This window comes from Arthrobacter sp. 754, from assembly GCF_040548695.1.
GTDB lineage: Bacteria > Actinomycetota > Actinomycetes > Actinomycetales > Micrococcaceae > Arthrobacter.
This window is the reverse complement of record NZ_JBEPSC010000002.1, coordinates 457,748-573,090: the sequence shown is the minus strand read 5'-3', so window position 1 is coordinate 573,090 and position 115,343 is coordinate 457,748. Positions and strand designations below refer to the sequence as shown.

At 65.3% G+C, this 115,343-nt stretch carries 103 protein-coding genes, 1 tRNA gene, 1 pseudogene and 1 riboswitch (2 of these 106 running past the window's edge); of the genes and pseudogenes, 48 read left to right on the top strand and 57 right to left on the bottom strand.

Going from position 1 to position 115,343, the window contains the following annotated elements; all coding sequences use genetic code 11:
* A protein-coding gene (locus tag ABIA70_RS08120; protein WP_354147076.1) for a transglutaminase TgpA family protein crosses the window boundary here: on the top strand, positions 1–737 show its 3' end. Its footprint begins 1,777 nt before the window's first position; the window shows 737 of its 2,514 coding nt (coding positions 1,778–2,514); its start codon lies off the left edge, out of view; it ends in the stop codon at positions 735–737.
* 83 nt (positions 738–820) lie between these two features.
* Here ABIA70_RS08120 and ABIA70_RS08115 read toward each other — a convergent pair whose 3' ends face one another.
* Complete coding sequence (locus ABIA70_RS08115) at positions 821–2,320, bottom strand: NAD-dependent succinate-semialdehyde dehydrogenase (protein WP_354147075.1); 1,500 nt, start codon at positions 2,318–2,320, stop codon at positions 821–823.
* Between the two features lie 252 nt (positions 2,321–2,572).
* Complete coding sequence (rsmI, locus tag ABIA70_RS08110) at positions 2,573–3,499, bottom strand: 16S rRNA (cytidine(1402)-2'-O)-methyltransferase (RefSeq protein ID WP_502917184.1); 927 nt, start codon at positions 3,497–3,499, stop codon at positions 2,573–2,575.
* Positions 3,500–3,545: 46 nt separating this feature from the next.
* On the opposite strand from rsmI, the gene ABIA70_RS08105 reads away from it, so the two are divergent.
* Positions 3,546–5,276 (top strand): dolichyl-phosphate-mannose--protein mannosyltransferase, encoded by a 1,731-nt coding sequence (locus ABIA70_RS08105; protein ID WP_354147074.1) that lies wholly within the window; start codon positions 3,546–3,548, stop codon positions 5,274–5,276.
* Between the two features lie 95 nt (positions 5,277–5,371).
* Positions 5,372–7,201: an AMP-dependent synthetase/ligase gene (locus ABIA70_RS08100; RefSeq protein ID WP_354147073.1), complete on the top strand. Its 1,830-nt coding sequence runs from the start codon at positions 5,372–5,374 to the stop codon at positions 7,199–7,201.
* A 7-nt stretch (positions 7,202–7,208) separates the two neighbouring features.
* On the opposite strand, the gene ABIA70_RS08095 is transcribed toward ABIA70_RS08100, so the two are convergent.
* Together ABIA70_RS08095 and ABIA70_RS08090 are read right to left on the bottom strand one after the other, a co-directional pair.
* Positions 7,209–8,624 carry a TIGR01906 family membrane protein gene (locus ABIA70_RS08095; protein WP_354147072.1) on the bottom strand — a complete coding sequence of 472 codons (1,416 nt, stop codon included), beginning with the start codon at positions 8,622–8,624 and terminating at the stop codon, positions 7,209–7,211.
* A gap of 123 nt (positions 8,625–8,747) precedes the next feature.
* Entirely contained in the window at positions 8,748–9,740 is a 993-nt protein-coding gene (locus tag ABIA70_RS08090) for a stage II sporulation protein M (RefSeq protein WP_354147071.1), read from the bottom strand.
* Positions 9,741–9,846: 106 nt separating this feature from the next.
* Here ABIA70_RS08090 and ABIA70_RS08085 point away from each other — a divergent pair, with 106 nt between their 5' ends.
* Entirely contained in the window at positions 9,847–10,647 is an 801-nt protein-coding gene (locus ABIA70_RS08085) for an RDD family protein (protein WP_354147070.1), read from the top strand.
* A 75-nt stretch (positions 10,648–10,722) separates the two neighbouring features.
* Here ABIA70_RS08085 and ABIA70_RS08080 read toward each other — a convergent pair whose 3' ends face one another.
* From ABIA70_RS08080 to ABIA70_RS08065, 4 genes are all read right to left on the bottom strand, one after another.
* On the bottom strand, positions 10,723–11,961 hold the full coding sequence (locus ABIA70_RS08080) for a L,D-transpeptidase (RefSeq protein ID WP_354147069.1): 1,239 nt from the start codon (positions 11,959–11,961) through the stop codon (positions 10,723–10,725).
* A gap of 63 nt (positions 11,962–12,024) precedes the next feature.
* Positions 12,025–13,512 (bottom strand): adenosylhomocysteinase, encoded by a 1,488-nt coding sequence (gene ahcY, locus ABIA70_RS08075; protein WP_354147068.1) that lies wholly within the window; start codon positions 13,510–13,512, stop codon positions 12,025–12,027.
* A gap of 98 nt (positions 13,513–13,610) precedes the next feature.
* Complete coding sequence (locus tag ABIA70_RS08070) at positions 13,611–13,847, bottom strand: Trm112 family protein (RefSeq protein WP_354147067.1); 237 nt, start codon at positions 13,845–13,847, stop codon at positions 13,611–13,613.
* Between the two features lie 80 nt (positions 13,848–13,927).
* Positions 13,928–14,317, bottom strand: a complete 390-nt coding sequence (locus ABIA70_RS08065; RefSeq protein WP_354147066.1) for a DUF3499 domain-containing protein — start codon at positions 14,315–14,317, stop codon at positions 13,928–13,930.
* Positions 14,318–14,435: 118 nt separating this feature from the next.
* Between ABIA70_RS08065 and ABIA70_RS08060 the strand changes: the two genes are divergently transcribed.
* On the top strand, positions 14,436–14,951 hold the full coding sequence (locus ABIA70_RS08060; protein WP_354147065.1) for a metallopeptidase family protein: 516 nt from the start codon (positions 14,436–14,438) through the stop codon (positions 14,949–14,951).
* 38 nt (positions 14,952–14,989) lie between these two features.
* Here ABIA70_RS08060 and ABIA70_RS08055 read toward each other — a convergent pair whose 3' ends face one another.
* From ABIA70_RS08055 to ABIA70_RS08045, 3 genes are read right to left on the bottom strand one after another with little or no spacing between them, the layout of a single operon-like run.
* Positions 14,990–16,651, bottom strand: a complete 1,662-nt coding sequence (locus ABIA70_RS08055; RefSeq protein ID WP_354147064.1) for a DUF5719 family protein — start codon at positions 16,649–16,651, stop codon at positions 14,990–14,992.
* Entirely contained in the window at positions 16,644–19,976 is a 3,333-nt protein-coding gene (locus ABIA70_RS08050) for a glycosyltransferase family 2 protein (RefSeq protein WP_502917190.1), read from the bottom strand. Before ABIA70_RS08050 ends, ABIA70_RS08055 begins: the two co-directional genes overlap by 8 nt.
* Positions 19,977–20,005: 29 nt before the next feature.
* The gene (locus ABIA70_RS08045; protein WP_354147062.1) at positions 20,006–20,545 is read right to left on the bottom strand and encodes a WhiB family transcriptional regulator; all 540 of its coding nucleotides are present in this window, start codon (positions 20,543–20,545) and stop codon (positions 20,006–20,008) included.
* 411 nt (positions 20,546–20,956) lie between these two features.
* On the opposite strand from ABIA70_RS08045, the gene ABIA70_RS08040 reads away from it, so the two are divergent.
* Positions 20,957–21,655, top strand: coding sequence for a TIGR03089 family protein (locus tag ABIA70_RS08040; RefSeq protein ID WP_354147061.1), 699 nt, complete (start codon positions 20,957–20,959; stop codon positions 21,653–21,655).
* A gap of 58 nt (positions 21,656–21,713) precedes the next feature.
* On the opposite strand, the gene ABIA70_RS08035 is transcribed toward ABIA70_RS08040, so the two are convergent.
* Positions 21,714–22,289 carry a GtrA family protein gene (locus ABIA70_RS08035; RefSeq protein ID WP_354147060.1) on the bottom strand — a complete coding sequence of 192 codons (576 nt, stop codon included), beginning with the start codon at positions 22,287–22,289 and terminating at the stop codon, positions 21,714–21,716.
* Positions 22,290–22,461: 172 nt separating this feature from the next.
* Here ABIA70_RS08035 and ABIA70_RS08030 point away from each other — a divergent pair, with 172 nt between their 5' ends.
* The 5 genes from ABIA70_RS08030 (at position 22,462) to ABIA70_RS08010 (ending at position 28,238) form a co-directional block, all read left to right on the top strand.
* Positions 22,462–23,658: a 5-(carboxyamino)imidazole ribonucleotide synthase gene (locus tag ABIA70_RS08030; RefSeq protein WP_354147059.1), complete on the top strand. Its 1,197-nt coding sequence runs from the start codon at positions 22,462–22,464 to the stop codon at positions 23,656–23,658.
* On the top strand, positions 23,655–24,242 hold the full coding sequence (purE, locus tag ABIA70_RS08025; protein ID WP_354147058.1) for a 5-(carboxyamino)imidazole ribonucleotide mutase: 588 nt from the start codon (positions 23,655–23,657) through the stop codon (positions 24,240–24,242). The genes ABIA70_RS08030 and purE overlap by 4 nt, the downstream gene beginning before the upstream one ends.
* Positions 24,243–24,254: 12 nt before the next feature.
* Complete coding sequence (locus ABIA70_RS08020) at positions 24,255–25,937, top strand: LCP family protein (protein ID WP_354147057.1); 1,683 nt, start codon at positions 24,255–24,257, stop codon at positions 25,935–25,937.
* A gap of 75 nt (positions 25,938–26,012) precedes the next feature.
* The gene (manA, locus tag ABIA70_RS08015) at positions 26,013–27,263 is read left to right on the top strand and encodes a mannose-6-phosphate isomerase, class I (RefSeq protein WP_354147056.1); all 1,251 of its coding nucleotides are present in this window, start codon (positions 26,013–26,015) and stop codon (positions 27,261–27,263) included.
* Between the two features lie 3 nt (positions 27,264–27,266).
* Positions 27,267–28,238: a lipid II:glycine glycyltransferase FemX gene (locus tag ABIA70_RS08010; RefSeq protein ID WP_354147055.1), complete on the top strand. Its 972-nt coding sequence runs from the start codon at positions 27,267–27,269 to the stop codon at positions 28,236–28,238.
* An 84-nt stretch (positions 28,239–28,322) separates the two neighbouring features.
* On the opposite strand, the gene glpX is transcribed toward ABIA70_RS08010, so the two are convergent.
* Positions 28,323–29,345 (bottom strand): class II fructose-bisphosphatase, encoded by a 1,023-nt coding sequence (gene glpX, locus ABIA70_RS08005; protein ID WP_181365305.1) that lies wholly within the window; start codon positions 29,343–29,345, stop codon positions 28,323–28,325.
* A gap of 220 nt (positions 29,346–29,565) precedes the next feature.
* On the opposite strand from glpX, the gene ABIA70_RS08000 reads away from it, so the two are divergent.
* The 5 genes from ABIA70_RS08000 (at position 29,566) to ABIA70_RS07980 (ending at position 34,936) form a co-directional block, all read left to right on the top strand.
* Positions 29,566–30,246 (top strand): DUF4245 domain-containing protein, encoded by a 681-nt coding sequence (locus ABIA70_RS08000; RefSeq protein WP_354147054.1) that lies wholly within the window; start codon positions 29,566–29,568, stop codon positions 30,244–30,246.
* Between the two features lie 9 nt (positions 30,247–30,255).
* Positions 30,256–30,870, top strand: a complete 615-nt coding sequence (locus tag ABIA70_RS07995) for a carbonic anhydrase (protein ID WP_354147053.1) — start codon at positions 30,256–30,258, stop codon at positions 30,868–30,870.
* A 76-nt stretch (positions 30,871–30,946) separates the two neighbouring features.
* Positions 30,947–32,368, top strand: a complete 1,422-nt coding sequence (locus ABIA70_RS07990; RefSeq protein ID WP_354147052.1) for a class II fumarate hydratase — start codon at positions 30,947–30,949, stop codon at positions 32,366–32,368.
* Between the two features lie 169 nt (positions 32,369–32,537).
* Positions 32,538–33,203 (top strand): TetR/AcrR family transcriptional regulator, encoded by a 666-nt coding sequence (locus tag ABIA70_RS07985; RefSeq protein ID WP_354147051.1) that lies wholly within the window; start codon positions 32,538–32,540, stop codon positions 33,201–33,203.
* A complete protein-coding gene (locus ABIA70_RS07980) occupies positions 33,200–34,936 on the top strand; it encodes an MDR family MFS transporter (protein ID WP_354147050.1) in 1,737 nt (578 codons plus the stop codon). Before ABIA70_RS07985 ends, ABIA70_RS07980 begins: the two co-directional genes overlap by 4 nt.
* A 245-nt stretch (positions 34,937–35,181) precedes the next feature.
* Here ABIA70_RS07980 and ABIA70_RS07975 read toward each other — a convergent pair whose 3' ends face one another.
* Both ABIA70_RS07975 and ABIA70_RS07970 read right to left on the bottom strand, forming a co-directional pair.
* Positions 35,182–36,723, bottom strand: coding sequence for an HNH endonuclease signature motif containing protein (locus ABIA70_RS07975; RefSeq protein WP_354147049.1), 1,542 nt, complete (start codon positions 36,721–36,723; stop codon positions 35,182–35,184).
* Between the two features lie 212 nt (positions 36,724–36,935).
* The gene (locus ABIA70_RS07970; RefSeq protein WP_354147048.1) at positions 36,936–37,490 is read right to left on the bottom strand and encodes a prepilin peptidase; all 555 of its coding nucleotides are present in this window, start codon (positions 37,488–37,490) and stop codon (positions 36,936–36,938) included.
* A 60-nt stretch (positions 37,491–37,550) separates the two neighbouring features.
* On the opposite strand from ABIA70_RS07970, the gene ABIA70_RS07965 reads away from it, so the two are divergent.
* The gene (locus ABIA70_RS07965; RefSeq protein WP_354147047.1) at positions 37,551–38,345 is read left to right on the top strand and encodes a hypothetical protein; all 795 of its coding nucleotides are present in this window, start codon (positions 37,551–37,553) and stop codon (positions 38,343–38,345) included.
* Between the two features lie 48 nt (positions 38,346–38,393).
* Positions 38,394–39,041 carry a GNAT family N-acetyltransferase gene (locus ABIA70_RS07960; protein ID WP_354147046.1) on the top strand — a complete coding sequence of 216 codons (648 nt, stop codon included), beginning with the start codon at positions 38,394–38,396 and terminating at the stop codon, positions 39,039–39,041.
* A 172-nt stretch (positions 39,042–39,213) separates the two neighbouring features.
* Here ABIA70_RS07960 and phoH2 read toward each other — a convergent pair whose 3' ends face one another.
* On the bottom strand, positions 39,214–40,641 hold the full coding sequence (phoH2, locus tag ABIA70_RS07955) for an RNA 5'-3' helicase PhoH2 (RefSeq protein ID WP_354147045.1): 1,428 nt from the start codon (positions 40,639–40,641) through the stop codon (positions 39,214–39,216).
* Between the two features lie 307 nt (positions 40,642–40,948).
* Positions 40,949–41,710: an isoprenyl transferase gene (locus ABIA70_RS07950; protein ID WP_354147340.1), complete on the bottom strand. Its 762-nt coding sequence runs from the start codon at positions 41,708–41,710 to the stop codon at positions 40,949–40,951.
* 236 nt (positions 41,711–41,946) lie between these two features.
* On the opposite strand from ABIA70_RS07950, the gene trhA reads away from it, so the two are divergent.
* Positions 41,947–42,588: a PAQR family membrane homeostasis protein TrhA gene (gene trhA, locus ABIA70_RS07945; RefSeq protein ID WP_354147339.1), complete on the top strand. Its 642-nt coding sequence runs from the start codon at positions 41,947–41,949 to the stop codon at positions 42,586–42,588.
* Here trhA and ABIA70_RS07940 read toward each other — a convergent pair.
* The 3 genes and pseudogenes from ABIA70_RS07940 to mca all read right to left on the bottom strand — a co-directional run bounded on the left by ABIA70_RS07940 (position 42,581) and on the right by mca (position 46,422).
* Positions 42,581–44,971, bottom strand: a complete 2,391-nt coding sequence (locus ABIA70_RS07940; RefSeq protein ID WP_354147044.1) for a thioredoxin domain-containing protein — start codon at positions 44,969–44,971, stop codon at positions 42,581–42,583. The two genes, trhA and ABIA70_RS07940, sit on opposite strands and share 8 nt — an antisense overlap.
* Before the next feature lie 115 nt (positions 44,972–45,086).
* A pseudogene (locus tag ABIA70_RS07935) lies at positions 45,087–45,389 on the bottom strand (hypothetical protein); the annotation flags it as partial.
* A gap of 127 nt (positions 45,390–45,516) precedes the next feature.
* Entirely contained in the window at positions 45,517–46,422 is a 906-nt protein-coding gene (gene mca / locus ABIA70_RS07930) for a mycothiol conjugate amidase Mca (RefSeq protein ID WP_354147043.1), read from the bottom strand.
* Positions 46,423–46,584: 162 nt separating this feature from the next.
* Here mca and ABIA70_RS07925 point away from each other — a divergent pair, with 162 nt between their 5' ends.
* Complete coding sequence (locus ABIA70_RS07925) at positions 46,585–47,043, top strand: DUF4307 domain-containing protein (protein ID WP_354147042.1); 459 nt, start codon at positions 46,585–46,587, stop codon at positions 47,041–47,043.
* A gap of 155 nt (positions 47,044–47,198) precedes the next feature.
* Entirely contained in the window at positions 47,199–47,693 is a 495-nt protein-coding gene (gene greA / locus ABIA70_RS07920; RefSeq protein WP_108599142.1) for a transcription elongation factor GreA, read from the top strand.
* Between the two features lie 30 nt (positions 47,694–47,723).
* On the opposite strand, the gene ABIA70_RS07915 is transcribed toward greA, so the two are convergent.
* The 4 genes from ABIA70_RS07915 to ABIA70_RS07900 are packed head-to-tail and all read right to left on the bottom strand — an operon-like array spanning position 47,724 to position 51,932.
* Entirely contained in the window at positions 47,724–48,341 is a 618-nt protein-coding gene (locus ABIA70_RS07915; protein ID WP_354147041.1) for a rhomboid family intramembrane serine protease, read from the bottom strand.
* 8 nt (positions 48,342–48,349) lie between these two features.
* Complete coding sequence (ilvA, locus tag ABIA70_RS07910) at positions 48,350–49,588, bottom strand: threonine ammonia-lyase (RefSeq protein WP_354147040.1); 1,239 nt, start codon at positions 49,586–49,588, stop codon at positions 48,350–48,352.
* A gap of 3 nt (positions 49,589–49,591) precedes the next feature.
* Positions 49,592–50,929, bottom strand: a complete 1,338-nt coding sequence (locus ABIA70_RS07905; protein WP_354147039.1) for an AI-2E family transporter — start codon at positions 50,927–50,929, stop codon at positions 49,592–49,594.
* A gap of 46 nt (positions 50,930–50,975) precedes the next feature.
* Positions 50,976–51,932, bottom strand: coding sequence for an aldose 1-epimerase family protein (locus ABIA70_RS07900; RefSeq protein WP_354147038.1), 957 nt, complete (start codon positions 51,930–51,932; stop codon positions 50,976–50,978).
* 138 nt (positions 51,933–52,070) lie between these two features.
* Between ABIA70_RS07900 and ABIA70_RS07895 the strand changes: the two genes are divergently transcribed.
* From ABIA70_RS07895 to galK, 3 genes are read left to right on the top strand one after another with little or no spacing between them, the layout of a single operon-like run.
* Complete coding sequence (locus ABIA70_RS07895) at positions 52,071–52,892, top strand: DeoR/GlpR family DNA-binding transcription regulator (RefSeq protein WP_354147037.1); 822 nt, start codon at positions 52,071–52,073, stop codon at positions 52,890–52,892.
* Positions 52,889–54,076, top strand: a complete 1,188-nt coding sequence (gene galT / locus ABIA70_RS07890; protein WP_354147036.1) for a galactose-1-phosphate uridylyltransferase — start codon at positions 52,889–52,891, stop codon at positions 54,074–54,076. The genes ABIA70_RS07895 and galT overlap by 4 nt, the downstream gene beginning before the upstream one ends.
* Complete coding sequence (gene galK, locus ABIA70_RS07885) at positions 54,073–55,293, top strand: galactokinase (protein WP_354147035.1); 1,221 nt, start codon at positions 54,073–54,075, stop codon at positions 55,291–55,293. Before galT ends, galK begins: the two co-directional genes overlap by 4 nt.
* 105 nt (positions 55,294–55,398) lie before the next feature.
* Here the strand turns inward: galK and ABIA70_RS07880 are convergent, their stop codons facing one another.
* On the bottom strand, positions 55,399–56,340 hold the full coding sequence (locus tag ABIA70_RS07880; RefSeq protein ID WP_354147034.1) for a Bax inhibitor-1/YccA family protein: 942 nt from the start codon (positions 56,338–56,340) through the stop codon (positions 55,399–55,401).
* Positions 56,341–56,758: 418 nt separating this feature from the next.
* Between ABIA70_RS07880 and ABIA70_RS07875 the strand changes: the two genes are divergently transcribed.
* The 4 genes from ABIA70_RS07875 to ABIA70_RS07860 are packed head-to-tail and all read left to right on the top strand — an operon-like array spanning position 56,759 to position 60,872.
* Entirely contained in the window at positions 56,759–58,099 is a 1,341-nt protein-coding gene (locus tag ABIA70_RS07875) for a branched-chain amino acid ABC transporter permease (protein ID WP_354147033.1), read from the top strand.
* Positions 58,100–58,108: 9 nt separating this feature from the next.
* Complete coding sequence (locus ABIA70_RS07870; protein ID WP_354147032.1) at positions 58,109–59,077, top strand: branched-chain amino acid ABC transporter permease; 969 nt, start codon at positions 58,109–58,111, stop codon at positions 59,075–59,077.
* Positions 59,074–60,105, top strand: a complete 1,032-nt coding sequence (locus ABIA70_RS07865) for an ABC transporter ATP-binding protein (protein WP_354147031.1) — start codon at positions 59,074–59,076, stop codon at positions 60,103–60,105. The genes ABIA70_RS07870 and ABIA70_RS07865 overlap by 4 nt, the downstream gene beginning before the upstream one ends.
* On the top strand, positions 60,102–60,872 hold the full coding sequence (locus tag ABIA70_RS07860) for an ABC transporter ATP-binding protein (protein WP_354147030.1): 771 nt from the start codon (positions 60,102–60,104) through the stop codon (positions 60,870–60,872). The genes ABIA70_RS07865 and ABIA70_RS07860 overlap by 4 nt, the downstream gene beginning before the upstream one ends.
* Before the next feature lie 200 nt (positions 60,873–61,072).
* Here the strand turns inward: ABIA70_RS07860 and ABIA70_RS07855 are convergent, their stop codons facing one another.
* The 24 genes from ABIA70_RS07855 to ABIA70_RS07740 form a co-directional block, all read right to left on the bottom strand.
* Positions 61,073–62,425 (bottom strand): ABC transporter substrate-binding protein, encoded by a 1,353-nt coding sequence (locus ABIA70_RS07855; protein ID WP_354147029.1) that lies wholly within the window; start codon positions 62,423–62,425, stop codon positions 61,073–61,075.
* Positions 62,426–62,644: 219 nt separating this feature from the next.
* Positions 62,645–62,718 (bottom strand) — tRNA-Leu (locus ABIA70_RS07850).
* Between the two features lie 20 nt (positions 62,719–62,738).
* Entirely contained in the window at positions 62,739–63,683 is a 945-nt protein-coding gene (locus ABIA70_RS07845; protein ID WP_354147028.1) for an N-acetyltransferase, read from the bottom strand.
* A gap of 81 nt (positions 63,684–63,764) precedes the next feature.
* Positions 63,765–65,261, bottom strand: coding sequence for an NAD(P)/FAD-dependent oxidoreductase (locus tag ABIA70_RS07840; RefSeq protein WP_354147027.1), 1,497 nt, complete (start codon positions 65,259–65,261; stop codon positions 63,765–63,767).
* Positions 65,262–65,300: 39 nt separating this feature from the next.
* The gene (locus ABIA70_RS07835; RefSeq protein WP_354147026.1) at positions 65,301–66,674 is read right to left on the bottom strand and encodes a S8 family serine peptidase; all 1,374 of its coding nucleotides are present in this window, start codon (positions 66,672–66,674) and stop codon (positions 65,301–65,303) included.
* Positions 66,675–66,710: 36 nt separating this feature from the next.
* Positions 66,711–67,658: a Ppx/GppA phosphatase family protein gene (locus ABIA70_RS07830; protein ID WP_354147025.1), complete on the bottom strand. Its 948-nt coding sequence runs from the start codon at positions 67,656–67,658 to the stop codon at positions 66,711–66,713.
* Complete coding sequence (locus ABIA70_RS07825) at positions 67,655–68,326, bottom strand: DUF501 domain-containing protein (protein ID WP_354147024.1); 672 nt, start codon at positions 68,324–68,326, stop codon at positions 67,655–67,657. The genes ABIA70_RS07830 and ABIA70_RS07825 overlap by 4 nt, the downstream gene beginning before the upstream one ends.
* A 27-nt stretch (positions 68,327–68,353) precedes the next feature.
* Positions 68,354–68,998 carry an FtsB family cell division protein gene (locus ABIA70_RS07820; RefSeq protein WP_354147023.1) on the bottom strand — a complete coding sequence of 215 codons (645 nt, stop codon included), beginning with the start codon at positions 68,996–68,998 and terminating at the stop codon, positions 68,354–68,356.
* Positions 68,999–69,182: 184 nt separating this feature from the next.
* Positions 69,183–70,463 carry a phosphopyruvate hydratase gene (gene eno, locus ABIA70_RS07815; RefSeq protein ID WP_354147022.1) on the bottom strand — a complete coding sequence of 427 codons (1,281 nt, stop codon included), beginning with the start codon at positions 70,461–70,463 and terminating at the stop codon, positions 69,183–69,185.
* Positions 70,464–70,599: 136 nt separating this feature from the next.
* The gene (locus ABIA70_RS07810; RefSeq protein WP_354147338.1) at positions 70,600–71,226 is read right to left on the bottom strand and encodes a MazG nucleotide pyrophosphohydrolase domain-containing protein; all 627 of its coding nucleotides are present in this window, start codon (positions 71,224–71,226) and stop codon (positions 70,600–70,602) included.
* A 61-nt stretch (positions 71,227–71,287) separates the two neighbouring features.
* Entirely contained in the window at positions 71,288–72,442 is a 1,155-nt protein-coding gene (locus ABIA70_RS07805; protein ID WP_354147021.1) for an adenosine deaminase, read from the bottom strand.
* 27 nt (positions 72,443–72,469) lie between these two features.
* Positions 72,470–73,204, bottom strand: coding sequence for a DedA family protein (locus ABIA70_RS07800; protein ID WP_354147020.1), 735 nt, complete (start codon positions 73,202–73,204; stop codon positions 72,470–72,472).
* Between the two features lie 103 nt (positions 73,205–73,307).
* The gene (locus ABIA70_RS07795) at positions 73,308–73,937 is read right to left on the bottom strand and encodes a DedA family protein (RefSeq protein WP_354147019.1); all 630 of its coding nucleotides are present in this window, start codon (positions 73,935–73,937) and stop codon (positions 73,308–73,310) included.
* A 4-nt stretch (positions 73,938–73,941) separates the two neighbouring features.
* Positions 73,942–75,252 (bottom strand): thymidine phosphorylase, encoded by a 1,311-nt coding sequence (locus ABIA70_RS07790; protein ID WP_354147337.1) that lies wholly within the window; start codon positions 75,250–75,252, stop codon positions 73,942–73,944.
* Positions 75,252–75,656, bottom strand: coding sequence for a cytidine deaminase (locus ABIA70_RS07785; RefSeq protein WP_354147336.1), 405 nt, complete (start codon positions 75,654–75,656; stop codon positions 75,252–75,254). Before ABIA70_RS07785 ends, ABIA70_RS07790 begins: the two co-directional genes overlap by 1 nt.
* Before the next feature lie 20 nt (positions 75,657–75,676).
* Positions 75,677–76,996: an ABC transporter permease gene (locus ABIA70_RS07780; RefSeq protein ID WP_354147018.1), complete on the bottom strand. Its 1,320-nt coding sequence runs from the start codon at positions 76,994–76,996 to the stop codon at positions 75,677–75,679.
* Positions 76,993–78,363: an ABC transporter permease gene (locus ABIA70_RS07775; RefSeq protein ID WP_354147017.1), complete on the bottom strand. Its 1,371-nt coding sequence runs from the start codon at positions 78,361–78,363 to the stop codon at positions 76,993–76,995. The genes ABIA70_RS07780 and ABIA70_RS07775 overlap by 4 nt, the downstream gene beginning before the upstream one ends.
* Positions 78,356–79,945 carry an ABC transporter ATP-binding protein gene (locus ABIA70_RS07770; protein WP_354147016.1) on the bottom strand — a complete coding sequence of 530 codons (1,590 nt, stop codon included), beginning with the start codon at positions 79,943–79,945 and terminating at the stop codon, positions 78,356–78,358. Before ABIA70_RS07770 ends, ABIA70_RS07775 begins: the two co-directional genes overlap by 8 nt.
* A 176-nt stretch (positions 79,946–80,121) precedes the next feature.
* On the bottom strand, positions 80,122–81,231 hold the full coding sequence (locus tag ABIA70_RS07765; RefSeq protein WP_502917183.1) for a BMP family lipoprotein: 1,110 nt from the start codon (positions 81,229–81,231) through the stop codon (positions 80,122–80,124).
* Positions 81,232–81,464: 233 nt separating this feature from the next.
* Positions 81,465–82,490 carry an NADP-dependent oxidoreductase gene (locus tag ABIA70_RS07760; protein WP_354147015.1) on the bottom strand — a complete coding sequence of 342 codons (1,026 nt, stop codon included), beginning with the start codon at positions 82,488–82,490 and terminating at the stop codon, positions 81,465–81,467.
* Positions 82,487–82,918 (bottom strand): organic hydroperoxide resistance protein, encoded by a 432-nt coding sequence (locus ABIA70_RS07755; protein ID WP_354147014.1) that lies wholly within the window; start codon positions 82,916–82,918, stop codon positions 82,487–82,489. Before ABIA70_RS07755 ends, ABIA70_RS07760 begins: the two co-directional genes overlap by 4 nt.
* Before the next feature lie 46 nt (positions 82,919–82,964).
* On the bottom strand, positions 82,965–83,399 hold the full coding sequence (locus tag ABIA70_RS07750; protein ID WP_354147013.1) for a MarR family winged helix-turn-helix transcriptional regulator: 435 nt from the start codon (positions 83,397–83,399) through the stop codon (positions 82,965–82,967).
* 80 nt (positions 83,400–83,479) lie between these two features.
* Positions 83,480–84,694, bottom strand: a complete 1,215-nt coding sequence (locus ABIA70_RS07745; protein ID WP_354147012.1) for an amidohydrolase — start codon at positions 84,692–84,694, stop codon at positions 83,480–83,482.
* Between the two features lie 100 nt (positions 84,695–84,794).
* Positions 84,795–85,928 (bottom strand): mannose-1-phosphate guanylyltransferase, encoded by a 1,134-nt coding sequence (locus ABIA70_RS07740; protein WP_354147011.1) that lies wholly within the window; start codon positions 85,926–85,928, stop codon positions 84,795–84,797.
* A gap of 254 nt (positions 85,929–86,182) precedes the next feature.
* Between ABIA70_RS07740 and sdhC the strand changes: the two genes are divergently transcribed.
* The 5 genes from sdhC to ABIA70_RS07715 all read left to right on the top strand — a co-directional run bounded on the left by sdhC (position 86,183) and on the right by ABIA70_RS07715 (position 90,608).
* A complete protein-coding gene (gene sdhC, locus ABIA70_RS07735; RefSeq protein WP_264356502.1) occupies positions 86,183–86,563 on the top strand; it encodes a succinate dehydrogenase, cytochrome b556 subunit in 381 nt (126 codons plus the stop codon).
* Between the two features lie 3 nt (positions 86,564–86,566).
* Positions 86,567–87,043: a succinate dehydrogenase hydrophobic membrane anchor subunit gene (locus tag ABIA70_RS07730; RefSeq protein ID WP_354147010.1), complete on the top strand. Its 477-nt coding sequence runs from the start codon at positions 86,567–86,569 to the stop codon at positions 87,041–87,043.
* Between the two features lie 105 nt (positions 87,044–87,148).
* Positions 87,149–88,951 carry a succinate dehydrogenase flavoprotein subunit gene (gene sdhA / locus ABIA70_RS07725; protein WP_354147009.1) on the top strand — a complete coding sequence of 601 codons (1,803 nt, stop codon included), beginning with the start codon at positions 87,149–87,151 and terminating at the stop codon, positions 88,949–88,951.
* Position 88,952: 1 nt separating this feature from the next.
* A complete protein-coding gene (locus tag ABIA70_RS07720) occupies positions 88,953–89,735 on the top strand; it encodes a succinate dehydrogenase iron-sulfur subunit (protein ID WP_354147008.1) in 783 nt (260 codons plus the stop codon).
* Between the two features lie 102 nt (positions 89,736–89,837).
* Positions 89,838–90,608: an alpha/beta hydrolase family protein gene (locus ABIA70_RS07715; RefSeq protein WP_354147007.1), complete on the top strand. Its 771-nt coding sequence runs from the start codon at positions 89,838–89,840 to the stop codon at positions 90,606–90,608.
* On the opposite strand, the gene ABIA70_RS07710 is transcribed toward ABIA70_RS07715, so the two are convergent.
* The 5 genes from ABIA70_RS07710 to ABIA70_RS07690 are packed head-to-tail and all read right to left on the bottom strand — an operon-like array spanning position 90,565 to position 94,787.
* On the bottom strand, positions 90,565–91,659 hold the full coding sequence (locus ABIA70_RS07710) for a YihY/virulence factor BrkB family protein (protein WP_354147006.1): 1,095 nt from the start codon (positions 91,657–91,659) through the stop codon (positions 90,565–90,567). The genes ABIA70_RS07715 and ABIA70_RS07710 overlap by 44 nt on opposite strands.
* 55 nt (positions 91,660–91,714) lie before the next feature.
* Positions 91,715–92,314: a 2'-5' RNA ligase family protein gene (locus tag ABIA70_RS07705; RefSeq protein WP_354147005.1), complete on the bottom strand. Its 600-nt coding sequence runs from the start codon at positions 92,312–92,314 to the stop codon at positions 91,715–91,717.
* Between the two features lie 4 nt (positions 92,315–92,318).
* Positions 92,319–93,359, bottom strand: coding sequence for a tryptophan--tRNA ligase (gene trpS / locus ABIA70_RS07700; RefSeq protein ID WP_354147004.1), 1,041 nt, complete (start codon positions 93,357–93,359; stop codon positions 92,319–92,321).
* Between the two features lie 20 nt (positions 93,360–93,379).
* Complete coding sequence (locus ABIA70_RS07695; RefSeq protein WP_354147003.1) at positions 93,380–94,213, bottom strand: exodeoxyribonuclease III; 834 nt, start codon at positions 94,211–94,213, stop codon at positions 93,380–93,382.
* Between the two features lie 10 nt (positions 94,214–94,223).
* On the bottom strand, positions 94,224–94,787 hold the full coding sequence (locus ABIA70_RS07690; RefSeq protein WP_354147002.1) for a hypothetical protein: 564 nt from the start codon (positions 94,785–94,787) through the stop codon (positions 94,224–94,226).
* A gap of 148 nt (positions 94,788–94,935) precedes the next feature.
* Here ABIA70_RS07690 and ABIA70_RS07685 point away from each other — a divergent pair, with 148 nt between their 5' ends.
* Positions 94,936–95,376, top strand: a complete 441-nt coding sequence (locus ABIA70_RS07685) for a CHRD domain-containing protein (RefSeq protein WP_354147001.1) — start codon at positions 94,936–94,938, stop codon at positions 95,374–95,376.
* 88 nt (positions 95,377–95,464) lie between these two features.
* Here ABIA70_RS07685 and ABIA70_RS07680 read toward each other — a convergent pair whose 3' ends face one another.
* Together ABIA70_RS07680 and glyA are read right to left on the bottom strand one after the other, a co-directional pair.
* Positions 95,465–96,376 (bottom strand): bifunctional methylenetetrahydrofolate dehydrogenase/methenyltetrahydrofolate cyclohydrolase, encoded by a 912-nt coding sequence (locus tag ABIA70_RS07680; protein ID WP_354147000.1) that lies wholly within the window; start codon positions 96,374–96,376, stop codon positions 95,465–95,467.
* 8 nt (positions 96,377–96,384) lie between these two features.
* Positions 96,385–97,683: a serine hydroxymethyltransferase gene (gene glyA / locus ABIA70_RS07675; protein ID WP_354146999.1), complete on the bottom strand. Its 1,299-nt coding sequence runs from the start codon at positions 97,681–97,683 to the stop codon at positions 96,385–96,387.
* A 145-nt stretch (positions 97,684–97,828) separates the two neighbouring features.
* Positions 97,829–97,914, bottom strand: a riboswitch (ZMP/ZTP riboswitch).
* Positions 97,915–97,957: 43 nt separating this feature from the next.
* Here glyA and purU point away from each other — a divergent pair.
* The 14 genes from purU (at position 97,958) to ABIA70_RS07605 (ending at position 113,820) form a co-directional block, all read left to right on the top strand.
* Positions 97,958–98,818, top strand: a complete 861-nt coding sequence (purU, locus tag ABIA70_RS07670; protein WP_354146998.1) for a formyltetrahydrofolate deformylase — start codon at positions 97,958–97,960, stop codon at positions 98,816–98,818.
* Between the two features lie 33 nt (positions 98,819–98,851).
* The gene (locus tag ABIA70_RS07665) at positions 98,852–99,568 is read left to right on the top strand and encodes a class I SAM-dependent methyltransferase (RefSeq protein ID WP_354146997.1); all 717 of its coding nucleotides are present in this window, start codon (positions 98,852–98,854) and stop codon (positions 99,566–99,568) included.
* Positions 99,569–99,577: 9 nt separating this feature from the next.
* Positions 99,578–100,096, top strand: a complete 519-nt coding sequence (locus tag ABIA70_RS07660; RefSeq protein WP_354146996.1) for a gamma carbonic anhydrase family protein — start codon at positions 99,578–99,580, stop codon at positions 100,094–100,096.
* A 93-nt stretch (positions 100,097–100,189) separates the two neighbouring features.
* Positions 100,190–101,380 (top strand): ROK family transcriptional regulator, encoded by a 1,191-nt coding sequence (locus tag ABIA70_RS07655; RefSeq protein ID WP_354146995.1) that lies wholly within the window; start codon positions 100,190–100,192, stop codon positions 101,378–101,380.
* A 132-nt stretch (positions 101,381–101,512) separates the two neighbouring features.
* Positions 101,513–103,072 carry a multiple monosaccharide ABC transporter ATP-binding protein gene (gene mmsA, locus ABIA70_RS07650; protein ID WP_354146994.1) on the top strand — a complete coding sequence of 520 codons (1,560 nt, stop codon included), beginning with the start codon at positions 101,513–101,515 and terminating at the stop codon, positions 103,070–103,072.
* A 46-nt stretch (positions 103,073–103,118) separates the two neighbouring features.
* Positions 103,119–104,399 (top strand): multiple monosaccharide ABC transporter permease, encoded by a 1,281-nt coding sequence (gene mmsB / locus ABIA70_RS07645; protein ID WP_354146993.1) that lies wholly within the window; start codon positions 103,119–103,121, stop codon positions 104,397–104,399.
* Between the two features lie 49 nt (positions 104,400–104,448).
* Positions 104,449–105,546, top strand: a complete 1,098-nt coding sequence (locus tag ABIA70_RS07640) for a substrate-binding domain-containing protein (RefSeq protein WP_354146992.1) — start codon at positions 104,449–104,451, stop codon at positions 105,544–105,546.
* 252 nt (positions 105,547–105,798) lie between these two features.
* Positions 105,799–107,247: an ABC transporter permease gene (locus ABIA70_RS07635; protein WP_354146991.1), complete on the top strand. Its 1,449-nt coding sequence runs from the start codon at positions 105,799–105,801 to the stop codon at positions 107,245–107,247.
* Positions 107,248–107,249: 2 nt separating this feature from the next.
* Positions 107,250–107,939: an ABC transporter ATP-binding protein gene (locus ABIA70_RS07630; protein WP_354146990.1), complete on the top strand. Its 690-nt coding sequence runs from the start codon at positions 107,250–107,252 to the stop codon at positions 107,937–107,939.
* Positions 107,940–107,972: 33 nt separating this feature from the next.
* Complete coding sequence (locus tag ABIA70_RS07625; protein ID WP_354146989.1) at positions 107,973–109,043, top strand: Gfo/Idh/MocA family protein; 1,071 nt, start codon at positions 107,973–107,975, stop codon at positions 109,041–109,043.
* Between the two features lie 194 nt (positions 109,044–109,237).
* Positions 109,238–110,173 carry a hypothetical protein gene (locus ABIA70_RS07620; RefSeq protein WP_354146988.1) on the top strand — a complete coding sequence of 312 codons (936 nt, stop codon included), beginning with the start codon at positions 109,238–109,240 and terminating at the stop codon, positions 110,171–110,173.
* A gap of 87 nt (positions 110,174–110,260) precedes the next feature.
* Positions 110,261–111,778: a hypothetical protein gene (locus tag ABIA70_RS07615; protein ID WP_354146987.1), complete on the top strand. Its 1,518-nt coding sequence runs from the start codon at positions 110,261–110,263 to the stop codon at positions 111,776–111,778.
* A 294-nt stretch (positions 111,779–112,072) separates the two neighbouring features.
* Positions 112,073–113,305 (top strand): serine/threonine-protein kinase, encoded by a 1,233-nt coding sequence (locus ABIA70_RS07610; RefSeq protein ID WP_354146986.1) that lies wholly within the window; start codon positions 112,073–112,075, stop codon positions 113,303–113,305.
* Positions 113,302–113,820, top strand: a complete 519-nt coding sequence (locus tag ABIA70_RS07605; protein ID WP_354146985.1) for a hypothetical protein — start codon at positions 113,302–113,304, stop codon at positions 113,818–113,820. The genes ABIA70_RS07610 and ABIA70_RS07605 overlap by 4 nt, the downstream gene beginning before the upstream one ends.
* Positions 113,821–113,950: 130 nt before the next feature.
* Here the strand turns inward: ABIA70_RS07605 and ABIA70_RS07600 are convergent, their stop codons facing one another.
* Positions 113,951–115,343, bottom strand: partial view of a catalase gene (locus ABIA70_RS07600; protein ID WP_354146984.1) — the 3' portion only. It continues 821 nt past the right edge of the window; 1,393 of the gene's 2,214 nt are visible here — the last part of the coding sequence; the start codon falls outside the window, past its right edge; it ends in the stop codon at positions 113,951–113,953.

Below are 115,343 nucleotides of genomic sequence, written 5' to 3'. Positions count from 1 at the left end.
GCTCCCCTAACCTCATTGAAAACAACGAGGATCTTCTTCGGGATGCAACGGCTGCTCCGGCCGTACCCACGCCGACGACCGCCCCACTCCCCGGCGCCGGCGGCGGTGCGGAGGACCTCGGACAGCGGATCCTGCCGTGGCTGTTGACGGCGGCGGGCGGCCTCGGACTGGTCCTGCTTCTGGCATCGCCGCGGCTGATCCGGCTGGGGCGGCGCGCCCGCCGGCTGCGGAACCAGGAGCAGTCCCCAAAGGATGCTGTTGCGCTGGCCTGGGCCGAGCTCCGCGATCTCGGAACCGATTACGGGCTGCCACCGGGGCCCAGTGAGACGCCGCGGACCTATTCCGCCCGGCTCCGCGGTTCGGCCCTGCTCGGTGAGGCGGGCGGCCTGGACGAGGCCGCACACCAGGCAGTCCTTTCCCTGACAGCCGACTTCGAACGCCGGCACTACGGGCGGCCGGTGCAGGACACTGCCGGCCCCGGGGCACCTGCGACGGCCGCCTCGCGCATCGCCGCACTCCACCAGTCGCTGCGGGACAACGCCTCCTTGCCGCGGCGGCTCAGGGCCGACTGGCTCCCGGCTTCCGTGCTGGGAAGGTTAGGCCGGCTGCTGGCCTCGCCGTTCAAGGCGATCGGCAGGCTGACCCTCCGGGCGGCAAAACCCGCCGCGCGCTCGTGGGCAAGGGCGCGCGACGGCCTGTTCCGGACCCGGGGCAGCCAATCCCCCGGCAGCCAATAAGGAACGGGGTCAGCGGGCGCGCTTCAGCCGGCCTGCTCTAGCCTGCGTGCTTCGGCCGGCCTGCTTGCTTCAACCGGCCTGCTTCAGCCTGCGTAGGGGTCTGCGATGCCGATGTACTGGGTGTAGAGGTATTCCTCGATGCCTTCGGTGCCGCCTTCGCGCCCCAGGCCTGACTGCTTTACGCCGCCGAAGGGTGCGGCCGCGTTGGAGATGACACCGGCGTTCAGGCCAAGCATTCCCGTTTCGAGCCGTTCGCCCATCCGGATGCCGCGGTTCAGGTCCTTGGTGAAGACGTAGGCCACCAGCCCATACTCGGTGTTGTTGGCCAGACGGACGGCTTCGGCCTCGGTGCCGAAGGTGATGATCGGGGCCACCGGACCGAAGATTTCCTCGGACAGGATCCGGGTTCCCTCGGTGACGCCGGTGAGGATGGTGGGCTGGTAGAAGTAACCCGGCCCTGCTGCCGGGGCGCCGCCCAGGACCGCCCTGGCACCTGAGGCCACGGCGTTGGAGACCAGTTCATGGACCTTGTCCCGGCTCTTGGCATCGATCAGCGGGCCAACCTTCGACTCCGGCTCCGTACCCCGGGCCGTGGTCATTTCCCCCATCTTCGCGGCGAACTTCTCTGCAAACTCCTCAGCCACCGCTTCATGCACAATGAACCGGTTCGCCGCAGTGCAGGCCTCGCCCATGTTCCGCAGCTTCGCCAGCATCGCCCCGGCGACGGCGGCATCGATGTCAGCGTCCTCGAACACCACGAACGGGGCGTTCCCGCCCAGCTCCATGGACGTCCGCAGCACCGTCTCGGACGCGTCCGAGAGCAGGCGCCGGCCCACCTCGGTGGAACCGGTGAAGGAAAGCTTCCGGAGCCGGGAGTCCTTGATCAGCGGCCCGGTGGTGGCACCGGCCGTCGACGTGGGGATCACGTTCAGGACACCGGCCGGCAGGCCGGCTTCCATCATCACCGCGGCGAACAGCTGGGAGGTCAGCGGAGTCAGGTTGGCGGACTTCAGGACCATGGTGCAGCCGGCGGCAACGGCCGGGGCGATCTTGCGGGTGGCCATGGCCAGCGGGAAGTTCCACGGCGTGATCAGCAGGCACGGGCCCACCGGCTTCTTTGTCACCAGCAGGCGGGACTTCCCGTCCGGGGACACGGAGTAGCGGCCGAACGCCCGGACGGCTTCCTCGGAGAACCACCGAAGGAACTCCGCGCCGTACGTCACCTCACCGCGGGCTTCGGCCAGCGGCTTGCCCATTTCCAGGGTCATCAGCAGCGCGAAGTCCTCGGCCCGCTCCGTCACCAGGTCAAAGGCGCGGCGCAGGATCTCCCCGCGCTCCCGCGGCGGGACCTTCGCCCACGACTCCTGCGCGGTGACTGCCGCGTCCAGGGCGGCCTTGCCGTCCTCGGGGCCGGCGTCGGCGATGCTGAGCAGCACCTTGCCCGTGGCGGGGTCCTCGACATCGAACGTTTTCCCCGACGCCGCAGGCCGCCACTGGCCGTTGATCAGCAGGCCGGTGGGGACTGTGGCGAGCAGTTCGCTCTCGCGCTGGGCGGTAACAGCTGGCTGTGCAGTGAGCGTCACGGTGACTCCCTTGTCAGTTGGGTTTGCTTCCGGCCAGGCCTGCCGCTTTGGCTGGCGATGCTGGCTTCGGGCTGGTGACCGGCCGGTTTGGCTGAATTACTGTCAGACTACTGCTGCGACGGCGGGAGGGTCTACGCCAGGAAGCACTGCAGGGAGCGGGCAGCGTTGTGCGAGTGCACAGATGCCGGTTTGGCCCGGCGAGCCCGCGGCCAGCGCGCGTTCAGTGCGTGTCAGCGCGCAACCAGCCCGCGGTCAGCGCGCCGCGAGGACTGCTGAATAGAGCTCCCGCTTGCTCACCCGGACGTCCTCGGCGACGGCGGCCACCGCTTCCTTGAGCCGGATCCCCTGGGAGACCAGTTCGTTGACGGCCGCCACGTGGTCTTCGGGCGTTCCCGGGGCCTGTTCGGGGGCGCCGCCCAGCACCACCGCGATCTCACCCCGGACCTCGTTGTTTTCCGCCCACAGCAGCAGGTCCCCCACGGTGCCGCGGATGACCTCCTCATAGGTTTTGGTCAGTTCGCGGCACACGGCGATCCGCCGTTCCGCGCCGAAACGTTCCCTGAGCGCGCGCAGCATCGATTCCAGGCGGTGCGGGGCCTCGAAGAACACCATGGTGCGGCGCTCCGCGGAAAGGTCGGCAAGCCGCGAGGCCCGTTCGCCCGCTTTCCGGGGGAGGAAGCCTTCAAAGCAGAAGCGGTCGGTCGGGAGCCCGGACAGGGCCAGGGCGGTCAGGACGGCAGATGGACCAGGGACAGCCGTCACGGTGAGGCCTGCTGCCACGGCCCCTTCCACCAGCCTGAAGCCGGGATCGGAAACCGAGGGCATCCCCGCGTCGGTAACCATGACCAGTGTCTTTCCGGCCCGTACCTGCTCCAGCAGCTCTGCGGTTTTGGTGGCCTCATTGTGCTCGTGGTAGCTGATGACCCGCCCCTCGACGGTGACCCCGAGGCTCTGGACCAGGCGGTGCAGGCGCCTGGTGTCCTCGGCCGCCACAATGTCGGCCGTGCCCAGCAGGCCGATCAGGCGGGCCGATGCGTCTCCCGTGTTGCCGATGGGCGTTGCCGCGAGAATGATCCGGCCGGGCCCGGGAGTGGCCGCCGCGGCAACCGGCTCACCTGCACCGGCACTGGGAAAGTCTTCAGGGCTGGAATCGGCAGGGGTGCTGGGGTAAGGGTCCACTCCCCCAGCCTACTGCTGGCGGGCTGCGCAGGCTGCAAAAGGTAGCATGGGGCAGGTGACGCAGACCTCCATGCGGCCTGCCGGGGCCGGGCAAGCCAATCAGGCAGCATCAGTTCCCGGCTCCCCCGGACACGTGACCGCCGGCGCTTCCCCGGCCGGCCGCCCCTGGATCAGCCGGCCCGCCGAGGCCTACTCCACCGAAGCCCTCCGGGAGCGCCTGATCGGCAACGTCCGCAGCTGGCGGGACTACCCGCCGTCGCTTCGGCTCTGGTTCTGGCTGGTCCCCATCCTCACCGCAGTGATCGGCGGCATCCTCCGCTTCGTCCGGCTGGACACGCCCGCCAGCCTGGTCTTCGATGAAACGTACTACGTCAAGGACGCGTACTCCTTCCTGATCAGCGGCTACGAGCGAAGCTGGCCGGACAAGGCAAACGATTCCTTCAATGCCGGCAATCCGACGGTCATCCTGGACACGCCCGAATACGTGGTCCATCCTCCGGTGGGCAAATGGATGATCGCCGGCGGCATGTGGCTTTTCGGGCCGGATAACCCCTTCGGCTGGCGCTTCGCCGCAGCCCTGACAGGTACGGTTTCCATCCTGCTGCTGTCACTGATTGCCCTGAAACTCTTCCGTTCCCTGCCACTGGCCGCAGCCGCCGGGCTGCTGCTCGCCGTCGACGGCCACCACCTGGTGATGTCGCGGACCTCCCTCCTGGACGTCTTCCTCATGTTTTGGATCCTGGCGGCCTTCGGGGCCTTGCTGCTGGACCGGGACCACGGACGACGGCGCCTCGCCGCACGGATCGGCAAGCTGGCAGCGGCTTCCAGGAACGGCCGCCCCTCCGCAGGGCAACTGCTGGCCGGCCCCTGGCTGGGCGTCCGCTGGTGGCGGATTGCCGCGGGCGTGTGCCTCGGCCTTGCCATCGGCACCAAATGGTCGGGCCTCTTCTTCCTCGCCGCTTTCGGTGTTCTCTCCGTCCTATGGGACCTTAACGCCAGGCGCGTTGCCGGAATACGCGGCTGGGCCAGCGGCGGCATCATCAAGGACGGGCTGCCGGCGTTCGCCGCCATGGTTCCCGTTGCCGCCCTCGTCTACGCCGCAACGTGGACGGGCTGGTTCCGATCCGACAACGCCTACTACCGGCGCTGGGCCCAGGCCAACCCCTCAGCTGAATGGGGTTGGCTGCCGGATTCGCTTCGTTCACTGGCGCATTACCATCTTGAGGCCTACAAATTCCATCAGGGCCTGGGTTCCGAACACCCCTACGAGGCCAGCGCCTGGAGCTGGCTGGTCATGGGCAGGCCGACGTCGTTCTTCTACCAGAAACCGGAGCAGGGGACCCCTGGGTGCGACGTGCCCAACTGCGCCTCCGCCATCCTTTCGGTGGGGAACCCGATGATCTGGTGGAGTGCGGCCATCGCGCTGGTGGTGGTGCTTTTCTGGTGGGCCGGACGCCGTGACTGGCGGGCCGGTGCCGTCCTGGCGGGCGTAGGTGCGGGCTACCTTCCGTGGTTCATGTACCCGGAGCGCACCATGTTCTTCTTCTACGCCGTCTCCTTTGAACCCTTCCTGGTGCTCGCCCTGGTCTACTGCCTTGGCCTGGTGCTGGGCCGGGACACTGACCCGCTCTGGCGCCGGCGCTCGGGTCTCTATCTGGTGGCGCTGTTCGTCGCCGGAGCAATACTGCTTTCGGCCTTCTTCTACCCGGTATGGGCCGCGGAGACCATCCCGTACCAGGAATGGCGGTACAGAATGTGGATGCCGTCCTGGATCTAAGGCAGGATTGCATCAGATCGTGACGATGGAGCCGCGTGCGGTTATGCGGGTCAAGGCAAGCGCGCCGGCGGTAAGGCCGCGGAACGGAGACGCCCGTGCGGGAAGCAAGCACAAAGCTCATGGTGGAGCTTGAACCGGACAGCAATGTCACCGATCTCCTGCTCCGGCAGGCGGCCGCCAACGGCGCCCACGCCCTCTACGCCCACAAAACCGGCAACGGCTGGACGGACATCCCGGCACAGAAGTTCCTGCATGATGTCTGCGCCCTCGCCAAGGGACTGATCGCCGGCGGCCTGGAGCCAGGGGACAGTGTGGCCGTGATGTCCGCAACGCGGTACGAGTGGACACTCGTGGACTTCGCCATCTGGTTCGCCGGCGGCGTGACGGTGCCCATCTATGAAACGTCCTCCCCCGCCCAGGTGGAGTGGATAATGCACGACGCCGGCGCCCGCCGCGTATTCGCCGAGGACCGCGGCAAAGTGGCGATGATCGGCCGGGTACTGGAGGGTTCCGACCGCCTCCGCGACCGGCTGGTCAGCGTAGTCAGGATGGATTACGACGGTGAAGCCCCCGACCTCGCCAGCCTCTCGGCTGCCGGCATGGGAGTCACAGACGCCGAACTGGAAAGGCACCGCAGCGCCGCCGGGCTGGATGATGTCGCGTCCCTGGTCTACACCTCCGGCACCACCGGGCATCCCAAAGGCTGCGAGATCACCCACGGAAACTTTGCGCTCGTGGCAGCCAACGTTGTGGCCTTCCTGCCCGAGCTCCTCAAGCAGGAAAACGCCCGCACGCTGATGTTCCTGCCCCTGGCCCATGTCCTCGCCCGGGCTGTCCAGGTTGTGTGCCTGCACGCCGGCACCACGCTGGGCCACGTCGCAAGCCCGGCGGCGTTGGTGGAGGATCTTGCCGCCTTCAAACCCACCTTTCTGCTGGCGGTTCCCCGGATCTTCGAAAAGGTCCGGGCCAGCGCAGGCCACCAGGCGGCCATGACCGGAAAATCAAGGATCTTCGGGGCAGCCTCGGCCGCCGCCATCCGCTACTCCACCGAGCAGGACAACGCGGCCCGCGGCCAGGGCAGCGGCCCAGGTATCGCACTGAGGATGCAGCATGCCCTGTTCGACCGGCTGGTATATCCAAAACTCCGGAACATCTTCGGCGGCCGGCTCAGCTATATGGTGTCCGGAGCCAGCCCGCTGGCTCCGGAGGACGCGCATTTCTTCCGCGGCGTCGGCATCCCGGTGCTTGAGGGCTATGGCCTGACCGAGACCACCGCACCGTGCACCGCCAACACACCCACCCGGACGAGGGTGGGCACCGTGGGCATTCCGCTGCCGGGCACCACCATCCGCGTGGCCGGGGACGGCGAGGTGCTGGTCAAGGGTATCGGGGTGTTCAAGGGCTACCACGCGAACCCGGCAGCCAACGAGGACGCGTTCGTTGACGGCTTCTTCCGCACCGGGGACATCGGCGAGCTGGACTCCGACGGCTTCCTGAAAATCACCGGCCGCAAGAAGGACATCCTGGTGACCGCGGCCGGGAAGAACGTCGCGCCCGGGCCCCTGGAGGAACTGATCCGGGCCCACCAGCTCGTGGGCCACGCTGTGGTGGTGGGCGATGGCAGGCCCTTTGTGGCCGCCCTCGTCAGCCTCGACCCGTCAGGGCTGGAAAACTGGTGCTCGGAAAACGGCGTGCCGGCACTTTCGGTCCGCGAGGCGGTCACGGACGCCCGGGTCCGTGCTGCCGTCCAGGCGGCTGTTGACCACGCGAACGCCTCTGTGTCCCAGGCAGAATCCATCCGGGCCTTCACCGTCCTGCCGGCCGAATTCACCGAAGAATCCGGCCACTTGACGCCGTCCCTCAAACTCAAGCGGGCCGTCGTCGTCCGTGAATTTGAAGCGGAGATTGCCGGCCTCTACGGCTGAGCGGCATCTACGGCTGAGCGGCCGACCGCTGCTCCTTGACAGCATGTCCGTCACGGGCTGCCGGTCCATCGTTGACGGCCTGCTCACTGCTGGCACCTCGCTTGTCCTTGGCCAGGCCGCGGCGCCGGCGCGTCGGCCAGGTGAGGATCAGGGTCACCAAGGACACCAGGAAGACCAGGGCGGCGATAACTATTCCGGCGTCAATCCAGAACTGGCCCGGGAACAGCCGGATCAGGGTGTCCTCCAAGGCAAACGTCCAGGAGCCGCTGGCGAAGAACAGCCGGTGGAACTCGGTGAAGAACTGCTGCCAGCCGAGCACTGCCAGCACCCCGAGGCCCAGGATGATCACCAACCCGACGATGGAGCCCGCAAACAGCCCACGCCGTACTCCCCCGGTGCTGCGCCGCCGGAGGTAGGCGATGCCCACGAGGCTGAGCACAATCATGAGCACACCCGCCCCGAAGGCGGAAAGGATCACCAGCTTGACGTCTGCCATGTGGCTGACTTCGCCGTCCTTGAAAAGGTCCGCACCGCTGCGGTTGACCAGGTCCCCCAGGTAGCGCGGGCCTGCCCAGTTACTGAGGTAGTCAACGGTGTAGGAGCCGTACGTCATCCTGTCGTCGGCGCTGAAACCGTACCCGTCGCCGGGGAAACCGGGCCTGTTGTACTCCACCCAAAGGAACAGCGGACTGGTCACAGCCCGGACAGCCAGCACCAGCAGGATCACGGGGTAGAAGATGGCCAGGAGGACCTGCCACACGCGCGGGGGTACCGGTTTGGCGTTGGCCGCGCTTTCACGCTCGGCGTTACGCCGCTCCACCTCGTCCTGCGGAGGACGGACCTGCAGGGCGGAAGTGGGAAGCGGTTCGCTGAAAACACCGGCGTCCTTGCGGGCGGACGCCGGGGAAGCGCCCATGTGGGAAGCGTTGTGGCCCGGGGTTTCGCGCCCGGCAATGTCCGGGCTGGTGGCTTTCCGGCCGGCAGAAGCCACGTCGGAATGCTCCCGACCGGACTCATCGGTGGAAACACCGTCGCCGGCGGAAGACTCGACGGCGGAATGTCCAACAGCGGAATGTCCTACAGCGGAATGTCCTACAGCGGAATGTTCGACGGCGGCTTCGGCCGCCTTGCGGTCGGCGCGGCTCTCAGGCTGCGCAGCAGTCTGCCCGGCGGTCTGCCCGGCGGTCTGCCCGGCGCGGACGCCGTCGGCACCCGAAGCGTTCGTGATGGAGGCGTTCGCGTTGGAGGCCTTGGGGGCGGAGGCGTTGGGGCCGGACGCTTCCGGGTCCGGTGCGTCGGGGCTGCTGGAGCCGGATCCTGTCATCCAGGCAAAAGCGGGCTCGTCCGAGTCTGTCGATGTATCCAGATCCGGATCCGGCTGCGGCTCCGAGCGTTTGGCAGGGGTCGGCGAATTGTCATTCACAGCAGCGTCACTTCCGTCGGGGTTCGCGCTGCCGGCTCTGGTCCGGGCAGCGCCATGTATCTGTTCTTGAGCCTACCGTCCGCTGCTCCGCGACGGCGAGGTGCCACCCCGGACGCACCCGAATCAGGCGGCGATTTCGGTGTAGCCGGCGTCGCCCGCCAACAGATCGCCGCGTTCGCCGGCGTGATACGCGCGCCGGCCCCAGACAAGGACGTAGACCCAGTAGGCAGCCAGAACGGCGGCCCCGATGCCGATCTTTGCCCACACCGGCAGGGGGCTCGGCGTCACAAAACCCTCCACCAGGCCCGAGACGAACAGCACCACCACCAAGCCCAGGGCAACGGTGACCAGGGACCTGCCTTCGTTGGCCACGGCGCGTCCCCGGGTCCGTGGACCGGGTGACACCATGGCCCAGAAAATCCTGAGCCCCGCTGCGCCGGCAATAAAGACGGCCGTCAGCTCCATCAGGCCGTGGGGCAGGATGTAGCTGTAGAAGACATCCTGCTTGCCCACTGCGGCAAAGATTCCCGCGGCGATCCCCACTCCCTGTGCATTGGTGAACAGGATCATCGGCACCCAGATGCCTGTGATGCCCAACGCCACGGCCTGCGCACTGATCCAGGCATTATTGGTCCAGACTGCACCGGCGAACGATGCAGCAGGGTTTTCGGAGTAGTAGTCGATGAAATCAGACTCGACGTACTGCCTGACCGCGGCGTCCGAGGCCACCGACCGCAAAGCCTCCGGCGACGTCCCGATCCACAACGCATACGCGGCGGCGACCAACACAAATGCGGCACCACACGCCACAGTCAGCCACCGCAGGCGGTACAGGGCTGCGGGCAGGGCGGCGACGAAGAAGCGGGCCAGGTCGGCCATGAAGTTTGACCGGGCACCGGTAAAGCGGGTCCTGGCCTGTACCAGGGTGGCAGACAGGGACGCTGACAGGCCACCCTCCGGGGCAACAGAGCGGATGAAGGACAGGTGGGCCGAGGTTGCCTGGTAAAGCCTCAGCAGTTCGTCGGCTTCCTCCCCGCTGAGCCGCCTTTTGTGCGCAAGTTCGTGCAGCCTTGACCATTTATCGCCGTTGACGGCGGAGAAGGCATCCATATCCACGGCAACAGCCTAGCCGCCTTAGACTATGAGCGTCCGGAGGATGGCGGGCACCCGCAGGCACAACAGCAGCGTCGATGCAGGATCTACAACGAGGATGGGAACCCGGTTGAGTTCAATAATCACGGGCGAGGCCGTTGTCCTGGAACTCCGCCCCGCATCGTTCGCCGCACGGGCGCTTGGCCTGGTGCTGGATGTGCTGGTCAACGTTGTCCTGCTGGTCCTGATTCTGTTCGGCATCACAGCGGCGGCGCAGGACCTGGACGACGCGGCGGTCCGGGCTCTCTCGCTGCTGAGCATTGTCTTCTGCTTCGTGATTCTTCCGGTAGCCATTGAGACGCTCACCCGGGGCCTCTCCCTCGGCAAACTGGCCGCAGGCCTGCGTGTGGTCCGCGACGACGGCGGTGCCATCCGGTTCCGTCACGCCGTCATCCGGGGGCTGACGGGATTCCTGGAAATCTACCTGACCTTCGGCGGCCTGGCGATCGGCGTGGCGCTCTTCAACGGCCGGTCCAAGCGGCTGGGCGACATCCTCGCCGGCACCTACGCGCTCCGGCGCCGGGTGCCCGTTGAGGCTACGGTCCGCGTCAATGTGCCCCCTCAGCTCCAAGGCTGGGCCGGAGCCGCGGACATCGGACGGATTCCCGATGCCACAGCCAGGCGGGCCACCCAGTTCATCCGGCAGGCGGGCAGGATGTCACCGCTGTCTGCCGCCGGGATGGCGCAGTCAATCGCCACGGAACTGGCAGCGCATGTGGCTCCGCCGCCGCCGTCGGGTACCAGCCCCGAACAGTATCTGGCCGCCGTCATTGCCGAACGGCGTAACCGCGAACTGGCGCAGCTTCGGCAGTCCCGGCGCCGCAACTCGGCAACGGCTGAGCGGCTGGACCGGTTGCCGTTCGGTTCCTGATCCGTCCGGCACCTGCAGGCGCACGGGAACGCTTTACTGAACGTCCGTACTAAACGCTCGTAGTGAACGTCCGTATCAGTTGTCGTACTCGGCCCAGGGAATGTTCCAGTCCCCGTACCCGTCGTCGAGCGCAGCGTAGTCACCCTCGGTGTTGATGATCTGCACCACGTCTCCGGTGGTCATGTTCTCGAAGACCCAGGCGGCGCCGTCGGGGGCGAAGCCGATACAGCCGTGGGAGACGTTGGTGTTGCCGATGTAGGGGTAGGCGGATTCCAGCGCCTGGTGGATGTAGGCCCCGCTCAGGGTCAGGCGGATGGAGTACTCCACGTCCACTTCGCCGTAGTAGGCGGGATCGCCCGGCTTGAGGCCGATGCTGGCGGCCCGGAAGTGGTCATAGCGGTTCTTTTCCATGAGAACGGCGTAGCCGCGGGCTGACGGGAAGCGCTGATCGCCCATGCTGACGGGGAGGGTTTTTACCACCTGGTCGTTGACGCTGAGGGTGAATGTGTGGGCGGCAGCGTCGGCGATGGCTACCCTCTTGTCGCCGAAGTTGACCTTGACCTTCTTGTTGAAGTTCGCGATCTGGCCGTTGCCGAGGTCCACGCCGAAAAGCTGCATGTCCATGGTGACCGTGGAGTTGGCAGCCCAGAAGGTTTCGGGACGGTACCGGACCATCGTGTCGCTGAACCAGTGGAAGGCTCCCGCCTGGCCTGCACTGGAGGTGACCTTGATGGCCTTCTCGACGGCAGCCCGGTTGACCACCGGTTCGCTGAAGATGACCTGGAGGGGCTGGCCCACGCCTACCTTCATGCCGTCCAACGGGTAGATCGCGGCGTCGGCCTCATGGGTGCTGGAGACGGTATTGAATGACTGGGTGGTGCTGGTTTCGCGGCCCACCGCGTCCGTGACCACGTACGTGTAGCTGTACTCGGTGTTGAACTTCAGCGGGCCGGACGCGGACCAGCTGCTCCCGTCCGTGGCAAAAGTTCCCTGGACTTCTTCCCCTGAGGTGCTGGTCAGCGTGACGCTTTCGATCCTGCCGTTGCCCACCTTGAGTGAAACCGGCGAGGCCGGGTTCACTTGTTTGGCTCCCTCGGCAGGGGTGACCTCAAGCTTCACCGGGGCGACGACGGGCGAGGCAACCCCCGGTGCCGAACGGACCGCGGAGCCTGCTTCCGATTCAAGGCCCGCGCCTGCGAATCCCGGCGCCCCCGCGGCAAAGACACCTCCGGTGGCAGCAAGGACGCAGAGGACCGCCACCAAGATTATCTTTTTGGCGGTCCCCCGGCGGCGTGGCTTTAGGTCAGGCTCCATAGTCCGATCTTAATCCTTGGCGGTAACAAACCCGGGCACGGTCCGCGCCCTGGGCGTCACACGTCAGTAACGATAGTGCTCAGGCTTGTACGGGCCGGCGGCGTCCAGGCCCAGGTATTCGGCCTGGTCCTTGGACAGTTCGGTCAGTTCGACGTCGAGCGCGTCGAGGTGGAGGCGGGCCACCTTCTCGTCGAGGATCTTGGGCAGGACGTACACCTGGTTGGCGTATTCACGTTCGCCTTCGGCCTGGTCCCGCTTGGTCCACAGCTCGATCTGGGCGATCGTCTGGTTGGCGAAGGAGTTGCTCATGACGAAGGAGGGGTGGCCGGTGGCGTTGCCCAGATTCAGCAGGCGCCCTTCCGACAGGACGATGATGGAGCGGCTGCCCTGTCCCGTGGCGGCATCGGCTTCGAAGACCCATTCGTGGACCTGGGGCTTGATCTCCACCTTTTTGATCCCCGGGGTCCGGGCCAGTCCGGCCATGTCGATCTCGTTGTCGAAGTGGCCGATGTTGCCCACGATGGCCTTGTCACGCATGCCGGCCATGTGCTCCGCCATGATGACGTCCTTGTTGCCGGTGGTGGTGATGAAGATGTGGCCTTCGCTGAGGACCGATTCCAGTTTGGCCACCTGGTAGCCGTCCATGGCTGCCTGGAGGGCGCAGATGGGGTCGATTTCGGTGACGATCACGCGTGAACCCTGGCCGCGGAAGGCCTCTGCGGCTCCCTTGCCGACGTCGCCGTAACCGCAGACGACGGCGACCTTGCCGCCCATCAGGACGTCCGTGGCGCGGTTGATGCCGTCCGGCAGTGAATGGCGGATGCCGTACTTGTTGTCGAATTTGCTCTTGGTGACCGAGTCGTTGACGTTGATGGCCGGGAAAAGCAGCTTGCCCTGTTCCGCCAGCTGGTAGAGGCGGTGCACGCCGGTGGTGGTCTCCTCGGTGACACCGCGCAGGCCGGATCCGATCCGGGTCCACCGCTTGGGATCCTCCTGCAGGGACGCCCGGAGCACGTCAAGGAAGATCCGGCCTTCCTCGGACTCGTCTTCGGCTGCGGACGGCACAGCACCCAGGGCCTCGAACTCAACGCCCTTGTGGACCAGCATAGTGGCGTCGCCGCCGTCGTCCAGGATCATATTCGGGCCAAGGTCCGGATCGGCGTCCGCGCCGGGCCAGACCAGGATCTGCTGCGCAGTCCACCAGTATTCCTCGAGGGTCTCCCCCTTCCAGGCGAACACCGGGACTCCCTGCGGGTCTTCGGCCGTTCCCTTGCCGACTACGACCGCCGCGGCAGCTTCGTCCTGCGTGGAGAAAATGTTGCAGGAAGCCCAGCGGACCTCGGCGCCGAGCGCCGTGAGGGTCTCGATCAGCACGGCGGTCTGGACCGTCATGTGCAGCGAACCCGCGATCCGGGCGCCCTTGAGGGGCTGGGTGGCTCCGAACTCCTCGCGGAGCGACATCAGTCCGGGCATCTCGTGCTCGGCCAGGCGGATCTGGTGGCGGCCGGCCTCGGCCAGCGAGATGTCGGCAACCTTGTAGTCAAGTGTCATGGGGTTCCTTTGCTGTGTCCGATCGCGGCGCCGGTGTAGAGGCGCCCGCGGGGGTTGCGTCAGTGGAGGGTTTTGCTGGATGCGGGTGGAGGAACGGTTTATGCGGTTCCGGCGGCGCCGTGCCGGGAATCATGCTGGTCCGAGCCTGCGGCGCTTGCCGCCTGAAGAAGTTCCGGCGGCAGCAGAAGCGGGATGCCATCCTCGATCGGGTAGCGCAGCTTCGCGCCGGAATCCCCCGCCGCAGTCGAGACCAGCTCATCGCCTTCCTGGACCAGGTGCGATCCGGTGACAGGACACCGCAGGACGGACAACAGTTCAGGACTGATCTTTGGCATGGGTTGATGCTCCCGAAAGGGGCGCGTTTCGCGCCGGTGGCTGACAGATTAGCAGATTCCAGCCTACCGCCAGATGGGTGTCAGGAAGGTTCGCGCAGGACGCGCAGATGCCCCCGGCGGGTGCCTTCCGCGCCGGGTGGAGCTTCCAGCGCCGAATGCGGAACCCTCTGGGTTTGTGTGGTCTGGGACTTCGGTGGCAGCGCCGCTGCTTCGCGGACCGCATTCGCCAGCGCCAGGAGGTCATCAGGGCCGGGCTGCTGCGGGCTCGTTGGCATGGCCAGCCGAAGCACCTCCCAGCCGCGGGGAACCGTCAGCGAGCCGGCGTGCTGCTCGCACAAATCGTAGCAATGCGGCTCCGCGTAAGTGGCGAGCGGGCCCAGGACTGCGGTGGAGTCGGCATAGACGTACGTCAAAGTCGCCACCGCTGACTGACGGCAGGCTGACCTCGAACATTGACGGATAGCTCCCACGACATCCCAGACTACCGGCTACACTCCGCCGTTCTGCGTATTTCCCGCTTGTCGCCGCGCCAAGGCCGGAAGCGCGGTATGTGTCGCGTAAATCTGCGGCCGGGTTTAGAGTCAATGTATGCAGTCATCGAACCATGATTCAGCTTTTACGGTCCGGTTGGCTGACCCGGATGTCCGCAAGGGAGAAACGGGTATGGGCTCGCCGGGCCGGGGCTTCGCGATGCGACGCCGGAACCGCCACGGCCGCGGTCTCCGCGGTGAACTGATCCTGCCCACGCATCCCGGTTATCGAACCCGGTCCGACCGTTTTGATGACATGGTGCTCGATTCCGCCCAGCGGCTCCACGACATCTGGGGCAAGACCCTTGACGGCGTGCGGTTTGCGGTCGATGAAATCCCGCCGCAGCTGGAACAGCTGGTGGCCGACGCCGCGCCGCCGCCCATGGGCGCCTACACTCCCGCCACGGCAGAGGAAGGCCCGGTGATCACCCTCTACCGCCGGGTGGTGGAACAGGGTTGCGCTACCCGCGAGGAACTGCAGGACCTGGTTCACGACGTCGTCGTCGAACACACCGCCGAAATGCTCGGCGTGGCGCCCGAGACACTGGATCCGGTCTACCGACGGCGGTACTGACTGCCGGCCTGCAGCGACTCTTTGCGCAGCACTCCCGGTCAGTACCCGAGGGTGACCGGCACCTTTTCCTGACCTGTGGCTGCCGGCATGAAGGCCAGGGTGGATACGTCTTCCCTGCCCTCCTGCTGCAGAAGCAACGCGCCGTAGGCGGCGTCGCCCGAAGCCGAGACGACGTATCCCACAACCTCTGATTCGTCCACCTTCTCCGGAACCTTGATGGATGTGGTGGTGCCGCCTGCGACGTCGGCAGTCGCGGCGGCCCGGATCTTGCCGTCAGCTGTGATGGGCGCGTAGGAAATCGTCGCGCGGTTCTCCAGGACCCCGAATACCAGGGTGCGCTCCCCGCCCCGTGGCACAGGCACCACGTGCTGGCTTCCCAGCCTGACCCCGGAGGCAGCCCACGCCACGTCCGCAGGCCGCTCGGCAGTGAGGCCGCGCGTGACGCGGGCCGCTGCCACGAATGAGACATCCGAACTGGCGGACACCGTGTAGTGGCCGGCCGGGACCCCGGCCAACGTAACCTCGGTGACAGCCCCGGCTTTGGCTGTCACAACCCCTCCGCCGGGGAGGGCTTTCTGCCCGTCGCGGCCGAAAAGCTTGACCTCCACCACAGCATCTGCAGAACCCGGGACCGTGAGGGAGAGTGTCGGACCGGCGTCGTCGAAGCCGCCTTTCCCGGTGATGGCGGCAATTCCGGCGGCGTCCTGGATGTCCACCCCGGTCATGACCTGCCGGGCAGCCGGAGCAGCCCCCGGTGCGATGAAGTCCACGCCACCGGGGGTCAATCCCCTGAGGACGCTCTGCTGGATGGCTGCAGCAACCGGGCCACCGGCGCTTCGGACGTGGACGCTGAGCTGTTTCTCTCCCGGAGCAAGTCCGGCCAGGACAATGGTGCGGGTAGTTCCCGGGGCGACGAGGAGCCCCCTGCTGGCCGGCGCCTGGATCTGGCCGGCGCTGCCGTAGAGCTCAAGGCTGACAGTGGCGGGCGTGCTGGAGGGATTGCTGAGGACAAGGACTGATGTGCGGCCCACGGTGGTGCTGGCACCTGCCAGCCAAAGATCGTTGGCCGGCGCCTGGCAGTTGGCGGCGGCGGACCCCTGGAGGTCCCCGTCGGTGGCAGTAAACTTCAGGGCTCCCGCGGCTGACGGCTTGAGGCCCGCCGAGGCGTCAGCTCCCAATACTGTGGGGGCTTCCACCTTGTGTCCGGCCAGCACTCCGGCGACCAGGTCCTGGGGCCCGGTGCCTTCGCCTGGCCGCCCTCCGCTTTTGGCGATCTCGACTGCTACGGCCCCGCCAAGGGCGGACAGCCGGCTTCCCGGCAGGACACCCCCGGGGGCACTCAGGACAGCTCCGGTGACAGCGCTGTTGGCTGTGGCCGATTCCGGGCTGAACTGGGGGTCAGTGCCCGCCTCGGTCCCCTCGAGAAGCCGCGCCGGCCCCGGACACACGCCCAGGCTTGCCCCGGCCGGAACAGCCGCCAGCGCGGCCGGAATGCTACGGCTCCCCCCGGGCTGCGGCGCGATCGACCCGGCAGCCACTATCCCGCCGGCGGCGGCCACTATCACCAAGGCCGAGGCCAGCCCGGCCAGTGTCTCCCGCCGCGGAATCCGGCGGGCCCGGGGCCTTGGCGGTTCGACGGCGTCCTCCGCCACCGTCTCCTCCACCGGGGCGGGATCGGCTGTGCGGGCGTCGTTATGCATTCTGGTGTTCCTTACGCAAAGATCCCTCGTCCCGGGACAGGCCCGTGTTGGGCCGGCGGGCGGGCATGGGGACTGCGAGCATCACCGTAAGCCCGATCACCGTGATCTGCCCGATCGCTGTCCACAGCGCCCACGGGACGTCGTACCGGATGGTCAACTGACCGGCCGCGGCAGGCAAGGTGAATGCCTGCGCCGGGCCGGAGGTGGTGGATGTGAGCTTCCGTCCGTCAAGCCAGGCGCTCCAGCCCGGGTCCGCCCGTTCCGCCAGCACCACCAGCCGGCCTTCCGGTCCTTCAGCGACGGCGGTGTCGACGTCGTCGTACTTCGAGGGCACCAGCGCCACCGTCGCTCCGGCACCGTCCACAATCCTGACGCGGTGCGCAACATCAGCCGGCTGGAGCGTGGGCTGGTTCAGCGGGGTGATTCGCCACAGCCAGCCGACGTCGGTCTGCCCCACGGCAACGAGGCCAGGCACGGCGTCCATCCTGCTGGCCGTGAGCTGGGCTGCGGTGTCGGCAGAGCGCAGGACCACGAACCCTGCACCGAGCCGCTCGAGTTCCGGCCTGGGATCCACGCCCTGTCCGGCCACCAGGGTGGCGACGACACTGCGGATGGAGGAGGTAACCTCGTCATCCTCCCTGAGAGTTTCCTGCCCGGGCGCACCCATGATGTTCCGCGCGGCCGCAATGGCCGACAGGCTGTCCAGTGTGGTACCTGCCCCGCGCATCAGGGCGGCATCAAAAGTGCCGTTCTCCCCGGTGCTGATCAGCAGTGTGCGTGTCTGCTCGGGGCCGATGCCGCGGTCAATCGCAGTAGCGGGGAGGGTCCGCTTGCTGCTTGCCTCCACAAGCCGGGGCGTCCCCAGCGCCGGGCCGGCCGGGACCTCCGTCAGTGGCGCGGCGGCAGCGGACCGGAGCATGTTCTGTGCCGACCACACCGCCATTCCCGCCAGCGGCCCGGCCAGGAGCACCACCATGGCAAGGGCGGTTGCGGAGCGCAAAGCAACAGTGCGCCTGGCGCTGGGTGCCTCCATCCCGTCCGCCGCATCGAGCAGACGTTCGGCACCGATAAGCGCCGCACCCAGCAGCGCGAACCCGGCGGCTGAGACAGCAGGACCGGTGAACGGGGTCACCAGGGTGTCGGCGTTGGCGCCGGTGGCGACATGTCCTGCCAGCCATGAACCAGCAAGGATGATCATCGCCGCCACCCAAAGGACCCGCGCCTTCCGGGTCCGCTTACCCGGCAGGAAAAGGGCCGCGAGGGCAAGCAGCAGGACCGGGACAGCTACCAGCATCGCGAGCAGGAGAGCCCACGGAACGGCCTGGCCGCTGAAGAAAGGAAGGCCGTACAGCCCGGCTGCCGGGGAGAAAGCCAGGGGTTGGCCCAGGAACTGCTGCCATAAGGGAGCAGGCTCAAAACCCAGCGGGACGCCCGGATCGGCGAGCAATGCCCGTGGCCGGTCGATGACCGAGAGTCCAAAGGGAATGAAAAGCGCGGCAGTGGGCAGGAGCGCCCACCAGACCGTTCGGCCGCGGCGGCCAAGCATCAGCCCGCAGAGCACGATGATGACTGCAGCCGGGATCAGCAGGGACGGAGCCGAGGCGGCCCCAACAGCCAGCGCCAAGCCCGCCGCGGCAGCAGCGGTCCAGGACGGCGTGCCGTTGATTCCGGGCCGCGCCGGCGGCTTCTCGGTGAATCGCCGCTCGCCGGGGGTCGGAACCACAAACCGGCCGTGGCCCACCGCGGAACCCGTGGCGCGCAGCAATGCCAGGACGAGCAACGGGATCATGACGTGGGCAACCAAGGCCCCTGTGCGGCCCTGGTTCAGGGCAACATGCAACGCCGGAGCCGCAGCCCAGAACAGGGCAGCCACAAAGCGGATACGGCGCCGGGTAGTCAGGCCGCCGGCGGCGAACCATGCCGTCAGTCCGGCCAGCGGGGCGGCCAGCAGCAGCAGCCAGGCCATCGCTGCGTTGGCGTCTCCCCCGCCCAGCACGCCAAGGATCCAGAGCACGTAGCCGAAAGGGTCACCCCTGCCGGGAAGACCGGCCCCCAGGCTGACCCACCAGCTGGACGCGTGATGCCAGATTTCGCCCAGGGTTGAGGACACCGGTATGAGGCCGCCTCCGGAGACGGCCTCGGCACGGAACAACCCGCTGAGCGCAAGGAGGGAGGCGGCAGAAGCGATGATGACCGCCGCGAGCGCGCCTGTCCCCACCCAGCCGCGTTCGCTGGTGGTCAGTGCAGCGAAGTCATCGGCGGAATCCCCGGTGGGCTGGTTCGCGAGTGGGTCCTGAACGAGCCCGTCCGGTGTCGAGTTGTCAGCGCCGAGGGCTTCCATCAGGGACCGGCGGTGGTTCCAGACCTCCCGCCTGGGAGTCTGCAGCTTCTGTATGACCGAGCGGCGGATGCGGCGGGTCCGGGCCGCCGTCCGGCGCGCCTTGGCCACCGCCCGGGGTCTGGCAAGGGCCGCGAATGTGGCCACGAGCTGGGAGAAACCGTGACCCGGGTCCTTGACGGCGATGCTGAGCACAAGTTTGAAGATGCTGCCCAGGAGCGCCCCGACGGCGTGGAACGGTACTTTCCAGAGCGGGGCGTGCTTGAGGCGAAGATGGACCTGGGCTTTGCGGGCTGCCGAAGGATTGCCCTGGCCGTGGGGGCGGTGCGCGACGTGGAAGATCCTCGCGGTGGGGACCACCACCACCCGGTGCCCGGCCAGGCGGTTGCGCCAGCAGAAGTCGACGTCGTCGCCGGTGCCGGGCAGTGCGGGGTCGAACCCGCCCAGGTGCTCCCAGATGTCCCGGCGGACCAGCATGCCTGCCGAGTTCACGGCGAAAGTGTCAGTGCGGCCGTTGTACTGTCCCTGATCGAGCTCATCGGCGTCGATGAGGGTCAGGCGTTCGGCCCAGCGGCTGGTGGAAAGGCCGACGTCGATGAGACGGCGCCCGGCATGCCAGTCCAGTTGCTTGCAGCCTGCGACTGTCACGGATGGCGCACGTTCCACTGCGCCAAGCAGTTCAGCCAGCGCCTCAGGCGCCGGTGCTGCATCGTCATGGAGCAGCCAGACCCACTCCGATGCGGCGCGCTCGGGCGAACCGTCCCAGGGCGAGAGTGCGTTGAGCCCGGCGCGTACAGCGCCTCCCATTCCGCTCTTGCCGTGGGGAAAGCTGGCCACGTTGGCTGCGCCCAAAGCGTGTTCAAGGAGCGCTGCGGAGTCGTCGCGCGATCCGGTGTCCACTCCAATGAGAGAGTCCGCGGGCCGGGTCTGGCCCGCGAGGGCAGCCAGGGTTCTGGGGAGATAGGCACTGCCGTTGTGGGCTACCACAACGGCAGTGACATGCACTTCCTTAAGAATTAGACTGCCCGCTTCCTTAGCCGCCGGCGCTCACGCTCGGAAAGGCCGCCCCAAATGCCAAACCGTTCGTCGTTCGCCAGCGCGTATTCAAGGCATTGTGAGCGCACATTGCAGGCGCCGCAGACCTTCTTGGCGTCACGTGTCGAGCCGCCCTTCTCGGGGAAGAAAGCCTCCGGGTCCGTCTGCGCGCACAATGCATCGGTCTGCCAGCCGAGTTCGCCCTCGTCATCAAAGTCCTGCCGGAACGGCAGTCCGATCCATACGGGCTGGGTGGTGGTGTCTGCCGTGCGCAGCTCCATCGGGGGGTCCAGATCGTCATCGTCCTGTCCCTGACCGCCGTCGAGGAGTGCTTCGTGCGCCGCAAGGAAGGCCGTGGCCTGGTCCTGGCGTGAGTCGCCTGCATTGCGGTTGTAACGGTCCGCAGCGTCTGGATCGGCGGGATCCACGTACCAGTCACTCGGTACGCCGCGTGAGCGGTATTTGGCCGTTGCCTCACCGGCGACGACAGCATTTTCCTGGATACGCTCTGCTTGCCCCATGCGACCCTCCTGAAAGTTACAGCCTCTGCCTGGATCCCTGGGCACTCGGTTGTGTGCCTGTATTTACGCAGTGGCCTTAGGTATCTAATTACACGTGTGTAACTACAGGCGCGTCAAGCCGTGGACGGGATAATAATCAACTTTCCCCGCGAACCACCGGCACGCCACGCCCGGGAATTTCCGGGCTGCCGGGCGCGGCGGATGAAGGCGGACCCCCGCCCGCGTCCTGAAGAGCCCGATTCCCCTGAATTGCCGCAGAAAATACAGGCAAGCGCCCGGTAAGACAAATGAGATGACAAATCAACGTGACAAAGATCACAGGACTGGCAGTACTCCTAGGGGTTACTGCCAAAAGGAAATCCCGGATTCCCGCCCGGGAGCCCCGGGACGCCTGCGTGGCAAGATGTAGCCATGAGCATTCCGGCTATCGAACTGATGACATCCCTGCGTTCCGGCCACGCCACTTCACCCCGCCTCACCTGGTACGGACCGGATTCCGAGCGGGTGGAACTCTCAGGCAGGGTCCTGGACAACTGGGTGGCGAAAACAAGCAACCTGTTGCAGGACGAGCTGGATGCAGAGCCGGGGATGCGGATAAGCCTTTCGCTCCCGGCGCACTGGAAGTCACTCATCTGGGCGCTTGCCGCGTGGCAGCTGGGCATGGAGACTGCCCTGGACGGGGGCGACGCGGACCTGCTCGTCACCGATAACCCCGGAAGCGTCCCCGGAAAACACGACGCCGTCATCGCCGTTGCGCTGCCGGCCCTGGCCATGCGGTGGCCGGGGGAACTGCCTCCCGGCGTTATCGACTTCGCCGCCGAGGTCCGCATGCATGGAGACGTCTTCCTGGCCCACAGCGATCCGTCAGCGGATGGCGTCGCCGTGCGGGGCCGGGACGGCCGGCGGCACCTCCATGAAGACCTTCTGACCGGCTTCGCCACTCCGCACGACGATGGCGTCCGGTTGCTGGTCCACGCAGGCGAGGGTTTGGAGCCTGTGCTGGCTGACGCGCTTGGCGCCTGGGACAACGGCGGCTCAGTGGTGCTGGTGCACCCCGACGTGGAGCTGACAGACAAGCTTCTGGCTGCGGAACGCGTCCACGGCGGGTAGTGATCAGGCCCTGCAGGCCGATGCCCCAGGGCCTCGGCCGGCAGGGCCTGCAACCCTGCTAGGACTGCCGGGGACTCTCGGCGTCCTCGTCGGCCAGCTCGCCAGGCCTGGTGGCTACGGCAGCAGGGGCTTTCGCATGGTGGTGCCCCTCGATGAGTTCGTGGTCGTGCGAGAACTCCGGCTCCTGGTCCAGCTCTTCATTGAAGACCCAGAAGCGGTAGGCGAAGAACCTGAAGATGGTGCCCAGGACAAGGCCCACAACGCTGCCTGCGATAAAGAGGGAGGGCTTGTCGTTCAGGTCAAGGATGTATTTGGCGAACCAGACGCAGCCCGAGGCGATCAGGAGCCCCACCACGTTCATCACGGCGAAAAGCGCTGCTTCGCGGGCCACGTTGGCCTGTTTGCGGTGCCGGAAAGTCCAGTAGCGGTTGGCAACCCAGGAGAAGATGCTGGCCACTACGGTGGCCAATGCCTTGGCCCAGACTTCGCTGCCGTGCATGGGGCCGGTGAACAGCCAGATGAAGACCGCTGAGTCAATGACGAAGGCCACACCGCCGACGGCGCCGAATTTGGCGACCTCGCGCCAAAAGAGCGAGGCCAGTCCCCGTATTCGATCTGCAAGTGAGCTAAGCATGACCCTCCAAGGCCGTCCGATTGTGGGCCACACGGCCAGAGGTCCATTTTAGCCCCGAAATCCGGGGACCGGCCCCATCCGCCCGGAGAAACGGGGGCACGATTACCTGAAATCCGGTTCCCGCGACCTCCGAAAGCCGGGATCCGTTGAGCTTTTCTGTAGGCTGGCATATGTGACTTTTCCAGTAATCGGCGTGGTTGGCGGCGGCCAACTTGCGCGAATGATGGCCCCCGCCGCCACTGCCCTCGGCTTTGAACTCCGTGTCCTCGCTGAGTCGGAGGACGTTTCGGCAGTATCTGCTGTATCCACTTCACCGGTAGGTGACTACAAGGACCTGCAGACGCTCCTCGACTTCGCGGACGGCCTGGATGTCATGACGTTCGACCACGAGCACGTCCCTCATGACCACCTACGCGCGCTTCTGGCAGCCGGGGTGAACGTCCAGCCCAGCCCCGACGCCCTGGTGAACGCTCAGGACAAGCTGGTCATGAGGGCCGCCATCGACAACATGGGCCTGCCGAATCCGCGATGGGCCGCGGTTCCGGATGTGGCCGCACTGGTGGACTTCGGCGACCTGATTGGCTGGCCGGTGGTCCTGAAGATGCCTCGCGGCGGCTATGACGGCAAGGGTGTGCGGATTATTGACTCCGCAGAGGACGCCGCCGAAGCTGCAGGATGGTTCGAAGCCATGAGCCCGCTGCTCGCCGAAGCAAAGGTCGACTTCAGCCGCGAGCTGTCCGCCCTGGTGGCACGCACACCAAGCGGGGAATCCCGCGCCTGGCCAGTGGTCCACACGATCCAGGTGGACGGCGTGTGCGATGAAGTCATAGCACCGGCCCTGGCTATCCCTGTGGAGGTCGCCGCTGCGGCCGAGGACGCCGCACTGCGCATCGCCGGTGAGCTCGGAGTGACCGGAGTAATGGCGGTGGAGCTCTTTGAAACACCGGGAAGCGGAGCCGGCTTCCTCATTAACGAACTGGCCATGCGGCCCCACAACACCGGCCACTGGACCCAGGATGGTTCAGTCACCAGCCAGTTTGAACAGCATCTGCGTGCCGTCCTGGACCTTCCGCTCGGCGCCACGGACGTGCTGGGCCCGGTGGTGGTGATGAAGAACTTCCTGGGTGGCGACAACCAGGACCTGTTCTCCGCTTTCCCGGCCGCCCTCGCCAGCGAACCTGCAGCCAAGGTCCACTGCTACGGCAAGTCGGTGCGGCCGGGTCGAAAGATCGGCCATGTCAACCTGGTGGGGACCTCCACCGGTGACGTTGAATCCGTCCGGCAGCGCGCCACCAGGGTGGCTGCCATCATCCGTGACGGCCGGGTGCCAGCCGAAGAAACAGCACTGATTTCCGAGGAGACCGCATGACCACCGAAGCCACGTCCGATGCCGCCGACACAACAACCAAGCCCCTCGTAGGGCTTGTCATGGGTTCGGATTCAGATTGGCCTGTTATGGAGGCCGCAGCCGATGCGCTGGCTGAATTCGGCATACCTTTTGAAGCCGATGTTGTCTCGGCCCACCGGATGCCGACCGAAATGATCCGCTACGGCCAGACGGCCCACGAGCGCGGGCTGCGGGTCATCATTGCCGGTGCCGGCGGTGCTGCGCACCTTCCGGGCATGCTGGCGAGCGTATCCCCACTGCCCGTCATCGGCGTACCGGTGCCGCTGAAGACCCTCGACGGAATGGATTCCCTGCTCTCCATCGTGCAGATGCCGGCCGGGGTTCCGGTCGCCACCGTCTCGATCGCCGGGGCCCGGAATGCCGGCCTCCTGGCCGTCCGGATCCTGGCCGCCGGCACGGACACGCTGGCTGCATCGCTCCGCGCCGACCTCCTCGATTTCGCCCAGGAACTTAACGATGCCGCCACCCGGAAGGGAGCCAGCCTCCGCCAGAAAGTCAGTGAGGTTTTCGCTGACGGCAATGGCATGCTCCGGGGCGGCAGCTAAGGTATCCGGAAGATGTCCAGAAGCGAACTGCAGCAGCCCACAGCCGGAATGTCCATGACGGATCCCGTGCGGTATCCCTCCGCGGCCTCGGAACCAGTTCGGACCAAACGGGCCTTCATCCTTGTCCTGATGACCCTCCTGGTGCCCGGCAGCGCCCAGATTGTGGCCGGCGACCGCAGGACCGGCCGCATGGCCCTGCGGGTAACCCTTGCCGTCTGGGCCCTGCTGGTGGCCGCCGTGCTGCTGTTGGTCCTGAACCGGGCCCTGCTGATCAACATCATCACCAACCAGTTCGCCTCCCTCCTCATCATCCTGGTCCTCCTGGCCCTCGCACTGGGATGGGCCCTGCTGTTCCTCAACACACTCCGGCTGATCCGCCCGGTCCTGCTGGCCTCCAAAGCCCGTCCCGCCGTCGTCATCGCACTGGTCCTTGCCCTGGTCCTGAGCAGCGGAAGCCTGGCATACGCGGCGTACCTGCTCAATGTTGGCCGGAACGCGATCGGCAGCATCTTCTCCGGCGGACCTGCCATCGATCCTGTGGACGGACGCTATAACTTCCTGATGATGGGCGGCGACGCCGGCGACGACCGCACGGGCCGGCGCCCGGACAGCCTGTCAGTGATCAGCGTGGACGCCAAGACCGGCCAGTCCGCCATCATCTCCATTCCCCGCAACCTCCAGAACGCACGGTTCAGCGAGGACTCCCCGATGCGGAAGATCTACCCCGACGGCTACGACTGCGGTGATGAGTGCCTCATCAACGCCGTCAATACCGAGGTCACCAATAAGTACAAGGACCTCTATCCCGGTGTGGAAGACCCGGGCGCGCAGGCCACCCTGGAGGCGGTTTCCGGCACCCTCGGAATCAAGGTCCAGGCCTACGTCCTGGTGGACATGGACGGCTTCGCGAAACTCATTGACGCCATGGGCGGCATTCGGATCAAGGCCGGCGGCTGGGTTCCGATCAGCGGCGAGACCATTGATGAAGCCAGCGGCATCCACGGCATGCCGCTGGGCTGGATCCCGGCAGGCGACAATACCCTGGACGGCTTCCATGCGCTCTGGTACGGCCGGTCGCGCGAATTCGTCGACGATTACGCCCGCATTGCCCGCCAGCAGTGTGTCCAGCAGGCCATGCTCAAGCAGCTGGATCCGGCCACGCTCCTGTCCAAGTTCGAGGACATCGTCAAGGCCGGCACCAAGGTGGTGGACTCGAACATCTCCTCGTCGCAGCTTGGAAGTTTTGTGGACCTCGCCATGAAAGCCAAGGGCCAGGACGTCAAGCGGCTCACCATCGGGCCACCCGATTTTGACGCATCCTTCTCCACGGTTCCCGACTTCGACGTCATCCACGACAGAGTAGGCCAGCTGCTCGCCTCGGCGTCGGGACCCCAGGCTGCCGCGCAGGTGCAGGAAACCCGGGCCCGCGGCGCGCAGGCCGACTCGATGCTCCAGTCATCGGCAGCGGGCGGACGCATGCAGGCCTCAGGCCAGCTGCCGGCCGCTGCCCCGCCCGCAGCGGGATGGAACCCCGCCCAGCAGAGTCCGGCGCCGCCGTCGGACTTCACACCCGTGACCACAACGCCCGACGGCGAGCCGATCACCGAGGAGTTGCTGAACCAGCTCAAGAGCGAAGGCAACGAGCAGGCGCTCCGTGAACTGGTGGCCACCAACGGCCAGTGCGCACCGCTGTAAGGTTCGCTGCCCGCTCCACCGACAGAAACCGACTGCAAGCCCGTAGGCCTTAAGACCAAGAAATGGATCCCAGCCGTGTACGAAATTGAAAATGCCCTCCGCGATTACGCCTGGGGCTCCACCACGGCCATCGCTGACCTCCTGGGGCGTCCCGAGTCCGGCAACCCGGAAGCCGAACTCTGGATCGGGGCCCACCCGGGCGACGCTTCCCTGGTCCGCCGGCCGGACGGCTCCGACATTCCGATGGATCAGCTGATCGCCGAAGATCCGGAGCATTTCCTGGGCAGCGAATCCGTGGCCGAGTTCGGCCCCCGGCTTCCATTCCTGACCAAGATCCTTGCTGCTTCCCAGCCGTTGTCCCTCCAGGTTCACCCCAGCATTGAGCAGGCCAAAGCCGGATTCGCAAGGGAAAACGAAGCAGGTGTCGGGCTGGATGAGTACCACCGCAACTACCGCGATGACAACCACAAGCCGGAGATGATTTTCGCGCTGACGCCGTTCGAGGCATTGTGCGGATTCCGCCCGCCCGCCCAGACCCGCGAGATCCTGGGCCAGCTGGCGACCGCCTTTGATCCGGCAGAGACGGAAATCCCGCCCCTGCTCACAGAGCTGCTGGAGGATCTGTCCGATCCGAGCGAAGAAGCAGGCCTCCGGAAAGCCTTCGAACGGCTGATTTCAGGCGGCGAGGCCGTTTCACATGCAACGGCCGCAGTGGCGGAAGCGTTAATCTCGAGGGCGCCGTCGATGCCCTACCAGAATGAGCTGTCCACGGTTCTCAGCCTCAACGAGAAGTACCCCGGCGATCCGGGCGTCCTGATCTCGCTGCTGCTCAACAGGATTTCCCTGGCCCCCGGCGAAGCCGTCTACCTTCCGGCGGGAAATGTGCACGCCTACCTGCATGGCATGGGAGTGGAAGTCATGGCTTCCTCCGACAACGTGCTCCGCGGCGGTCTGACGCCGAAGTTCATTGATGTGCCCGAACTCCTGCGCACAGTGGAGTTCAAGCCGGTGTCCGTGCCGATGCTCACCCCCGAAATTTCCGGTCTCGGCCAGGAGCTCTATCAGCCGCCCTTCCGTGAGTTCCAGCTTCAGCGGATCGAACTGGCTCCCGGGGGCGCTCCGGTTCCCCTGGCACAGGCCGGTGCCGCCGTCCTGATTGTGGTTCAAGGAGCCATCTACCTCGACTCCCCCAAGGGGGACCTCCAGCTGGCGCGGGGCGGCAGCGCCTTCCTGCCGGCGTCGGAAGCTCCGGTCAATGTCCACCCCGTTGCAGGGTTGGACGAACCGGCCGTTGCTTTCTCCGTAACCACTTCCATGAGGGCCTGACCGGTGGAGTATTTCCTGCAGACTGCGGCCTGGGCGGACACGCTGTCCTCGCTCGGCCGCACCATCCATCAGCAGTCCGGCCCCGGTTGGAGCTTCCTGGCAGTCGAGGAAAAGAATGCCGCCGGCAAGGTACTGTATGCGCCGTACGGGCCAGTCGCCTCTTCTGCCGCCGCGTTCGACGCCGCCCTCGCGGCTTTGGTGGAAACGGCACGTTCCTGCGGGGCCGTGTTCGTCCGCATCGAGCCTGTTTCTGCCGGTCTCGAGCTGACGAACGCGGCCGCGGAACTGAAACGTCGCGGCCTGCGGCCCGCGCCGGTGAACCAGCAGCCTGAACTCACGTGGCTCGTAGATCTCGACCGTGATTTCAAGGAGGTCCTGGCAGAGATGAAGCCGGTAAACCGGAACCTCTACCGGAACATCCACAAAAAAGGGGTGACGTTCCGATCCTCACAGGATCCGGACGAAATCGGGATCCTGCTCAACTTCCTCCACATGACGGCCCGTCGCAACGGCTTCAAGCCCCAAAGCGACGAGTACCTGACCCAGGTCGCGGCGTCCCTGATGCCGGCCGGTGCGGCCACGCTGTTCGTTGCCGAGCTTCACGGTGAACCCATTGCGGCGGCCCTGGCCTACGATTCCGCCGACACCCGCACTTACGCCCACGCGGCCCTCGATGACACCCACCGCAAGCTCAGTGCCGGCATCCCGCTCCTGGTGACGCTGATGGCCGACGCCAAGGAGCGGGGCCTGAAGCACGTGGACCTGTGGGGTGTTGCCCCGGCCGATGCGCCGGACCACAAGTGGGCAGGTTTCACCGCCTTCAAGAAGTCCTTCGGCGGCTACGAGGTGGCGTACCCGGGCACCTGGGACCTCCCCGTGAAGAAGCTCCGCTACGGCGCATACCAGTCGGCCCGCAAGCTCAGGGACAAGCTGATGTCGTTCAAATCAGTCCTTCGCGCGCGAATGGCAAAGTAGCACTGAGTTCGGCCGAACCACCAACAACTGAGGCCCTGGATCCGATTGGATCCAGGGCCTCAACTGTTCACGGCTGGGGGCCGGTCAATTCTTGCGGGCGTAGCCTTCCCATTTGCTGGCCTGGTGCTCACCGTCGACAAAGCGGATGGTGCCGGACTTGGACCGCATCACGATGGACTGCGTCAGGACCGTGTTCTTGGAGTAACGGACGCCCTTGAGGAGGTCGCCGTCGGTGATGCCGGTGGCGGCGAAGTAGCAGTTGTCGCTGGAGACGAGGTCGTTGGTGGAGAGCACTCGGTCCAGGTCGTGGCCGGCGTCGATGGCCTTCTGCTTCTCGTCGTCGCTGGTGGGCCAGAGGCGGCCCTGGATGACGCCGCCGAGGGACTTGATGGCGCAGGCTGCAACGATGCCTTCAGGTGTGCCGCCGATCCCCATCAGGGCGTCGACGCCGGTGCCGGAGCGGGCTGCGGCGATGGCGCCTGCCACGTCGCCGTCCATGATGAACTTGGTCCGTGCTCCGGCTTCGCGGATCTCTTCGACCAGCGGGCGGTGGCGGTCGCGGTCCAGGATCATGACGTTGAGCTGGTTGACCTTGACACCCTTGGCCTTGGCGATCAGGTGCAGGTTCTGCTTGACCGGCAGGCGGAGGTCAACCATGTCGGCAGCTTCGGGGCCGGTGACGAGCTTTTCCATGTAGAAAACGGCGGAGGGGTCGAACATTGATCCGCGCTCAGCGACTGCCAGTACAGCCAGTGCATTGTTGATGCCCAGCGCGGTCAGGCGGGTTCCGTCGATGGGGTCCACTGCGACGTCGCACTCCGGGCCGGTGCCGTCGCCGACGTGTTCGCCGTTGAAGAGCATGGGGGCTTCGTCTTTTTCGCCTTCGCCGATGACCACAACGCCGTTGAAGTGGACGGTGCCAAGGAAGGAACGCATGGCGTCGACGGCGGCGCCGTCGGCCTTGTTCTTGTCACCGAAGCCCACCCAGTGGCCACCGGCAATGGCCGCGGCTTCGGTGACGCGGACAAGCTCAAGTGCGAGGTTGCGGTCCGGCTCGTCGATTCCCACAGCCAGGGACGGTGAGATCGTGGAATACTGCTGGGTCATGGGCGTAGGTGACACGTGAACCTCTTCTTCGAGTGGCGATCATTGGACCCGCTCGGCCGGATTCAGCCAATGCGGTGATTCCTCTGGTTCTGATCATAGTCGTGGCGCCCCCTTCCGGTCGCGGCATGACGTGGCCCCGCAACATGGACCTCAGCCTCCGGACCGAAGGCCCGAATGTGAGTTGGGCCCGTCCATGCGCGACTATAGAGGGGTGAGCGAAATGCAGGAAAAAACCAACCCGGCGCAAGATCCCTCCGACTCCGGAGGCCAGCGCGAGGATGTCAATGCGGGCCACGCCGGCCCCGTACGCCCCGTGATCCCGGCTGCCGCCGCAAAGCGGGCCAATGCATCCGTGATCGGCATGATCGTCGCCCTGGTTGTCAGCATCGCCGCGTTCCTGCCCATCGTTTTGATGAATCCGCTTCCCAAGAGCGATGGCTTCCGCCCCGATATCAATGTCAGCGAGGTGGCACGGAACGCTGCGGATGTGGCGGGATTCACACCGGTGGCGCCGGAAACAGGCGGCACCTTTACGTCCAACTACGCCCGCTGGGAGTCGGGCAGCGGCAGCGGGGTCCCCACCTGGGAGGTGGGCTTCCTGACACCCAAGGATTCCTTCATCGGCATGGTCCAGACCCGTCAGCCCAACCCCACCTGGCTCGTCCAACAGACCAGAAGCGCCCCCGTCACCGGCAAACGCAGCGCGGGTGGACAGGAATGGGAACTGCGGGACACGGGCAAGGGTGAGAAGAGCATGGTGCTCAATTACCGCGGGACCACCGTTGTCCTGACGGGAAGTGCCCAGCTGGACGAATTCGCTGTCCTGGCCGCCGCCGTCGTGAAGTCCATGGACGCCGCCCCGGCCGTCACAGTTTCGCCCTCTCCCGGTACCGCCCAGTAAAGTGGGCGCGTGGCTACCTACCTCACCCCCGCACTCGCCTGGCGCCGACTGCGCGAAGGCAACGAACGTTTCGTCAACGGCGAATCCTCACACCCGAACCAGGATGCTTCCCGCCGGTCCTCACTCGTGGAGAACCAGCATCCGTTTGCCGTGATCTTCGGCTGCTCCGACTCCCGGCTTGCGGCGGAAATCATCTTCGACCTCGGCCTCGGCGATGCCTTTGTGGTCCGCACGGCCGGCCAGGTGATTGACGACGCCGTCCTCGGGTCACTGGAGTACAGCGTCAGCGTCCTGGGTGTGCCGCTGATCGTGATCCTGGGACACGACAGCTGCGGCGCGGTCAGCGCCACCAAGGACGCGGTGGAGACCGGGCAGATGCCCACGGGATTCATCCGCGACCTCGTCGAGCGCATCACCCCCTCGGTACTGACATCCATCCGGAATGAGCAACACGAGGTCAATGACATGGTGGTGGAACACACCAAACAGACTTCCCAGCGCCTCGTGGACAGCTCACGTGTGATTTCGGACGCAATCGAAAAGGGCCGGGCCGCAGTCATCGGCCTCTCCTACAGCCTCGCCGAAGGCAGGGCGAACGTGGTTTCGGGGATCGGCGAGCTCTAGGTTCGCGCGTGGGCGCAGCCCGTAGCATGCGGTTCACGGTTTTAACCCCGGCCGCCAACCGCCCTAAGCTAGCCCCATGACTTCCACTGAAGAATTCCGCATTGAACACGACACGATGGGCGAAGTCCGCGTCCCCGTGAACGCCCTGTACCGTGCACAGACGCAGCGTGCAGTTGAAAACTTCCCCATCTCCGGCAAGACCCTGGAGCGCGCCCACATCGAAGCGCTCGCCCGGGTCAAGAAGGCGGCCGCCCAGGCCAACGCTGAACTGGGAGTGCTCGACGGCGAGCTCGCCAAGGCAATTGCCGACGCTGCCGATGAGGTAGCCGCCGGCAAGTACGACGGCGACTTCCCCATCGACGTCTTCCAGACCGGCTCCGGCACGTCCTCGAACATGAACACCAACGAGGTCATTGCGGAGCTGGCCAGCCGCGCCCTCAAGGCCGCCGGCAGCGACAAAGTCGTCCACCCGAACGACCACGTCAACGCCTCGCAGTCGTCCAACGACGTCTTTCCCACGTCCGTCCACGTGGCCGCCACCTCGGCCCTGATCAACGACCTCATCCCTGCACTTGGTTACCTGGCCGAGTCGCTGGAGCGCAAGGCCGTGGAGTTCAAGGACGTCGTCAAGTCCGGCCGCACCCACCTGATGGACGCCACCCCGGTCACCCTTGGCCAAGAGTTCGGCGGCTATGCAGCCCAGGTCCGTTACGGCATCGAGCGCATCAACGCCTCGCTCCCCCGCGTTGCTGAAGTACCGCTGGGCGGCACTGCAGTGGGCACCGGCATCAACACCCCCGCCGGCTTCCCGGAGCGCGTCATCGAACTGCTCGCCACCGACACCGGACTCCCCCTGACGGAGGCCCGCGACCACTTCGAGGCCCAGGCAAACCGCGACGGACTCATCGAAGCGTCCAGCCAGCTGCGCAACATCGCGATCTCCTTCATGAAGATCAACAATGACCTCCGCTGGATGGGATCCGGCCCCAACACCGGCCTCGGCGAAATCGCCATCCCGGACCTGCAGCCGGGCTCCTCGATCATGCCGGGCAAGGTCAACCCCGTCATCTGCGAGGCATCCATCATGGTCTGCGCGCAGGTCATCGGCAACGACACCGCCATCGCCTGGTCCGGCACCAACGGCGCCTTCGAGCTGAACGTCGGCATTCCCGTCATGGCCGCCAACCTGCTCGAGTCCGTCCGCCTGCTGGCAAACACCAGCCGCGTCATGGCTGACAAGATGATCGACGGCATCACCGCCAACGTGGAGCGCGCCCGCTTCCTGGCCGAGGCTTCCCCCTCGATCGTGACGCCGCTGAACAAGCACATCGGCTACGAAAACGCGGCCAAGATCGCCAAGAAGTCCGTTGCCGAGGGCCTCACCATCCGCGAGACCGTCGTCGCCATGGGCTTCCTGGAGCGCGGCGAACTGACCGAAGAGCAGTTGGACACCGCACTGGACGTCATGTCCATGACGCGCCCGCCGCACAAGGCATAGTTCCCCACCGCATCCCTTACGTACGACGTCGGCCGCCCACCTTCCCCGCGAAGGTGGGCGGCTGACGTCGTTAACCGGCTCTTGCACAGAACACTGAGTCTGGATCCGCATGTGAGTCTGGATCCGCAAGAAATTGCACTTTTTTCAAATTAGTGCAAATATATACTTTATGAATGAAAGTGCAGTTATGGAAGGCGGACTCCGCGAGCGGAAGCGCGCGGCCACGCGTGCCGCGATCACCGCCGTCGCGCGGAAACTGACCGCCGAACGGGGATTGCACGGCTATACCGTGGAGGAAGTCTGCGAGCAGACGGACATATCCCGCCGGACGTTCTTCAACTACTTCCCCACCAAGGAAGACGCCATCCTTGGCCACGTGGACGACGAAATTCCGCATGACGTCATCGAGGCATTCGTTGCCCGTGGCGGGTCGTCGGCGCCCGGCGATATCTCCCCAACGCTTTTCCAGGACCTGGTGGCCCTCTCCCTGGATCTGTCCGAGAACATGGCCGCCTCTGAAGAGGAAACCCGTCAGCTGATCGGCGTCATCAAGAAGGAACCTCAGCTGATGCTCCGGATCATCGGCGCCACCGAGGAACGCGAGGCGGAATTCGCCCGCGTCCTCTCCCTCCGCGAAGGCGTGGCCCCTGAACATCCGGTGGTCCAGATGGCCGTGGTCCTGCTGGGAAATATTGCCCGCAAAAGCAGCTGGACCTACTTCTCCGAGGGCAATACACGCCCGTACCGGGAGCTGCTGCTGGAGAACATCTCCGCCGCCCGCCAGCTCTTTTCCCAAAACTTTGAAGAACCCTTACCCGCAGAAGGACACTCATGAGCACCACCGTCAGTCCCAAGGCAGCGGCCGGGCCGCTCCTGCTGACCCAGAAACGCATCCGGATCATTTTCTCCGCGCTCATTGCCGGCATGCTGCTCTCCAGCCTGGACCAGACCATCGTTTCCACGGCCATGCCCACCATCGTGGGAAAGCTCGGCGGCGTGGAACACCAGGCGTGGATCACCACCGCATACCTGCTGGCCACCACCATCGTGATGCCGATCTACGGAAAGTTCGGTGACATCCTGGGCCGCCGCAACCTGTTCCTGGTGGCGATTGCCCTGTTTACCCTGGCCTCCGTTGGCTGCGCATTGGCCACCGATTTCTGGGGTTTCGTGATCTTCCGCGCCATCCAGGGCCTGGGTGGCGGCGGGCTGATGATCCTATCCCAGGCCATCATCGCCGACATCGTGCCTGCCAAGGACCGCGGCAAGTACATGGGTCCGCTGGGTGCCATCTTCGGGCTCTCCGCCGTCGCCGGCCCGCTGCTCGGTGGCTTCTTCGTGGACCACATGACCTGGGAATGGGCCTTCTACATCAACATCCCCATCGGCATCGCTGCCTTCGCCATTGCCTGGTTGGCCCTGACACTGCCGAACAAGAAGGCCGAGAAGCGGATCGACATCCTGGGCGTTTTCCTGCTGTCCGCCGCCACCACCTGCCTGATCTTCTTCACCGATTTTGGTGGCAAAAAGGACGAGGGCTGGGACTCACCCCTGACCTGGGCGTTCGGCGCCGGGCTGGTGGTCTCTGCCGCCGCGTTTGTCCTGGTGGAACGCCGCGCGGAGGATCCCATCATCCCGCTCAGTCTCTTCAGGAACCGGATCTTCGTCAACGCCACGGCCATCGGGTTCACCTTGGGCCTGGGCATGTTCTCGGCGATCGCGTTTGTGCCCACCTTCCTGCAGATGTCCTCGGGCACTTCCGCGGCCGAGTCAGGCCTGCTGATGCTGCCCATGATGGTAGGCCTGATGGGCACTTCCATCTACTCGGGAATCCGGATCTCAAAGACCGGCAAGTACAAGATGTTCCCGATCCTTGGCGCGGCCTTCACCATGGCAGCCATGCTCTGGATGACAACCCTTACGGCGGCCACCCCCATCTGGGTCATCTGCATCCAGCTGTTCATCTTTGGTGCAGGCCTGGGCCTGATCATGCAGGTGGTGGTGCTTGTGGTGCAGAACTCCGTCCCCGCCGACCAGATCGGCACAGCCACCAGCACCAACAACTACTTCCGCGAAGTCGGCGCGGCCATGGGTGTCGCGGTTTTCGGGGCAATCTTCACCAACCGGCTGTCCGAATCCCTGACCACTGCGTTCACGGGGGCCGGCGCGTCGGCTGAGCAGGCCTCCCGGTCCACCAGCACCCTCGATCCGCAGGCGTTGAGCCAGCTTCCGGAGCAGCTGCGGGACGCCATCGTCAACGCCTATGCCGAGTCCTTGGCCCCGGTGTTCTGGTACCTCATACCGTTCATCGCTGCGGCCCTGCTCCTGGCCATCACCCTCAAGCAGATTCCGTTGTCTGACACAGCCGGAATGGTGGCCCGCGGGGAAGCTGTGGGCGGCGAGGAAGCCGATCGGCTGGAAGCAGAGCACCTGGCCCTGCTTCATGGGAAGTCTGAGAAGGCACCCGCTCCCGGGCATCCCGGGCACAACGGTACTTCGGACGTTGCTGCGGGCCACGGCTCAGAGGTCATGAAGGACGACGACGAACTGGCCTCCCAGCCGCAGTGATCGGAGCGGTCGGTTGACTGGGATGGCCCGTTTGTTGGACCAAGCGAATTGACGGGGCGGGGCAGCTGAGAGGGCCAGCCGACCGACCGGGCCAGACGACTGAAAGGCTAAGCCGTCAACTCCCTGGCTCACGCAGCACAAACAGACCCGCAGGGGCGCCGCAATCTTTGGGGGTTGCGGCGCCCCTGTTGCGCGTAAGGCTGCCCAGCCTGAGCGTTACGCGTCCCGCACGGGTCTACGGCGATTCAGGGATCTGGGCGTGGCCGCGCTTCGGCGAAGCTGGACTGAAGACTGCTTAGCTCCTGAAGCAGGCGTTCCGGCCAATGTGGTGGTTCCCAGTCGGGTTGTTCACTGGCGTAGTGCTTGCCGGTGGGTGAGATCCAGCCCGGCGGTTCGTGTTGGGTGGCCGGGCCGGGTGTCCAGCCGCCGGTGTGCCGAAGCCGGTGATGTTTCGGGCAGGGCTGGGCCAGGTTGGTGATGCCGGTGGTGCCGCCGTGTGCCCAGGCGAGCAGGTGGTCTGCTTCGTTGTCCAGGGACTGGTTGTGGCAGCCGGGGAACGGGCATTTCCCGTCCCGCATCCGCAGCCATTGGCGTTGGGCTTTGGTGACCGGGTAGCTGGACCGCCCGATCTCCAGCGGCGCCCCGTCCCGCGGGTCGATCAGGACCCGGTGGAAGGAGGCGGCGCCGTCCGCGATGAGCCTGCGTGCCATGGTGACAGGGACCGGCCCGAACCCATCCAGCATCGCCGGTTCATCCGTGGCGCCAAGGAGGGACATGATGGGCACGGTGATCAGGACCTGCGCCCGCGGTGAGGGCACCCGCCCCGCGGCACTTCCGTCCGTACCGCCGGCCATTTCCCCCATGCCGCCGGAGCCGGCGGTGAGGTTGTCACCCTCACCGCCGGGAAGCAGGGTGCCGGCGTCGCCATAGAGGAGCAGGGTGGCGGCGTCGCCACAGAGGAGCAGGGTGGCGGCGATGTCGGCACGCATCTGGGTCATGGTGCGGTCCTCGTCCGGGCCCTGCAGCGCGCGGGCGTCGGCGGTGGTGCGGTTCCAGATCCCGGCGGCCTGGTCAGCGGGCAGGTACGCCGAGAGCCAGGCCATCCCGTCACGGTCCGGCCGGTACTCCAGCCGACGGTCGGCCACACTCCTGGTGTGGCGTTTTTCGATGCTCACCGGGTGGTGCCGTTCCCGCCAGATCCGGGCCTTGTGCCGGAACCGGGAGGCGACGAGTTCCCCGGCCGGGCAGCCCCGGTTGGGGTTCTCCGCCTCGGGGTCCAGGAAATGAGCCTCCACCGCCTGAACAGCAGAAGCGTCCAGGTTGGCGGTCTCCTCCACCATGACCCGTGCGTGCTGCCGGGAGAGGGAACCGGCCGTGAGCGCAGAAAGTGTCTGAGGCAAATCAGTGGTCAGGGCCTGGGATTCGGCCAGCAGGGCCCCGGCGGTCCTTTCGCTGACGGCCAGGGCACACGCGACCTCAGCAACCAACGCCATTTCCCGGGCAGTGGCCTCCTGCGGCGACTGCGCCGGAGGAGCCAACGCGGTGGAGACTTCGACTAAATCCGCGAGGACCCGGACCTTCTCAGCAGCGGTCCGGGCCTCGAGCCGTGCAATCCCGGCCAGCCGGTCCAGGCAATGATCCTTCCGCCAGCGCAAAGGATCCGCCGGGAAAAGTACCTCATCCGGGGACTCGTTCCCGCCGGCGCCGCCATGACCGAGACGGGCCGCGACGGGGGCAACGGCGGAAGCCATGCGCTCCAACACCTCGTCCGCCGTCATGCTTTCCATACCCCCATCATCCTGCGGGGCACCGACAATTACGGTGCGGATTAAGCCCTATGTGGATAACCCGGGAAACTGGTGCCAGCACAGTAAACAAGCTGGTGACCGGGTGACCAAGTCGCCTCAGCGCGACCTTCACTGCGATCAGGCGGCGCGCCGGCTTGGGGTCCGAAGCTTCCGATCGGTCCGGGGGACTTCTTGCCCCGGTGCTGCCCGCCTCAGGCAGGCAGCAACATGGCTGCCGCCGCACCGGCCAGCATAAACGGGCCGAAAGGTATGGAGGACTTCAAGGTGCCTCGCCGTGCCGCCAGCAGGGCAATGGACCAAACCCCACCCAGCAGGAAGGCGGCGAAGGTGCCGGCGAAGACATGGCCCCAGCCGAGGTAGCCCAAGTACATCCCCAGGACTCCGGCCAGCTTCACGTCGCCAAATCCCATCCCTGGCGGGTAGACCAGCCGCAGGACAAAGTAGAAGACCCAGAGGACCGCTCCCCCGGCGAGGATCCGGAGTGCAGGTACACCCAGGATTTCCGCGCCACCCTCAGGCGCGGCCCCGGGCGCGGGACCGGCTACAACGAGGACGACAGCGGCAGTCACGAGCAGGACGCCTGCCACAGCGTAGGACGGGAAGACGATGCGATTGGGCAACAGGTGATGGCGCACGTCGATAACGGTCAGCCGGGCAGCCATCACCACAAAGTAGAGGCACGCTGCCAGGACAAGCCAGAAGGCCAGCGGGGCCACATCCCAAAGTTCGTCCAGTCGTCGGATCACCCCTCGGATGCTACTGGATTCCGCCCTCACGCCGCAGCGCCCCACGCGTAAACTGTGGATATGTCGACATGGGACACCAGGCGCCGGCCGGATCCGGACCGCGGCGACGCTGCCGGGGACCTGACCACAGTGTTCCGGAACCTCTGCAGGTCGTCACCGTGGAAATGGCAGAGCCTGCGCTTCGAGTACTGGGACGAGCCGTTTGCCGACGCCCCCGACCCCGCATCGCCCCTGGTGCGTGCCTGGCTGCGACGGCCGGGCGCACTGCGCCTTGAAACGGCTGACGGACTTGTCCTCCACAGCACCACCGGAATTAATGATTCCAAGGACGGGTTCTACGTCAGCGCCACACGGAAGTCGTGGCTGCTGCCCCCGCAACTGGTGGCGCCTGTGTACGACGACGGCGGGCTGGTCAGGCGCCGCCCCGAGGCGGCGTACGGCGAACCAGGCTTCGGTAACGGCCGTTTCTCGGCAGCCCTCGATCCGGTCGAGCTGGCCGGCAACGCTCCGGTCCCTCTTGAATTCCCTGGCAGCAACGCCGTGGAAGTCAGCGATGTCCGGCACATTGACCACGAAGGACGGCCCGCACTTGAGGCTGTCGTGTCTCCCACGGCTGCCTATCGCCCTGCTGATCCTGCCGCCCCGCTGTGCCAGGCTGGCAGAAACCGGGTGCGGATAGATCTCGAGACGGCCGTATGTGTAGCCAGCCAGTCTTTGGAAACCGCTACGACGGACTACGGACACTGGCTTCGGATCATTGCGGTGGACGAGTACATGCTGGACGACCTTTTCCTGGCAAAGTCAATGAACCTCACTGACGTCCGGCGGCACATCAGCTGGGACGTCTCCGCCTGAGCAAGCCTGGGGCAAGGAGTGCGGAGGTCAGTGGGCTAGGCTTCCCTGATGACCGCGCTGACTTCCCTCTGGCCCGTGTTTGGCCTCACACTGCGTACACCGCGGCTGACCCTGCGGCCCATAACCGACGAGGATATTCCGGCGGCTGTCGCGGCCGCCCTGAGTGGAGTCCACCCCCAGGGCCGGAATCCCTTCAGTATTCCCTGGACTGAACTTCCCGCGGAGGAGCTGGGACCCAACATGGCACGCTGGTACTGGCGCTGCCGCGGCGGGTTCACCCCTGAAGACTGGACGCTGCTCCTGGGGATCTGGCTCGAAGGTGAGTTCATCGGCTGCCAGGACATCGGCGCGAAAGACTTTGCAACGCTCAAGACCGTGAGCACGGGTTCATGGCTCAAGCAGTCGGTCCAAGGCCAGGGGCTGGGCAAGGAGATGCGCACCGCCGTCGCGCTTTACGCGTTTGACTGGCTGGGCGCAGAAGTTGCGGAGTCCGAAGCTGCCGTGTGGAACGCGGCCTCACTGGGTGTGTCCCGCGCACTTGGCTACGAGCTCAACGGCATCACCCGGAAGTCCTGGGGCGGCGTCATGGAGGAAGTCCAGAATGTCCGCCTCACCCCCGCCACCTTCAAGCGCCCATCCTGGACCCTCAAGGTAGTAGGCCACGAAGCAGCGGCCAAGTTCCTCGGGACTGACTGACCCGCCATTCGAGGAGGGACTCGGGCCTTCTCGTAGGAGCGCATCGCGGCGCATCGGCCGCCGGAGGTCGCTCAGCGACCGTCGCGGCCCTATGCGTTGTGTCTAAGCGACGGAGAAGGGCCGTGGCCCGACGAACGGAACCACGGCCCCTGGCGAACCGTACCCCACGAGCTCAGATCTCGGCGCCCTCCAGAAGCTCAGTGACGAGGGCGGCGATGGGCGAGCGCTCGGAGCGGGTCAGCGTGATGTGGCCGAAGAGCGGGTGTCCTTTCAGGGTTTCGACGACGGCGGCGATGCCGTCGTGCCGTCCGACGCGCAGGTTGTCGCGCTGGGCGACGTCGTGAGTGAGGACGATCTTGGAGTTCTGGCCGATGCGGCTCATCACCGTGAGGAGGACGTTCTTCTCAAGTGACTGAGCCTCGTCCACGATCACGAAGGCGTCGTGCAGGGAGCGGCCGCGGATGTGGGTCAGCGGCATGACTTCGAGCATGCCGCGGTCCATGACTTCCTCGACGACTTCCTGGCTGACCAGCGCGCCCAGGGTGTCGAAAACCGCCTGCGCCCACGGGTTCATTTTCTCCGACTCGGAGCCTGGCAGGTAGCCGAGTTCCTGGCCGCCCACGGCATAAAGCGGACGGAACACAATGACCTTCCGGTGCTCGCGGCGCTCGAGGACCGCCTCCAGGCCTGCACAGAGGGCCAGTGCGGATTTGCCGGTGCCGGCCCGTCCCCCGAGGGAGACAATGCCGACGGCGGGGTCCATCAGCATGTCGATGGCCAGGCGCTGCTCGGCGGAACGGCCGTGCAGGCCGAAGACGTCGCGGTCCCCCTTGACCAGCCGGACCTGTTTGTCGGAGCCAACACGGCCGAGGGCGGAGCCGCGGTTAGAGAGAAGCACGAGGCCGGTGTTGACGGGCATTTCGGCAGCGGCCGGGATGAAGACCGGCTCGTGGCCGTAGAGCGTGGAGATCTCTTCCTCGCTGGCCTCCACCTCCGCGATCCCTGTCCAGCCGGAGTCTTTCACCAGTTCGTTGCGGTACTCGTCGGCGGTAAGCCCCATGGCGGATGCCTTGACACGCATGGGCAGGTCCTTGGACACCACCGTCACGTTGCGGCCCTCGTTGGCCAGGTTCTTCGCCACAGCCAGGATGCGGCTGTCATTGTCACCGCTGCGGAACCCCAGCGGCAGTACCTCGGCGGAAATATGGTTCAGTTCCACCATGAGGGTGCCGCCGTCGTCCCCGATGGGGATGGGCTGGCTTAGTCCGCCGTGTTTGACCCGGAGATCATCGAGCAGCCGAAGTGCCTTGCGGGCAAAGTAGCCCAGCTCAGGGTCGTGCCGTTTTCCCTCAAGTTCGGTGATCACAACAATGGGAACAATGACCTCGTGTTCGGCAAAGCGCAGCAGCGCCCGCGGATCGGAGAGCAGAACGGACGTGTCGATGACGAAGCTGCTAATGGTGGCTTCCCTTCCGGAGACAACAAAACCGGCCGCAGATCGTTCGTCTGCTGAACCGGTTTGGGGGGTAACTCGCGCGGCGCGAGAGGTAGCTTTCTGTCCCTCGGAAACAACCTCGGGCAGTAGTTCAGAAGTAGCCACATCGACTCCAGCCCCGGGCGCACGCCCGGAATTGTTATTGGTGAGGCGGTTCGGCCTGAAGGCCGGATCCGGCCTCCCATACAACCGGTGCGAAAATTCGCTCCATGTACTGGCCTCCCCGAACAGCCGGCGGTTTTGCCTGCTGATGGTTACAACGTAAATCCACAGCCAATAAATTCCCCTTTCATCCGTCGGCGATTCTTGTTGCCGGCCGGTAAATTCCGGATGAACGGCGACGCTCTGGCGCAAAAGAGGCCCTGGCGCCAAAGTCGATCAGGTGCCTTGAACGATCAGGCGCCAGGGAAGCTCAGGTGCCGAAGCGGCGTTGCCTGCCGGCGTAGTCCCGGAGGGCGCGAAGGAAGTCGACCTTACGGAAAGCAGGCCAAAGTGCCTCGCAGAAATAGAACTCGCTGTACGCGCTCTGCCACATGAGGAAGCCGGAAAGGCGCTGCTCCCCGGAGGTCCTGATCACCAGGTCCGGATCAGGCTGGCCCCGGGTGTACAGGAAGCGGGAAATATCGTCCACGGACAGGGTGTCAGCGAGCGCCGAGATGTCAGAGCCCTTGGCGACGGCGTCGTGCAGCAGCTCTCGCACGGCGTCAACGATTTCGCGGCGTCCGCCGTAGCCCACCGCCACGTTGACGTGGATTTTTTCATGGACTGGCGTCCGGGCCGTGAGCTTGTTCAGCCGCTCCGCCAGGTAGTCGGGGAGGAGTTCAGGCGCGCCCATGGCGTTGACCGAGATGTTGGCGTCCTCGTCCAAACGGTCAAGGGTGTTGGCGATGATTCCCATCAGGAGATCCAGCTCTTCCGAGGAGCGGCTCATGTTGTCCGTGGAGAGCATGTAGAGCGTGACAACTTTGACGCCAAGCTCCTGGCACCAGCCGAGGAATTCGTGGATCTTATCCGCACCGGCCTGATGGCCCTGGCTGGTGGGCGCGTTGAACTGCTTCGCCCAGCGGCGGTTGCCGTCCACCATGACGCCGATGTGTCTGGGGATCCGGTCCCCGGCGAGATCCCTGAGCAGCCGCCTCTCGTAGAAGCCATAGAGGAACCCGGGCAATTCCACGAGGAGATTCACCTGACTTCCGTTGCTGTTCGACGGCATTGCACATCCTAGGCTACCGTCCGGGGCATGTGCGGGGGCGCCAAGGCCCACGCCAAGGCCGAGACTTTCTTTGTTACTCGTTGGTAACTTACGCTGCCGGACGATATTCTGGAGCCATGAACAGCCAGACCCCCGACGGCCGCCGCGCCACCGAATCCGACCGCGGCCAAGGCCCCGTGGATGACGCAGCAGTGCGGCTGGCGGAACTCCTGATGATCAAGCCCAAGTGGCGGGGCTGGATCCACACCATCACGGCGCCCCTTGCCCTTGTTGCCGGCATCGTCCTGGTGGTCCTGGCTCCCACCACGGACCGCAAGGTCACCTCGGCCATCTACGCCGCCACCGGGGTCCTGCTTTTTGGCATCAGCGCGATCTACCACCGCGGCAACTGGTCCCCCGGTGTGAAGATTGTCCTGAAGCGCCTGGATCACACCAACATCATGCTGGTCATCGCCGGCAGCTACACTCCCCTTGCCTGGTCCCTGCTGGAGCGGCCCAAGGCTGTCCTGCTGCTCTGGGTCATCTGGTCCGGAGCGATCCTGGGGGTCCTGTTCCGGCTGCTTTGGACCGAAGCCCCCCGCTGGCTGTACGTGCCCATCTACATAGCCCTGGGCTGCGGATCGCTGTTCTACCTCCCCGAGTTCTTCGCGGCGAGCGTCCCGGCGGCCATCCTCATCTGTGCAGGCGGCATCCTCTACATCACGGGGGCCGTTTTCTATGCCCTCAAGAAGCCCAACATCAGCTATGAGCACTTCGGGTTCCACGAATTGTTCCATGCGCTGACGGTGCTCGCGTTCGGAGCCCATTTCGCGGCGATCCTGATCGCTGTCCTCAGCTGACGCTGCCGAACTCCCGAAGCAGAGTTCGCAGGTCTTCCAGTGTTCCGACGGGGCGTTCGCACACCATGTCCCGGCACAGGTACACCAGGGGTGCTCCGCCGGGACCCCTGGGCCTTCCCGCCAGCAAAGGGACGGGCCCGCCCCCGGAAGCCGCGCCCGACGGCGGGACATCAGCGCCGCCGTCGGCCGCCGCACCGGCGTCCTCTGCGCTGTCGTTCCCTGCGCTATCGTTCTCGGCGCTGCTGTCCTCGGCACCGTTGGCCGCACCGGCGTCCTCCAGTGCGATCACCAGTCCCGGGCTTGCGGAGTTCAGCAGCTCCCGGTGCAGTGCCGTCCTTTCGGGACTGTCAGGCCCGACGACGGCGGCCTCCACCGGTCCCGCAAGGGCCGCCTGGGCGCTGGCCAGGAGCCAGCCGGCCACCCGGGGTGCCCGGCTTGCCAGCGGCGGCAGGAGTGAGAGGACGTTTTCGGCCAGGCGGCGGTGTTCGGCTGAACCGGAAAGGGCCGCGTAGCTGAGCAGCGCCCCGGCGAAGGCGGCGGCACCGCTGGGCGTGGCGTTGTCGAACGGGTCCAGCCCGGACTGTCCGCCCTGGGCCGCAAGAACCTGGCCCGAGCCTCCGGCACTGTCGACCAGCCGGCCGTCCACCACAAAGCGATGGCAGGCCGCGAGCACCAGCTTTTCCGCCAGACGGTACCAGTGTGGGCGGCCGGTCACGGCGTAGAGGGCGACCAGTCCTTCAGCGTAGAAGGCGTAGTCCTCCAGCAGCCCGCCAATGCCGCGGGCTGTTCCGGCATGCGACACCCTGACCAGCGCCGGCGCACTGTTCGCGGACCCGCCAGCGGGTGGGTGAACATCAGACAGTCCAGCAGGCTTCCAGTGGACACGTTCGAGGTACGCAGCGATCGACTCTGCCGCTGCCACGAGATCGTCACGGCCCAGGACCGCCCCGGCTTCTGCCAGGGCTGCCACCGCCAGCCCGTTCCAGCCTGCCACGATTTTCCCGTCCCTGGCCGGCTGCGGGCGCAGTTTCCTGGCGGCAAGCAGGGCCGGCCGCGCCCTCGCCCAGAGATCAGCCGCAGCTCCGGACAGGGGGCCCGCAGGGTGCAGGGGCGAGCCGTAAGTGGACACGGTGCCCGCCTCGCCTACGTTCATCAGGCCGGCAACTGCGGCGCCGTCCTCCGCGCCCAGTACTCCCTGAAGCTCTCCAATGGTCCAGAGGTAGCTGGCCCCCTCGTGGTGCTCGCCGTCCACCAGCGAATCGGCGTCGAGGGAAGAAGCGAGCGCCTCGGGACGGGACCGTTCCCCGGGGTCCGTGCCTTCAATAAGGGTGCCGGCGTCCGAACCTGCGGGCGTGGTCCGGGCGTTAAGGCCCAGGGAACCAAGCATCCAGTCGGCCGTGCGGGCAGCCACCACTCCGGCCTCGTCCGCGGAAAATACGTCACTGCCACCCAGCCGGATCCAGTGGACATAGACGCGCAACAGCTGCGCATTGTCATAGAGCATCTTCTCGAAGTGCGGCACTGACCAGTCCCGCGTCACCGAGTAGCGGGCGAATCCCCCATCCAACTGGTCAAACAGCGCAGACCGGACCATGGCTGCCAGCGTCCGGCCGGCCATGCCCCGGGCGGCGTCAGCAGTACCGGACGGGACCGCCGCATGCCGGATGAGGAACTCCAGAACGGCCGACGGCGGGAATTTCGGCGCGGCGCCAAAGCCGCCGTCGGCCGGGTCTTCTGAGCGCGCCAGCGACGCAACCGCGTCAGGCAACACATCCGGATCCAGCAAGGGTGCGGGCCCGGCAACGGTCACTGCCGCCGCGAGCTGCGCGTCTCCCAGGCCTTCGGCGAGTATCCGCGCGTTCTCCTCGACGGCATCCCGGCGGTCCCGCCACGCATCCTCTACAGCTTCAAGCACCTGGCGGAAGGAGGGCCGCCCCGGCATCGGGCGGGGCGGAAAGTAGGTCCCGGCGTGGAATGCCCGGCCGTCGGGGGTAAGGAACACGGACATCGGCCAGCCGCCCTCGCCGCTGATGGCCTGGGTGGCGGCCATGTACACCGCGTCAACGTCGGGGCGTTCTTCGCGGTCCACCTTGATCGGCACAAAATGCGCGTTCAGGTAATCGGCTGTGGCCCGGTCCTCGAACGATTCGTGCGCCATGACATGGCACCAGTGGCAGGCAGCATACCCAATGGAAAGGAAGACCGGTACGTCGCGGGAAGCCGCGGCATCGAAGGCCGCTTCGCCAAATGGCTGCCAGTGCACGGGATTGTCGGCGTGCTGGCGGAGGTACGCGGAGGGTTCAGCGCCCAGCAGGTTCTGCCCCGGGGCCAGGGGTCCCGGGCGGGCGCGGTCCCCCGCGTCAGCGTTCTGCGCGGCCTGCATCGCCGTTCGATTCGGGGGCTGCGGGCCGTCCAGCAGCTGCCGGCCCGGCTTGGGTGTGGGCTTGGGTGTGGGTCCCGGCCTGCCCGTAGGTGTCAGCATCCCGGAAGGCTTCACCCTCACCGGCGTCAGGAGCCTGCCCGGTGTCAGCACCTTCACCGTAGATGGCAGCTTCTTCAGCTTCAATGTCAGCGGCCTCGGCCGCAGCCTGGCGTTCTTCCTCCACCTGGGCGCGGTAACGGACGCGGCGGATGCGGCGGACCATGTCCACAATCAGCAGCGTCGTGGCAAGGACGAAGAAGGCCGTCATGATGAATCCCCACAGGCCGGGCGTGATCTGGTCCTCGGAGATGCCTTCACGCAGCCCGGGCGTGGGCAGGGGCGAGGGGGTGGCGGCCAGGCTGAGGAGCAAGTGATGCACGGTTTAAACCTTCTGTGGAAACTGGTGGGCAGCCGGCGACGGGTTCCGGACGCTGGTTCCGGCCACGGTCCAACGGACCTGGTTCACCCCGCTGCTTTTCTACACGGCATAGAACTACCTGCCGTCTCTATCTTAGCCCGGCAAAAAGATCCTTTTCAGGGAATTCGACGGGAACCCGTGCCTCGATCAGCGAGTAGTCCTCCCACGGCCAGACCTTGCGCTGCAGTTCCGGTGAGACGGCGAAGAAGAACCCCAGCGGATCCACCTGCGTGCGGTGTGCGCGGAGGGCGTCGTCGCGGGCCTCAAAGTAGTCCCCGCAGTCGATCTGCGTGGTGGTGGGATGGGTCCCCGGCGGCGGGGTGTGGCCTTCGGCATCCGTTTCCAGCCATGCTGCCAGCCGCTCGGCGTAAGGGGACTGGAGGCCGGCCTCTTCGAGCGCGAAATGCAGTGCCCGGAACCGCTCGGGACTGAAGGCCCGGTCGTAGTAGAGCTTGCTGGGTTCCCAGGCGGGCCCGGTTTCCGGGTAGCGGTCCGGGTCACCGGCAGCTTCGAATGCCTCTACCGCCACGCGGTGCGCCATGATGTGGTCCGGGTGAGGGTATCCGCCGTTCTCGTCATAGCTGATGATCACCTGCGGCCGGAATTCACGGACAAGCCGCACCAGGGGCGCCGCCGCGCGCTGAAGCGGCTGGACGGCGAACGATCCTGCGGGCAGTGGCGGCAGCGGGTCGCCCTCGGGCAGCCCCGAGTCGGCGAAACCGAGCCACCGCTGCTTGATGCCCAGGACCTTTGCGGCCTGTTCCATTTCCAGCCGCCGGGCCCCTGCCATGTCCCGTTTGGGGTGCGGTTCGCTTTCCATGGCGGGGTTCTGGATATCGCCGCGGGCCCCGTCCGTGCAGGTAGCAACCATGACTTCCACGCCGGAGGCGGCGTACATGGCCATGGTGGCCGCACCCTTGCTGGACTCGTCATCCGGGTGCGCATGTACGGCGAGCAGCCGGAGCGGAGCCGGAGTTTGAGGGGACGCTGTCATCGGAGGACGGCTCCTTATTCTTCTGTGGCCGCAGGGACGGACACTGGACTGAAGGTGACTGACACGGAACTTATCTCAGGGGGTTGGCTGACCGGTTGTGACCAGTGGGGCCAGCGAGCCGGACCGGCCGGTCCTGGCCCGGATCCGAACTAAACTGGACTGGTGACTACCCAGGATCAGCCCAGAGTGTCCCCGCCTGCAGACACTAGCCTAGCCAATCGTTATGGCAGTAAAAAGCAGCCCCTGCCCCGCGCGGCCAAGCGCGGCATCGCGGTAGGTGCGTTGGCAGCCGGGATTGGTTTTTTGGCCTGGGTTTCCACGTCCTCGGCCGGTTCCGATGTGACCTTCAAGGACATCGGTTTCAGCACCATCGATGCCACTGCGGCCGACGTCGATTTCCAGGTCACCAGGGAACCCGGAACGGCGGTCAAATGCGCCGTCAAAGCACTCGACTCCAAGTTCGCCGTGGTGGGCTGGAAAGTGGTGGACATCCCGCCCGGCGAAGCGAACGCAACTGCCGACGGCGGCAGGACTGTTTCCCAGCGCGTGTCACTGCGAACTGAGTCCCTGTCCGTTTCGGGCGTGGTGGACAGCTGCTGGATTCCCGACGGCGGCAAGTAGCAGAATGTGATCTGCACCGCTTACCCGTTGGGATAAATCCACAGTATTGACTACAATGAATCAATACCTTTACCCCGCTGAGCTGGTTACTGAGTTCCACAAGTGGCCACCGTGGCGGGGTTCTTTTGCATGTATCACCACTAGAGGAGAAGTCCGTGTCTACCACCAACAGCGCGCCTGCAGCCTGGCTCACCCAGGAAGCTTTTGACCGCCTGAAGGCAGAGCTGGACCACCTTTCCGGCGCTGGCCGTGCGGATATTGTCCAGAAGATTGAATCTGCCCGGCAGGAGGGCGACCTCAAGGAAAACGGCGGCTACCACGCTGCCAAGGAGGAACAGGGAAAGATCGAAGCCCGGATCCGCCAGCTGACTGCCCTTCTGCGTGACGCCCATGTAGGCGAAGCCCCTGCGGATGACGGAATTGTCGAGCCCGGCATGCTGGTCGTTGCCAGGATCGCCGGCGACGAAGAAACGTTCCTCCTGGGATCCCGCGAAATCGCCGGTGACTCAGATCTGGACGTCTTCAGCGAAAAGTCACCCCTCGGGGCCGCGATCGTCGGCCACAAAGAGGGCGAGAAGCTCAGCTACACCGCCCCTAACGGCAAAGACATCACGGTGGAAATCCTTTCCGCCAAGCCCTACGTGGGCTGAGAATTTAACGCCAAAAGACGCCGGTCCCCGTCAGGGGGCCGGCGTTTTGGCGTTTCCTGGCCGCAGCAGCAGGGCAGCAACCACTCCGCCCAGGGCCCCGCCGAGGTGCGCCTGCCATGAGACATAGCTGCCCATGATCGGCAGAACACCCAGCAGGATGCTGCCGTAAACCATGAACAGGACAACGGCGAGCAGGATCTGCCGCCAGCTGTGATTGAAGAACCCCCGCACCAGGAGGAAAGCGAACAGCCCAAAAACCAGTCCCGAGGCGCCCACGGTGATGCCGCCGTCGCCGATCAGCCACACGGTCAAGCCTGAACCCAGCCAGCTGAACGCCAGTGCCGTCATAAATACCCGGAGACCTGAGAGGAATACCAGGAAGCCGAAAACGATCAGCGGCAGTGCGTTGGAGAGCAAGTGGTTCAGGTTGGCATGCAGCAGCGGGAAGGTCAGGATGTCCAGCAGGCCGTCCGCGGACCGGGGCCTGAGCCCAAACGTCCGGTTCAGGGCGTGCAGGGTCAGCATGTTGAACACTTCGATCACAAACAGCAGGACAACAAACCCGCCGGACACCAACAGTCCGCCCTTCGCCCTTGAGGCGGTGGTTTCCCTGTCGCGGGGCTTTCCGTCCCCCAGTGCCTCCAGCATGGCTGCTCCTAATGCACCACGATGGGCTGGAAGCCCTCCGCACGGAGGGCTCCCAGCACCTGCTCGCAGTGCTCGTGGCCTTTGGTTTCAAGGTTTACCGTGATGGAGACGTCGCCCATGCTGATGGAGCCGCCCACACGGGTGTGGTCCAGGCCGGTCACGTTCGCATCGTTTTCAGCGATGATGCGGGCGATGGTCGCCAGGGAACCGGGCCGGTCATCCAACATCATCCGTACCGTCATGTAGCGTCCGGCGGCGGACAGGCCGCGCTGGATCACCTTCAGCATCAGCATGGGGTCGATGTTGCCGCCGGACAGGATCACCGCTGTGGTGCCCGGATTCTCGATCTTGCCGTCCATCAGCGCGGCCACACCCACAGCTCCGGCGGGTTCCACCACCATCTTTGCCCGTTCAAGCAGGAAGATCAGCGCCCGCGCCAGGGAATCTTCGCTGACTGTGACGACGTCGTCCACAAGTTCGCGGATGATGCTGAAAGGCAGCTGCCCCGGGCGTCCCACGGCGATGCCATCAGCCATCGTTGAGACCCTCTTCAGCGGAACCAGGGCGTCCGCGGCCAGCGACGGCGGGTAGGCCGCGGCGTTTTCTGCCTGGACGCCGATGATGCGGATGTTCCGGCCCAGTTCGCGGGCCCTTGCCTTGACCGCAACCGCCACGCCGGCCAGCAGCCCGCCGCCGCCCACGCCCATCAGGATGGTGTCCACGTTGGGGATCTGCTCGAGGATCTCCAGACCGATGGTCCCCTGGCCGGACACCACGTCAACGTTGTCGAAGGGGTGCACAAAGACCATGCCGGTTTCGTCGGCGTAGCGCTGCGCCTCGGCGAGGGCTTCATCGACGTTGTGGCCGTGGAGGACAACCTCGGCGCCGTGGCTGCGCGTGGCAGCGAGCTTGGGCAGGGCCACCCCCAGCGGCATGTAGATCCGTGCTTTGATGCCGAGGCTCTTGGCGGCTACAGCAACGCCCTGGGCATGGTTGCCGGCCGAGGCAGCAACAACGCCGCGTTTTTTCTCCTCGGGAGACAACTTCGCCATCCGGACATACGCTCCGCGGACCTTGAAGGACCCTGCCCGCTGCAGGTTTTCGCATTTGAAGTAGACCTCGCCGCCCACCATGGCGCCGAGGGCCCGCGACGATTCAACCGGGGTCCGCATAATAATCCCCTCGAGCAGCTTCTGCGCCTCCAGGACATCGTCCAGCGTGACGGGAAGGGTATCGAGGGTGTTCACGGACTATTCTCCTTGGTTGGATTCGGCTCCTGCGCCCGGGCCGGTGGTGCCTGCCCGGACGTCCGGATTGGATGCTTCGGTGCTGGCTGCGGCGTCCCTGCCGCGGCCGGACCGGATGCCTGGTAACCGGACATCCCTGATGGTGTTATCTGATTCCGGCCCATGCGTCACAGGCCCTTCGGGCGTTGCCAGCACTTGTTCATGTTCCCACGTTCTGGCGGCGATGTAGCGAATCGCTGAGTTTGCTACGGCGAGGATGGGAACGGAGAAAAGGGCGCCGGGGATGCCGGCGAGGTAGGATCCGGCCGCCACGGACAGGATGACGGCGACCGGGTGAAGCGCTACGGCCTTGCCCATGACGAGCGGTTGCAGGATGTGGCTCTCGAGCTGCTGGACCAGCAGGACGATGGCCAGCATGATGAGGGCGTTGACCGGTCCGTTGGCCACCAGGGCGAGGAGGACAGCCACCGCTCCGGTGACCAGCGCTCCAACGATCGGGATGAAGGAACCGATAAACACGAGCACGCCCAGCGGAAGAGCCAGGGGAACACCGATGATGGCGGCACCTGCGCCGATTCCCACCGCGTCCACAAAGGCTACGAACATTTGGATACGGGCGTAGCTGACCATCGATGCCCAGCCCTTGCGGCCGGCGCCGAAGGTTGCCGCGCGGGCCGTCCGGGGCAACAGCCGGACCAGGAAGGCCCAGATCCGGTCACCTTCGAGGAGGAAAAAAATCGTCACGAACAAGGCAAGTACCAGTCCTGCGGCAAAATGCCCTGCAGTGCTTCCGAAGGAAAGGGCGCCGCTGAGGATACTGCTGCTGTTGTTTTGCAGGGCAGCCGTTCCCTCCTGCAGGTACTGATCGATCTGGGCTGCCGTGAGATGCAGCGGACCATCGGCCAGCCAGCCCTGGATCTGCTGGATCCCGGTCAGGGCCTGGCTCCACAGTTCGCTGAACCCGGCAACAAGCTGGCGCCCCACCAGTGCAAGGGAGCCACCGATCAGTCCAAGGAATCCCACAACGGTAATGGCCACCGCCGCCCCGTTGGGCAGCCCCCTCCGCCGCAGCCAGCCGACCACCGGACTCAACAGGCCGGCAAGGAGAGCGGCCACCATCACCGGAATGATCAGGAAGCTGATCCGGCTGAGCAGCCAGACCAAGGCACCTGCCACCAACAGGATGAGGCCGATCCGCCAGGCCCACGACGCCGCGATCCGGACTCCATACGGAATGTCCTGGTCAAGCTCCCGGTCCCCGCGCACGCGCGGCGGACGGGCTTTTCCAACCGCTTGGACGGCGGTCGATGGTGATGGTGTGGCATCCTCGGCTGGCGTCATAGCCTAATACTTCCTCAGCAACGTCCCTTATGCGAAACGTCAGCCCTCACGCTTTGTCCAGGACCGCGCTGATCCCCCAGGACATGCCGAAGGACCCGCCCGGCGGGAGCCAGCGCAGGCCGTCGCCGGTGTTAAACGCGTTGGCAGGTCCTGTCATCGGCTCGATTGCCACTGCGCGCGGCCTGCCGGGCAGTTCAGTGGTGACGAAAACGTGGACGTATCCGCAGGATTCGTCCTGCCACAACGTGACGCTGCGGCCGTCCGGCGCCCTGAGCGTGTGGCGGGCGGTCCCGCCGTCGAACGCCAGGTCCGTCAGGGCGACATCGACGTCGAGGTCTCCCACCCTTTGACCGGCACGGAAGTCAGAGTCCCCGCTGACGGGCTCTGAACTGCGCGGAATCAGGCGCTCGTCCGCCACCAGCCGCATCCCGGCAGCAACCGTCAGGATCAGGTCGTCCACGGCCATTTCACCCAGCCGCAGGTACGGATGGGCGCCGAGGACGAACGGCGCGGGTGCGGCGGAATGGTTGATCAGCGTCTGGCGGACCTCCAGCCCAAGGTCCTCAGCCAGGGTGTATTGCACCCGATGGCGGACCAGGAAGGGATAACCGTGCTGCGGGAAGACTGTCGCCTCAAGGGTCACCGAGTACTCAGATTCGTCCACCAGGTTGTAGGCGGAGTTGCGGAGCAGACCGTGGCTGGCGTTGTTCCGCGAGACCTCGGTGATGTCCAACTGCTGCTTCTTGCCATTGAGGTACCAGACGCCGTCCTCCACCCTGTTCGCCCACGGCGCCAGGGTGATGCCGCCTGCCCCGGGCGCGATTTCGTCATCGCCGTAGGTTTCCGTCAGCGCAACACCGGCCCGGCTGTAAAGCCGCAGGCCGGCAGCCAGCTCCGTGATTACTGCAAAGGCGTCACCCCTGCGGATCTCATACTGCCGTCCCGTCGCGTAAGCCTGAAAGCCGGAGGCAACACCTGTGTCCGCGCTTGAATTCGAAGTCATGAGCACCACCGTACATTGACCTGGGAAGGTCCTGCCATCACGCCAAATGTTATCTTTTGTGTGAATCTATTTCTTTTTGAGCGAATTGTGCGATGATTGTGGGACCGCACCCGAAGACCCACCCCGAGGAGGAACAGTATGTTGGCAGCTCAACGCCAGCACCTGATTCTCCAGGAGCTCATGGCCGCGGGGACTGTGCGGGTGGCAACCCTGGCGGCCCGCCTGGACGTATCGGAGATGACTGTCCGGCGGGACATCGATGCCCTCGATGCCGGCGGGCTGCTGCTCCGGGTCCACGGCGGTGCAGCCCGGACCGATAGCTTCAGCGCGCTCGAACCCGGCTTCGCCGTCAAATCGACGAGGGACATCGACGCCAAGGCTGCAATCGCCGCCATGGCACTGGAACTGATCAAGCCGGGCATGACCGTGTTCCTGTCCGGAGGCACCACAACCTTCGAACTTGCCAGGCTCCTCCCCCGCAACCTGGGGATCACCGTTGCCACGAACTCGATCATGGTGGCCCACTCGCTGGCATCCGCAGAACCGGATGCCATCCGGACCTTGATCCTGGGCGGGGAGAGGACTCCCTCCGAGGCGCTGGTGGGACCACTGGCCGCCCAGGCCGCCAAGGCCATCGCCGCGGACCTGTGCTTCATGGGCGTCCACGGCGTGGACCTGGTGGCCGGAATCACTTCCCCGAACATGCTCGAAGCAGAGGTCAATGCCGCCATGATTACTGCCTCGGGCAGGCTGGTTGTCCTCGCTGACTCGACCAAATATGGTGTCGTCGGCCTGGCCGGCATCGCGCCGCTGTCCGCCGTCGACACCCTGATTACCGACCGGGGAATCAGCCCCGACGCCGCCGCTGCCCTCCGCGGAGCCGTCCGCCATCTGCACATCACCTCACCTGCCACTCAGGCCGGGCATCATCCGGCAACAGCACCCGAAGGAACGCCATGACAAGTATCACCAGCACCAACCTTGCCGACGGCCGGGAGCTGATCTATTTCGACGACGCCGATGTGCCCAAGCCCCGCACCGCGGAAACGACCACGGACCTCAGGGCCCTCCCGGAACGCGGCGAGCCCGGAGAAGTCCGGTTCGACGCCCTCACGGACGAGTGGGTGGCCGTGGCCGCGCACCGGCAGACCCGCACGCACCTGCCACCTGCGGACCAGTGCCCCATCTGCCCCACCACCGCCGCCAACCCTTCGGAGATACCGGCGCCGGACTACGACGTGGTGGTGTTTGAAAACCGTTTCCCTTCCTTGGGCCCTGCTGTGGGTCCGATCCCCTCAGCCCCGGAGTGGGGAACCACCGGCCCCGCATACGGTCGCTGCGAGGTGGTGGCTTTCACCCCTGAACACACCGGTTCATTCAGCGGTTTGGGCGAGGCCCGCGCCCGCACCGTCGTTGAGGCGTGGGCGCAGCGCACCGAGGCCCTCAGCGCGCTTCCGGGCATTAAGCAGGTCTTTCCTTTCGAAAACCGGGGAGCCGATATCGGGGTGACGCTTCACCACCCGCACGGCCAGATTTACGCGTACCCCTACGTCACGCCCCGGGCAGGGGTGCTGGGGGCTGCGGCACGGAAATTCCATGACCGGTCCGGCGGCCGGCAGACCCTTACGGGTTCACTGCTGCGGGCTGAGCGCGAGGATGGGAGCCGGATGGTGATGGAAGGCGAGAATTTCAGCGCCTACGTGCCCTTCGCCGCACGCTGGCCGCTGGAAATCCACCTCGTTCCGCACCGCCAGGTACCTGATCTTGCAGCCCTGAGCGGCGAGGAAAAGGATGAACTGGCGCATGTCTACCTGGACCTCCTCAAGAGGCTGGATGCCCTTTACCCGACGCCCACGCCCTACATTTCCGCGTGGCACCAGGCGCCCCTGGACGACCTGCTGCGCCCCGCCAGCTATCTGCACCTCCAGCTGACCTCCCCCCGCCGGGCAGCGGACAAACTCAAGTACCTTGCGGGTTCCGAGGCCGCGATGGGCGCCTTCATCAACGACACCACCCCGGAAAGCGTGGCGGAACGGCTCCGTGCCGTCATCGTCCCGGAATCCTCACCGTTCCCTGTAACTGAGGCCCGCGCAGCCGCCTCCGCTACCCCTCTTGCCTCCCTGGCCGAAGGAGCCCACGCATGAACGCCGCCCCTGACTCTTCGACGACCACCCCGGCCCAGCCCGCCACTGCGAAGATTGCCGCTGCGAACCCCGCCACTGCGGACCTTGAAGCCCGCTTCGAGCGGGCGTTCGGCAGGGAACCCGACGGCGTCTGGCAGGCCCCGGGCCGCGTCAATCTGATCGGTGAACACACGGACTACAACGAGGGCTTCGTACTGCCCTTCGCGATCGACAAAACAGCCCGCGTGGCGGTGGCTGTCCGGGCGGACTCCGTGGTCAGGCTCCTGTCCACGTACGGGAACCAAGGCATGGTCAGTGCCGATCTCGGCGCGCTGGACGCAGCGTCGACCAAAGGGTGGACGAAGTACCCGCTCGGCGTCATGTGGGCTTTGCAGCAACGCGGTATCGCAGTTCCGGGCGTGGACCTGCTGCTCGATTCAGATGTGCCCCTGGGCGCCGGGCTCTCCTCCTCGCATGCCATCGAGTGCGCTGTGATCTCCGCCCTTAATGACCTGACAGGGGCCGGGATGGAACCGGAGGAGATGGTCCTCGCCACCCAGCGCGCCGAGAACGACTTCGTGGGCGCTCCCACCGGCATCATGGACCAGTCCGCGTCACTCCGGGGCTCCAAGGGGCACGCGGTGTTCCTGGACTGCCGCGACCAGAGCGTCCAGCTGGTTCCGTTCGACGCGGAGTCCGCGGGCCTGGTGATGCTGGTGATCGACACCAAGGTCTCCCACTCGCATGCCGACGGCGGTTACGCTTCCCGCCGCGCCTCCTGTGAACTCGGCGCAGAGGTACTGGGGGTCAAGGCGCTCCGGGATGTCAGGGCCGTCGACCTTGCGGAAGCCAGCGGCCTCCTGGACGAGGTCACCTACCGGCGGGTGCGCCACGTCGTCACCGAGAACGACCGCGTCCTCCAGACGGTGCAGCTCCTCTCAGCCCAGGGCCCAGGCGCCATCGGTGCACTGCTGGACGCCAGCCACGCCTCCATGCGGGACGACTTCGAAATTTCCTGCCCTGAACTCGACCTGGCCGTCGCCACCTCACGTGCCAACGGTGCCATCGGTGCCCGCATGACAGGCGGCGGTTTTGGCGGGGCGGCCATTGCACTGACTCCGCTGGAAGACGAACGCAAGGTGCGGGCCGCCGTCGAAAGCGCCTTCGCCGAGGCAGGCTACAACGCTCCGGAGATCTTTACCGTGACCCCTGCCGCAGGGGCGATGCGCCTGCTGTAAGCCGTTCACCGGCAAAAAAGGCGAGGGTCCCCGCCCGTGCAATGTGCACTGGCGGGGACCCTCGCTTTGTGTTCGAACGTACGACGGCGGACGCCGCCTTGGGTGCTAGTCGTCGCCCCGCAGGATGGCGAGCAGGCGGATGATCTCCACGTAGAGCCAGACCAGGGTGACGGTCAGGCCAAAGGCGGCCGTCCAGGAGAACCGCTGGGGCGCACCGGCCTGAACGCCGGCCTCAATGCTGGTGAAGTCCATGATGAGGGAGAATGCGGCCAGGCCGATGGCCAGGAGCCCGATGAAAACGCCCAGCGGGATGCCGAAGATCTCTACGCTGGTGCGCAGGCCGAACGGCTCCGTCACGGCACCGGTCATCATCATGACCATGTTGATCAGGGCGAAGACTGCGTAGCCGATGATCGCGATCATGAAGAAGCGCATGGCCTTCGGCGTGGCACGCACCTTGCCGCTCTTGAACAGGACAAGCGTGACGGCAAAGACCGAAAGCGTTCCGATGACCGCCTGCAGGCCGACACCTGGGTACATGCCGTCCAGGATGCGGGTCAGGCCGCCGAGGAAGAGACCCTCCAGTCCCGCGTAAGCGAGGATCAGTGCAGGCGACGGCTGCTTTTTGAAGGTGTTCACCAGCGCCAGGACGAATCCGCCCAGTGCACCGACAATCATCAGCATGCTCGCGAGGCCCATGCTGACGAACATGGTCACCGCTGCGCCGGCCACAACAACGCCGAGGCACGCTGCGGTCTTGACGATGACGTCGTCGTATGTCATCCGGCCGGTGTCCGCGGGACCCGCGGCCGGCTGGTTGTACATCTGCTGCAGCTGCTCGTCGGTCATGTTCTGCTGCCGGGCCCAGCCGCCCTGGCCGTCCATGACCTGGCCGGGGGCGCGGCCGTAGGACTGCTGACCGTACGGCTGCTGTCCGTAGGGCTGGCCGTACTGTGCCTGTCCGTAGGGCGCCTGCGGGACAGGCGGCGCCTGCGTTGCTCCACGGAAATTCTTTCCGTTGAAGATCGGGTTTCCGCCAAGTGCCATTGCTAGTGTCCTCCAAGTAAGGGTCGGTATCGTGAACTCAAGGTTCACGTTACCAATTCCCACGTGCCTGCGCTCTGATAAGTTCCCGGAACCACGGGGCTGAAACCCAACCGTGATGCGGGTCCGGGCGGGGCTGCCGTGGACCTTGGGCAAGCCCCCGGGGCCGGGAAACGTGAAGAAATACCAGTATTCAACAAAAGTTTCGCTGCAGGGTGCCTGCCGGGGAGGCAGCAATCCTGGACCAGTTGTTATGCGATCGCGACCGCGGACCCCTCCGCGACCGGCTTATTTGCCGCTGACGCGCTGTAACATTGGCCACACACGGTGATGGACATCACAGATTGGCGTCCGTTCCGTGACGTTCGCAGGGGCTGCAATGGCGCAGCCTGGCCCACCCCCCAAGTGGAGGTTATTCAATTTGAGAAGTACACCCAAAGGCTTGCCGCATAGACGGCCCGGCAGATTGCTGAAGGCGCTAGGGGCTGTCTTTGTCTCCGTCGTGGCAATCCTGCTCGTGGTCGCTCCGGCATCACAGGCCACTTCCCCGTCTCCGACACCATCCCCGTCGAACCAGACATTCCAGAACAACATCAGCGGCTTCCTCCGCGACGATGCCCGCACCCCGATCGCCAACGTCAAAATCACCGCCAAAAGCGGCGACTTCGAAGGCTCTGCCACATCCGGCGCCAATGGCGCGTGGAATATCGGGGTCCCGGTCCAGGGCACTTACGAAATCGAACTGGACGAATCAACCCTGCCCGAAGGCATCAAGCTCGCGGACGGCCAGGAAAACCCCCGCAGCGTCACCTTCAGCCAGACCTCAAACCTGTCAGTCATTTTCGCCTTCGGCAAAGGCATTGTGGTCCAGCAGCAGGACTTCGGGCAAAACCTCCTCAACCGCCTCGTCGCAGGACTGAGCTTCGGCCTCCTGCTGGCGCTGGCCTCCGTGGGGCTTTCGCTCATCTTCGGCACCACCGGCCTGACCAACTTCGCGCACGGTGAAATGGTGACGCTGGGCGCGGTACTGGTATTTATGTTCAATGCAGTGGGCATGCCGTTCTGGCTTGCACTGATTCTGTCGCTCCTCGGCGGTGGCCTCTTCGGCTATGTCCAGGACGCCGGGCTGTGGAAGCCGCTCAGGCGCAGAGGCACCGGGCTCGTTCCCATGATGATTGTGAGCATCGGCCTCGCCCTGGCTGTGCGGTACATCATCCAGTTCTTCTTCGGTGGCGCCACGCAGCAGCTGCCGTTCGCCCAGAGTCCCGAAATCCAGCTCGGGCCGGTCTCCATCTCGCCCAACAACCTCTGGTCGCTCGTCATCAGCGCACTCGTCATAGCCATCCTGGGCGTCGTCCTGCTGAAGACCCGCCTCGGTAAGGCAACCCGGGCAGTGGCTGACAATCCGGCCCTCGCGGCTGCTTCAGGGATCGATGTGGACAACGTGATCCGCATCGTGTGGGTTGCCGGCGGCATGCTGGCGTCCCTTGGCGGCATCCTCTGGGCCTACTACCGTCCCGGCGTCACCTTCGACATGGGCTCCCAGATCCTGTTGCTGATCTTCGCCGGCGTCACCCTTGGCGGCCTCGGGACAGTCTGGGGCGCGCTCATCGGGTCAATCATCGTCGGCATCTTCGTGGAGCTGACCACCGTGTTCGGCCTCGCCGCCGACCTCAAATACGTGGGAGCACTGTTCATCATGATTGTTGTCCTCCTGTTCCGGCCGCAGGGCATCCTGGGCCGTCGCGAGCGCGTGGGTTAGGAGACAGCCATGGACTTTGGATTCATACTTTCCAGCGCAGCCGGTGAACTGTTCAGCCCGACGACGGCGGCATACGCGCTTGCCGCCCTCGGCCTTGCGGTGCACTTCGGCTACTCAGGCCTGCTGAACTTCGGCCAGGCAGGCTTCATGGCCGTGGGAGCCTACGGCTTCGCCATCTCGACGCTCACGTTCGGTGTCCCATTCTTTGTGGGACTTCTGATCGCCATCATCTGCTCGGCCATCTTCGCCCTGCTGCTGGGTATCCCCACCCTCCGGCTCAGGGCAGACTACCTGGCCATCGTCACCATCGCAGCGGCGGAAATCGTCCGCTACATCGTCACCACAAACCAGCTCACGGCAGTGACGGGCTCGGCCAACGGCCTGGCAGCCTTTGAGGGCGGGTTCTACTCGATGAACCCCTTCCCTGAAGGAACGTACTTCGGCATGAACAACAGGGACTTGTTCATCCGCGTTGTGGGCTGGGGACTCGTTATTGTCTGTTGCCTCCTGGTGTGGCTGCTGATGCGCAGCCCCTGGGGCCGTGTCCTCAAAGGCATCCGCGAAGACGAAAACGCCGTCCGGTCGCTGGGCAAGAACGTGTACGCCTACAAAATGCAGGCCCTGGTCATCGGCGGCGTCCTCGGCGCCCTAGCGGGCATGGTCTTCACCCTCCCCCGCGGCGCGGTCCAGCCTGCAAACTACGGCACGGAACTGACGTTTTTCCTGTACACGTGCCTCCTGCTTGGCGGGCTGGGAACCGTGCTCGGTCCGGTGGTGGGTGCAATGATTTTCTGGGTGGTACTTTCGCTCACCCAGGGCATTCTCTACGGACTGATCGAGTCCGGGGCAGTGACCTGGCTGAACACGGTCCAGGCCGGGCAGTTGCGTTACATCCTGGTAGGCATCGCCCTGATGCTGCTGATGATATTCAGGCCGCAGGGCGTCTTTGGTAATAAGAAGGAGCTGGCGTTCGCATGAGCAAGCACAGCGAAGAACCCCGCAAGGCAGAGAACCAGGAAAGCGTCCAGTACATGACGGACGAGCGCCCGATCGCGGCCGGGGAGATCGCTCCAGGCTGCAAGAAGCGGGACCCCATCGTGGTGGCCGAGAACGTCACACGGAGCTTTGGCGGCATCAACGCCGTCGACGTCGAATACCTGGAGATCCCCCGGCACAAAATCACGGCCCTGATCGGCCCCAATGGTGCCGGCAAGACCACACTCTTCAACCTGCTCACCGGATTCGATACCCCCAACTCCGGAAAATGGCAGTTTGAAGGCAACAGCCTGGCAGGCGTCTCACCTTACAAAGTGGCCAGAATGGGCATGGTGCGCACGTTCCAGCTGACGAAGGTCATGGGCAAGCTCACCGTCATGGAAAACATGCGCCTCGGCGGTTCGGAGCAGCCCGGGGAGCGGTTGTCCAAGGCCTTGTTCAAGGGCCTCTGGGGCGGCAGGGAGAAGGAAATCACCGCGCAGGCGGAGGTCCTGCTGGAGAAGTTCAAACTTGATGCGAAAAGGGATGATTACGCAGCCTCCCTCTCAGGCGGGCAGCGCAAGCTGCTCGAAATGGCGCGTTCGCTGATGGTCCGGCCGAAACTGGTGATGCTGGATGAGCCGATGGCAGGCGTCAACCCGGCACTGACCCAGTCCCTCCTGGACCACATCAAGAACCTCAAAGCAGAAGGCATGACCGTACTGTTCGTCGAACACGACATGAACATGGTCCGCCATATTGCCGACTGGGTGGTGGTCATGGCCGAGGGCAAGATTGTTGCGGAGGGCCCGCCCGGGGAAGTCATGAAGAACCCCGCCGTGATCGACGCCTACCTGGGCGCACACCACGACGTCGACCTGGGCGATGCAGAAGGAATCAAGGAACTCGCGGCCGAGCTGGGAGCAGACGAGTCCTCGATCGTTGGTACCGAGAACGCCGGCATCATTTCCATGGACGTCATTGGCACGGAATCCGACGAACCCGGATCCAGGAAGCGGGACACCAAATGAGCGCCGTCAGCGCGGCGGCCGCCGCCGCAAGCAGCCCAGCGAACGACTCCGTCGTGAAGGTCACTGACCTCGTGGCCGGCTATCTTCCCGGGGTGAACATCCTCAACGGCTGCAGCATCGAAGCCCGCAAGGGCGAACTGATCGGCATCATCGGCCCCAACGGTGCAGGCAAGTCAACCTTGCTCAAGGCGATGTTCGGCCTGGTCAAAGTCCATTCCGGCACCGTAGTGGTGCGCGGACAGGACATCACCGGACTGAAGGCCAACAAGCTGGTTTCCAAGGGCGTGGGATTCGTCCCGCAGAACAACAACGTGTTCTCCACCCTCACGATCGAGGAGAACATGCAGATGGGCATGTTCCAGCGGCCCAAGGACTTCAATGAGCGGTTCGATTTCGTGACCAGCCTCTTCCCCGAGCTCGGAAAGCGCCGGGCCCAGCGGGCCGGCTCCCTCTCCGGCGGTGAACGCCAGATGGTGGCCATGGGGCGGGCCCTGATGATGGAACCGGCCGTGCTGCTGCTCGATGAGCCGTCTGCAGGCCTCTCCCCTGTCAAACAGGACGAGACCTTCCTGCGCGTCCACGAGATCAACCGGGCGGGCGTATCGGTCATCATGGTGGAACAGAACGCCCGGCGTTGCCTACAGATCTGCGACCGGGCTTATGTCCTTGACCAGGGCAGGGATGCCTACACGGGAACCGGCAGGGAGCTCATGAAGGACCCGAAAGTTATTCAGCTGTACCTCGGTACCCTGGCGGACGAGGTCTAAGGGACCACGAAAACTCCTCAAGCAGTAACCTAAGGGCCGTCACCGCTTGGTGGCGGCCCTTAGTGCTGCCGGGTCTCCTTACGCCCGCAACTGTCCCCCTCCCCCGGTCCGCCTGTCTAGGCCGGAACAGAGCCGCCCGGGCACCAGAAAGCCTCCGTCCGGCCGGACGGAGGCTTTCTGTGCTATCTGGGGAGCGGCGTTTACAGCTTGCCGAACTCCGACTTAACTGCTTTGAGTTTGTTGTCGTTGGTGTACTCATAGATCCCGATGTACGCCTCTGTGGGGTCACCCGCATCGGAGAAGGTCACCGGACCGGACTGGCCGTCGTAGTCGATGTCCTTGCCATTGCGAAGCAGGGTAACGCAGGACGGGAAGTCGTGGCACTTCTCGCCACCCTCGGAAACCGCCTTGAGCTGCTTGGCGATGTCCACGCCCTTGGTGCTCTTGGCCGCCTCGGATGCAAGCGCGATCAGGTTGACGGCGTCGTAGGACTCGCCACCGTACGTGAAGTCCTTCAGGGCCGAGTCCACCTGGAGGAGCTTCTTGGTGAAGCTCTCGTTAGCGAACGTTCCCGGGAAAGTACCGTGAGCGCCCGTGAGGGTACCCGGCTGGAAGTCCTTGCTGTAGTCCGAGGTGTTGCCGTCCACCAGGAACATCTGCGTGGGCTTGACGCCCTTGCCCGTTACCAGCGGGATGATGCTCTTGGCCTCATCAAAAGTGATCAATGCGATGGCATCCGGCTTGGCTGCGAGCACCTTATCCACCTGGCTGCTGAACTGCGAGTCGCCGGTGTTGAAGAGTTCCTCGGCTACAACTTTGCCGCCCGCTGACTCGAACGCGGCCTTGACGTTCTTCGCCAGGCCTGTACCGTAGGCGTCATTGAGCACGATCATGCCCACTGTCTGCGCGCCACAGGTTGCCATGTAGTTGCCCAGGACCTTGCCCTGCAGGACGTCCGAGGGCGCGGTCCGCCAGTAGAGTCCCTTGTCATCCCACGCGGTGAAGTCCGGTGAGGTGTTGGCCGGCGAGAACTGGACGACGCCGGCACCGGTGATCTGGTTAATGACGGTCTTGGAAACGCCGGAGGATGCCGCACCGATGATTGCGCTGACGCCGGACCCGAGCAACGCGGTGGTTGACTGGGTTGCAATGTCGGTCTTCGTGTCTCCGGAGTCCCGGTGAACGACCTCGATGGGCTTGCCCAACACACCGCCTGCACTGTTCACTTCCTGGACGCCAAGGTTGACGCCGGCGATTTCGGGCGGCCCAAGGAACGCCAGTGAGCCGGTGGTGGGCAGGAGCGAACCAAGCTTGAGCGGTGTGTCGGTGGTGGTAGTCGCGGCGGGTACAGTGCCACTCGCAGTGGCATTGGTTGTGGCAGCGCCCGACGCGCTGGCAGCCGGGCAGGAAATTCCGGCTGCTGCCGTGGTCGCCTTGGTTTCCGTCGAGCTGGGGGTGGAGGTACCACCACAAGCTGTGGCCAGAAGGGCGACGCCCACGCCAAGCGCTGTTAGCTTGGCGACGCGGGGTGCCACAGGGGGGAGTGAAATCATTGACAATCTCCTGGATCGAAAGGTGCGAACGGCCTTTGATGCGGATGATCAGGTGTTCCTGAGTTAACTCAAGCTAATGCATATCCAAGGCGGATATAAGTGACTGAGGTCACATCCTTATAACAGTCGTTGCATATGCGAAATCAAGGGAGCAGAGTGGTCAGTTGCGGTCATGCAGAACTGATCAGCCAGGGGGCAGGAGGGCTTAATGAGATTGTGTGCCCCAGGCGAGACTCGAACTCGCAACACGCGGATTTTAAGTCCGCTGCCTCTGCCAATTGGGCTACTGGGGCGCCCGGTCAATGGTATCCCGTCAGAGCCCGTTGAATGGTTCGGCATACCGGAACCTGCCGTGGACTCCCCCGGGCCACACCGCCAAGGGCAACAGCTGAAAGTTATCTGACCACACGTCTTCGGGAGGGAGGACACCCAAAGACCTGGCGGGCACGAAGCCGAAGCGCGGGTAGTACTCGGTGCTGCCCAGGAGGGCAATGCCGCTCTCCCCCGCGGCGTTGGCGCGCGAGATGGTCTCGTTCATGAGGGCACTGCCGATGCCGTGGCGCTGGAGCCTGGGGGTCACGCCGATAGGCCCCAGCCCCAGCAGTTCATGCTCCTCCACCCACCCGCGGGTGCTGATGACGTGGGCCACCACCTCGCCGTCAAGTTCCGCCACGATGCTGAACTGCGGCAGGTACTCCTCGCACTCGAAGAGTTGGCGCAGCACGCCGACTTCAGCCGGCTCGCCGACAGCAGGCAGGCCGGTGGCGGGCGACACGGCAAAAGCCTCAGCGGTCAGTTTCAGGATTGCGCCCCGGTCGGCCTGGGTTTCGTCACGCAGCACCAGCGCCGGGCGGGGCTGGTGCCGGCTTTCCGCGGACAGCTCGGCCAGCGCTTCAATGGCCCTGGCCGCGTCAGCAACAGGCACCAGGATGTGGTCGTGGTGGAATCCGGCCAGCACGTTGCAGCTGATATGAGCGTCGGTCAGTGCTTTGCCGACGGCGGCCGTCAAGCCAATGGCCTCGAGTTCGGAATGCACCTGCAGGGTGATCCAGGCGGCCACAAAATCGTAGTGCAGGCCCAGGCTGTCCGCCTCCGCCCGCGGCAGGACCACGGTGAGCCCCTCAGCCTCGCGGACCGCAGCCTCAATGCCGGGTGCGAGGGGCCTCCCATGCGGCCAGAGGACGTAGACGTATTCGCCCTTCCGCAACTCCGGGTGGAGCGCCGCCAGCAGGGCCTCCAGGTTCTTTTCGCCAGTCATGGTGCCAGTCTAGAAGGCATTAACGCCAAACGGCGGCCGCCCCCGCCAGGGGACAGCCGCCGTCGGGCGTTAAGAAGGGTGTTACTTTGCGTCAGCGGTGACTGACTGTTTGGGGTCCACGCTGGTGGCCGCGGCGGAGCCGGGCTGTGCCGCTCCGGCGGACACCGCCGGGGCACCCGCTGCAGGAGCCGCAGCTGCCGCAGGTTTGGGCGCCGGGGTGGCAGCGGCGACAAAGGCGCCACGCGGGTTGTCCAGGTCGATGAGCTGTGTGGTGTCACGGCCCATGAAGAACGAGAGGATCCAACCCATGATGACGCGGACCTTGCGCTCCACGGTGGGCATCGCCATGCCGTGGTAGCCGCGGTGTGCCAGCCAGGCGAGCGGGCCCTTGAGGCCGATGCGGCCCACGAGGTTAATGTTGGCAACACCCTTCCACTCGCCGAAGCCGGCCACAGCGCCAAGGTTCTTGTGCTTGTAGTCCTTCAGCGGCTTGTCCCAGCGGGAGGCCCACAGGTTCTTGGCGAGGCGCTTGGCCTGGCGCAGGGCGTGCTGGGCGTTGGGGACGCAGGTTCCGTCCGGCAGGCCGTTGCCGGTGAGGTCCGGCACTGCGGCGATGTCGCCGGCAGCCCAGGCGTTCTCGATAATTCCTTCGTCACCGGCGATGCGGAGATCAGGGAGGACGCGGACGCGGCCGCGCGGTTCCAGCGGGAAGTCCGAGGAGCGGATCATCGGGTTGGCCTGCACACCGGCAGTCCAGACCAGCGTGTCGGCTTCGAATTCCTGGGCAAAGCTCTTGTCCGGCAGGTTGATCAGCTTCAGGGTTCCCTCGGCGCTGTCCAGCGAGGTGTTCAGCAGGACCTCGATGCCGCGGCTGCGGAGGTGCTCCACAACCCACTCTGCCTGCGGGGCGGTGACCTCGGGCATGATGCGTCCCATGGCCTCAACGAGGACGAAGCGGACTTCCTCCTGCTTGATTCGGGGGTTGTTACGGACCGCCGCGCGGGCAAGGTCCTCCATCTCGGTGATGCACTCGATGCCGGCGAATCCGCCGCCCACCACCACGAAGGTCAGCGCCTTGGCGCGTTCTGCGGGATCGGTGATGGTGGAGGCTGCCTCAATGCGCTCAAGCACCTTGTTCCGAAGGGCCACGGCCTCTTCGATGGTCTTCAGGCCGATGCCCTTGTCCGCCAGTCCCTTGATGGGGAAGGTGCGGGTGATGGCCCCTGCGGCAACCACGATGTCGAAGTAGGGAACCTCAAAGTGCCCGCTGCCGTCCGCTGAGGCCACAACGGCCGTGCGGTTGGCGTGGTCGATTGAGGTGACGCTGCCCTGGATGAGTTCGGTCTGCTTCAGGTGCTGGCGGTGGGAGACCACGGCGTGGCGGGCTTCGATGTTGCCGCCGGCCACTTCAGGCAGGAAAGGCTGGTAGGTCATGTAGGGCAGCGGATCAACGAGCGTGACGATGCCACCGGCATTCGCGATCTTGTTCTGCAGTTTGAGGGCTACGTACAGGCCGACGTACCCGCCGCCGACGACGAGTACCCTGGGACGGTCCTGGAGCTGAGGGGTGGTTGCCATGGTTTCAAGGATACAACAGTTTGTGAAAATCTTCACTAACTACGTTTGGCTGCCGGCATCCACCGAATTGACGGCTCCGGTATCAGGCTCCTCGCGCGCCAGCGCGGGGTTTCGCGCAGCCCGGCGCAGCTGGAATGCCGCCGCACCGATAATGGCCAGGAACAGGGCTGCCGAACCGATCACGACGGCGGCGCCGACTGCGCTGTCCCGCCCCGAGGGCGGTTTCGCTGCCGGCACGGAGGGATCGGGCAGGGTGGGAACTGCGCTGGCCACCTCATCGGTTGGCAGCGGCGCCGGGGTGCCAAGGTTTCCGCGGCGGTGGACACGGATCCAGTCGGAAATGGAGCCCAAGGGGTTGGCTGCGGCCTCGGGGACGGGGTCCTTCAGGGCGCCCTCGGCGCTGAGCACGCCGAAGCCGTACAGGGGGTCCTTCCCCGCGGGACCGGAGTCCCTGGCCGTGCTGACGATCCGGTTGATGACCTGCTTCGCGCTCATGTCAGGCCACTTGGAACGGATGAGGGCAGCGACGCCGGCGACGATCGGGGTGGCCCCGGACGTCCCCGCCCACTCGGCGTAGCCGCCGCCGGGAAGGCCGCCCAGCAGGTTCTCCGCCGGTGCCGCGACGCCGATGCTGATCCCCTGGGAGGACGAGTCGACGCTCGCCACTCCCTTGCGGTCCAGCCCGGCGACGGTCAGGACGCCGGGGATGGTGGCCGGCGCCCCCACCTGGAGGTTTCCGCCGACCCGGTTTCCGGCCGCAGCAACAATCACCACGTCCTTCTGCTCGGCGTAGAGAAAGGCGGCGTCCCAGCTTTGCGGCCACTGCGGTGTGGTGCTGCCCAGGGAGATGTTGATGACTTTGGCGCCGTTGTCCACAGCCCAGCGGACCGCTTCGGGAATCTGGTCCTGATCGCTCTTGCCGGCGGGGTTCGGCGATCCCAGCCAGGTGGACACTGACAGGATCTCGGCCTCGGGCGCAACGCCCACGATGCCGTCAGGCCCTGCACCGGCCGGGGCAGGGCCCGGAGAGGCGGTGGAACTGGCTGGCTGGTGCCCCCGCCCGGCCAGCATCGTGGCCACCAGGGTCCCGTGTTCGGGCTTGATGCCAAGGCTTTTTTGTCCGTTGGGGCTTCCCGCGCCGGACACGTCGAAGCCTCCGGTCACGGCACCCTTGAGGTCAGGATGCTGGGCATCGACGCCGCTGTCGATCACCGCAATCTTTACCCCGGCGCCTTTGGAGACGTCCCAGGCTTTCGTGATGCCGGCTTCCGCCAGCCAGTACTGCTTGTCCCGTTCGGCGTCCGCCTGTGCAGCGGGTGCCATGGCCAGGCCGGCGGCCAGGCTGATGCCCGCGAGGGTCACCGCCAGAAGAGCTGAGGCGGTCCGTCGGAACGGTGCTGTTGCTCTGGTCATGTGGGGTCCCCGTGTACTTGTTTGCTGAGCCAAAAGTCAGTCGAGGCTCAGGGCAATTCCGTCAAGAATATCGTGTTCGCTGGCAGTGGCCGTAACGATGCGTCCCGCACTGACTTCATTCAGCCGTTCCAGGATGCGCCGCCACACCAGTCCGCCGGCACCGATGACGTCCACTCGGCCGGGGTGCATATACGGCAGTGCTCCGCGTTCTGCCCGCGGCATTTCCAGGAGATCGGTGGCGGCCGCCGCGATGTCCGCGATGGGAAGTTCGGTGCCGTGGATCGCCTCAGGCGAATACTCCGGCAGCCGCAGCGCGTGCGCTGTGATGGTGGTGATCGAACCGGCCACCCCGACGACGGCGGTGGCGCGTTCCAGGGGCACGTCCAGTCCCGCACGGGTGATGGCGGCGTCGACGTCGGCCGTTGCCGCGGCGACCTGTTCCGCCGTGGGGGGATCATTCTTCAGGTGCCGTTCGGTCAAACGGACGCAGCCGATGTCCACGGATTTGCCGGCCGTGACGCCGCTGGCGGTGCCCAGGACGAACTCGGTGCTTCCGCCGCCGAGGTCCACCACCAGGACGTGGTCGCCGTCGAGGATGGGCAGGACACTGCTGGCCCCTGCAAAGGACAGGGCTGCTTCCTCGTCGCCGGAAATGACCTCCGGCTCCACGCCGAGAAGGTCCCGGATCCCGTCCACGAAGACCTCGCGGTTTCGGGCGTCCCGGCTGGCCGAGGTGGCCACAAAACGGACGGCCTCCACACCGTGTTCGCGGATCATGGCAGCATAATCCGCCGTGGCGGCGAACGTGCGCTGCAGGGCCTCGGGGGCAAGTTCACCGGTGGCGTCCACGCCCTGGCCCAGCCGGACCACGCGCATTTCCCGGACCACGTCCGTCAGCTTCGCCGTTCCGTTGCTTCTTTCGATGTCGGCGATGAGCAGGCGGATGGAGTTCGTGCCGCAGTCAATTGCCGCGACGCGGGTCACGAAGCTGCCCCCTCGCCGGCCGAGGCCTTGCGCACCGGAGCCGGCCGGCCGACGATCTCCGGCAGGCCCTGCGGTCCATGCCGGCTCAGGTCCTTCGACGGGGCCTCCCCCGCCGTGTCCCACGCGCCGTCGCAGTAGCACCGGTCCGCGGTCCACCATTCACTGATGCCCGCGATGGCCTCGTCTCCCAGCGGATTGACTCCCGGCCCGGCTGCCAGCGAATGGCCCACCAGGACGTGCAGGCACTTGACGCGGGTGGGCATTCCTCCGGCTGAGATGCCGTCTATCTCGGGGACGGCCCCAATGCCCGAACGCTGGCCGATGGCTGACCGCGCGGCCAGGTAGTCCTCATGGGCCGACCGGTAGGCGGCGGCGAGCGGCTCATCGGCGGTCAGGCGTTCGTTCATCTCGTTCATGACTCCGGCGGCTTCCAGCCGGGAGACGGCCGAGGTGATCACCGGGTGCGTGAGGTAGAACGTGGTGGGAAAGGGCGTGCCGTTGCTCAGGCGCGGCGCCGTTGCTGCGACGAGCGGGTTGCCGCACACACAGCGGGCCGGGATCTCCACGACGTCGCGCACCGGCCGGCCCAACTGCCTGCTGAGTACTTCAAGATCGTGCTCTGATGGCTGGCGGGACTTCTCCGGCGCAGTTGCCGTGTTTTCTTCCACTGGCGCGGCCATCCTTCCTTTAACTGTTCAGTCTGTGGCCGCACGCCTGATGGACTCCCACAGGGAATCCACCCACGGCAGATCGGCGGGGTCTTGTACTGCCGTGGCGGTCTGGCTACTGCTTGTGCCGGCCGGCAGATCGGTGCCGAAGACCCAGTAGCCGGATTCACCCGGCATAACCATGTTAATGCGGTCGCGCGCCTGCTGTTTCACGTAGTTGGGATCCTGCCAGCGGGAGATCTGCTGCCGGAGGTTGTCCTGCTCGGCCTGGCGGGACTCAATATCGGCGCTCAGGGCGGCGAGCTCGGCGCGTTTGTCGAAGAAGATCTTCACTGTTGGCGCCAGCATAATGGTGATCGCAATCATCACCACGGCAAGGGCCAGCATCCGGCCGGAGAAGGCCTTGGCGGGAACGGGGTGGCCGTCGTCGTGGGACGGATCGCCGTTCGGGGCCGGTTTCGAAGAAAGCGCGGGACCACTCGCCCTGGTTGAGCCTGTCCCGGCTTTGGCTTTAGTCCCGGCTTTGAGGTTTCCTGCTGCTTTGGAGGCCTCAGGTTTGCCCTTGGAACCGCCGAAATCGGCACGGATGACATCCGTGGCGTCCTTGGCGGAATCCGTTGCGGCTTGGGATCTGGCAGCGGCCTTGGGAACTTTGGGACGGCGGGTTGCCATGACACTCCTGAAACGTGCGGCCTGCCTCTGGCCGAAACTCTGCGCTGAACAAATGCTGGCTGAACAAATGCCTGCTGGAACAACTGCCGGCTGAAACAGGGGGCCGGCAGAAAACCCGGCTGAAACGAAAACCGGTGGCTATGGTCTTTCAACCATAGCCACCGGTCAGTGGTTTACGCGGTTACTAGCCCTTGAAACGCGGGAAGGCGCTGCGGCCGGCGTAGCGTGCGGCGTCGTCGAGTTCCTCTTCGATGCGCAGCAGCTGGTTGTACTTGGCAACACGCTCGGAGCGGGCCGGGGCGCCGGTCTTGATCTGCCCGGCGTTGGTGGCCACCGAGATGTCGGCGATGGTGGTGTCCTCGGTCTCGCCGGAGCGGTGCGAGGTGATGGTGGTGTAGCCGGCACGCTGGGCCATGCTGACGGCGTCCAGCGTTTCGGTCAGCGAACCGATCTGGTTCACCTTCACCAGCAGCGAGTTGGCGGTCTTGGTCTCGATGCCGCGCTGCAGGATGGAGGGGTTGGTGACGAAGAGGTCATCGCCCACGAGCTGGACCTTGTCGCCGATGGCGTCCGTGAGGGTCTTCCAGCCGTCCCAGTCGTTCTCATCGAGCGGGTCCTCGATGGACACCAGCGGGTAGTCGGCGACGAGCTCGGTGTAGTAGGCGCTCATTTCGCTGGAGCTCAGGGCCTTGCCCTCGAACTGGTAGGCGCCGTCGGTGAAGAACTCGGAGGAGGCGACGTCCAGGGCCAGGGCGATGTCCTTGCCCGGGGTGTAGCCGGCGTTCTTGATGGCTTCCTGGATCAGGTCCAGTGCAGCGCGGTTGGAGGGCAGGTTCGGGGCGAAGCCGCCTTCGTCGCCGAGGCCGGTGGAAAGGCCCTTTTCCTGGAGCACGGCCTTGAGCGCGTGGTAGACCTCGACGCCCCAGCGGAGGCCCTCGGAGAAGGTTTCGGCACCCAGCGGAACAACCATGAATTCCTGGATGTCGACGTCGGAGTCAGCGTGCGAGCCACCGTTGAGGATGTTCATCAGCGGCACCGGCAGCACGTGGGCGTTCGGTCCGCCCAGATACTTGTACAGCGGCAGGTCCGCGGAGGCTGCAGCGGCGTTGGCGACGGCGAGGGAGACGCCGAGGATGGCGTTGGCGCCCAGCTTGCCCTTGTTGGGGGTTCCGTCCAGGTCGATCATGGCCTGGTCGATGCTGCGCTGGTCTGTGGCGTCGAAGCCGGTCAGGGCAGGAGCGATCTGGTCGATGACGGCGTCAACGGCCTTCTGGACGCCCTTGCCGAGGTAACGGCCTTTGTCTCCGTCACGAAGCTCAACGGCCTCGTGCTCACCGGTGGAGGCACCGGAAGGAACTGCCGCGCGGCCGATCTGGCCATCGGAGAGCAGAACTTCAACTTCTACGGTCGGGTTGCCACGGGAATCGAGGATTTCGCGGGCGTGGATGGCATCGATAAGCGCCATGGATGTGCTCCTTCAGGTGAAGCGATTTACAGGGAATCTAACTGCTGGAACTAGCGGAAAGTCTGGGACGTCCTGGTCAGGATCTAGCGTAGTCGAGAGTGGTGCAGGTTACGGAAACCCATCCAGCACCCGGACGTCATGATGGCTGGTGCTGTTGCTGGTGGGGCTGCTGCTGCTGGAGCTGCCGGAGGGCACCGCGCAGGGCGCGCTCGGCGTCGAACCCTTTTGCGCGGGCAGAGCCGACGACGGCGAGCAGCAGCTCACCGAGTTCCTCTTCGGACGCGGCGGACCGGACCAGCCCTACCACCGGATGCTCCGGGGTTTCGTTGCCCGGCTGCCCGGCCGCGGCTCCGGCGCGGGAGGCCCGGTCAAGGAACTTGTGCGCCTTCGCCAAGGCCGGCAGGGCGTCCGGGATCCCTTCAAAGGGGCTGGTGCGCCCGGGACGTTCCGCACTTTTGACGGCGTCCCATTTCTGCACGATCTCTTCGATCGTGGCCGGGAAGCTGTCCTGCAGCCTGCCGTCGGGCCGGAAGACGTGCGGATTGCGGCGGACCATTTTCTCGCTCAGTCCCCGCGCGACGTCGTCGAACGTGAAGGCACCGCGCTCCTCGGCGAGCCGGGCGTGCAGCACCACCTGGAGCAGCACGTCACCCAGCTCGCCGCGGAGCTCGGCGTCGTCGGTGCCGGTCTCGATGGTCTCGGCGACCTCAAACGCCTCCTCCAGGAGGTACTCCACCAGCGAGGCATGGGTCAGCGCCCCCATCCAGGGGCAGTGCTCGCGCAGCTGGGCCATGACGGTGACCAGCCGCTCCACGGGGGCCTGCTCAGCCAAGGTTGGCGTAGGTGTCGTTGATGTACTCCACCAGCGCTTCCTTTTCCTCGAGCGGCAGGAAGGATGCCTCGGCGGCGTTAAGGGTGAGCTCCAGGAGGTCGTCGAGGTCGTAGTCGAAGGTTTCCACCAGCAGCTCGAACTCGTCAGTGAGCGTCACGCCGCTCATCAGCCGGTTGTCCGTGTTGATGGTCACGTTGAAGCCGAGCTGGTAGAGCATGTCCAGCGGGTGGCTCTCGATGCCCTCGCCGAAGCCGGCGATCGCTCCGGTCTGGAGGTTGGAGGAAGGGCAGATTTCCAGGGCGATGCCGCGGTCCCGGATCCAGCTGGAGAGGTCGCCCAGGGTGACCAGGCCGATGCTGTCGTCCTCGCCTTCGGCGCTTTCCCCTCCGTCTTCGTCCTCGAACTCCACCATGATGTCTTCGGCGATGCGTACGCCGTGGCCAAGGCGGAGCGCCCGTCCGTCCACGAGTGCAGACTGGATGCTCTCGAGTCCGGCGGCCTCGCCGGCGTGGACGGTGGCGGGGAAGTTGTTCTGGGCCAGGTACGTGAAGGCGTCCTTGAACCGGGACGGCAGGAAGCCGTCTTCAGCCCCGGCGATGTCAAAGCCAACGGCGCCCCTGTTGCGGTGGCGGACGGCGAGCTCGGCGATCTCCTGGCCGCGGTCGGCGTGCCGCATGGCGGTGATCAGCTGGCCCACCTGGATTTCCCGGCCGGTCTCGGCAACAGCGTCAACGCCGGCCTCGAGGCCTTCCTGCACTGCCTCCACAGCTTCGTCCAGGGACAGACCCTTCTGGAGGTGCTGCTCCGGGGCCCAGCGTACTTCGCCGTACACCACGCCGTCGTCCGCGAGGTCCTCCACGAACTCCTTGGCCACTCGGAACAGGCCCTCTTTGGTCTGCATCACCGCGACCGTGTGGTCAAAGGTCTCCAGGTAGCGGACCAGCGAACCGGAGTCGGCCGATTCGCGGAACCACTGGCCCAGGGCAACCGGATCCGTGGACGGCAACGTGTGGCCAACAGCCTCTGCCAGTTCGATGATGGTGGCCGGACGGAGACCACCGTCCAGGTGGTCGTGAAGGGAAACCTTTGGCAGGCTCTTCAGGTCGAAATCGATGGCAGGGGCAGTGTCAACAATAGGCTCAGTCACCTTCCAACCTTAGGGTCGGCGGGCGGCTTATGCCAGCGGCTGGATTCCGGGCTGCTCGGCGTCGGCCGACGTTGCGGCGAGGAGTGCCTGATCATGCGGGGGAAGGGCGCCTTCGCGGCCGCCGTCGAGCCATTCGTCCACAACTTCGGCGTCGTTGCGGGCAAGGTGCTTGTGCCACCAGCGCAGGAGGTGGTCGATCAGGACGCCCAGGACGATGGCGAACACCACGGCGATCCCTGCGCTCAGGAGCGGGTTGTTGTGCAGCCACGGGAACGAGCTGGCCAGCACGCCGATGCCGATCGAATACCCCACCCAGGTGAGGCAGGCGAAGGCGTCCAGGAGGAAGAAGCGGCGGTGCGCGAAACCGGTGCTGCCCGCGACGTAGTTGACCGCCACACGGCCCCACGGAATGTAGCGTGCAGTGAAGATCAGGACGGCGCCGCGCTTTTCGAGTTCATACCTCGCCCAGCTGAAGGCCTTCTGGACCTTGGGCCGGCGCATCCACCGCCAGCGTTCCAGGCCGATCCTGCGGCCCAGCATAAAGGCCATGTTGTCGCCTGCAATGGCGCCAATCAGTGCCGTCAGTCCGAGGATCCAGAGGTTTGGTTCGCCGCTGTGGCGGGAGAAGGCTGCCAGCGCAACGATCAGGGTCTCGCTGGGGACCACCATGGCGAAGCCGTCAATGAAAAAGAACACCAGCAATACCGGGTAGATCCACCATTGGCCCGCCGCATGGAGCACGGCCTCATTAATAAACTCCACGCGGGTGTTGCTCCTAGACGAAATGATGCAGCCGGAAGTGATGTAAATCGCTATTTAGTGTCCCATGCCGCGGACGTGGTCCGCTACGGCAGGGGCCGCAAACCTAGGCTTCGGGGTCCCTGAGCCGCTCCACCACCGGGGGCTTCCCCTTCAGGCGGTTGATGACAAGATCCACGAGGATCCCTAGGCCAACGGCGCAGACAATGGCGATGGCTGCGCCGAGCAGGTGGTTGTCTTCAAACCATTGGCCGAAGAACAGTCCGATCCCCACGGAATAGCCTGCCCAGAGCGTGGCGGAGAGGACTGTCAGTCCAACGAACCGCAGGTGGTGGTAATGCGTTACTCCCGCGGTGAGATTGACCGCCACGCGGCCGATCGGAATGAAGCGCGCCACAAGGATCAGCGACGCCGGCCGTTTCCTCAGTTCGTGGCCTGCCCAGCGGAACCCGCTTTGCATGCGCGGGCCCCGCATCCAGTTCCAGCGCCGGGTCCCGGCTTTGCGCCCGATGAGGTAGGCAATGTTGTCGCCCGAGAAGGCTCCCAATCCCGCAACCAGCATGAGCAGCCAGGGATTGGGGACATCTGCGGTGGCAGCCACCGCAGCCAGGCCCACCACCACGGATTCGCTGGGTATGGGCGGGAAGAAGCCGTCAATCAGGCAGCAGGCCAGCACCAGGAGCAACACCCAGGGCTGCCCGGCGGCAGCGAGGATGAAGTCGTTGATGGCCTGCATTTACCTATGCTATGCGGTCGATGATCAGTTGCTGGGCCGGGCGTGAGCCTTCGGGCGCGATCACCACCGCGTGTTCCAGGGATTCCTTCGCACGGGCGAATTTCTCCGGGGTGTCCGTCAGCAGGGTCATCAGTGGTTCGCCGGCACGAACCACCGCGCCCGGCTTCGCGTGCAGGCGGACGCCGGCACCGGCCTGGACCGCGTCCTCCTTGCGGGCACGCCCGGCCCCAAGGCGCCAGGCTGCGACGCCGACAGCCAGGGCATCGAGCTCAACCAGGACGCCGTCGGCCGGGGCAAGGATGGTCTCGGACTCCTTGGCTACCGGCAGCTTGGCCCGCGGATCGCCGCCCTGCGCCTCGATCATCCGGTTCCACACGTCCATGGCCCGGCCGTCCTGCAGGGCGGCGCGGACGTCAGCGTCGTGGACGCCGGCGCACGCCAGCATCTCCTCCGCCAGGCGCACCGTCAGTTCGACGACGTCCTCCGGCCCGCCGCCTGCCAGGACCTCCACGGACTCCTCCACTTCGATGGCGTTGCCGGCCGTGAGGCCCAGCGGGGTGCTCATGTTGGTCAGCAGCGCCACGGTATTGACCCCGGCGTCCCTGCCGAGGGCCACCATGGTTTCGGCGAGTTCGCGTGCCCGGGCTTCGTCCTTCATGAACGCACCGCTGCCCACCTTGACGTCCAGGACCAGCGAACCGGTTCCCTCGGCGATCTTCTTGCTCATGATCGAGGAGGCGATCAGCGGGATGGCCTCCACGGTACCGGTGACATCCCGCAGTGCGTACAGCTTCTTGTCCGCCGGTGCCAGTCCCGCGCCCGCAGCGCAGATCACGGCACCCACGTCCTGCAGCTGCGCCAGAATCTCCTCATTGCTCAGCGCTGCCCGCCAGCCGGGGATCGATTCCAGCTTGTCCAAAGTGCCGCCGGTGTGCCCCAGGCCCCTGCCTGACAGCTGCGGAACCGCCACGCCGAACACCGCCACCAGGGGCGCCAGGGGCAGGGTGATCTTGTCCCCCACTCCCCCGGTGGAGTGTTTGTCGCTGGTGGCCTTCACGCCGCCGTCGGGCCGCCGGAGGCTTGAGAAGTCCATCCGCTCACCCGAGGCGATCATCGCCGCGGTCCAGCGCGAGATTTCGGCCCGGTCCATGCCGTTGAGCAGGATGGCCATGTTCAGGGCCGCCATCTGTTCGTCGGCGATCACGCCGCGGGTGTAGGCATCGATGGTCCAGTCGATCTGTTCCGGGCTGAGGACGCCCCGGTCCCGCTTGGTGCGGATGATGTCGACGGCGTCGAAGGCTTCAGTTCTTTGGATCACGTTCGGTCCTCCAGGTTCCGGGGACCAAATGCGTCGGGCAGCACCTGGTCCATTGTCTTGATGCCTTGGGTGGTCATGAGCTCCATTCCGGGCGCCCGGAATTCGTAGAGCAACTGGCGGCAGCGGCCACACGGCATCAGGACGTTCCCGCCGGCGTCAACGCAGTAGAAGGCCCGAAGCAGCCCTCCGCCGGTCATCCGCAGGTTGCCCACCAGCGCGCATTCGGCGCACAGGGTGAGGCCGTAACTCGCGTTCTCCACGTTGCAGCCGCTGACGATGCGTCCGCCGTCTGTGAGGGCCGCAGCACCCACCGGGAACTTCGAGTACGGCGCATACGCATTCCTCATCGCATCGACGGCGGCCTCTTCCAGGGCGCGCCAGTCCACGGTATTGGCGTCTATGCCGGAGTCATCCACCGCGGTCAGCCCTTCACGTAGGGGATACCGCTGGCCGCGGGCGGCCTTGACCGTCCCACCAGGCCCGCCACTGCCAGGACCGTCACCAGGTACGGCAGCATGGCCATGAACTGGCTTGGCACCGGTGTTCCGATGATGGTCACGATGCTCTGCAGGTTGTCGGCGAAGCCGAACAGCAGGGCTGCGAAGAAGGCGCCGATCGGGTTCCACCGGCCGAAGATCAGCGCGGCCAGGGCGATGAAGCCGCGGCCGCCGGAGATTTCCTTGGTGAAGCTGTCGATGGCCACAAGGGTGAAGAACGAGCCGCCAATGCCGGCAATGGCGCCGCCCAGGGTGACGTTCCAGAAGCGTGTGGCGTTGACCTTGATCCCCATCGTGTCGGCGGCCTGCGGGTGTTCGCCAACAGCCCTTACCCGGAGGCCCCATTTGGTTTTGAACAGCCCGACCCACACCACGAACACTGCGATGTACATCAGGTACCCCACCACGGACTGCCTGAACAGGATAGGGCCGATGATGGGAATGCTGGACAGGACCGGGATATCGATGATGGGCAGCCGGCCCGGTGAGTTGAACAGGTCCGTGTTGGCCTGCATGACCGTGCTGAACAGGAATCCGGTGACACCGGAGACCAGGACGTTCAGCACCACTCCAACGATGATCTGGTTGACCAGGTACTTGATGCTGAAAAGGGCCAGCACCATGGAGATGACGGCGCCGGCGACCGCTGCGGCCAGCAGTCCCATGAACGGGTTGCCGGTTACGCTGGCGACTATGGCGGCGGTGAACGCGCCCCCCAGGAGCTGGCCTTCAATGGCGATGTTGACCACGCCCACCCGTTCGCAGAGCACTCCGGAGAGTGACCCGAACACCAGCGGAACGGCAAGCGTCACGGAGCCGGCTATGAGGCCCGCGAGCGAGATATTGGGCGTACGGGCGCCGCCCACCACCCAGATCAGGAAGGCTGCAACGAACAGGACGATGAACGCGATGGGGACCCATCCGGGGGCCGCCCTGTCCTTGGTCTTGAGGTAGATGGCATACGCGGCCAGGCCCAGCAGGAGGACGGACAGGACAATCCCGCCCGGCAGTGCGGGCACCTGGAGGGCCGGGAGCTGGAAAAAGTCACCGCTCGTGGAGATGCCAAAACTCGTTGTCTCATTGGGCCCCATCACGCCAAAGAAGATGAAGGCGACGAGACCCAGGATGCCCAGCAGTACCGGCGTCTTCCAGGTCACGGGCTTGGCTGAGACGGCGAGGGACTCCCCGGCGGCCGGCGGGGTTTCCGGTTTACCCGGAAGGGGCGATATTGCTGTTGCGCTCATGCGGCACCTCCGGTGGTTGCTGCCTGCTGTGACTTTGCGGCCTTTGCAGGCTTCCTGCGCCTCGGGTTCAGCCCGAAGACGGCCCGGACCAGGGGTGGAGCTGCGATGAACAGGACGATCAGCGACTGGACCACCAGGACAATGTCGATGGGGGTGCCCGTCTGGATCTGCATCTGGACGGCGCCGGCGCGGAAGGCGCCGAACAGCAGCCCGGCAGCGAAAGTCCCCCACGGCGTCGAGCGCCCCAGCAGCGCCACGGTGATCGCGTCGAAGCCGTACGTAGCTGCCACGCCGTCAGTGAGGACCTTCTCCGTGCCTGCCACCTGGGCCACGCCGGACATGCCCGCGAGGGCACCGGCGATGGCCATCACCAGGATGGTGGAGCGTGGGACGTTGATGCCCGCCGTCTGGGCAGCCTTCGGGTTGGCCCCCACGGCGCGGAATTCGAAGCCAACCGTGGAGCGGTTCAGGAGCCACCAGACCAGGACCGTGGCGGCAATGGCAAGGATGAATCCCAGGTGCAGGCGGTACTGGGTGCCGAAGATCTGCGGGTAGACCGCGGACGGATCCAGAATGGGCGAGATGGGGTTGGACTCCCCCGGGCGCTGGAACGCCGGGGTGTTCAGCAGGTACCGGAGGTAGTACAGGGCGATGTAGTTGAACATGATGGTCAGAATGACCTCGTGTGCACCGGTGCGGGCTTTGAGCAGGCCCACCATCCCGCCCCAGATGGCACCGCCCACGATGCCCGCCACCAGGACCAGCAGCAGGTGCAGGCCGATGGGGAGGTGCAGTGCGAAGCCGACCCACGCCGCAAGGATACCGGCCATGATGATCTGGCCCTGGGCGCCGATATTGAAGAGGCCTGCCCGGAAAGCCAGTGCCACGCCGAGGCCCGCGGTGATCAGCGGAGTAGCGATGGTCAGCGTTTCCATCAGCGGAGCGAACTGCATGGCGAGGCCGGCACCGCGCGGATTGAAGACCGAACCCTGGAAGAGGGCGATGTAGGAGCGCGTGGCGGCGTTCCAGACAGCAGTGAGGAAATCTGTGGGGCGCGCAAACAGGTAGGAGGAAGTTGCCCCCACCCGCTCGTCGGTGCTGGCTATCAGCAGACCGCCGATGAGGAGCGCGAGGAGGACCGACAGGACAGAGACCATGCCGCTGCCGGTGAAAATACTGCGGGCCAGGGAGTCCGGTGCGCCGGGAAGCTTCCCGCTCTGGGCAGTGGCCGGCACGGCCGAGGGCCCGATGGCACCGCCTGCGGTGTCCACCGCCGCTACGGCTGCGGCCTCCTCGGCGGCGGGTTTGGGCTCACGGGGTTTTCGATGCTGTTCAGCACCGGGTTCCTGCGGCTGTTCGTCAGGCATGTTCGCCTCCTTCGGCGCTCGAGGGGGACGTTGACGCGGCGTTGAGAGTGGCGGGGGCGGGATTTGCCGAACTAGCCGTGTCATCGGGCAGAATGCCGGCCATCATGAGGCCAAGGACATTGCGGCCGGTGCCTGCGGGAACGATGCCCACCAGCTTTCCCTTGTAGAGGACGGCGATGCGGTCGGCGAGCTCGATGACCTCATCCAGTTCCGTGGAGACAATCATCACGGGGGTGCCGTGATCACGCTCGGCGACGATCCGCTTGTGCAGGAACTCGATGGAACCGACGTCCACGCCGCGGGTGGGCTGGGATGCAATAAACAGCCGCAGCGGACGTGAAAGTTCCCGCGCCATCACCAGTTTTTGCTGGTTGCCGCCGGACAGCGTGCCGGCGGCAAGATCGCCGGAAGGGGTCCGGACATCGAACTCGGCGATCCTCGTCCTGGCGTTTTCCAGCACCTTGGCCGGGCTCATGCCGATGCCCTTGGCGAACGGAGGCTGGTCGTAACGGTCCAGGATCAGGTTCTCCGCGATGGAGAACGTACCGATCAGGCCATCAACCGAGCGGTCTTCGGGAACGAAGCCGACGCCGGCATTCAGGATTTCCTTGACGCTGCGGCCCAGGAGTTCCTCGCCGTCGAGCAGGATGGAGCCATGGACCCGGTCCTGCAGGCCAAGAATTGCCTCGGTCAGCTCTGTCTGGCCGTTGCCCTGGACACCGGCAATCGCGAGGATCTCGCCCCGTGCGATGTCAAAGGAGATGCCGTCCACCACGTGCTGGCCGGTGGGCGCGATCACGGTGAGGTCCTTGACCTGGAAGGTCCGTTCCTGCGGCTTGGCCGGTGCCTTGTCCAGGGTGAGGCTGACGGCCCGGCCCACCATCATCGAGGCAAGTTCAGTGGTTGACGCGGCCGGACTGGCCGTACCCACCACCTTCCCGCGCCGGATCACGGTAATGGTGTCCGAGATGGCCTTGACCTCGCGCAGTTTGTGGGAGATGAACACGATTGAGGTTCCGTGGCTCTTGAGCTGGCGCATGATGTCCAGGAGTTCGTCGGTGTCCTGCGGGGTCAGCACCGCAGTGGGCTCGTCGAGGATGAGTACCTTGGCGTCGCGGACGAGGGCCTTGATGATTTCCACGCGCTGCTGCACACCCACCGGGAGGTCCTCCACCAGGGCGTCGGGGTCGACGTCGAAACCGTACCGGTCCGAGATTTCCTTGATCTTGCGGCGGGTGGTGTCCAGGTTCAGGAAGCCGCCGGCCTTGGTGGATTCGGCTCCAAGGGCCACGTTTTCGGCCACGGTGAATACGGGGACCAGCATGAAGTGCTGGTGCACCATGCCGATGCCTGCAGCCATGGCGTCACCCGGGCCACGGAAGGATACGGCCTTGCCATCGATGAGGATCTCGCCCTCGGTGGGTTCGTAGAGCCCATACAGCACGTTCATGAGGGTGGACTTGCCGGCCCCGTTCTCGCCCAGCAGACAGTGGATTTGTCCGGGTTCAACCACCACGTCGATGTGATCGTTGGCGAGCAGGGAGCCGAAGCGTTTAGTGATCCCTCTGAGTTCAAGTTTCAAAAACTCTGACCATTCTCGAAGCGTCCGTAGACCGACCGGACGGGATATGTGGCTGCAGCACCAGCTTAGTGCTGGCAGTCCTGGGCGAAGCGGAGCCCCTGAAGGAGGTTATCCAACGAAAAGCGCCACCACCCGGCCAGTCAGTGACCAACCGGGGGTGGCGCTGCTCGTGGTGTCTAGGCCTTCGGGCTGGCTGCCGATTCGACCTTCAGCTTGCCGTCGATGATGTCCTTCTTGATCTGGTCCAGCTCGGACTTCAGGTCAGCCGCGACCTGGGCATCGAAGCTGTGGAACGGTGCCAGCTGCACCCCCCCGTTCGCCAGGGTTCCGACGTAGGGCGTGTTGGTGAACTTGCCTTCCGTGTCTTCCTTCACGACGGTCTCAACGGCATCGCCCATCTGCTTCATGACGGAGGAGAGCATGAGGTCCTTGTAGTCCGGGGCGGTGAGGAAGCCGTCGGAGTCAACCCAGATGAGCTTGACGTCCTTGCCTGCCGCCTTGGCTTCCTTCAGGGCCGCGCCTGCACCCTTGCCGACCGGACCGGCGACGGGCATCACGATGTCAGCACCTTGGTCCAGGAAGTTCTGGGTGAACTGCTTGCCCTTGTCCTGCTTTTCGAAGTCGCCGGTGAAGGAGCCGTCCTGCTTGGCTTTGTCCCAGCCAAGGACCTTGACGTTCTTGCCCTTCTTCTCGTTGTAGTACTTCACGCCGTCGGCGTAGCCGTCCATGAAGATGGTGACGGTGGGGATCTTGATTCCGCCGAAGGTCGCGACGGTGCCGGTCTTGGTGGAGCCCGCGGCGAGGTAACCGGCCAGGAAGGCAGCCTGGGCGGTGTCGTAGATAATCGGCTTGACGTTGCTGATGGGTTGGGCGTAGCCAAAGTCAATAATCGCAAAGTGGCTGGCCGGGTTGGCGGTGGCCTGGGCCTTGGTGGCGTCGCCGAGCAGGAAGCCGACCGTGATGGTCAGGTCGCAGCCGGCAGTGACCATGGCGCGCAGGTTCGGCTCAAAGTCATTGTTGGTCTTGGACTCCACCTGGTTGACCTTGATGCCCAGGTCCTTCTCAGTCTTCTTCACGCCGTCGTAGGACGACTGGTTGAACGACTGGTCGTCGAATCCGCCGGAGTCCGAAACGATGCAGCCGGTGTAGTCCAGGGCTGTCTTGCTGGCCGTGCTGCCGGCCTCGGGGGCCGCGCCGCAGCCGGTCAACACGAGTGCCGCGGCACCCACGGTGGCCACGCCGGCCATTGAACCGCGACGGAACGAGGCACGCAGGGGTTTCTTCAAAATTTCCTCCAGGGAGAGAGTGGCGCTACGACCCGAATTCAATGAGTGTCCGTTTCTACACTGAAATTCTGTTTTCACTGAAGGCTTCGCAGCACTGCGCCGGAGCGCACTGATGCAAGTCACTTTAGTGGGCTGCGCCACGTCCTGTACCACGCATGGGCGCTGAACGCAGACATCGTTGAGAACTTGTTACCAACGGGTAGGCAACGTTGCTGAACGCTGCCAAGAGCAGCCTAGAGGCGGACCAGCATCTTGCCGGTGTTGGCCCCGTCGAGCAGATCCATGAACGCCTGCGGGGCGTTGACCAGGCCATCCACCACGGTCTCGTCGTAACGGACTGAACCGTCCGCCAGCCAAGCGGACATCTTCTCGAAGAATTCTGCGCGGTGCTGGCGCTGCCCGCCCACCAGGAAGCCGCGGAGCGTGAGCTGCTTGCCGATGGCGAGCATGAGGTTCCGCGGAGCCGGGGAGGGTTCTGTGGCGTTGTACTGCGCGATGGCGCCGCACATGGCCACGCGGCCGCCCACGTTGAGCTCGGCGAGGGCCGCTTCAAGGTGGTCGCCGCCGACGTTGTCGAAGTAGACGTCTATCCCCTTGCCCTGCGCCGCGGCCTTGAGCTGTTCGCGGACCGGGGCGTCGCGGTAGTTGAAAGCGGCGTCAAAGCCGAGTTCCAGCAGCCGCGCCACTTTTTCCGGCGTTCCGGCGCTGCCGATGACGCGGGAGGCGCCCATGGCTTTTGCGATCTGTCCGACGAGTGAGCCAACGGCGCCCGCGGCACCGGAGACAAACACGGCGTCACCGGGCTTGAACTCCGCAACCTTGAGCAGGCCTGCGTACGCCGTCAGGCCGGTCATGCCCAACGCTCCCAGGAAGGCCGACGCCGGCGCGAGGTCTGTGCGGGCAACCGACGTCGCGTCGGCGTCCAGGACGGCGTATTCACGCCAACCCAACTGATGGACGACGACGTCCCCCACCTTCCGCCCATCGGCCCGGGACGTGATGACCTCACCCACGGCGCCGCCGTCGAGCGCTTCCTCCAGCGCAAACGGCGCCGAGTACGATTTGACGTCGTTCATGCGTCCGCGCATGTAGGGGTCCACCGAGATGAAGAGGTTACGGACCAGGACCTGGCCGTCCTGAAGTTCCGGCAGCGGCGACTCGGCCAGACGGAAGTTCTCCGGGAGAGGCCGCCCGTGGGGACGTGATGCCAGCCGGATCTCCTGGGAGGTACGTGGAAGGGCTGCGGTGTTGGTGCTCATGCTGCGAACTCCAGGATCTTGATGTCGACGGTCATGTTTCCGCGGGTGGCGTTGGAGTAGGGGCAGATCTGGTGCGCCTTGGCCACCAGTGCAACAGCCGTGGCAAGGTCGAGGGCCGGCACGGCAATCTCCAGTTCCGCGGCCAGGCCGTAGCCCGCGCCTTCGTCCAGGGCACCGAAGTGGATTTTGGCTGCCACGGCTGAGTCGGTGAGGTCGGCGCGCTCCTTGCGTCCCACGAGGCGGAGGGCCGAGTGGAAGCACGCCGCAAAGCCGGCGGCAAAGAGCTGCTCGGGGTTGGCGCCCTTGCCGTCCCCGCCCAGTTCCACGGGGCTGGCGAGTGTGACATCCAGCTTTCCGTCGTTGGTGCGTGCGTTCCCGTCGCGGCCTTCGCCGGACGCCAGGGCCTCGGCTGTGTACAAAGTCTTCATGAATGGTCCGTCCTGTTGGAGCTCGATACTGGAAATCTGTATGTGATCAGCGCGTTCGATGGAGGGCTTCGGTGAGCCGTTCCAAAGTGGTGCGGAGTTGCTCAAGCTCGTCGGCCGAGAGTCCGGCGGCGTCCGCCAGGTGCTGGGGAATTCCGCTGGCCTTGCTGCTGAGCGCGCGGCCGGCCGTTGTCAGGTGGGCGGCAACGCGGCGCTCGTCCTCGCCGGACCGGCGCCGCTCCACCAGGCCCATCGCCTCAAGCCGCTTGAGCAGCGGGGACAGCGTGCCCGAATCCAGGCCCAGCTCCTCTCCCAGCTCTTTGACCCCCTTTGGCTCCGCTTCCCACAGCACCAGCATCACCAGGTACTGCGGGTAGGTCAGGCCGAGATCTTCCAGCACTGGCCGGTAGACCGCCGTCGCGGCACGGGAGGCGGAGTACAGGGCAAAGCACACCTGATGATCGAGTCGGGGGGCGTCAGTCACGCCTGTAACGTTAGTGCACAATTCAGTTGTGCACAACTTACCGGCGCGCGATAGCCAGATGGCGGTCAGCCGGGTGGTGGTTAGAGCCCTGGACTTTCGAGGTCACGGATGGTGCGGAGGGCCGCGGCTGTCAGGACCTGGATGCCCAGGCCGAGAGCGCGTTCGTCCACGATGTAGTCACCGCGGTGCAGATCGTATTCTTCGCCGCCGGGGGTCTTGGTGCCCAGGCGCATCATGGCGCCGGGCAGCTCAGCCAGGAACCAGGCGAAGTCCTCACCGCCCATGGACTGCGGGGTCAGCGTCACTGCGCTCTCACCGATTTCGGCGCGGGCCGCTGCCTCAATGAGCGCCGTTTCGTGCTCGGAGTTCACTACGGGCGGGACTCCCCTGGTGTGCTCGAGGTGCACATTCACGCCGTAGGGCGCGGCCACCTGGTTCACTACCTCGTCCAGGAGTTCACCGGCATCATGCCAGGCATCGCGGTCAAGGCAGCGCATGGTGCCGGCCATGAAACCCGTCCCGGGGATGGCATTGGGGGCTGATCCGGCATTGATCTGGCCCCACACCACGGATACTCCGCTGCGGACGTCCACGCGGCGGGAAAGGACGGCGGGGACGTTGACGGCGATCTGAGCCAGGACGAAGACGAGGTCCTCGGTCAGGTGCGGGCGGGAAGTGTGGCCGCCGCGGCCGCTCAGTTCGATCTTGATGGTGTCTGAAGCGGACGTGATGGCACCGATGCGGGTACCGATTTTTCCGACGTCGATCCTGGGGTCGCAGTGCAGCGCGAAAATGCGCGGCACACCGTCCAGGACGCCCTGTTCGATGCAGGAGAGGGCGCCGCCGGGCATGGTCTCCTCGGCCGGCTGGAAGATAATGCGTACGGTCCCGCCAAGCGGGGACTCCTCGTGCATGCTCTGCAGCACCAGTGCAACACCGAGCATCGTGGCCGTGTGGACGTCGTGGCCACAGGCATGCGTCACGCCATGGTTCTTGGAGGAAAACGGAAGCCCGGTTTCCTCGATGATGGGAAGTGCGTCGATATCGCCGCGGAGCGCCGTGGCGATGGGGCCCTCGCCGATGTCCACGGTGAGGCCGGTGCCTTCGAGCCGGCGCGGCGCCAGGCCAGCGGCCTCGAGGCGCTCCACCAGCTTGTCAGTGGTGCGGATTTCCTTGAAGGAAAGCTCGGGGTGCGCATGGAGATCCCGGCGGAAAGTGATCAGTTCCGGGAGGAGCGGCTCCAGCCATGGCCTCACTAATGTGGTGGGCTCGGCTTCAGTAGTGTAATTTCGCACTCATTTACTCTAGCGAGAGTCCGCGGAATAGCGTCATCACCGCCGGCTCGTTACAGATTGTGCCGCGCGCAGCCCGCAGGAACTGCGGAACGCGGGCAGGCTACAGAACGTCGGTGTCGCCGCTTGCCTTGAGCGCGTCAACCGCACCCTTGACCCGCTGGGCGTGCTGCTTGGTGGTCACCAGAAGAGCATCCCCGGTGTCCACGATGACCACGTCCTTGATGCCGATCAGGGCAATAACGCGCTTCGTGTCCGAAACTACAACGCCGCTGGCGTTTTCAGTGAAGACCCGCGCGCCCTCGCCGATGACCGTGACGTCATCGACTTCGCGTGCACTGTTCAGCCGGCCTACGGAGGCGAAGTCCCCGACGTCGTCCCAACGGAAGGTGCCCGGCACAACCGCGACATCGCCTGCGGCAGCCGCGGGCTCTGCCACGGCGTAGTCGATGGCGATCTTGGGTAGCGTGGGCCAGACCCTCGCTGTCACTTCATCGCGCGAGGGAGTGTCCCAGGCTTCGGCAATTTCCTGCAGGCCCTTGAACAGCTCCGGCTGGTTGGCCTCAAGGTGCTTGAGCATCAGCGCCACGGGAGCCACGAACATGCCCGCGTTCCAGACATATTCGCCACTGTCCACGTACTGCTGGGCTACTTCTTCATCAGGCTTCTCCACGAATTCCACCACTGCCTGGGCGGTGGGTGCGCCTTCGATGTTGAGCCCCCGGCCGGCACGGATGTAGCCAAAGCCGGTGGAGGGGTGCGTGGGCTTGATGCCGATCGTCACGATCTTGCCGGCAGCTGCCGTGTGGATGGCCTGGCGGACCGCGTCCTGGAAGAGGTTGTCGGGGCTGATGACCTGGTCCGCGGCAAAGGAACCCATGATGGTGTCCGGGTCGCGCTGGTGCAGGATGGCAGCTGCCAGGCCGATCGCGGCGCCGGAATCCTTGGGCTCGCTCTCCAGGATGAGGTCCGATTCCTGGACCTCGGGCAGCTGGCGGCAGACCGCAGCGCGGTGGGCCGTGCCGGTCACTACCAGGACACGCCTGCCGGCAAGGGGCTCGAGGCGGTCGTAGGTGGCGCGCAGCAAAGTGCTGCCCGAGCCGGTCAGATCGTGAAGGAACTTGGGAGCTGCGGCTCGTGACAGCGGCCAGAGGCGGGTCCCCACTCCGCCTGCCGGAATCACCGCAATAAAGCGGCTAAGGGCTGAATCCGGGCTTGTCATTTTGTCTGTACTCATCACCGCTACTTTAGCTGACCGGCAGTGAAGTCCTCTTTCGTGAAGGTCCGGCCCGCATTAACCGGCCGCGAAATTGTGTCCTTCGTCTCAATCGGCGGCAAAACGGGGCATTGCGGGTCACCAAGGAGTTCCTAAATTGAATAAGCTATGAGCGAAGCCTAGATTTAGGCTCTGAGCTACGAGTGCTCTCGCAGCAGGCGTTCCCCCCGCGTGGATCTCATGCCAGCGCCGCTGTGTTGCAGGGAGGTTTATCAGTGCCGACAAAACCAGCTGGCACCTTGTACCGCGGCCGTGAAGGCATGTGGTCCTGGGTAGGACACCGAATTACCGGTGTAGTGATCTTTTTCTTCTTGTTGGTCCACGTGCTGGATACCTCATTGGTGCGTGTGTCCCCTGAGGCCTACACCGCCGTGATCGGGGCGTACAAGAACCCGCTGATGGCCCTGGGTGAGACGGGCCTTGTGGCCGCGATTGTTTTCCACGCCTTCAACGGCCTCCGGATCATCGCCGTCGATTTTTGGAAGAAGGGCGCCAAGTACCAGCGCCAGATGCTGTGGACCGTCCTGGTCCTCTGGGTGGTCGTTATGGTCGGCTTCTCCATCCGCCATCTTTCCCTTGCGCTCGGAGGTCACTAAGCCATGACTGCAACAATCGAGAACCCGCGCAGCGGGAAGCCCGGCAGCGGGAAGATTGCGCCCCAGTACCGCCGCACCGGCGCGAGCAAGGGCAACTTCGAAATGCTGGCGTGGCTGTTCATGCGCCTCTCCGGCGTGGTCCTGGTGGTGCTGATCTTCGGCCACCTCTTCGTGAACCTCCTGGTGGGCGAAGGCATCCACGCCATCGACTTCGGTTTTGTCGCCGGCAAGTGGGCTGACCCGTTCTGGCAGGTCTGGGACCTGGCCATGCTGTGGCTGGCCATGCTGCACGGCACCAACGGCGTGCGCACCATCATCAACGACTACGCCGAGAAGGATTCCACCCGTCTCTGGCTTAAGATCGTCCTCTACGCGGCCACCACCGTGATCATCGTCCTTGGCACCCTGGTGATCTTCACCTTCAACCCGTGCCCCATGGTTGACGGTGTTCCGCTGCCCGGCGGCTTCTGCCCCGCGTAGCCCCCACGCGTCTGTTGCCCGCGGTGGGCCGCGGGCTGTGTTTTGCGGTGCAGGCAACGCCCGCCCGTTGTTTTATTGCGAATTTTGAGAGAAAGAGCGCCAAGTATGCAGGTCCATAAGTACGACGTCGTCATCGTCGGTGCCGGTGGCGCTGGCATGCGCGCCGCGATCGAGTCCGGTCAGCGCGCACGAACAGCAGTACTGACCAAGCTCTACCCCACCCGCTCGCACACCGGTGCGGCGCAGGGTGGCATGTGTGCGGCCCTTGCCAATGTCGAGGAAGACAACTGGGAATGGCACACGTTCGACACCATCAAGGGCGGCGACTACCTGGTTGACCAGGATGCCGCCGAGGTCATGGCCAAGGAAGCCATCGACGCCGTACTGGACCTCGAGAAGATGGGCCTGCCGTTCAACCGCACGCCCGAGGGCCGGATCGACCAGCGCCGCTTCGGCGGGCACACCCGCGACCACGGCAAGGCACCTGTCCGCCGCGCCTGCTATGCAGCGGACCGCACCGGCCACATGATCCTGCAGACCCTCTACCAGAACTGCGTCAAGCACAACGTTGAGTTCTACAACGAGTACTACGTCCTGGACCTTTTGACCGTTGAAGAGGACGCCGTGCGCGAGGACGGAACGCCCTACAAGCAGAAGCGCGTGGCCGGTGTGGTCTCCTACGACCTCGCCTCAGGTGAGCTGCACGTCTTCCAGGCCAAGTCCGTCGTGTTCGCCTCCGGCGGCGCGGGCAAGGTCTTCAAGACCACGTCCAACGCCCACACCCTCACCGGTGACGGCATGGGCATCGCGTTCCGCCGCGGCATCCCCCTGGAGGACATGGAGTTCTTCCAGTTCCACCCGACAGGCCTTGCCGGCCTGGGCATCCTGCTTTCCGAAGCAGCCCGTGGTGAAGGTGCCATCCTGCGTAACTCAGAGGGTGAACGCTTCATGGAGCGGTACGCCCCCACCATCAAGGACCTTGCACCGCGTGACATCGTGGCCCGTTCCATGGCCAACGAGGTCCGGGAAGGCCGCGGCTGCGGCCCGAACAAGGACTACGTCCTCCTGGACCTGACGCACCTGGAGCCGGCACACATCGATGCCAAGCTTCCGGACATCACCGAGTTCGCCCGCACCTACCTTGGCGTGGAGCCCTACACCGAGCCGGTCCCCGTCTTCCCGACGGCGCACTACGCCATGGGCGGCATCCCCACGAACATCACCACCGAGGTCCTGCAGGACAACGACACCATCGTCCCGGGCCTCTACGCCGCCGGCGAGGTTGCCTGCGTGTCCGTGCACGGCTCAAACCGCCTGGGCACCAACTCGCTGCTGGACATTAACGTGTTCGGCAAGCGTGCCGGTATCGCGGCAGCGGAATACGCCAAGACCGCTGACTTCGTGGAACTCCCCGAGGACCCCGAGGCGTACACGATCGAGCTGCTGAACATTGCCCGCAACGGCACCGGCACCGAGAAAGTGGCCCTGATCCGCAAGGAACTCCAGGACACGATGGACGCCAACATGCAGGTGTTCCGTACCGCTGACACGTTGAACCAGGTTCTCCGGGACATCGAGTCCTTCGAGGCCCGGTACAAGAACATCACCGTCCAGGACAAGGGCAAGCGCTTCAACCTTGATCTGCTAGAAGCCGTTGAGCTTGGGTTCCTGCTGGAGCTGGCCAAGGTCATGACCGTGGCGGCCCTGCACCGTGAGGAGTCCCGTGGCGGTCACTTCCGCGAGGACTTCCCGGACCGCAACGACGAAAAATTCATGAAGCACTCCATGGCGTACAAGGATGACCACGCTCCGGCTGCCGGCGGCTCTGCAGAGGCAATCGCCGGCATCCGCCTGGCCACCAAACCGGTTGTCTTTACCCGCTACGAGCCGATGGTGAGGAAGTACTAAGATGTCAGCCGAGCTTGCTGAACCAGCATCCAAGATCGAACTGCCCGCACATGTAGGTGGCGGGGGCGAGATCCCGACGTTTGACGTCACCCTCCGCGTGCGCCGCTACAACCCCGAGGTGTCCGAGGACGCCACCTGGGACGACTTCAAGGTCACCATGTACGGCACCGACCGCGTGCTGGACGCCCTGCACAAGGTCAAGTGGGAAATGGACGGCAGCGTCTCCTTCCGCCGTTCATGCGCCCACGGCGTCTGCGGTTCCGATGCCATGCGCATCAACGGCCGCAACCGCCTTGCCTGCAAGACCCTCCTGAAGGATCTGGACACGTCCAAGCCCATCACTGTTGAACCCATCAAGGGCTTGCCGGTGGAGAAGGACCTGATTGTGGACATGGAGCCTTTCTTCCAGTCGTTCCGCGAGGTCATGCCGTTCCTGATCAACAAGGGCCACGAGCCCACCAAGGAACGCCTGCAGTCCGCGGAGGACCGTGAGCGCTTCGACGACACCACCAAGTGCATCCTGTGTGCCGCGTGTACGTCGTCCTGCCCGGTATTCTGGACCGACGGCCAGTACTTCGGCCCGGCCGCTATCGTCAATGCGCACCGCTTCATCTTCGATTCCCGTGATGATGCCGGCGACATGCGCCTTGAAATCCTCAACGACAAAGAAGGCGTGTGGCGCTGCCGCACCACCTTCAACTGCACAGAAGCATGCCCCCGCGGCATCCAGGTCACGCAGGCGATCGCCGAGGTCAAGCAGGCCATCCTCGCCCGCAAGATCTAGTTTTACCCGAGCCTGAGCAACGCGGGGTCACTCCGCGCCCAATAAACCTTGGTTTTTGGGCCGGAAGTGACCCCGCGTTGCTGTATCTGAAAGGTGGACGCGATGTCCCGTTCCGAAAAGGTCAGCTTCGAAGGTTCCACCGGCGAACTCCTCTCCGGCATTATCGATCTGCCGGAAGGCCCAGTCCGGGGCTGGGGTGTCTTCTCCCACGGGTTCACGCTGGGCAAGGACAGCCCGTCGGCGTCGCGGATGTGCAAGGCACTGGCTGACACCGGGATCGGCATGCTCCGCTTCGACAACCTGGGCCTGGGCGAGTCCGCCGGCGAGTGGGCTTCCGGGTCGTTCAGCCATAAGGTGGCGGACACCGTCAAGGCCGCCGAATTCATGCGCGGCCAGGGCAAGGCCATCTCGCTGCTGGTGGGGCACTCCTTCGGCGGGGCCGCAGTGCTTTCGGCTGCCCGCCAGATTCCGGAGCTCGACGCCGTCGCAACAGTGGGTGCCCCGTTCTCACCGAAGCATGTGGCCCACGTCTTTGACGCAGCCCTGGATAAGATCCTGAGCGAAGGCAGCGCGGAGGTGGACCTTGGCGGCAAGCGCGTGGAGATCCGGAAGCACTTTGTGGAGGACCTGGAGAATGCCGACCTCACCGACTGCATCCGGCAGCTGCACAAGCCGCTGATGGTCATGCACTCCCCCACGGACAACACCGTGGGCATCGAGAACGCCAGCACCATCTTCCAGACGGCCCGGCACCCCCGCAACTTCGTATCCCTCGAAGGGAGCGATCACCTGTTGACCGGCAAGGGCCAGGCCGCGCGCGCGGCCCGGATTATTTCTGCCTGGGCCGAGCAATACCTCGACGCCGGGCAGTAGTCACCGGCGTAACCGCAGCCGGACTGCCAACAGAGGTCACGGGGGCGCCCGCCGAACCGGCGGGCGGGTCCACCGGGACCTTCCCGGGCTGGACCTGGCGGGCGCCCAGCCGCGCATTGTCGTGGGCAGGTGCGCTCCTGAGGTCTTCTTCGCGGATGGCGGACCAGGCGGCCGCGACCAGGTAGACCTGGCTGACGAGGTTGAACCAGATGAGAAGGCCGATGATGATGGCGAACGGAGCCAGGATGGGGTTCCGCCCCGCCCCGGCAAGCAGTTCGGCGCTGAAGACCTGCAGGGCGGCCGTCCCCACCCCGGCCAGGATGGTGCCTTCCAGAAGGGCACGCCGGGACAGCTTGAGGCCTGCGGCCAGGCGGAACATGATGACGGCGGTAACCCAGTTGAGCGTCAGGGGCACACCGACCTTGATCAGGGTGGTCAGCGGCCCGGCCACGGCCTCGTCCAGCTGAAGGAAATCGGCGACCCAGCCGGCAGCGGTGCCAAAAATAAGGGATGCTCCGGCGCTGATCACCAGGGCGGTGCCCAGGAGCAGGAGTGTCCCGGCGTCGCGCAGTTTGATGAGAATCGGGTTGATCTTCAGGGGCGGAAGCTGCATCACGCCACGGATACCGTTGCGCAGCCCGTCTATCCAGCCCAGCGACGTGATGACGGTGACCACGGCGGCAATGACGGCGGTCCACCCCAGGCCGTCAGGGTTCAGCAGGTCCTTGGGGTCCACCAGGCCATCGCTGCCGCCGACCTTGAGGAGTCCGGGTGCGCTCTGGGCCACGCTGCCGATGATGGTATCCAGAAGGGCAGGCTGGCCCCGCAGGACCAGCCCGGCAATGGAGAAGCCCGTGGCAAGCAGGCCGGTGATGGAAAAGAACATCCGGAACCCGATGCCTGCACTCATCAGCGGGCCGTGCTGGAGGTTGTAGTGCTGCCAGGCGCGCATCGGCCGGAACGCATTGAGCCGTGCCAGGAGCCAGGCGAACATCGCCAGCAGGCTTGCCACCGGGCCGCCGTCGGACCTTCTGGCCTTGCCCCAGGCCATCCGCTTCTGGATGACGGCAAGCTTCAGGCGTGCCTGTTCCGTGGGGAGCGGGGACTCAGCCGGCGTTGGCGTCTGCGTCCTCGACTGTTTCGGTGCCCCTGGGGCCTTCGTAATCGTCAGTTTCGGTCCCAAAGTCCAGCTCTTCCCGTAGCTGCCAGATACCATCGGCATCGTGCTCGTAAAGTCCCATGCTAACCACAGGGAATGTGGCCCTGTAGTCCTTCAGTACCGTTTCGGCTTCGTCGAGGCTTTCGGGGGAAACATCGTGGGCAATGGTCACGTGGGGGTGGTAGGAAAACGGGAGATCGCGTTCGAGCGGACCGGTCTGGAGCTTTTCGTGCAGGTCAACGCATTCGCCGAAGCCGTCCTCCACATTGATGAAGACCACCGGCGAGACTGGCCGGAAGGAACCGGTCCCGGCCACGGTGACCATGAAGGGTGCCTGCCGCCGGGCCACGCTGCGGACGTGCTCTCGGGTTGCCTCCCAGTCGTGGGTGGGCGTGGTGGTCACCAGCGTGATGTGTGCAGGCACAATACCCGCCATGGGGTCCCCGAAAGAGGCCCGCCACCGCTGGAGTTCTTCCGCGATGGCAGGGGGGAACCCCAGAATGACGCCTACGCTCATTCCCTCGCTGGCTTTGCTCGCGGCCGGCATTGCGCTAGCGGACTCCCGCCATGCTCAGGGAGGGCAGGAAGCCCATCCGGTCATAGACCTTCCCAAGGGTGACCGCGGCGATTTCCCGTGCACGCTCCGCACCCTGGGCCAGCAGCCGGTCCAGTTCGGCCGGGTCCGCCATCAGCTCGTTGGTGCGGTTCCGCAGAGGCGTGATGAAGTCAACCATCACCTCGGCGAGGTCCACCTTCAGGTGGCCGTACATCTTGCCCGTGTATTCGGCTTCAAGCTCAGCGACGGATTTGCCGGTCAGCGACGAGTAGATGGTCAGAAGGTTCGAAACACCAGGCTTCTCCTCCGGATCGAACCGGATTTCGGTGCCGGCGTCCGTCACGGCCGATTTGATGCGCTTGGCCGCGATCTTGGGATCCTCCAGCAGTTGGATGGAGCCGCTGGCCGATTCCCCGGTTTTGGACATCTTGGCGCCGGGGTTCTGAAGATCGTAGATCTTGGCGCTTTCCTTGAGGATGGTGGCCTCGGGCACCGTGAACGTCTCGCCGAACCGGGTGTTGAACCGCTGTGCGAGGTTCCGGGTCAGCTCAAGGTGCTGGCGCTGGTCCTCGCCAACCGGAACCAGGTCGGTCTGGTACAGCAGGATGTCCGCAGCCATCAGGGTGGGATAGGCAAAGAGTCCGAGGGTGGCGGCATCCGTACCGGACTTCTGGCTCTTGTCCTTGAACTGCGTCATCCGGGAGGCCTCGCCGAAGCCGGTGATGCAGTTCAGCGCCCACGCCAGCTGGGCATGTTCGGGCACGTGCGACTGGACGAAGAAGATGCTTTTGTCCGGGTCAATGCCCGCAGCGATGTACTGGGCCGCCACCACGCGGGTCCGCTTGGTCAGCTCCGCCGGATCGAAGTCCACGGTAATGGCGTGGAGATCGGGGATGAAGAACACGGCGTCATAGGCGGACTGCATGTCCACCCAGTTGCGGACAGCACCGATGTAGTTGCCCAGGTGGAGGGAGTCTGCTGTGGGCTTGGCACCGGAAAGGATGCGCTTGCGGCCGGGTGAGGTTGTGCTGGTCATTCGCTTGGAAACCTTCGGGGCTAGAGCCGGTAGTCCACTACCAGCGGGGCATGGTCAGAAAAGCGTGTGTCCCACGAGGGCGCCCGGTCCACCACTGCCGAGAAGGCTGCGGCGGCGAGGGCGGGGGTGGCCAGGTGGTAGTCGATGCGCCACCCGGTGTCGTTGTCGAAGGCCTTGCCGCGCTGGGACCACCAGGTGTACGGTCCGTCGACGTCGCCGGCGAGGTTGCGGTGGACGTCGTGCCAGCCGATTTCTTCTCCGAAGAAGTGGTCGAAATACGCACGCTCCTCAGGCAGGTGACCTGCCTTCTTAACGTTGCCTTTTGAATTCCGGATGTCCTTCGGCGTGTGGGCCACGTTGAGGTCGCCGACCACCAACGCGTGATCGCTGTGCTTTGTCAGTTCCGGCAGGCGGGTGCTCATGACGTCGAGGAAGCGGAACTTGTCTTCCTGTTTGGGGGTGCCCACTTCACCTGAGTGCACGTACGCGCTGGCGACCGAAAGCTGGCTGGCGTTCCCCGAAGCGTCATACACCCTGAAGTCCGCCTCGACCCAGCGGCCGGCGGTGGCGAAGTAGTCATCGCCGATGCCATTGCGGGTGACGAGGGGTTCTTCGCGCGAGGCAATGGCGACGCCTGCGCGGCCCTTTGCTTCGGCTTCGGCGTGCAGGATGTGCCAGCCATCGCCCAGCAGCTGGCGGACGATTGCGTCAGGGGCACGGACCTCCTGCAGGCAGAGGATATCGACCTCCCGCGGCTCCAGCCATTCCGCCATGCCGTTTTTGTAGGCAGCCCGCAGGCCGTTGACGTTGACTGATGCGATGCGAAGGTGGTCCTTCTTCAATGCCGAGCTCACCCGCTCCACTCTAGTCGATGATGGTTCCACTGACCGGGTCGCCGGTGCCGCCGGCAGAGCGGATCATGTCCCGGGCGTTGGTGGCGGTGATCTCGATGGTTTCCAGCGCGCGGCGGATGGTCTCCTGGTCCGCGGCCTCGCCCTTTGCCCGCTCCTGCTCCACTACGCGGGTCTGCACCTGCACGATCTTGAACGAGTGGTCCAGCTTGAGGTCGCGGACGTCGTCCGCTTCGGTGCGCTCGGATACCACCCGGGTGCCCCCATGATCGGCAGAGGACGACGACGGCGCACGGCCGGCAGCGCTGTTGAAGGCGTTCTGGGCTTCCGTCAGCTTGGCCCCGGCCTTTTTGGCGGCCCTCTGGATGCTGAAGACCACAAAGGAGGCCAGCGCGAGCCAGAAGCCGGCAATGATTGCGACCACCCAGCCCACGACGTCGTTCTGGTTCGCGGCAAAGATCACGGCCACGATGAAGGCGACAACAAAGACCATCATCCCCGGGCCACTGATCCGCAGCATGGAGAAGCCGCCCTTGGCACGGCCGGACGGGGATTGAGGATTGCTCAGAGATCGCATGGGTCCATTATCTCAAACGCCGCAGCGTGCCAGCGCACCTTCCACCCCCGGCGAACAGCGCCCGTGACGGTATTGTGCCTGATCAGGCCGCGGCGTAGCGTGAATCGCGCTAGGGGTGGAAATTCAACTTTCTATCTGAGGACACATTATGAAAAGTCACCGGTTCAGGACAGCCGCGATCGCCACAGCGATCGTCTCCCTCATGGGTATCAGCGCCCCCGCTGAGGCGAAACCGGGCGGAACCGCCGCCATTCCGCTCAACACGGGCCAGGAAGCCGCAGCAGTCCATACCGGGGCAGGCGGATCCTTCAGCTACACCATCGATGGCGACGAGCTCTGCTATACGCTCTCTGTCCGCGGCCTGTCCGCTCCGGCCACGGCAGCCCACATCCACGTCGCTGCCCGCAACGTAGCCGGCCCGGTTGTTGTTCCGCTGACCGTAGGCGACGGAACCGACTGGACGGTTGATGCGTGCACCACTGCTGCCGAGGCGGTGCTGTCCGCCATCGAAGCCGACCCGGGCGCCTACTACGTCAATGTGCACAATGCCGACTTCCCTGCCGGGGAGATCCGCGGCCAGCTGAAGTAGATTCCGCTCCGAAAAGTCCGACGGCGGCACGCGACCCTGCGTGGAGGGTTGCGTGCCGCCGTCGGGCGTTACCGGTTCCGGGCCGGAATCAGGCGATTCCCGAGCCGCTTTCCTGGTCCAATTGGCGTTCCGCGGCCTCGACCACGTTGGTCATCAGCAGCGCCACGGTCATGGGACCGACGCCGCCGGGGTTCGGCGAAATCCAGCCCGCCACCTCGGCGGCGGCGGGATCGATGTCGCCGTGGACCCGGCTCTTGCCGGTCTCCTCGTCGGTTTCCCGGGTGACGCCGACGTCGAGCAGGGCCGCGCCCGGCTTCACGTCCGCGGCCTTGACGATGTGTTTGACACCCGCCGCACCGACAATGACGTCAGCCTGCCGCAGCAGCTCCGGGAGGTTCGCGGTGCCGGTGTGAGTCAGCGTGACGGTGGCGTTTACCGCCCGCCTGGTGAGCAGCAGGCCGATCGTGCGTCCGACTGTCACTCCACGGCCGACCACCACGACGTGCTTGCCCGCGAGGCTGTAGCCGTTGCGCTCCAGCAGCTCGATGACGCCCCGGGGCGTGCACGGCAGCGGCGATGTGATCTCGCCGCTGACATTGAGCACCAGGCGGCCAAGGTTGGTGGGGTGGAGGCCGTCGGCGTCCTTGGCGGGGTCGATCCGCTCGAGGATGGCGTCGGTGTCCAGGTGCTTGGGCAGCGGCAGCTGCACGATGTACCCGTGGCAGGCGGGGTCCGCATTGAGTTCATCGATGAGGGCCTCCACCTGCGCCTGGGTGGCATCGGCCGGAAGCTCACGCTGGATCGAGTTCATCCCGATCTCCACGGACTGTTTGTGTTTCATCGACACGTACAGCTCCGAAGCAGGATCAGCACCGACGAGGACGGTGGCAATTCCGGGGGTGACGCCGCGGGCCTTCAGCGCCGCGACGCGCTCAGCCAGCTCGGATTTGATGGCGGCAGCGGCTGCCTTGCCGTCAAGGATCTTCGCGGTCTGCGCCATGGATGGGTTCACCACTGCTCGTGCTGCGGGTAAAGCGGGAAGTCGGCGGCGAGTTTGTCGACGCGTGACTGCAGGGCCTCAACATCCGCAGCGGTGCCTGCCTTCAGCGCGGTGGCGATGATCTCGGCGACTTCGGTGAACTCCTCGGCGCCGAAGCCGCGGGTTGCCAGGGCCGGGGTGCCGATCCGCAGGCCGGAGGTAACCATCGGCGGGCGGGGGTCGAACGGAACGGCGTTGCGGTTCACAGTGATTCCCACGGAGTGCAGGAGGTCCTCGGCCTGCTGGCCGTCCAGCTGGGAGTTGCGCAGGTCCACCAGCACCAGGTGCACGTCGGTGCCGCCGGTGAGGACAGAGACGCCTGCCTCGGCGACGTCGGCCTGGTTGAGGCGGTCGGCGATGATCTTCGCGCCCTCCAGGACGCGCTGCTGGCGCTCCTTGAATTCTTCGGTGCCGGCGATCTTGAAGGCCACTGCCTTGGCCGCGATGACGTGCATAAGGGGGCCGCCCTGCTGTCCCGGGAACACGTTGGAGTTGATCTTCTTGGCCCACTCCTGCTTGGCAAGGATCACACCGGAGCGGGGGCCTGCGAGGGTCTTGTGCACGGTGGAGGTCACGACGTCGGAGTACGGCACCGGGCTCGGGTGCAGGCCTGCTGCAACCAGGCCGGCGAAGTGCGCCATGTCGGTCCAGAGCAGGGCGCCTACCTCGTCCGCGATGGAGCGGAAGGCTGCGAAGTCCAGGTGGCGGGGGTACGCGGACCAGCCGGCAATGATGACCTGGGGCTTTTCGGCAATGGCCTGCTCGCGCAGTTTGTCCATGTCCACGCGGAAGGAGTCCTGCTCCACCTGGTAGGCAGCGACGTTGTACAGCTTGCCGGAGAAGTTCAGCTTCATCCCGTGGGTCAGGTGGCCGCCGTGGGCAAGTGAGAGGCCCAGGATCTTGTCACCGGGAGTGATCATCGCGGACAGCGCCGCGGCGTTGGCCTGTGCACCGGAGTGCGGCTGGACGTTCGCGTACTCGGCGTCGAACAGTGCCTTCACGCGGTCGATGGCCAACTGCTCGGCGATGTCCACGTACTCGCAGCCACCGTAGTAGCGGCGGCCCGGATAGCCCTCCGCGTACTTGTTGGTCAGGACCGAGCCCTGTGCTTCCATCACGGCGCGCGGGGCGAAGTTTTCGGACGCGATCATTTCCAGGGTGCCGCGCTGGCGGCCAAGTTCCTGGGCGAGGACTGCGGCAATTTCAGGATCAAGCTCGGCCAGCGGCTGATTGCTGACTTCGGCTGTTGTGGTGGCTGTAGAGGTCACGGAAAACTCCTGGCTAGGGATACGGGCACTGCTAAGGTCAGGCTACCGGCTGGCGCTGCACACTGTCCCCCTGATGACAGGGCGTGAAAGTGCACTGGACAGTGCTGCAACCTTGAAGGTTTACAGCGCTTTCCGGCAAGACATGACCCTCGGCCCAGGCGTACGATCCGTGGTCTTCGTGATTGCCGCTCCCTGGTGGTTAGCCACCCAACGCCAGTTGCGACGCCACCAGACTACCAAAAGCGGGCACCCCTTCGCGGGTACGCTGGTGTGCGTGAGTGATGAGCAGCTGAACCAAGCGTATGTAGTGACCCTTTCCTGTCCGGACCGCCCCGGGATTGTCCATGCCGTGGCCGGTGCCCTGCTGGTGGCCGGCGGCAATATTACGGATTCCCAGCAGTACGGCAGCCCCGCCACCGGAAACTTCTTCATGCGCGTGGAAGTGACAACCTCAGCGGGACGGACCGAACTCCACGCAGCCCTAGAGCCCGTAGCAGAGGCATTCGGAATGCAGTGGAGCCTGAATGCCGTGGGCCAGAAGGTGCGCACGCTGCTGATGGCCAGCACCTCCGCGCACTGCCTGAACGACCTCCTCTTCCAGCAGCGGTCCGGGACTCTGCCCATCGAGATCCCCGCAATAGTTTCCAACCACCAGGACCTCGCCGGACTCGCCCGGTTCTACGGCATCCCCTTCCATCACATCCCCGTCACACCGGACACCAAATCCCAGGCAGAGGACAAGCTTCGCGCCCTCATGGCTGAACACGACATCGAGCTGACGGTCCTGGCCCGGTACATGCAGATCATCTCGGACGATCTTTGCGCGGAGCTCACAGGCAAGGCCATCAACATCCACCACTCGTTCCTGCCCTCCTTCAAGGGTGCCCGGCCGTACCACCAGGCCCACGCCCGCGGCGTAAAGCTGATCGGGGCGACAGCCCACTACGTGACAGCAGCCCTGGACGAGGGACCCATCATTGAACAGGAAGTCATCCGGGTGGACCACGCCCGTACCCCGGAACAGTTCGTCCAGATGGGCCGGGACGTGGAGGGCCGCACCCTTGCCCAGGCTGTCCAGTGGCACGCCGAGCACCGTGTCCTGCTGGACGGCAACCGGACTGTGGTCTTTAACTGAGCGGGTCTAAAACTGAGCGTTTTCGGATGACGGATGGGGACCACAATGGACGCAGCGGGCCACTCAGGGGTGGAGGACCTGTACAGCGAGCAACGCCTCGCCGAGTTCTACAACCGCCGGGCGGCGGCCGGCACCGAACACCCGATCGCCTCACGGAGGGTCGCGGAGCGCGGGCGGTTCATCAGGCTGCTCAAGGCTGAAGGCCGCCACAGCGTCCTGGAGCTCGGTTCCGGCACGGGGCTGGACGGCCAGCAGTTCGTCCGCGCAGGCATCCATTACACCGGGGTGGACCTGTCCGAAGAGCACGTGCGGCGGGCGAGGGCGAAGGGGCTGGACGTCTCTGTCGCAAGCGCCCGTCAGTTGCCCTTTCCTGACGGCGCCTTCCAGGCCGCCTGGACCATGAGCACCCTGCTGCACATCCCTGCCACAGACATCGACGGCGTCGTGCGCGAACTGGTGCGCGTGGCGGCACCCAACGCACCCATCGCCGTCGGCCTCTGGTCCGGTGAGGATGAAGAGGTCCTGAACCCCGAGGACGACGTCGAACCCCGCCGGTTCTTCAGCCGGCGGAGTGACGCGACGGTGCGGCAAGTCTTTGGCCGGCACGGTGCCATCGAGGACTTTGTCACCTGGCCTGAGGGCGCCGGCGAGGAATCCGGCCCGGGAGCCGGGCACTGGACGCAGCATTACCAGTTCCTGATCCTCCGCACCCCTGCCGCTTCACCCCCGCCGGAACAGCCCGTGTCCTAGGCTGGGCACATGGCTCCCCTTCACAGTTTCGCCGGCAACACTCCGGCAGTCCACGAATCCGCCTTCGTCGCCCCCACGGCCTCCATCATCGGCAAGGCAACCCTCGCCGAGGACTCCAGCGCCTTCTATGGCGTGTCGGTCCGGGCTGACACGGCCGCCATCAGCGTGGGCGCCGGCAGCAACCTGCAAGACAACGTGGTGCTGCACGCGGACCCGGGCTTCCCCTGCACGGTCGGGTCGGGCGTCAGCGTGGGCCACGCCGCCGTCGTCCACGGGTGCACTGTGGAGGATGACTGCCTGATCGGCATGGGTGCCACGGTGCTCAACGGGGCCGTCATCGGCAGCGGTTCGCTCGTGGCAGCCGGGGCGGTGGTCCTGGAAGGGACCGTTGTGCCGCCGCGCTCGCTGGTGGCCGGCGTCCCGGCGAAGGTCAGGCGGGAACTCACCGAAGAAGAGTTTGACGGTGTGAAGCAGAACGCCGCGCGGTACGTGGAACTGGCGCGCGCTCACCGGGAACTCCACGGCTAGCAGGCGGGATTCCGCTGGCCGTACTGCCGCCGCAAGAACACAATTGCGTTAACTTCTTGACTACAAGAGTCAAAGTAGGGCAATCTTCTTTTCATGTCCGCCACATCGCGCTCAGCGAGGAGCAAGCCTAAAAATCCGGGGTCGCAGTCCGCCCTCAGGCAATTGAACCAGCAGCGGATCATCGAGACCCTGATGAGCGGCCCGTCCACCCAGGCCGAGCTGGCACGCCAGACCGGCCTGTCCACGGCCACGGTCTCCAACATCGTCAAAGTGATGCAGGATGCGGGGCTGGCCTCCACCGAACCGACCACCAGTTCGGGGCGCCGGGCCCTCAATGTACGGCTCAACAGCAACGGTGCAGTGGCCGTGGGAATCGACTTCGGCCGGCGGCACCTCCGCGTGGTTCTGGCCTCCCTGAGCTACCACGTGATCGCCGAGGAATCCGTGATGCTTCCGCTGGGGCATCAGTCGGAGGAAGGCATCCAGGCGGCCGTAGTCCTGCTCGACAAACTGCTCAGCGAAAACGCCGTGGAACGCAGCGCCGTGGTGGGTGCCGGCGTCGGAATTCCGGGGCCCATCGACCGCCGGACCGGCACCGTCGCGCAGGGCGCGATCCTCCCCGAATGGGTGGGAATCAACATCCTCCAGCACTTGGAGGACACCCTCCAAATGCCCGTATTCGTTGACAACGACGCCAATCTGGGCGCTTGGTCCGAAGTGACCTGGGGGCCGCACACGGGCGTCAGCAACCTGATGTTCCTCAAGATCGGCTCCGGCATCGGAGCGGGACTGATCCTCAACGGTGCGCCCTACTACGGCCACGTGGGGATCACCGGCGAAATAGGCCACGCGACCATCCATGAACAGGGTCTCGTGTGCCGCTGCGGCAACCGTGGCTGCCTGGAAACCATCGCTTCCACCACCACCATGATCGAGCTCCTCAGCCGCGGCGAGGACCGGCCGCTCACACCCGCGGACATCGTTGCCAAAGCCCTCGCCCGTGACTCGGCAACACTGCGGGTAGTGGACGACGCGGGCCTGGCCGTGGGCAGGGCGCTGGGCAACGTGGCAAACCTGATCAACCCTGAAGTCATCGTGGTGGGCGGACCCCTGGCGGGGCTGGGCAACGTGCTCCTGGACCCCATCCGGCGCGGGCTGATCCGGCATGCGGTGCCCGTGATCGGCGAGACCACCACCCTGACAATGTCCTCCCTTGGGGACCGCGCGGAGGCACTCGGAGCCGCCGCCCTGGTATTCCAACACGCCGGGATCCGGCGCATGTAGGCCAAGTTGTTATCCGGTAATTGCGTTCAAGACTTGACGACAACCCGTGTGATCAAGTTTACTTTTTCATCAGACGCCCCCGCGCTTTGCTGGGCGGACAAAGAAGTCATGCATTGGAGGCGTAAGGGCAAAATGACGTCCCACACCACGCACACCGACCCCGTCATCCTGGAGATGCGCTCCATCACCAAGGAATTTCCCGGCGTCAAGGCACTCTCCGAAGTAAGCCTGAGCGTCAAAGCCGGCGAAATCCACGCCATCTGCGGCGAAAACGGCGCGGGCAAGTCCACGCTGATGAAGGTGCTTTCCGGCGTTTACCCCTACGGCACCTACGACGGCGACATCGTCTACCAGGGACAGGTCCAGCAGTTCCGGGACATCCGCGCCAGCGAGCATGCCGGAATCGTGATCATCCACCAGGAGCTCGCACTCATCCCGGAGCTCTCCATCATGGAGAACATCTTCCTGGGCAACGAACCCACCAAACGCGGCGTTATCGACTGGGCCGAAGCCCGGCTGCGCTCCACGGAGCTCCTGGCCCGGGTGGGCCTGCGCGAGGACCCGGCAACCCCGATCAAGGAAATCGGGGTTGGCAAGCAGCAGCTGGTGGAGATCGCCAAAGCGCTGAACAAGTCAGTCAAGATCCTCATCCTGGACGAACCCACGGCGGCGCTGAACGAGTCAGACTCACAGCACCTGCTGGATCTGATGCTGGGCCTGAAGGGCAAGGGCATCACCTCGATCATCATTTCGCACAAGCTGAACGAGATCGAGCAGATCGCCGATTCCATCACCATCATCCGTGACGGAAAATCGATCGAAACCCTGGACGTCAAAGCCGACGGCGTTGACGAGGACCGCATCATCAAAGGCATGGTGGGCCGCGCACTGGAGTCCCGCTTCCCGGAGCACACGCCCAAGATCGGCGAAGTGTTCTTCGAGGTCAAGGACTGGAACGTGGCGCATCCGCAGATCCAGGACCGGATGATCTGCAAGAACTCGAACTTCTTTGTCCGGCGCGGGGAGATTGTGGGCTTCGCAGGGCTCATGGGCGCGGGCCGCACCGAGCTGGCCCGCTCCGTTTTCGGCCGGTCCTACGGACATTTCGTGTCCGGGCATATCTATATGCATGGCAAGGAAGTGACCCTCAAGAATGTGCACCAAGCCATCGACGCCGGCCTCGGCTACGTCACCGAGGACCGGAAATCCCTGGGCCTGAACCTGCTCGACGACATCAAGACCACCACGGTCTCGGCAAACCTGGAAAAGATCAGCAAGCGCAGCGTCGTGGACACCAACAAGGAATTCGAAGTGGCCGAGCAGTACCGGAAGTCACTGCGGACGAAGGCGCCGTCCGTGGAGGAGGGCGTAGCCAAGCTCTCCGGCGGGAACCAGCAAAAGGTTGTCCTGGCCAAGTGGATGTTCACGGACCCGGAACTGCTGATCCTGGACGAACCGACCCGCGGCATCGACGTCGGAGCCAAGTACGAGATCTACGGCATTATCCAGCAACTTGCCAACCAGGGGAAGGGCGTGATTGTGATTTCCTCCGAGCTGCCTGAACTGCTCGGGCTCTCCGACCGGATCTACACCATCTTCGAGGGCGCCATCACTGGCGTTCTCAACAAAGAGGAAGCGAGCCAGGAAAGCCTGATGAAGCTCATGACCTCCGCCCGCAAAGCCGCCGCCTAATCCTCTGGAGCCTTCCAGAACCTTCCAGATACGAGGACCGAAAACAATGAACGCGCTCAAGAAACTCTTCGGTGGCGACACCCGCCAGTTCGGGATGATCTTTGCCTTGGTGGCTCTGATAGTTCTCTTCCAGTGGCTCACAGGCGGCATCACGCTCACCCCGGGCAACGTCATCAACCTCTTCAACGGCAACTCCTACATCCTCATCCTCGCCATCGGCATGGTGCTGGTCATCATCGCCGGCCACATCGACCTTTCCGTTGGTTCAGTGGCAGCCTTCGTGGGCATGGTGGTGGCCATCGCCATGCGCGATTGGGGCATCCCCTGGTTCCTGGCTATCCTGCTGGGCCTGGGCCTGGGCGCCCTCATCGGAGCATGGCACGGCTGGTGGACCGCGTATGTGGGGATCCCGGCATTCATCGTGACCCTTGCAGGCATGCTGATCTTCCGCGGTGCCCAGCAGTTTGTGGGCCAGTCCAACTCGATTCCTGTCCCCCGCGAATTCCAGTACATCGGCGCCGGCTACCTCCCCGAGATCGGGCCGAGCACCGGTTACAACAACCTGACACTGCTCCTGGGCCTCGCCGGCGTCGCCTTCGTTATCTACAGCGAACTCCGCCGCCGCCGCACTGCAAAGGCCCTCGGAGCTGAAGTTTCCGAGACCTGGGTGATGATCCTGCGGCTGGTCCTGATCTGCGGCGCCATTCTCTTCGCCACGTACCTGTTCGCCACCGGCCGCCCCGGCACGTCCTTCCCGATCCCGGGCCTGATTCTTGCCGTGATGGTTCTGATCTACGGCTTTGTCTCCTCCAAGACGGTGGTCGGCCGGCACATCTACGCGGTCGGTGGCAACCGCCACGCGGCAGAACTCTCCGGGGTGAAGTCGAAGAAGATCAACTTCCTGGTCATGATGAACATGTCCATCATCGCCGGACTCGCCGGCATGATCTTCGTGGCCCGGTCGACGTCGGCGGGTCCTTCGGACGGCACCGGCTGGGAGCTCGACGCGATCGCTGCAGTCTTCATCGGCGGCGCCGCAGTGACCGGCGGCGTGGGTACCGTCATCGGCTCCATTGTTGGAGGCCTGGTCATGGCCGTGCTGAACAACGGCCTGCAGCTCCTCAGCGTCGGCGCCGACTGGCAGTCGATGATCAAAGGCCTGGTGCTCCTGGTGGCGGTGGCCATCGACGTCTACAACAAGTCGCAGGGACGGGCATCGATCATCGGGCTGATGATGAAGAACTTCCGCTCATCCAGCGGAGCGGGTTCCCCGCTCCAGCCGGATGAGGTCACCTCCACCAAAGAAACCATTTCCAGGGACGCCTGAGCTGTTCAGGTTCCGGAACAACACCCCTAAAAAGAAAGTGGACCAAGAAATGCGAATGATTGGTAAAGCAGGAAAGGCAGCAGCGATAGCTGCGATCGCGGCATTGGCGCTGACGGCCTGCGGACGGGCCGAGCCCGGCGCCACCGGCACCAGCGGTGGAACCGGCGGGTTCGCACAGGACTCCGCCATCGGCGTCGCACTTCCCAAGAAGACCAGTGAGAACTGGGTCCTGGCGGAAAAGCTGTTCAATGACGGGCTCTCCAGCGCAGGCTTCAAGCCCACGGTGCAGTTCGCCAACAACGGCGTCGCTGAACAGCAGAACCAGATCAGTGCAATGATCTCCAAGGGCGCCAAGGTCATCATTGTCGGCGCCCTGGATGGCTCGCAGCTGGGTACCCAGCTTCAGCAGGCCAAGGATGCTGGCGCCACCATCATCGCCTACGACCGTCTTCTGCTGAACACCCCCAATGTGGACTACTACGTGGCCTACGACAACTTCAAGGTGGGTGTGCTCCAGGGCCAGGCCCTGCTGGACGGCATGAAGGCCAAGAAGCCGGCCGGACCGTACAACATCGAACTGCTGGCAGGTTCACCGGATGACGCCAACGCGAAGGTCTTCTTCGACGGCGCCATGAGCATCCTGAAGCCGAAGATCGACGACGGAACGGTCAAGGTTCTTTCCGGCCAGACCACCTTCGAGAAGGCTGTAACGCAGGACTGGAAGGCTGAGAACGCCCAGCGCCGGATGGATACCCTCCTGACCGGTTCCTACGGGTCAGCATCCCTTGACGGCGTCCTTTCGCCGAATGACACCCTCGCCCGGGCCGCCATCACCTCTGTCAAGGCGGCCGGCAAGCCGATCCCGGTCATCACCGGACAGGACTCCGAAGTTGAGTCCGTGAAGTCCATCATCGCCGGCGAGCAGTACTCCACCATCAACAAGGACACCCGCAAGCTCGTTGAGCACGCAATTGTCATGGTCAAGGATCTCCAGGCCGGCAAGAAGCCTGAGGTCAACGACGACAAGTCCTACAACAACACGGTGAAGACCGTACCCGCCTACCTGCTGCCGCCGGTCATCGTGACCGCCGCCAACGTGAAGACGGCCTACGTGGACGATCCGGTACTTGGCCCGCTGACCAAGTAACACCCTGCTTTACCAGAGTGCCCCGGCTCCGCACAGGAGCCGGGGCACTCTGCTGTTCCCGGACGCTCTGGCACTCCCTGCACACTTTTCCCCGACGCTCTGGCACTCCCTGCACACTCTCCCCAGACGCTCTCGCACTCCCAACGCTGTTTCACAGGCCAAACACAGCTTCAGCCGCTTTCCCGCACAGCGAGTGCCGCGAGGGTAGGAGCAGTCGCCGGCCTTCTGCCGGCACCGGATCCTAGGAGTACAGTGAGCGTCCTTGCCCGAAGTGTCGGCAATGCCTTCAGAAACAAAGTGCGAACGGCGGCGGTGGTGGCAGTGCTGGCCGTCGCGATCGGACTTGCCCTCGCCATGCTGGTGGCCAACCAGGCCGTCGGGGCCAAAGTCCAGGAGCTGAATTCCACTGTCGGCACCGTCCTGACCGTCAACCCGGCAGGAGGCCAGGGATTTGAAGGCGGCGGCGAACCGCTGACCACCGAGCAGGCCGCAACCGCAGCGGCCGTTCCCAACGTGAGCTCCGTCGTCGGGACATCCTCCCTCAGGCTGCGGAACGCGACGGAGGCGGCCGCCCAGGCTGCTGCGGGCCAGACCGGTCCGGGCGGAGGCCCCGGAGGTCCGGGCGGCACGTCCGCGGCAACGCTGACCACCAGCCTCACTGCCGCTGTCGACGCCGGTACGCTGGGCGGCCGGAACCAGGCTGCCAACGGCACCACGGGCGCAACCACCACCCAGCCGGCACGCTCGCTTCCGATCACCGCAACCGGAGTCGGCGCCGAGGTGGACAGCACGGGCAAGGCACTTACCATCACCGGGGGAACCGGCCTGGGCGACTACTCGGCAGCCTCAACCGGCGCCCTGCTGGGAACCACGCTGGCCGAAAAGAACGGCCTGTCCGTAGGGTCCACGTTCACCATCAAAGACCAGACCTACACAGTGGCCGGCCTGTTCGATTCCGGCACCACATTCGGCAACAACGCGCTGTACTTAACCCTCCCGGCGGCGCAGGGCCTCGCGGAGCTGCCGGACGAACTGTCCACCATGATCGTCACCGTCAACAGCATGGAGAACGTCCAGTCCGCCAAGACCGCACTGGAATCGGCGCTGGGCTCGGACAAGGCCGACGTCACCCAGGGCCAGAGCCTGGAGACCGCGGTCAGCTCACTCGGCAGCGTCAAGAACATCTCCTTCATCGCCTTCGTCGCAGCCTTGGGCACCGCCGGGCTGATCATCCTGCTGATCATGGTGATGCTGGTCCGCGAGCGCCGCCGCGAAATCGGCGTGCTGAAGGCAATCGGCGCCCCCAACCGCACCATCGGCCTGCAGTTCGTGCTCGAAGCGATGGTCCTGGTGGCAATGGGCAGCGCGGTGGGCGCCGCGATCGCTTCCTTCGCCAGCGGCGGCATCGCCTCAGCGCTGATCAGTACCAACACCACCACGACGACGGCGGCCACCACCGCCGGGCGCGGGGCCGCCATGGCCGGCGGGCTCGGAATGCCAGGCGGCGCAGGATTCCCCGGCGGAACGGGCGGGCCCCTGGGCGGCGCCTCCCAGCTCCTGACTTCAGTCACGGCCAGCGCCTCCCCCGGCGTCATCGCCGCCGGAATAGCCGCAGTGTTTGGCGTGGCCATCATCGGAGCGCTGGTTCCGGCGCTGCTCACGGCCCGCATCCGTCCCATCGAAGTTCTGCGAGGAGAATAGCCATGATTGAAGTCAAGAACCTGGTCCGCACCTTCAACTCAGGTGACCGCACCATCAAGCCGGTCAACGACGTCAGTTTCGTCCTGCAGCAGGGCACGCTGGCGTCCATCGTGGGCAAGAGCGGCAGCGGCAAGAGCACCCTGTTGTCGCTCCTGGGCGCGCTGGACAAACCCACCAGCGGAGACGTCGTCGTGAACGGCGTCAGCCTGGCAGGGATGCCGGACGGCAAGCTGACCGAGTACCGGCGCCGGGACATCGGCTTCGTGTTCCAGCAGTTCAACCTGATCCCCAACCTGTCCGCCGTGGACAACGTGATGCTGCCCATGGAGTTCGCCGGAATGCGTAAAGCGCAGCGGCTGGAGCGGGCCAGGGACCTCCTGGCACAGGTGCAGCTGGACCCGGACAAGCAGGTGCGGCGCATCAACCGCCTCTCCGGCGGCGAGCAGCAGCGGGTGGCGATCGCCCGGGCTCTGGCCAACGAGCCAAAGCTGATCCTGGCCGACGAGCCCACGGGAAACCTGGACGAGCAGACCGGTGACCACATCATCGAACTCCTGAGCGCGCTCAGCCGTGACCACAACACCACCATCCTGGTGGTCACCCACGACAGGGCGCTGGCCAACAAGACGGACCGCCGTTTCCGGCTCCAGCAGGGCAAACTGACGGAGGAACCCGCCCGGGCCATGGTCTGATGTTCAGACTGGTCCGGGTGAGAGGATGGCACCATGAGCCCGCTAATTGCCAAGCCGTGGTTGTCCACCCAGTCCGACCAGGACCCCCAGTCCGCCACAGGAAGGCCTTTACGCTGGGGCGTCATCGCCACCGGCGGGATTGCCCGGTCGGTTTCGCAGGACCTGGCCCTCCTTCGCGACGCCGAGCTCTACGCCGTCAGTTCCCGTGGCCGGGACACGGCGGAAAGTTTCGCCACGGCCTACGACTTCGCCAAATCGTACTGGGACGAGCACGGCGTCCACGGCTACCAGCGGCTGCTCGCCGATGATGCCGTGGACGTCGTCTACGTCGCCACCCCGCACGCCCAGCACCACCAGATCGTCCTCGAGGCGCTGAAGGCCGGCAAGCACGTGCTCTGTGAGAAGGCGTTCACCATCAATGCCCGGGAAGCCAGCGAACTGGTGGCCGCGGCCCGCGAACGGAATCTCTTTCTCATGGAGGCTGTGTGGAGCCGGTTCCTGCCGGGGATGCAGCGGGTTTTCGAGATTGCCGCCTCGGGCGAACTGGGTGAGGTGCACTGGGTGATGGCTGACCTTGGCTTCCCTGCCCCCTACTCCCCCACGTCACGGCTTTGGGCCCGGAAGGACGGCGGCGGGGCGCTCCTGGACATCGCGGTATACCCGCTGCTTTGGGCGGTGGGAACGTTGGGATTCCCGCAGACGGTCAGTGCCACCGGCTTTATTAATGACGACGGCGTCGACGCCCAGAACGCGCTGACTCTCGGCTACAACCACGGCGCCCAGGCCCAGTTGACCTCCTCCCTCCTTGCCCACGGCCCCCGGACCGCAACGGTGGCTGGAAGCCTGGGGTATCTGCAGAGCGTGGGCTCCATCAACAACCCGCGGGAACTGGTGATCGGCATCGGCCTGGGCGAACAGCGCACCGAGCCGTTCGACGTCGTCGGCCGCGGCTATGCCTACGAGCTCCGCGAAGTAACCCGCTGCATCCAGCAGGGCCTTACCGAAAGCCCGGTGATGCCGCTGGAAGATTCGATCAGGACCATGCGTCTCTTCGACGGAGTCCGCGGGCAGCTGGGTGTCAGCTACCCGAACGATGCGCACTGAGGACCAGCGGGGGGAGCCTGTGGGCCGGTGACATTGCCGTCAACTGATCTGACTTCGGCGCGCCGATTATCAACGCCGCGGTAATTGAATTAGTAAGTTTGCTTTTTTATTTCCCGTTTTCCCTAGACGCGTTGCACAGGCAAGTCATACGCTGTACAAATCGTTGGTCTTATTGGCACTGGGGGGTGGAACGCATGGCTCAAGTTCGATCGCCATGGCGTGCGCTCCGGCCCATCCTCCTCGCAGGAGCGGCAACGGCAGCCTGGCTGACACTTTCTTCTTCCCCCGCGATGGCAGACTCGTCCGCAGAGTCGGGCTCGCTCCTCGGCGGGGTGACATCCTCCGTTTCGTCCCTTTCGGCGCCGCTGACCGGTGCTGCTGCGCCGCTCCAGGCGGCCATTTCTCCCGCGTTGCCGGCAGATTCCGGGCTTGTGCAGCCGATGGTGGGAACCGTGGCCGGGACAGCAGACCAGATCGTCGCCTCCGTGCCGGTACTGGGCAGCGTGGTCCCGGCAGACACAGTCTCGTCCCTGGTCATTCCTGTTGCCGTGGCGGCCGATTCCGTTGTTGGGGACCTGGCTGAAACCGTAGCCCCTCCGCTCGCTGATGCCCTGCCCGTTCTTGAGCCTGTCCTGCAGCCCATCGTGGAACTGACGGCTGCCACTGTTGAGCCTTTGCCGGTCGCCTTGCCGGCCGCGCTTACCGGCCTCCCGGTGAACGAGATTTCCTCTACCGACGTGGACTCGGCCTTCGCAGACACCGCACTGTCGCCTGAGATTACTGACCTGGACCTCGCAAGTGATCCCGGCACGTCAGACAAAACGTCAGTGATGACGCAACGCAGCCTCGCGACGACGGCCCTTGTGGCGGGGATGACCAGCTCGGTCATGCATTCTGCCGCCGGGGAAAGCCCGTTGACCGGCGAACCTTCGACGCCGCTGACTCCGGCCCCGGCGGGTCCGGCTTCCGGTGCAGGGAGCGGCGCTTCGCCCTCCGGCCCCACGAGCGCTGCCGCCTGGCTGGACGGTTCCGGCTTCACCCTTCTGCTTCCGGGAACCTTCCCCATCAGCGCCTCCCCTGAGCATTCCCCTTCACCGGTGTCGTTTGACCCCGGTTCCTCTCCTGACTAGTTGAGCCCTGCTGCCCTCTTCCATGGGCAAAACGAGGCCTAAAGGCGCTGATCGGCGCCCCACATCAACTTTTCAGGAGACAAAACCATGCATTGCAACCTTCGCAGGGGGCTGCTCAGCACCCTCTTTGCCGGCGGGCTACTCGCCTTCGGCGCCACCGCAGCGAGCGCTGCGGACACAACCAGCGGGTCGGATCTTTCCGCCTCCGCTCTGGTCTCGGCGGCGACATCCGCGAACACGACGTCGTTGGGCCTGCTGGGTGGTCCAACGCCGTCTGAAACAGCGGATGTCGCCGCCGTCGTAGACGTCAACCTCGGACTCGGGAACAACGTCCTGGGCGCCACAGAGGGCAGCGGAACCACCACCGACGTCGCGGCTGCCGCAGACATCAACCTCGGACTCGGGAACAACGTCCTGGGCGCCACAGAGGGCAGCGGAACCACCACCGACGTCGCCGCAGCCGCAGACATCAATCTCGGCACCACAGACGGCAGCGCAACCACCGCCAACGTCGCCGCAGCAGCCGACATCAACCTCGGACTCGGGAACAACGTCCTGGGCACCACCAACGGCAGCGGAACCACCGCCGACGTCGCCGCAGCCGCAGACGTCAACCTCGGACTCGGCAACAAAGTCCTCGGGACCACAGACGGCAGCGGAACCACCGCCGACGTCGCGGCTGCCGCCGACATCAACCTGGGACTCGGCAACAACGTCCTGGGCACCACAGACGGCAGCGGAACCACCAGCGACGTCGCGGCTGCCGCCGACATCAACCTCGGACTCGGGGATGCTGCTCTGACCGGAACCGACGCGGGCAACACCACCGCCGACGTCGCCGCAGCCGCAGACGTCAACCTCGGCACCACGGGCAGCGCAACCACCGCCGACGTCGCCGCAGCCGCAGACGTCAACCTCGGCACCACAGACGGCAGCGCAACCACCGCCGACGTCGCGGCTGCCGCCGACATCAACCTCGGACTCGGGAACGCTGCTCTGACCGGAACGGACACGGGCAACACCACCGCCGACGCCGCCGCAGCCATTGACCTGGGCCTGGGCACCAACGGAACCAACACCGGCGGCAGCTTGGACGCTGCTGTCGATCTGGGGCTGGGCAACTCCGGGGTTCTTGGTGACGCCATTGTCGATCTCGTTGCATCCGTGATCATCGGCGGAGTCACTGACGGGGCCGCAGCGCCCGGTACTGAGAACCCCGGGACCGAAACGCCGGGTACGGACACCACGGACCCGGGAACCGGCACCGCTGGCGGCACTGATACCCCAGGAACCGGAACGACCGGCACCACGGGTACCGGCACCACCGGAACCGGCACGACCGGCACCAACGGCACAACAGGCACAACAGGCACGACTACTACTACTACTACCGGAATCACCGTGGTTCCTGCCGGTGTCATCACCGGTTCGGTTCCTTCCGCCAGCACCAGCGCCAACATCACAGGCAGCAAGATGAACAGCACCTCGGGCCAGGGCGGCACGGCAACACTGGCGAAGACCGGCGTCGAGATGACTCTTGTCCCCGCGGCCCTGTTTGTTTTGATCGCCGGACTGTTGTTGCTCCGGAAGCGCAGGACCTCCTAGCCAACTCAGACCCCGCCGTTCGCGGCACTAGTCAGTGTTTCCTGAAAGGAGGTGGCCTACCGGAGAGCACAACTACCAGCACGTAACCTTGTGACCGATGGTCCGGCTGAGCAGGTCCTGACGACTTCTCAGCCGGGCCGTCGGTGTGCCTCACGGCCTTGCCTCCACCACCGCGGCGGACCTTCCGTTATCTGCGTGAAAATTGGGTACCTAACATCCGGGCATAGTCTGCGGGGAGCCTACTCGCCCGTATAATTGGGTATACAGTGCCGCAGCGCACCGGGAGGAACGGTCATGGTGGCGGAATCGCCTAGCTCCATCAAGAATGAAGTGGTTGGCGGACGTTATCGGCTCGGTGAGGTGATCGGTCGCGGCGGAATGTCGTCCGTGTATTGCGCGCGGGACGAAAATTTGGGCCGCGACGTCGCGTTGAAGCTCTTCGCCCCCCAGGCTCCTGACGCTGATGAACTCAAGCGCCAGGAAGCAGAGATCCAACTGCTGGCAACACTGAACCATCCCAGCCTCGTGACGCTTTTCGACGCCGGCATTGACACCCGCATTCCGGACGAACCGCGCCCCTTCCTGACCATGGAACTGGTGGAAGGACAGGACCTGCGGAGCCGGATCAGGCACAGCCCTGTCCCGCTGGACGAACTCGCCGTGATCGGCGCAGGAATCGCCGATGCCCTGGCCTATGTCCACAGCCTCGGGGTCATCCACCGGGACATCAAGCCCGGCAACATCCTGCTGGTGCAGATCCGCCCGGGTGAGCCGCTGCGGCCCAAACTCACAGACTTCGGCATTGCACGGATCGTTGACGGAACACGGCTGACCGCCACGGGCACCATGGTGGGGACCGCGGCGTACCTCAGCCCCGAGCAGGCCATGGGTTCGCCGCTCACCCCGGCCACTGACATCTACTCGTTCGGACTGGTCCTGCTCGAATGCATCAAGCAGACCATTGAATACCCCGGCAGCGCCGTGGAATCCGCTGTGGCCAGGCTGCATCGCGCGCCTGAGATCCCGGAGGATCTCCCCTCCGAATGGGCGGACCTGATCCGCTCCATGACGGTACTTGACCCGTTGGAGCGTCCGTCAGCACCCGATATAGAGACGGTGCTGCGTCAAGCCCTGGTCTCGCCGGTATCGACGCCTGGCGAGCTCACGCCGGAACCCACGCGGGTACTGCCCGCCATGCCGTTCCGGGCACCTACAATCACCTCGGAAATGCCTTCCCCCAGCCTTTCGTTGGCGGCCCTGGACAACGAAAGCCACGACGACGTTGATCAGATCACCGGTCCCACCCGGTTGTCTCCGGCAAGCACGGAGACAGGCCCTCAGCGGGTGAAGCGCCGCAGGCGGCTCTGGCTGCTGGCTATCCTGATCGTTCTTGCCCTGGCCGCCGGCGCCGCAGTGCTCACGGCGAGCGTGTCCCCACAGCTGGCTCCCGACGTCGTGCCTTACCCCACTGTCACCGGAACCCTGGGCGAGCACCTCCAGGAACTCCAGAAGAGTGTTGAACCGTGACGCTTTTTGGGGCCCAAGGCCGGCGCTCCGCAACGCGCGGATGGGCTCAGGCTCTCGTGGCCCTGGTGCTGGCGGGGTCACTGGCCAGCTGCGCCCCGGCGGAAACAGGCTTGCAGCGGGATGCTGCAAGGCAGCTGCAGGAACGGGTACTGGGAGTGAGCCAGGCGGCGGCGGCCAACGACCATGCTGCCGCGCTGACTGCTCTGGACGGACTGGAGAAGGAGCTGGCGGCAGCCGCGGAGAAGGGCCAGGTCTCCGACGAACGCCGCCGTACCGTCATGACCGTCATCACCGCCGTCCGGGCTGACCTGACGGACGCCGTTAACGCGGCTGCGAAGGCTGCCGCGGGGGCAACAGCTGCGGCAGAAAAGGCCAAGGCAGAAGCGGATGCTGCGGCGGCGGCGAAAGCCGCCGAGGAAAGCACCGCGCCTGTGGTACCGGCCCCGGCTCCCGCGCCCGCCCCCGTGGACAACAGCAAACCAAGTGAGGGCAAGGGCAAAGGGAAAAACGGTTAGGGACTGAACCGGAGAAGGGAGCGCCCCCGTCACGTTCGACGGCGGCGCTCCCTTCCTGTTCTCAGCCCAGGGCCAGGTGCCGGTTCAGTCAGCTCCCGGTTCAGCCAGGCCCCGGTTCAGCCAGGCCGGTCTATCCCCCAGCCGGGAAGCGTTCCCAGACACGGTGGCTCGCCAGCAGTTCGGCGAGCTGAGGAACCAGCCCGTCGGCTGCGTCTGCCGAGACAACACCTGCCGCGCCCTGTGGAATGCCTGCCGCGTCAAGCGCCGCAGACCCCTCGCCCAACACGCCAAGTGCCTTGGCATGCCGGAATGCCTCTGAGAGCATCAGCACCACTCGGGGATCCAGGGTAGTGCCGGGCTCGCCCGCTTTTGCGTCCCGCCCCGGTTTGGCGTCCGCGGCCGGCGTGGCAGCAGCGGCAACGATGATTGCGTCAAATTCCGTGGACCTCGCGGTCAGGTAGGTCCGCTGTACGGGGACGCCGCCGTCGCCCTCTTCACCCAGGTATCCGCCCGCAGGGGCGATGACCAGCGGCACAATGCCCTGTGCGTCCAGGGCCTTGCGTGCCGCATTGACTGCGGCAAGGTCACTGGCCTGGTCGGCCACGATGCCCACCACCCGGCCCGCCACCGGCCACGTCTTGCCCAGCTGGGACAGGGCGGGGCTGGGTTCGGAGTCCGGAACGTCTTCGGTGGCGGCCGGCGCGGGCATGCCCAGACCCTTCGCCACAGCCGCGCACAGGTCAGTGTCCACGTTGGCCAGGGCCAGCAGCTGCCGTTCCCGGATGGCCTTCTCGTAGCACTTGCCCAGTTCGAAGGTGTAGGCCTGGATCACATGGTCCTGCTCCGCCGGTGTGAGGCTGCGGAAGAAGAGCCGGACCTGGCTGTAGTGGTCGCTGAAGGACGCGGGGTTCTTGCGTTCTTTGATGGACGCGGCAACCTCTTCAGGCACATCGATGAATGCGCTCACGTCCTGGCCTGCAAGGAAGGGACAGCCGCCGTCCAGGGAATTGGGGTGGTACGGTGCCGCACCGCCGTGTACCGCCTGCTGGTGCATGCCGTCGCGCAGCATGTCGTTCACCGGCGCCTGGGGACGGTTGATCGGGATCTGGGCGAAGTTGGGTCCGCCCAGCCGGGAGATCTGGGTGTCAAGGTAGGAGAACAGCCGCACTTGCAGCAGCGGGTCGTTGGTGACGTCGATACCAGGCACGAGGTGGCCGGGGTGGAATGCCACCTGTTCGGTCTCCGCGAAGTAATTGGTGGGGTTTGCGTTGAGGGTCATGATGCCGACGGGCTGGACCGGGGCCAGCTCCTCGGGGACAAACTTCGTGGGATCCAGCAGGTCGATACCCTCGAACATCTGGTCCTCGTTGTCCGGGAAGGTCTGAACGCCCAGCTCCCACTCCGGGAAGGCGCCGGCCTCAATGGAATCCGCCAGGTCCCGGCGGTGGAAGTCCGGGTCCATGCCGTTGATGATCTGGGCCTCTTCCCAGACCAGCGAGTGGACACCCTGCTTGGGCTTCCAG

What these genes read in the sequence shown, in the direction of transcription:
- ABIA70_RS08105 (WP_354147074.1), top strand. Translation starts at nt 3,546, where the DNA reads ATGGGGCAGGTGACGCAGACCTCCATGCGGCCTGCCGGGGCCGGGCAA.
- ABIA70_RS08080 (WP_354147069.1), bottom strand. Translation starts at nt 11,961, where the DNA reads ATGGAGCCTGACCTAAAGCCACGCCGCCGGGGGACCGCCAAAAAGATA.
- ahcY (WP_354147068.1), bottom strand. Translation starts at nt 13,512, where the DNA reads ATGACACTTGACTACAAGGTTGCCGACATCTCGCTGGCCGAGGCCGGC.
- ABIA70_RS08070 (WP_354147067.1), bottom strand. Translation starts at nt 13,847, where the DNA reads ATGCCAAAGATCAGTCCTGAACTGTTGTCCGTCCTGCGGTGTCCTGTC.
- ABIA70_RS08060 (WP_354147065.1), top strand. Translation starts at nt 14,436, where the DNA reads ATGCAGTCATCGAACCATGATTCAGCTTTTACGGTCCGGTTGGCTGAC.
- ABIA70_RS08055 (WP_354147064.1), bottom strand. Translation starts at nt 16,651, where the DNA reads ATGCATAACGACGCCCGCACAGCCGATCCCGCCCCGGTGGAGGAGACG.
- ABIA70_RS08045 (WP_354147062.1), bottom strand. Translation starts at nt 20,545, where the DNA reads ATGGGGCAAGCAGAGCGTATCCAGGAAAATGCTGTCGTCGCCGGTGAG.
- ABIA70_RS08040 (WP_354147061.1), top strand. Translation starts at nt 20,957, where the DNA reads ATGAGCATTCCGGCTATCGAACTGATGACATCCCTGCGTTCCGGCCAC.
- ABIA70_RS08035 (WP_354147060.1), bottom strand. Translation starts at nt 22,289, where the DNA reads ATGCTTAGCTCACTTGCAGATCGAATACGGGGACTGGCCTCGCTCTTT.
- purE (WP_354147058.1), top strand. Translation starts at nt 23,655, where the DNA reads ATGACCACCGAAGCCACGTCCGATGCCGCCGACACAACAACCAAGCCC.
- ABIA70_RS08020 (WP_354147057.1), top strand. Translation starts at nt 24,255, where the DNA reads ATGTCCAGAAGCGAACTGCAGCAGCCCACAGCCGGAATGTCCATGACG.
- glpX (WP_181365305.1), bottom strand. Translation starts at nt 29,345, where the DNA reads ATGACCCAGCAGTATTCCACGATCTCACCGTCCCTGGCTGTGGGAATC.
- ABIA70_RS08000 (WP_354147054.1), top strand. Translation starts at nt 29,566, where the DNA reads ATGCAGGAAAAAACCAACCCGGCGCAAGATCCCTCCGACTCCGGAGGC.
- ABIA70_RS07990 (WP_354147052.1), top strand. Translation starts at nt 30,947, where the DNA reads ATGACTTCCACTGAAGAATTCCGCATTGAACACGACACGATGGGCGAA.
- ABIA70_RS07985 (WP_354147051.1), top strand. Translation starts at nt 32,538, where the DNA reads ATGAATGAAAGTGCAGTTATGGAAGGCGGACTCCGCGAGCGGAAGCGC.
- ABIA70_RS07980 (WP_354147050.1), top strand. Translation starts at nt 33,200, where the DNA reads ATGAGCACCACCGTCAGTCCCAAGGCAGCGGCCGGGCCGCTCCTGCTG.
- ABIA70_RS07975 (WP_354147049.1), bottom strand. Translation starts at nt 36,723, where the DNA reads ATGGAAAGCATGACGGCGGACGAGGTGTTGGAGCGCATGGCTTCCGCC.
- ABIA70_RS07965 (WP_354147047.1), top strand. Translation starts at nt 37,551, where the DNA reads ATGTCGACATGGGACACCAGGCGCCGGCCGGATCCGGACCGCGGCGAC.
- ABIA70_RS07960 (WP_354147046.1), top strand. Translation starts at nt 38,394, where the DNA reads ATGACCGCGCTGACTTCCCTCTGGCCCGTGTTTGGCCTCACACTGCGT.
- ABIA70_RS07940 (WP_354147044.1), bottom strand. Translation starts at nt 44,971, where the DNA reads ATGCAGGCCGCGCAGAACGCTGACGCGGGGGACCGCGCCCGCCCGGGA.
- mca (WP_354147043.1), bottom strand. Translation starts at nt 46,422, where the DNA reads ATGACAGCGTCCCCTCAAACTCCGGCTCCGCTCCGGCTGCTCGCCGTA.
- ABIA70_RS07915 (WP_354147041.1), bottom strand. Translation starts at nt 48,341, where the DNA reads ATGCTGGAGGCACTGGGGGACGGAAAGCCCCGCGACAGGGAAACCACC.
- ABIA70_RS07905 (WP_354147039.1), bottom strand. Translation starts at nt 50,929, where the DNA reads ATGACGCCAGCCGAGGATGCCACACCATCACCATCGACCGCCGTCCAA.
- ABIA70_RS07900 (WP_354147038.1), bottom strand. Translation starts at nt 51,932, where the DNA reads ATGACTTCGAATTCAAGCGCGGACACAGGTGTTGCCTCCGGCTTTCAG.
- ABIA70_RS07895 (WP_354147037.1), top strand. Translation starts at nt 52,071, where the DNA reads ATGTTGGCAGCTCAACGCCAGCACCTGATTCTCCAGGAGCTCATGGCC.
- galT (WP_354147036.1), top strand. Translation starts at nt 52,889, where the DNA reads ATGACAAGTATCACCAGCACCAACCTTGCCGACGGCCGGGAGCTGATC.
- galK (WP_354147035.1), top strand. Translation starts at nt 54,073, where the DNA reads ATGAACGCCGCCCCTGACTCTTCGACGACCACCCCGGCCCAGCCCGCC.
- ABIA70_RS07880 (WP_354147034.1), bottom strand. Translation starts at nt 56,340, where the DNA reads ATGGCACTTGGCGGAAACCCGATCTTCAACGGAAAGAATTTCCGTGGA.
- ABIA70_RS07870 (WP_354147032.1), top strand. Translation starts at nt 58,109, where the DNA reads ATGGACTTTGGATTCATACTTTCCAGCGCAGCCGGTGAACTGTTCAGC.
- ABIA70_RS07865 (WP_354147031.1), top strand. Translation starts at nt 59,074, where the DNA reads ATGAGCAAGCACAGCGAAGAACCCCGCAAGGCAGAGAACCAGGAAAGC.
- ABIA70_RS07860 (WP_354147030.1), top strand. Translation starts at nt 60,102, where the DNA reads ATGAGCGCCGTCAGCGCGGCGGCCGCCGCCGCAAGCAGCCCAGCGAAC.
- ABIA70_RS07855 (WP_354147029.1), bottom strand. Translation starts at nt 62,425, where the DNA reads ATGATTTCACTCCCCCCTGTGGCACCCCGCGTCGCCAAGCTAACAGCG.
- ABIA70_RS07845 (WP_354147028.1), bottom strand. Translation starts at nt 63,683, where the DNA reads ATGACTGGCGAAAAGAACCTGGAGGCCCTGCTGGCGGCGCTCCACCCG.
- ABIA70_RS07840 (WP_354147027.1), bottom strand. Translation starts at nt 65,261, where the DNA reads ATGGCAACCACCCCTCAGCTCCAGGACCGTCCCAGGGTACTCGTCGTC.
- ABIA70_RS07835 (WP_354147026.1), bottom strand. Translation starts at nt 66,674, where the DNA reads ATGACCAGAGCAACAGCACCGTTCCGACGGACCGCCTCAGCTCTTCTG.
- ABIA70_RS07820 (WP_354147023.1), bottom strand. Translation starts at nt 68,998, where the DNA reads ATGGCAACCCGCCGTCCCAAAGTTCCCAAGGCCGCTGCCAGATCCCAA.
- eno (WP_354147022.1), bottom strand. Translation starts at nt 70,463, where the DNA reads ATGGCGCTTATCGATGCCATCCACGCCCGCGAAATCCTCGATTCCCGT.
- ABIA70_RS07810 (WP_354147338.1), bottom strand. Translation starts at nt 71,226, where the DNA reads ATGGGGGCGCTGACCCATGCCTCGCTGGTGGAGTACCTCCTGGAGGAG.
- ABIA70_RS07795 (WP_354147019.1), bottom strand. Translation starts at nt 73,937, where the DNA reads ATGCAGGCCATCAACGACTTCATCCTCGCTGCCGCCGGGCAGCCCTGG.
- ABIA70_RS07780 (WP_354147018.1), bottom strand. Translation starts at nt 76,996, where the DNA reads ATGAGCGCAACAGCAATATCGCCCCTTCCGGGTAAACCGGAAACCCCG.
- ABIA70_RS07775 (WP_354147017.1), bottom strand. Translation starts at nt 78,363, where the DNA reads ATGCCTGACGAACAGCCGCAGGAACCCGGTGCTGAACAGCATCGAAAA.
- ABIA70_RS07760 (WP_354147015.1), bottom strand. Translation starts at nt 82,490, where the DNA reads ATGAGCACCAACACCGCAGCCCTTCCACGTACCTCCCAGGAGATCCGG.
- ABIA70_RS07755 (WP_354147014.1), bottom strand. Translation starts at nt 82,918, where the DNA reads ATGAAGACTTTGTACACAGCCGAGGCCCTGGCGTCCGGCGAAGGCCGC.
- ABIA70_RS07740 (WP_354147011.1), bottom strand. Translation starts at nt 85,928, where the DNA reads ATGAGTACAGACAAAATGACAAGCCCGGATTCAGCCCTTAGCCGCTTT.
- ABIA70_RS07730 (WP_354147010.1), top strand. Translation starts at nt 86,567, where the DNA reads ATGACTGCAACAATCGAGAACCCGCGCAGCGGGAAGCCCGGCAGCGGG.
- sdhA (WP_354147009.1), top strand. Translation starts at nt 87,149, where the DNA reads ATGCAGGTCCATAAGTACGACGTCGTCATCGTCGGTGCCGGTGGCGCT.
- ABIA70_RS07720 (WP_354147008.1), top strand. Translation starts at nt 88,953, where the DNA reads ATGTCAGCCGAGCTTGCTGAACCAGCATCCAAGATCGAACTGCCCGCA.
- ABIA70_RS07715 (WP_354147007.1), top strand. Translation starts at nt 89,838, where the DNA reads ATGTCCCGTTCCGAAAAGGTCAGCTTCGAAGGTTCCACCGGCGAACTC.
- ABIA70_RS07710 (WP_354147006.1), bottom strand. Translation starts at nt 91,659, where the DNA reads ATGGCCTGGGGCAAGGCCAGAAGGTCCGACGGCGGCCCGGTGGCAAGC.
- ABIA70_RS07705 (WP_354147005.1), bottom strand. Translation starts at nt 92,314, where the DNA reads ATGCCGGCCGCGAGCAAAGCCAGCGAGGGAATGAGCGTAGGCGTCATT.
- trpS (WP_354147004.1), bottom strand. Translation starts at nt 93,359, where the DNA reads ATGACCAGCACAACCTCACCCGGCCGCAAGCGCATCCTTTCCGGTGCC.
- ABIA70_RS07690 (WP_354147002.1), bottom strand. Translation starts at nt 94,787, where the DNA reads ATGCGATCTCTGAGCAATCCTCAATCCCCGTCCGGCCGTGCCAAGGGC.
- ABIA70_RS07685 (WP_354147001.1), top strand. Translation starts at nt 94,936, where the DNA reads ATGAAAAGTCACCGGTTCAGGACAGCCGCGATCGCCACAGCGATCGTC.
- ABIA70_RS07680 (WP_354147000.1), bottom strand. Translation starts at nt 96,376, where the DNA reads ATGGCGCAGACCGCGAAGATCCTTGACGGCAAGGCAGCCGCTGCCGCC.
- ABIA70_RS07665 (WP_354146997.1), top strand. Translation starts at nt 98,852, where the DNA reads ATGGGGACCACAATGGACGCAGCGGGCCACTCAGGGGTGGAGGACCTG.
- ABIA70_RS07660 (WP_354146996.1), top strand. Translation starts at nt 99,578, where the DNA reads ATGGCTCCCCTTCACAGTTTCGCCGGCAACACTCCGGCAGTCCACGAA.
- ABIA70_RS07655 (WP_354146995.1), top strand. Translation starts at nt 100,190, where the DNA reads ATGTCCGCCACATCGCGCTCAGCGAGGAGCAAGCCTAAAAATCCGGGG.
- mmsA (WP_354146994.1), top strand. Translation starts at nt 101,513, where the DNA reads ATGACGTCCCACACCACGCACACCGACCCCGTCATCCTGGAGATGCGC.
- mmsB (WP_354146993.1), top strand. Translation starts at nt 103,119, where the DNA reads ATGAACGCGCTCAAGAAACTCTTCGGTGGCGACACCCGCCAGTTCGGG.
- ABIA70_RS07640 (WP_354146992.1), top strand. Translation starts at nt 104,449, where the DNA reads ATGCGAATGATTGGTAAAGCAGGAAAGGCAGCAGCGATAGCTGCGATC.
- ABIA70_RS07630 (WP_354146990.1), top strand. Translation starts at nt 107,250, where the DNA reads ATGATTGAAGTCAAGAACCTGGTCCGCACCTTCAACTCAGGTGACCGC.
- ABIA70_RS07625 (WP_354146989.1), top strand. Translation starts at nt 107,973, where the DNA reads ATGAGCCCGCTAATTGCCAAGCCGTGGTTGTCCACCCAGTCCGACCAG.
- ABIA70_RS07620 (WP_354146988.1), top strand. Translation starts at nt 109,238, where the DNA reads ATGGCTCAAGTTCGATCGCCATGGCGTGCGCTCCGGCCCATCCTCCTC.
- ABIA70_RS07615 (WP_354146987.1), top strand. Translation starts at nt 110,261, where the DNA reads ATGCATTGCAACCTTCGCAGGGGGCTGCTCAGCACCCTCTTTGCCGGC.
- ABIA70_RS07610 (WP_354146986.1), top strand. Translation starts at nt 112,073, where the DNA reads ATGGTGGCGGAATCGCCTAGCTCCATCAAGAATGAAGTGGTTGGCGGA.